The sequence below is a fragment of the Geodermatophilus sp. SYSU D00079 genome (assembly GCF_054050635.1).
On record NZ_JBJGZS010000021.1, the window covers coordinates 1 to 82,525 of the forward strand.

Annotated in this window: 75 protein-coding genes and 1 pseudogene; 41 read left to right on the forward strand and 35 right to left on the reverse strand. The window is 75.0% G+C overall.

What is annotated here, in order from left to right:
• Positions 1–70: 70 nt before the first annotated feature.
• Together ACI79E_RS16145 and ACI79E_RS16150 are read right to left on the reverse strand one after the other, a co-directional pair.
• Entirely contained in the window at positions 71–1,309 is a 1,239-nt protein-coding gene (locus tag ACI79E_RS16145) for an MFS transporter (RefSeq protein WP_456933584.1), read from the reverse strand.
• Positions 1,306–2,115, reverse strand: a complete 810-nt coding sequence (locus tag ACI79E_RS16150; protein ID WP_456933585.1) for an IclR family transcriptional regulator domain-containing protein — start codon at positions 2,113–2,115, stop codon at positions 1,306–1,308. The genes ACI79E_RS16145 and ACI79E_RS16150 overlap by 4 nt, the downstream gene beginning before the upstream one ends.
• 291 nt (positions 2,116–2,406) lie before the next feature.
• On the opposite strand from ACI79E_RS16150, the gene ACI79E_RS16155 reads away from it, so the two are divergent.
• From ACI79E_RS16155 to ACI79E_RS16170, 4 genes are all read left to right on the forward strand, one after another.
• Entirely contained in the window at positions 2,407–3,270 is an 864-nt protein-coding gene (locus ACI79E_RS16155; RefSeq protein ID WP_456933586.1) for an ABC transporter permease, read from the forward strand.
• The gene (locus ACI79E_RS16160; protein ID WP_456933587.1) at positions 3,270–4,043 is read left to right on the forward strand and encodes an ABC transporter permease; all 774 of its coding nucleotides are present in this window, start codon (positions 3,270–3,272) and stop codon (positions 4,041–4,043) included. The genes ACI79E_RS16155 and ACI79E_RS16160 overlap by 1 nt, the downstream gene beginning before the upstream one ends.
• Positions 4,044–4,094: 51 nt before the next feature.
• Positions 4,095–4,910, forward strand: a complete 816-nt coding sequence (locus ACI79E_RS16165) for an ABC transporter ATP-binding protein (RefSeq protein ID WP_456933588.1) — start codon at positions 4,095–4,097, stop codon at positions 4,908–4,910.
• 161 nt (positions 4,911–5,071) lie between these two features.
• Entirely contained in the window at positions 5,072–6,283 is a 1,212-nt protein-coding gene (locus ACI79E_RS16170; RefSeq protein ID WP_456933589.1) for a cytochrome P450, read from the forward strand.
• A gap of 57 nt (positions 6,284–6,340) precedes the next feature.
• On the opposite strand, the gene ACI79E_RS16175 is transcribed toward ACI79E_RS16170, so the two are convergent.
• The 6 genes from ACI79E_RS16175 to ACI79E_RS16200 form a co-directional block, all read right to left on the reverse strand.
• A complete protein-coding gene (locus tag ACI79E_RS16175) occupies positions 6,341–7,330 on the reverse strand; it encodes an ABC transporter substrate-binding protein (RefSeq protein ID WP_456933590.1) in 990 nt (329 codons plus the stop codon).
• Positions 7,331–7,445: 115 nt separating this feature from the next.
• A complete protein-coding gene (locus ACI79E_RS16180) occupies positions 7,446–8,213 on the reverse strand; it encodes an IclR family transcriptional regulator (RefSeq protein WP_456933591.1) in 768 nt (255 codons plus the stop codon).
• Between the two features lie 13 nt (positions 8,214–8,226).
• Complete coding sequence (locus tag ACI79E_RS16185) at positions 8,227–9,084, reverse strand: 5-oxoprolinase subunit C family protein (RefSeq protein ID WP_456933592.1); 858 nt, start codon at positions 9,082–9,084, stop codon at positions 8,227–8,229.
• Positions 9,081–9,692: a 5-oxoprolinase subunit B family protein gene (locus tag ACI79E_RS16190; RefSeq protein WP_456933593.1), complete on the reverse strand. Its 612-nt coding sequence runs from the start codon at positions 9,690–9,692 to the stop codon at positions 9,081–9,083. Before ACI79E_RS16190 ends, ACI79E_RS16185 begins: the two co-directional genes overlap by 4 nt.
• Complete coding sequence (locus ACI79E_RS16195) at positions 9,692–10,453, reverse strand: LamB/YcsF family protein (protein WP_456933594.1); 762 nt, start codon at positions 10,451–10,453, stop codon at positions 9,692–9,694. The genes ACI79E_RS16190 and ACI79E_RS16195 overlap by 1 nt, the downstream gene beginning before the upstream one ends.
• 5 nt (positions 10,454–10,458) lie before the next feature.
• Positions 10,459–11,706 (reverse strand): NRAMP family divalent metal transporter, encoded by a 1,248-nt coding sequence (locus tag ACI79E_RS16200; protein WP_456933595.1) that lies wholly within the window; start codon positions 11,704–11,706, stop codon positions 10,459–10,461.
• Between the two features lie 84 nt (positions 11,707–11,790).
• On the opposite strand from ACI79E_RS16200, the gene ACI79E_RS16205 reads away from it, so the two are divergent.
• Positions 11,791–12,582, forward strand: coding sequence for a putative hydro-lyase (locus ACI79E_RS16205; RefSeq protein WP_456933596.1), 792 nt, complete (start codon positions 11,791–11,793; stop codon positions 12,580–12,582).
• A 55-nt stretch (positions 12,583–12,637) separates the two neighbouring features.
• Here the strand turns inward: ACI79E_RS16205 and ACI79E_RS16210 are convergent, their stop codons facing one another.
• Positions 12,638–14,170 carry an acyl-CoA synthetase gene (locus tag ACI79E_RS16210; protein ID WP_456933597.1) on the reverse strand — a complete coding sequence of 511 codons (1,533 nt, stop codon included), beginning with the start codon at positions 14,168–14,170 and terminating at the stop codon, positions 12,638–12,640.
• A gap of 1 nt (position 14,171) precedes the next feature.
• Complete coding sequence (locus ACI79E_RS16215; protein WP_456933598.1) at positions 14,172–14,294, reverse strand: hypothetical protein; 123 nt, start codon at positions 14,292–14,294, stop codon at positions 14,172–14,174.
• A gap of 66 nt (positions 14,295–14,360) precedes the next feature.
• Between ACI79E_RS16215 and ACI79E_RS16220 the strand changes: the two genes are divergently transcribed.
• The 13 genes and pseudogenes from ACI79E_RS16220 (at position 14,361) to ACI79E_RS16280 (ending at position 27,178) form a co-directional block, all read left to right on the forward strand.
• Complete coding sequence (locus ACI79E_RS16220; RefSeq protein WP_456933599.1) at positions 14,361–14,819, forward strand: MarR family winged helix-turn-helix transcriptional regulator; 459 nt, start codon at positions 14,361–14,363, stop codon at positions 14,817–14,819.
• Positions 14,820–14,914: 95 nt separating this feature from the next.
• Complete coding sequence (locus ACI79E_RS16225; protein ID WP_456933600.1) at positions 14,915–15,889, forward strand: ABC transporter substrate-binding protein; 975 nt, start codon at positions 14,915–14,917, stop codon at positions 15,887–15,889.
• A gap of 9 nt (positions 15,890–15,898) precedes the next feature.
• Positions 15,899–17,143, forward strand: coding sequence for an MFS transporter (locus ACI79E_RS16230; RefSeq protein WP_456933601.1), 1,245 nt, complete (start codon positions 15,899–15,901; stop codon positions 17,141–17,143).
• Between the two features lie 96 nt (positions 17,144–17,239).
• Complete coding sequence (locus ACI79E_RS16235; protein WP_456933602.1) at positions 17,240–18,313, forward strand: Rieske 2Fe-2S domain-containing protein; 1,074 nt, start codon at positions 17,240–17,242, stop codon at positions 18,311–18,313.
• Positions 18,310–18,627, forward strand: coding sequence for a hypothetical protein (locus tag ACI79E_RS16240; RefSeq protein WP_456933603.1), 318 nt, complete (start codon positions 18,310–18,312; stop codon positions 18,625–18,627). The genes ACI79E_RS16235 and ACI79E_RS16240 overlap by 4 nt, the downstream gene beginning before the upstream one ends.
• 48 nt (positions 18,628–18,675) lie before the next feature.
• Positions 18,676–19,662, forward strand: a pseudogene (locus ACI79E_RS16245) (PDR/VanB family oxidoreductase); the annotation flags it as partial.
• A gap of 65 nt (positions 19,663–19,727) precedes the next feature.
• A complete protein-coding gene (locus ACI79E_RS16250) occupies positions 19,728–20,495 on the forward strand; it encodes an IclR family transcriptional regulator (RefSeq protein ID WP_456933657.1) in 768 nt (255 codons plus the stop codon).
• Positions 20,496–20,522: 27 nt separating this feature from the next.
• Positions 20,523–21,626, forward strand: coding sequence for an NAD(P)-dependent alcohol dehydrogenase (locus ACI79E_RS16255; RefSeq protein ID WP_456933604.1), 1,104 nt, complete (start codon positions 20,523–20,525; stop codon positions 21,624–21,626).
• A 188-nt stretch (positions 21,627–21,814) separates the two neighbouring features.
• Positions 21,815–22,933, forward strand: coding sequence for a glycosyltransferase family 4 protein (locus ACI79E_RS16260; RefSeq protein ID WP_456933605.1), 1,119 nt, complete (start codon positions 21,815–21,817; stop codon positions 22,931–22,933).
• Positions 22,930–23,901 (forward strand): Gfo/Idh/MocA family protein, encoded by a 972-nt coding sequence (locus ACI79E_RS16265; RefSeq protein ID WP_456933606.1) that lies wholly within the window; start codon positions 22,930–22,932, stop codon positions 23,899–23,901. The genes ACI79E_RS16260 and ACI79E_RS16265 overlap by 4 nt, the downstream gene beginning before the upstream one ends.
• A gap of 10 nt (positions 23,902–23,911) precedes the next feature.
• Positions 23,912–25,021 carry a zinc-dependent alcohol dehydrogenase gene (locus tag ACI79E_RS16270; protein WP_456933607.1) on the forward strand — a complete coding sequence of 370 codons (1,110 nt, stop codon included), beginning with the start codon at positions 23,912–23,914 and terminating at the stop codon, positions 25,019–25,021.
• Positions 25,022–25,134: 113 nt separating this feature from the next.
• A complete protein-coding gene (locus tag ACI79E_RS16275; RefSeq protein ID WP_456933608.1) occupies positions 25,135–25,707 on the forward strand; it encodes a hypothetical protein in 573 nt (190 codons plus the stop codon).
• Positions 25,708–25,753: 46 nt separating this feature from the next.
• The gene (locus ACI79E_RS16280; protein ID WP_456933609.1) at positions 25,754–27,178 is read left to right on the forward strand and encodes an NADP-dependent succinic semialdehyde dehydrogenase; all 1,425 of its coding nucleotides are present in this window, start codon (positions 25,754–25,756) and stop codon (positions 27,176–27,178) included.
• A 52-nt stretch (positions 27,179–27,230) separates the two neighbouring features.
• Here the strand turns inward: ACI79E_RS16280 and ACI79E_RS16285 are convergent, their stop codons facing one another.
• Together ACI79E_RS16285 and pdxY are read right to left on the reverse strand one after the other, a co-directional pair.
• Positions 27,231–28,157, reverse strand: a complete 927-nt coding sequence (locus ACI79E_RS16285; RefSeq protein ID WP_456933610.1) for an alpha/beta fold hydrolase — start codon at positions 28,155–28,157, stop codon at positions 27,231–27,233.
• A gap of 71 nt (positions 28,158–28,228) precedes the next feature.
• On the reverse strand, positions 28,229–29,080 hold the full coding sequence (gene pdxY / locus ACI79E_RS16290) for a pyridoxal kinase PdxY (protein WP_456933611.1): 852 nt from the start codon (positions 29,078–29,080) through the stop codon (positions 28,229–28,231).
• Positions 29,081–29,178: 98 nt separating this feature from the next.
• On the opposite strand from pdxY, the gene ACI79E_RS16295 reads away from it, so the two are divergent.
• Together ACI79E_RS16295 and ACI79E_RS16300 are read left to right on the forward strand one after the other, a co-directional pair.
• On the forward strand, positions 29,179–30,354 hold the full coding sequence (locus ACI79E_RS16295; protein WP_456933612.1) for a cysteine--tRNA ligase: 1,176 nt from the start codon (positions 29,179–29,181) through the stop codon (positions 30,352–30,354).
• A gap of 169 nt (positions 30,355–30,523) precedes the next feature.
• Entirely contained in the window at positions 30,524–31,210 is a 687-nt protein-coding gene (locus ACI79E_RS16300) for a response regulator (RefSeq protein ID WP_456933613.1), read from the forward strand.
• Between the two features lie 10 nt (positions 31,211–31,220).
• On the opposite strand, the gene ACI79E_RS16305 is transcribed toward ACI79E_RS16300, so the two are convergent.
• The 3 genes from ACI79E_RS16305 to ACI79E_RS16315 all read right to left on the reverse strand — a co-directional run bounded on the left by ACI79E_RS16305 (position 31,221) and on the right by ACI79E_RS16315 (position 34,549).
• Positions 31,221–32,903 (reverse strand): GAF domain-containing protein, encoded by a 1,683-nt coding sequence (locus ACI79E_RS16305; protein ID WP_456933614.1) that lies wholly within the window; start codon positions 32,901–32,903, stop codon positions 31,221–31,223.
• An 85-nt stretch (positions 32,904–32,988) separates the two neighbouring features.
• A complete protein-coding gene (locus ACI79E_RS16310; RefSeq protein ID WP_456933615.1) occupies positions 32,989–33,480 on the reverse strand; it encodes a pyridoxamine 5'-phosphate oxidase family protein in 492 nt (163 codons plus the stop codon).
• A gap of 178 nt (positions 33,481–33,658) precedes the next feature.
• Positions 33,659–34,549, reverse strand: coding sequence for a universal stress protein (locus ACI79E_RS16315; RefSeq protein ID WP_456933616.1), 891 nt, complete (start codon positions 34,547–34,549; stop codon positions 33,659–33,661).
• 203 nt (positions 34,550–34,752) lie between these two features.
• Between ACI79E_RS16315 and ACI79E_RS16320 the strand changes: the two genes are divergently transcribed.
• Complete coding sequence (locus tag ACI79E_RS16320) at positions 34,753–35,679, forward strand: universal stress protein (RefSeq protein ID WP_456933617.1); 927 nt, start codon at positions 34,753–34,755, stop codon at positions 35,677–35,679.
• On the opposite strand, the gene ACI79E_RS16325 is transcribed toward ACI79E_RS16320, so the two are convergent.
• Complete coding sequence (locus ACI79E_RS16325; protein ID WP_456933618.1) at positions 35,636–36,298, reverse strand: phosphatase PAP2 family protein; 663 nt, start codon at positions 36,296–36,298, stop codon at positions 35,636–35,638. The two genes, ACI79E_RS16320 and ACI79E_RS16325, sit on opposite strands and share 44 nt — an antisense overlap.
• A complete protein-coding gene (locus ACI79E_RS16330; RefSeq protein WP_456933619.1) occupies positions 36,295–38,694 on the reverse strand; it encodes a phosphatase PAP2 family protein in 2,400 nt (799 codons plus the stop codon). Before ACI79E_RS16330 ends, ACI79E_RS16325 begins: the two co-directional genes overlap by 4 nt.
• Before the next feature lie 309 nt (positions 38,695–39,003).
• On the opposite strand from ACI79E_RS16330, the gene ACI79E_RS16335 reads away from it, so the two are divergent.
• From ACI79E_RS16335 to pgi, 3 genes are all read left to right on the forward strand, one after another.
• Positions 39,004–40,551: a DUF4389 domain-containing protein gene (locus tag ACI79E_RS16335; protein ID WP_456933620.1), complete on the forward strand. Its 1,548-nt coding sequence runs from the start codon at positions 39,004–39,006 to the stop codon at positions 40,549–40,551.
• Between the two features lie 139 nt (positions 40,552–40,690).
• Entirely contained in the window at positions 40,691–41,434 is a 744-nt protein-coding gene (locus ACI79E_RS16340) for an ANTAR domain-containing protein (protein WP_456933621.1), read from the forward strand.
• Between the two features lie 75 nt (positions 41,435–41,509).
• The gene (gene pgi, locus ACI79E_RS16345; RefSeq protein ID WP_456933622.1) at positions 41,510–43,153 is read left to right on the forward strand and encodes a glucose-6-phosphate isomerase; all 1,644 of its coding nucleotides are present in this window, start codon (positions 41,510–41,512) and stop codon (positions 43,151–43,153) included.
• Positions 43,154–43,195: 42 nt separating this feature from the next.
• Here the strand turns inward: pgi and ACI79E_RS16350 are convergent, their stop codons facing one another.
• From ACI79E_RS16350 to ACI79E_RS16380, 7 genes are all read right to left on the reverse strand, one after another.
• Positions 43,196–44,818: a peptide chain release factor 3 gene (locus ACI79E_RS16350; RefSeq protein ID WP_456933623.1), complete on the reverse strand. Its 1,623-nt coding sequence runs from the start codon at positions 44,816–44,818 to the stop codon at positions 43,196–43,198.
• A 212-nt stretch (positions 44,819–45,030) separates the two neighbouring features.
• Complete coding sequence (locus ACI79E_RS16355; RefSeq protein ID WP_456933624.1) at positions 45,031–46,209, reverse strand: alpha/beta hydrolase family protein; 1,179 nt, start codon at positions 46,207–46,209, stop codon at positions 45,031–45,033.
• A 20-nt stretch (positions 46,210–46,229) separates the two neighbouring features.
• Positions 46,230–46,982: an SDR family NAD(P)-dependent oxidoreductase gene (locus tag ACI79E_RS16360; RefSeq protein WP_456933625.1), complete on the reverse strand. Its 753-nt coding sequence runs from the start codon at positions 46,980–46,982 to the stop codon at positions 46,230–46,232.
• Entirely contained in the window at positions 46,979–47,941 is a 963-nt protein-coding gene (locus ACI79E_RS16365; protein WP_456933626.1) for a fumarylacetoacetate hydrolase family protein, read from the reverse strand. Before ACI79E_RS16365 ends, ACI79E_RS16360 begins: the two co-directional genes overlap by 4 nt.
• On the reverse strand, positions 47,941–48,879 hold the full coding sequence (locus ACI79E_RS16370) for a VOC family protein (RefSeq protein ID WP_456933627.1): 939 nt from the start codon (positions 48,877–48,879) through the stop codon (positions 47,941–47,943). Before ACI79E_RS16370 ends, ACI79E_RS16365 begins: the two co-directional genes overlap by 1 nt.
• Positions 48,880–48,890: 11 nt before the next feature.
• Positions 48,891–50,021, reverse strand: a complete 1,131-nt coding sequence (locus tag ACI79E_RS16375) for an FAD-dependent oxidoreductase (RefSeq protein WP_456933628.1) — start codon at positions 50,019–50,021, stop codon at positions 48,891–48,893.
• Between the two features lie 11 nt (positions 50,022–50,032).
• A complete protein-coding gene (locus ACI79E_RS16380) occupies positions 50,033–51,031 on the reverse strand; it encodes a cyclase family protein (RefSeq protein WP_456933629.1) in 999 nt (332 codons plus the stop codon).
• 87 nt (positions 51,032–51,118) lie between these two features.
• On the opposite strand from ACI79E_RS16380, the gene ACI79E_RS16385 reads away from it, so the two are divergent.
• The 3 genes from ACI79E_RS16385 (at position 51,119) to ACI79E_RS16395 (ending at position 54,347) form a co-directional block, all read left to right on the forward strand.
• Entirely contained in the window at positions 51,119–52,087 is a 969-nt protein-coding gene (locus tag ACI79E_RS16385) for a LysR family transcriptional regulator (RefSeq protein WP_456933630.1), read from the forward strand.
• Positions 52,088–52,160: 73 nt separating this feature from the next.
• Positions 52,161–53,414 carry an MFS transporter gene (locus tag ACI79E_RS16390; RefSeq protein ID WP_456933631.1) on the forward strand — a complete coding sequence of 418 codons (1,254 nt, stop codon included), beginning with the start codon at positions 52,161–52,163 and terminating at the stop codon, positions 53,412–53,414.
• A gap of 180 nt (positions 53,415–53,594) precedes the next feature.
• Positions 53,595–54,347 (forward strand): glycerophosphodiester phosphodiesterase, encoded by a 753-nt coding sequence (locus ACI79E_RS16395; protein WP_456933632.1) that lies wholly within the window; start codon positions 53,595–53,597, stop codon positions 54,345–54,347.
• Positions 54,348–54,357: 10 nt separating this feature from the next.
• Here ACI79E_RS16395 and ACI79E_RS16400 read toward each other — a convergent pair whose 3' ends face one another.
• The 4 genes from ACI79E_RS16400 to ACI79E_RS16415 all read right to left on the reverse strand — a co-directional run bounded on the left by ACI79E_RS16400 (position 54,358) and on the right by ACI79E_RS16415 (position 58,491).
• Positions 54,358–55,857, reverse strand: coding sequence for a flavin-containing monooxygenase (locus ACI79E_RS16400; protein WP_456933633.1), 1,500 nt, complete (start codon positions 55,855–55,857; stop codon positions 54,358–54,360).
• Between the two features lie 150 nt (positions 55,858–56,007).
• On the reverse strand, positions 56,008–56,133 hold the full coding sequence (locus ACI79E_RS16405; RefSeq protein ID WP_456933634.1) for a hypothetical protein: 126 nt from the start codon (positions 56,131–56,133) through the stop codon (positions 56,008–56,010).
• 100 nt (positions 56,134–56,233) lie between these two features.
• Positions 56,234–56,797, reverse strand: coding sequence for a TVP38/TMEM64 family protein (locus tag ACI79E_RS16410; RefSeq protein ID WP_456933635.1), 564 nt, complete (start codon positions 56,795–56,797; stop codon positions 56,234–56,236).
• An 8-nt stretch (positions 56,798–56,805) separates the two neighbouring features.
• Entirely contained in the window at positions 56,806–58,491 is a 1,686-nt protein-coding gene (locus tag ACI79E_RS16415) for a ribonuclease J (RefSeq protein ID WP_456933636.1), read from the reverse strand.
• Between the two features lie 69 nt (positions 58,492–58,560).
• On the opposite strand from ACI79E_RS16415, the gene ACI79E_RS16420 reads away from it, so the two are divergent.
• The 4 genes from ACI79E_RS16420 (at position 58,561) to ACI79E_RS16435 (ending at position 64,401) form a co-directional block, all read left to right on the forward strand.
• Complete coding sequence (locus ACI79E_RS16420; RefSeq protein ID WP_456933637.1) at positions 58,561–59,100, forward strand: N-acetyltransferase family protein; 540 nt, start codon at positions 58,561–58,563, stop codon at positions 59,098–59,100.
• 104 nt (positions 59,101–59,204) lie between these two features.
• On the forward strand, positions 59,205–62,450 hold the full coding sequence (gene icmF, locus ACI79E_RS16425) for a fused isobutyryl-CoA mutase/GTPase IcmF (protein WP_456933638.1): 3,246 nt from the start codon (positions 59,205–59,207) through the stop codon (positions 62,448–62,450).
• Positions 62,451–62,457: 7 nt separating this feature from the next.
• Entirely contained in the window at positions 62,458–63,240 is a 783-nt protein-coding gene (locus ACI79E_RS16430) for a helical backbone metal receptor (protein ID WP_456933639.1), read from the forward strand.
• A 30-nt stretch (positions 63,241–63,270) separates the two neighbouring features.
• The gene (locus tag ACI79E_RS16435; RefSeq protein ID WP_456933640.1) at positions 63,271–64,401 is read left to right on the forward strand and encodes a serine hydrolase domain-containing protein; all 1,131 of its coding nucleotides are present in this window, start codon (positions 63,271–63,273) and stop codon (positions 64,399–64,401) included.
• A 49-nt stretch (positions 64,402–64,450) separates the two neighbouring features.
• Here ACI79E_RS16435 and ACI79E_RS16440 read toward each other — a convergent pair whose 3' ends face one another.
• Entirely contained in the window at positions 64,451–64,915 is a 465-nt protein-coding gene (locus ACI79E_RS16440; protein WP_456933641.1) for a MaoC family dehydratase, read from the reverse strand.
• 73 nt (positions 64,916–64,988) lie between these two features.
• Here ACI79E_RS16440 and ACI79E_RS16445 point away from each other — a divergent pair, with 73 nt between their 5' ends.
• From ACI79E_RS16445 to ACI79E_RS16455, 3 genes are all read left to right on the forward strand, one after another.
• Positions 64,989–66,143 (forward strand): CaiB/BaiF CoA transferase family protein, encoded by a 1,155-nt coding sequence (locus ACI79E_RS16445; protein ID WP_456933642.1) that lies wholly within the window; start codon positions 64,989–64,991, stop codon positions 66,141–66,143.
• A gap of 51 nt (positions 66,144–66,194) precedes the next feature.
• A complete protein-coding gene (locus ACI79E_RS16450; RefSeq protein ID WP_456933643.1) occupies positions 66,195–66,959 on the forward strand; it encodes a crotonase/enoyl-CoA hydratase family protein in 765 nt (254 codons plus the stop codon).
• 114 nt (positions 66,960–67,073) lie between these two features.
• A complete protein-coding gene (locus ACI79E_RS16455; RefSeq protein ID WP_456933644.1) occupies positions 67,074–68,363 on the forward strand; it encodes an MFS transporter in 1,290 nt (429 codons plus the stop codon).
• 3 nt (positions 68,364–68,366) lie between these two features.
• Here the strand turns inward: ACI79E_RS16455 and ACI79E_RS16460 are convergent, their stop codons facing one another.
• From ACI79E_RS16460 to ACI79E_RS16475, 4 genes are all read right to left on the reverse strand, one after another.
• On the reverse strand, positions 68,367–68,741 hold the full coding sequence (locus ACI79E_RS16460; RefSeq protein WP_456933645.1) for an ester cyclase: 375 nt from the start codon (positions 68,739–68,741) through the stop codon (positions 68,367–68,369).
• A gap of 63 nt (positions 68,742–68,804) precedes the next feature.
• Entirely contained in the window at positions 68,805–70,046 is a 1,242-nt protein-coding gene (locus tag ACI79E_RS16465) for an acyl-CoA dehydrogenase family protein (RefSeq protein WP_456933646.1), read from the reverse strand.
• Between the two features lie 85 nt (positions 70,047–70,131).
• Complete coding sequence (locus ACI79E_RS16470) at positions 70,132–70,962, reverse strand: IclR family transcriptional regulator domain-containing protein (protein WP_456933647.1); 831 nt, start codon at positions 70,960–70,962, stop codon at positions 70,132–70,134.
• 100 nt (positions 70,963–71,062) lie between these two features.
• Positions 71,063–72,550 carry an amidohydrolase family protein gene (locus tag ACI79E_RS16475; RefSeq protein WP_456933648.1) on the reverse strand — a complete coding sequence of 496 codons (1,488 nt, stop codon included), beginning with the start codon at positions 72,548–72,550 and terminating at the stop codon, positions 71,063–71,065.
• A gap of 239 nt (positions 72,551–72,789) precedes the next feature.
• Between ACI79E_RS16475 and ACI79E_RS16480 the strand changes: the two genes are divergently transcribed.
• The 6 genes from ACI79E_RS16480 (at position 72,790) to ACI79E_RS16505 (ending at position 78,430) form a co-directional block, all read left to right on the forward strand.
• Positions 72,790–74,004: a CaiB/BaiF CoA transferase family protein gene (locus ACI79E_RS16480; RefSeq protein WP_456933649.1), complete on the forward strand. Its 1,215-nt coding sequence runs from the start codon at positions 72,790–72,792 to the stop codon at positions 74,002–74,004.
• Complete coding sequence (locus tag ACI79E_RS16485) at positions 74,001–74,840, forward strand: citryl-CoA lyase (protein WP_456933650.1); 840 nt, start codon at positions 74,001–74,003, stop codon at positions 74,838–74,840. Before ACI79E_RS16480 ends, ACI79E_RS16485 begins: the two co-directional genes overlap by 4 nt.
• Positions 74,833–75,696 (forward strand): DODA-type extradiol aromatic ring-opening family dioxygenase, encoded by an 864-nt coding sequence (locus tag ACI79E_RS16490; RefSeq protein ID WP_456921192.1) that lies wholly within the window; start codon positions 74,833–74,835, stop codon positions 75,694–75,696. The genes ACI79E_RS16485 and ACI79E_RS16490 overlap by 8 nt, the downstream gene beginning before the upstream one ends.
• A gap of 34 nt (positions 75,697–75,730) precedes the next feature.
• The gene (locus ACI79E_RS16495; RefSeq protein WP_456933651.1) at positions 75,731–76,090 is read left to right on the forward strand and encodes a hypothetical protein; all 360 of its coding nucleotides are present in this window, start codon (positions 75,731–75,733) and stop codon (positions 76,088–76,090) included.
• A 13-nt stretch (positions 76,091–76,103) separates the two neighbouring features.
• Positions 76,104–77,084, forward strand: coding sequence for a quinone oxidoreductase family protein (locus tag ACI79E_RS16500; protein ID WP_456933652.1), 981 nt, complete (start codon positions 76,104–76,106; stop codon positions 77,082–77,084).
• 140 nt (positions 77,085–77,224) lie between these two features.
• On the forward strand, positions 77,225–78,430 hold the full coding sequence (locus ACI79E_RS16505; RefSeq protein WP_456933653.1) for a cytochrome P450: 1,206 nt from the start codon (positions 77,225–77,227) through the stop codon (positions 78,428–78,430).
• 45 nt (positions 78,431–78,475) lie between these two features.
• Here the strand turns inward: ACI79E_RS16505 and ACI79E_RS16510 are convergent, their stop codons facing one another.
• Positions 78,476–79,618, reverse strand: coding sequence for a glycerate kinase (locus ACI79E_RS16510; RefSeq protein WP_456933654.1), 1,143 nt, complete (start codon positions 79,616–79,618; stop codon positions 78,476–78,478).
• A complete protein-coding gene (gene larA / locus ACI79E_RS16515; RefSeq protein WP_456933655.1) occupies positions 79,615–80,913 on the reverse strand; it encodes a nickel-dependent lactate racemase in 1,299 nt (432 codons plus the stop codon). Before larA ends, ACI79E_RS16510 begins: the two co-directional genes overlap by 4 nt.
• Positions 80,914–81,224: 311 nt before the next feature.
• On the opposite strand from larA, the gene ACI79E_RS16520 reads away from it, so the two are divergent.
• Complete coding sequence (locus ACI79E_RS16520; RefSeq protein ID WP_456933656.1) at positions 81,225–82,418, forward strand: acyl-CoA dehydrogenase family protein; 1,194 nt, start codon at positions 81,225–81,227, stop codon at positions 82,416–82,418.
• Positions 82,419–82,525 lie beyond the last annotated feature (107 nt).

The following is an 82,525-nucleotide window of genomic DNA, read 5'->3' on the forward strand; positions in this document are numbered from 1 at the left end:
GTGGAGCCGGCCGGCTCCACCACGGCGCTCCCCGTCGGGGCAGGGGGTCCTCGGCGACCGTGTCCGGGGCTCAGCGGCGTGCGGTGGCGGGCTGCCCGGCCGCGTCCGGCGCCCTCTCGGTGACCAGGCGCGGCCGGCCGGCGTACACCCCGGAGGCCAGCTGGAGGGCCAGCAGCACGAGCAGCAGCGCCAGGCCGGGCCGCCAGCCGCCGAGCGCGTCGTGGAGGAGCCCGACGGCCAGCGGGCCGGTCGCGGCCAGCAGGTACCCGGCGCTCTGCGCGGCGGCCGACAGCCGGCCGGTCTGGGCGACGTCCCGGGTGCGGACCAGCACCAGCGTCATCGCCAGCGGGAAGCACAGGCCGGTGCCGAGGCCGTACAGGACCGCCCAGAGCACGGGCGCCGCGGCCGGTGCCACGAGCAGGCCGACGACCCCGATCGCCGTCGGCAGGGTGCCGCCGACCACCCACGGGACCTGACTGGGCCGGCGGGCCGCCAGCGGGGGGACGACGAGCGCGCACGGGGCGCCGAGCGCGGCGGCGGCGGCGACGATCGCGCCGGCGCCCACGGCCGTGACCCCGGCGTCGTCCTCCAGGAGGTCGGCCAGCCAGGTGAGCATCGCGTAGAACGACAGCGACTGGAGCCCGAAGAAGACGGTGACGGCGATGGCCACCCGGTCGCGGAGGACGGCGACCACCGGGAGCCGGGCGGCCGCGGAGCCCGCGGGCCGGCGCCGGCGGGCGGCGAGCACGCCGACGCAGGCGGTGGCGGCCACCACCGGGAGCAGCCACAGTGCCAGGCCGGTGACCGCGCTGCCGCCGGCGTCGGCCATCGGCTGGGCCAGCCCGGCGCCGAAGCTGGCCGACAGGGCCATCGAGGCGGTGGTCGCCCCCAGGACCGGGGCGCCGCGGGGCCCGTACTCCGCGCGGACGGCCGCGGGCAGCAGCACGTTGACCACCGCGATCCCGCCGCTGAGCAGGACGGTGCCGGCGAACAGGCCCCAAGTGCCGGCCAGCCGCAGGGCCACGCCGACGGTGAGCACCAGGGCCCCGGCGAGGACGGCGCGGTGCACGCCGAGCCGCGCCGCGAGCGCCGGGACGGTGGGGGAGAGCAGGCCGAAGCAGACCAGCGGCAGCGAGGTCAGGACCGCCAGGGCGGAGGTGGAGACCGCCAGCTCGTCGCCGAGCTCGCCGAGGAGCGGGCCCACGGCGGCGAACGGCGCCCGCAGGCACAGCGCCATGAGCACCAGGACCACGGCAGGGGCGAGCCGCACCCACCACGAGCGGGACCGGCGGGGCGAGGGCTCGCTCACGTCCCCGGACGCCGGGTGCGCTTGAGGTCGAGCTCGATGTCCTGCGCCGTCTCCAGCAGCGTGGGGACCAGCTCGTGCTCCAGCTGCGCCATCGACGTCCGGCTGGCGTGGACGGAGACGTTGAGCGCGGCGACCACCTCGCCGTCGGCGTCCCGGACCGGGGCCGCGGCCGACCGCAGGCCGTGCTCCAGCTCCTGGTCGACGAGGGCGTAGCCCTGCCGGCGGACGAGCTCGACGGCGGCCCGCAGCTCGACGGGGTCGGTGACGGTGTGCTCGGTGAACCGGGTGAAGACCGCGCGCTGCAGGTAGGCGGCGAGCTCCGCGTGGGGCAGGCCGGCCAGCAGCACCCGGCCCATCGACGTGGCGTGCGCGGGGAAGCGGGTGCCGACGGCGATGAGCACGGTCATGATCCGCTTGGTGGGGACCCGGGCCACGTAGACGATGTCGTCGCCGTCGAGCACCGACAGCGACGAGGACTCGTGCACCTGGGACACGAGGCTCTCCAGGTGCGGCTCGGCGACCTCCGGCAGCGTGAGGCCGGACAGGTAGGAGTACCCGAGCTCCAGCACCCGGGGCCGCAGTGAGAACTCGCGGCCGTCCACCCGGACGTAGCCGAGCTGGACCAGCGTCAGCAGGAAGCGGCGGGCCGCGGCGCGGGTGAGGCCGGTGGCCCGCGCGACGTCGGACAGGTTCAGGCGCGGGTGCTCGGCGTCGAAGGCGCGGATGACGGCCAGCCCACGGTCGAGCGACTGCACGAAGGTACTGTCGCGCGCCGGCAGGGCGGCCTGCTCCTCGGCGATCTCCAACGCAGTTCCTCCCGGAGGCTGTGACGCCGGTCGCGTCTGTGACATTGTGCGCAGAGTGAACCGCTGTTCGGCAAGCGTCGGTCACAGGCGATCACGGCGTGGTCACGGCCACTGTGCCCCGCTTGACGGTGAGTGGGGTCACCTGTTTCCGTTCTCAGGAAGAACATTGGTTCGCGCTGCGAACACCAGCCACCGCCCGACTCATCGTGGAGCCTCCATGCGCCGACCGGTCCCCGCCTTCGCGGCGGGCCCCCTGTTGCTCCCCGCCCCCGCCCCGGAGGGCCGCCTGCCGTGACCGAGTCCGCTCCCGTGACCGTCTACGAGCCGGCCGCCGACAACCCGGACGCCGGGGTCGCCCCCAAGCCGCCGGCCCGCCGCTCGTTCGGCAGCACGCCGGTCGTGCTCGGCGCCATCGGCCTGGTGGCGCTGGTCCTCCTGTTCGAGGTCCTGCCGCGCATCGGCGTGCTGCCCGCCCAGTTCTTCCCGACGTCGTCGGAGATCGGCGCCGCGCTGCTGGACCAGTTCGCCGAGCCCGGCTTCTGGACCGCCCTGCTCGACACCATCCAGGGCTGGGCCCTCGGCCTGGCCATCGCCGCGGTCGCCGGCGTGCTGCTCGGCATCCTCATCGGCAGCTCGCACCTCCTGCGGGAGGCGACGGCCTCCACGATCGAGTTCCTCCGGCCGATCCCGTCGGTGGCGCTGATCCCGCTGGCGGTGCTGCTGTTCGGCACCTCGATCGAGAGCAAGCTGCTGCTGGTCGTCTACGCGGCGTTCTGGCAGATGCTCATCCAGGTGCTCTACGGCGTCCAGGACGTCGACCCGGTCGCGCAGGACACCGCCCGGTCCTTCCGGTTCGGCCTGGTGGCGCGCATCCGCTACGTCACCTGGCCCACCGCGCTGCCCTACGTCATGACCGGCCTGCGCCTGTCGGCCTCGGTCGCGCTGATCCTCGCGGTCACCGCCGAGCTGGTCATCGGCAACCCGGGGATCGGCAACCGGCTGGCGGTGGCGCAGAGCTCCGGCGCGATCGAGGCCACCTACGCCCTCGTCGTCGTCGCCGGTCTGCTCGGCGTGATCGTCAACCTCGTGTTCCGGTTCATCGAGCGACGGGCCCTGAGCTGGCACCCGTCCCAGCGTGGAGAGGTGGCTCTCTGATGCGCGTCCTGCGCCGGTTGGGCTTCACGTTCGCCCTGCCCGTCGTCCTCTTCGCGCTCTGGTGGGTGACGTCGGCCAGCAGCACCGACTTCTACTTCCCGCCGCTGTCGCGGATCATCGACAGCCTGGTCGAGGAGTGGTTCGGGCCCCGGCTGGCCGACGACGTCCTGCCCAGCCTGCTGCGCCTGGCGGCCGGGTACCTCATCGCCGCGGTCGTGGCAGTCACCCTCGGCGTGCTGATCGGCACCTACAAGCGGCTGCGGGACCTGCTCGAGCCGGTGCTGGAGTTCTTCCGCGCCATCCCGCCGCCGGTGGTCGTCCCGATCCTGATGCTGATCTTCGGCATCGAGAACACGATGAAGATCGTGGTCATCGCCTTCGGCTGCATGTGGCCGATCCTGCTGAACACCGCCGAGGGTGTGCGGGCCGTCGACAGCGTGCTGTCCGACACCGCCCGGACCTACCGCATCTCCGGCGCAGCCCGGCTGCGGCACCTGATCCTGCCGGCGGCCAGCCCGCAGATGGCCGCCGGTCTGCGCCAGGGCCTGTCGGTCGCGATCATCCTGATGGTCATCAGCGAGCTGTTCGCCGCCAGCGACGGCCTGGGCTTCGCCATCGTCCAGGCCCAGCGCAGCTTCGCGATCCCGGAGATGTGGGCGGGCATGCTGATGCTCGGCCTGCTCGGCTTCCTGCTCTCCCTGCTGTTCCGCATCGTCGAGAACCGGTGGCTGGCCTGGTACCACGGCCTGCGCCGCGCCCAGCGCGCCGGCTGACCCGGGCGCTCCCCAGACTCCCCTGACTCCTGAACCGAAAGGCGCAACGCGATGCTCGAGGTCAACGGCATCAAGAAGATCTACGAGGGCAAGTCGCGCACCGTGGAGGCGGTGCGCAACCTGACCTTCACCCTCAAGGAGGGCGAGTTCGCCTGCCTGGTGGGGCCCTCGGGGTCGGGCAAGACGACCCTGCTCAAGATCATGTCCGGGCTGCTGGACCCCACCGAGGGGGAGGTCCTGCTCAACGGCAAGCGGGTCGACGGCCCGCCGCCGGGCATGGCGATCGTCTTCCAGGAGTACGGGCGCAGCCTGTTCCCGTGGATGAGCGTCCGGGACAACGTGGAGCTGCCGCTCAAGCAGAAGAAGGTCCCCGCGGCCCGCCGCAAGGAGCTCGTCGACGAGTCGATCGCCGCCGTCGGCCTGGCCGACGTGCACAGCGCCTACCCGTGGCAGCTCTCCGGCGGCATGCAGCAGCGTGTCTCGATCGCCCGCGCGATCGCCTACGAGCCCCAGGTGCTGCTCATGGACGAGCCGTTCGCCGCGGTCGACGCGCAGACCCGCGCCGACCTCGAGGACCTCGTCCGCGACCTGTGGCACCGGTTCAAGGTGACCACCCTGTTCGTCACCCACGACATCGACGAGTCGGTCTACCTGGCGCAGCGGGTGATCGTGCTGTCCAGCAGCCCCACCGTCATCCGGGACGACGTCACCATCGACCTGCCCGACGAGCGCGACCAGCTGCACACCCGGTCCTCGCCGCGGTTCGCCGAGCTGCGGGCCCGGGTCTTCGAGCAGATCCACCGGCCCAAGGAGGAGACCCCCGGCGCGGTCGACCCGCACGCCCCGGCGGTCATCGGCCAGCACTGACCCCGGCGCACCGGCACCCGGCCCCCGTCCACCCCTGGTGGGCGGGGGCCGGCCCGTTCCCGGCGCACCCTCTCTCAATCAACGAGAGAGCGCTGGGAGGGGCCGGTGACGGCGGTCACGCTGTACCCAGCAGCGACCCCGAGCCGCCACCGGAGTGCCCCGTGACCGTCGACAGCCCGCCCACCACCGACGTCCCCGTGCTGGACGACGACCCGTTCGGCACCGAGGTGCTGACCGACCCCTACGACTTCCACCGCCGCCTGCGCGACGCCGGCCCGGTGGTCTACCTCGAGCGGTACGGCATCTACGCCATGGGCCGCTTCGAGCAGGTGAAGGCGTCCCTCATCGACTGGGAGACGTTCGTGTCCAGCCGCGGTGCGGGGCTGGCCGACTTCGCCAAGGAGGAGCCGTGGCGGCCGCCGAGCCTGCTGCTGGAGGCCGACCCGCCGGACCACACCGTCGTCCGGACGGCGATGAACGGCGTGATCTCCCCGCGCGGCATGCGGGCGCTGCGCGAGCGGTTCGCCGCCCCCGCCGCGGAGATCGCCGACCGGCTGGTGCAGCAGGGCACCGTCGACGTGGTGGCCGACCTGGCCGAGGTCTACCCGCTGCGGGTCTTCCCCGACGCCGTCGGACTGGGCGAGGAGGGCCGGGAGAACCTGCTGCCCTACGGCGGGCTGGCGTTCAACGCCTTCGGCCCGGACAACGAGCTGCGCCGCGCCGCCCTGGCCACCGCCGCCCCCGTCCAGGCCTGGATCTGGGAGCAGTGCCAGCGGGAGAACCTCGCCCCCGGCGGCTTCGGCGCCCTCATCTGGGAGGCCGCCGACCGCGGCGAGATCACCCACGAGCAGGCGCCGATGCTGGTCCGCTCGCTGCTGACCGCCGGGGTGGACACCACCGTCTACGGCATCACCAACACCCTCTACGGCCTCTCCCGGCACCCCGACCAGTGGGCCCAGCTGCACGCGCAGCCGGCCAGGGCCAAGTTCGCCTTCGACGAGGCGCTGCGCTGGGAGTCGCCGGTGCAGACCTTCTTCCGCACCACCTCCCGCGAGGTCGAGGTCGCCGGGACGGTCATCCCCGAGGGCACCAAGGTGCTGCTGTTCCTCGGCTCGGCCAACCGCGACCCGCGCCAGTGGGGCGAGGACGCCGAGACCCTCGACATCGGCCGCCGCGCCGCCGGGCACGTCGCCTTCGGCATGGGCATCCACCAGTGCGTCGGCCAGCCGGTGGCCCGGCTGGAGACCGAGCTGGTGCTCACCGCCCTCGCCGAGCGGGCCCGCGCCATCGAGCCGGCCGGCGACCCGGTGCCGAAGCTCAACAACACCCTCAAGGGCTGGGGCAGCGTGCCGGTCCGCCTCACGCCGGCCTGAGCCGCACGCGACAGCGGCCCCGGAGGGAGTCCTCCGGGGCCGCCGCCGTCGCCGTCGCTACTCGGCGATCATCGTCTCGACGTCGAACTCCTCGCTGATGATCCCGTACTCCAGCATCAGGTCGCTCATCTCCTGCAGCTGCTCGCGGTCGACCTCGGCGTCCCACTCCGGCAGCTGCACCTGCTCGACGACCTCGGCGGGCACCTGGCTGTAGGTGGGCACCAGGCGGACCAGCTCCTCGCGGTTGCCCTGCAGGTCCGCCATGGACGCCGCCATCGCCGCCCGGAACCCCTCGATGACCTCGGGGTTCTCCTCGGCGTACTGGGCGGTGGTCAGCCAGCCGGCGACCGGCATGTCCTCGACCGGGCCGCTGAACAGCGGGAACAGCACGCGGGCACCGCTGGCCAGCGCGGAGGCCTGGAACGGCTCGACCTGCCAGATGGCGTCGACGTCCCCGGCGCTCAGGGAGGCCGCCATGTCCGGGTAGGGCAGCTCCAGGAACTCGATGGTCGAGATGTCGACACCGGCCTCCTCGAGGACCGCGTTGACCGCGACCGTGCCGATGTTCTGCAGGTTGTTCACCGCGATGCGGGCCCCGGCGAGGTCCGCCGCCGACTGGTACGGCGAGTCGGGCGCGACCATGATCGCGTGGTCCTCGGCGCCGACGTCGTTGCCGGCGATGATCTGCACCGGCAGCCCCTGCTGGGCGGCCAGCAGCGCCGAGGTGTAGTTGCCGTAGGTGATGTCGTACTCCCCGGCGATCAGCGAGGGGATGGCCTGGGCGCCGCCGGAGGTCTGCTCCAGCGTGACGTCGAGGTCCTGCTCGTCGAACAGACCGGCCTCGTCGGCGTGGACGGCACTGGCGGTGTGCACCAGCGGGAAGTAGCCGACGGTCAGCTGCGCCGGGCCCTCCCCGCCGCCGGAGGCGGTGCCGCCGTCGTCGTCGGAGCCGCAGGCGGTCAGCGCGAGCGTGGCGGCACAGCCGAGCGCGAGGCCGGCCAGCCGGCGGGAGGGACGGCGTCCGGAGGATGCGGGCGCAGCGGTCAAGGAGGGGCTCCCTTCGGGACTCCGCAGGCGACGGCTGCCCGCGGACGTGACGCGGATCATGCGATCCCCGTCACAGGCGCTCCCAGCGCCCTCTCGAAGAGTGAGAGGCGGTGCCTCAGCGCGCCCCGGCCTGCGGCCCCGCCGACAGCGAGCGGGTCACCCCGCGCGCGGCGGCGAGCAGGGCCGGCACCTGCGCGGCGGCCCGGCCGTCGTTGGGCACGATCACCGACAGCGCGGCCACCACCTCCTGCAGGCCGTTGCGCACCGGCACGGCGACCCCGGTGGCGTCCGGGTGCACGTGCCCGGGGGTGACCACGTAGCCCTGCCGGCGGACCTCGGCGAGCGTCGTCCGCAGCCGCTGCGGCGTGCTGATCGTCTCCGCCGTGTGCGGCTCCAGCGGCCGGGAGAGGTACCGCTCCTGCACCTCGGCCGGCCCGTAGGCGAGCAGCATCAGCCCGGAGGAGGAGATGTGCAGCGGCAGCCGGCCGGCGACGTAGGAGTAGTTGACGACCGCGTCGCGCGCCGACAGCCGCTCGATGAACAGCACGTCGTCGCCGTCCCGGACGCCGAGCTGCGCGTGGTGCCCGACGACGGCGTGCAGGTCCTCCAGGTAGGGCATCGCGGCGTCGCGCAGCGAGAGGGTGGGCGACGCGCGCGACGCCAGCTCCCACATCCGCACCCCGACCCGCACCTCGCGGTCGGGGCCCCGCTCCAGCAACCCGTGGGCCACCAGCTCGGCGATCAGCCGGGAGGCGGTGGCCACGTGCAGGTCGGTGCGCCGGGCGATCTCCGACACCTGCAGCGCCTTCTCCTCCGGGGAGAAGGCGGCGAAGATGCGGACCGCCCGGGACAGCACCGACTCGCCGGTCGTCACCCGCCCCATGACGGGCAGTGTCTCATCTGCCGAGAGACGTACCCCGGAAGCGCAGGGCCTGACCCGGCCGGAGCTGACCGCACCGGTCGACGTCCTCGTCGGCGACGTAGGCGATGACCGGGTAGCCGCCGGTGACCGGGGCGTCGGCGAGGAAGAGCACCGGCAGGCCGGACGGCGGCACCTGCAGCGCGCCGCGGACCATCCCCTCGCTGGCCAGCTCGCCCGGGCGCACCCGCTCCAGCGGGGGCCCGTCCAGTCGCAGCCCGATCCGGTTGCTCTCCCCGGTCACCGTCCAGGTGGTGCCGGTGAGCACCGCGGCGGCGTCCCCGCTGAACCAGTCGGCGCGGGGCCCGGGCAGCACCCGCACCGTCACCTCGCCCCCGGGCGGGTCGGCGACGGGGGCGAGGTCGACGCCGGGCAGGGGGCCGGCCGCCTCGCCGACGGGCAGGACGTCGCCCGCGGTGAGCGCGGGCGGGCCGAGCCCGGAGAGCAGGTCGGTGGCGCGGCTGCCCAGCACCGGCTCGACCGCGATCCCGCCGCGGACGGCGAGGTAGGTGCGCAGCCCCGTCCCGGGCGCGCCCAGCCGCAGCTCGTCACCCGCGCCCAGCCGGTGCGGGCCGTTGTGGGCGGGGGAGCCGGGGCAGCGGGCGCCGGTGGTCGCGACCAGCAGGTCGGCGTCCGCGCGCAGGGCCAGCCCGCCGAGGGTCACCTCGAGCACCGCGGCGTCCGGGTCGTTGCCGACCAGCCGGTTGGCCAGGGCGGCGGCGGCCCGGTCGCAGGCCCCGGAACGACCGATCCCCAGCGCACCCTGCCCCGGTCGGCCGGCGTCCTGCACGGTGGTCAGCGGGCCGGGGGCCAGGACGGTCAGCGTCCGGCTCACGCCGCCTCCACGAACCGCACCCGCACACCGGGACGCAGCAGTGCGGCCGGGTCGCGGGACAGGTCGAACACCGGCACGTCGGTCCGGCCGATCAGCTGCCAGCCGCCGGGGGACTCCCGCGGGTAGACGCCGCTGAACTCCCCGGCCAGCGCCACCGCCCCCGCCGGCACCCGGGTGCGCGGGGACTCCCGGCGCGGCACGTGCCACGGCTCGCCGTCGGGGGTGCAGTAGCCGAAGCCGGGCGCGAAGCCGCAGAAGGCCACCGTCCACTCGGTGCCGGTGTGCCGGCGCACCACCTCCTCGGGCGAGACCCCCAGGTGGGCCGCGACGTCGGCGAGGTCCGCCCCGTCGTAGACCACCGGCAGCTCGATGCGCTGGCCGTGCCCGGCACGGTCGGTCCGCGGGCGGCGGCCGCGCACCGCCTGGTCGACGGCGCCGAGCGTGGTCCGCGCCGGGTCGACGACCAGCAGCACGGTGCGCGCCGCGGGGACGACGTCCACCACGCCGTCCACCGGCTCCTCGGTGAGCGCGGCGTAGAGGCCGAGGACCTCGTCGAGGTCGGCGAGCTCGACCAGCAGCGCGGTGGAGCCGCTGGGCAGGACCCGCATCAGGCCGCGAACGGCGCCAGCTCGACGCCGGCGTCGGTGAGGGTCTCCCGGACGCGCCGGGCGATCGCCACCGCGCCCGGGGTGTCGCCGTGCACGCAGATGGAGTCCGGCTGCACCAGCAGCGGGTGGCCATCGACGTCGGAGATGGGTTCCCCGCGGGCCATGGCGAGGCAGCGGGCGGCGATCTCGTCGGGGTCGTGCAGCACGGCGCCGTCCAGCCGGCGGGAGACCAGCGCCCCCTCGGGGGTGTAGGCCCGGTCGGCGAAGGCCTCGCGGACGACGGTCAGCCCCGCCTCCTCGGCCAGCCGCAGCCACGCCGACCCGGGCAGGCCCATGACCGGGAGCGTGCGGTCGTACTCGACGACGGCGCGCACCACCGCGGCCGCCTGCTCCTCGTGCCGCACGATCGCGTTGTACAGCGCGCCGTGCGGCTTGACGTAGCGCACCCGCGAGCCGGCGACCCGGGCGAAGGCCTCCAGGGCGCCGAGCTGGTACAGCACGTCGGCGGTGAGCTCGTCCGGCGCCACGTCCATGAACCGGCGGCCGAAGCCGGCCAGGTCGCGGTAGGAGACCTGCGCGCCGATCGCCACGCCGGTGGCCACGGCCTGCGCGCAGACCCGCCGCATGATCGACGGGTCGCTGGCGTGGAAGCCGCAGGCGACGTTGGCGCTGGTGACGATGCCGAGCAGCGCGTCGTCGTCGCCGAGCTGCCACTGGCCGAAGCCCTCGCCGAGGTCGGAGTTGAGGTCCACGGGGTCCATCCTGCTCAGCCGAACAGGTCGATGACCGGCCGGATCGAGTTGACCGCCAGGTAGATCGTCAGCAGCCAGGCCAGCCAGCCGACGACCAGCAGCCAGCGCGGGTAGCGGTAGCCGCCGAGCAGGTCCGCCCGCCGGGTGGCCACCCACAGCAGCACGGCGATGCCGATGGGCAGCAGCAGCCCGTTGAAGGCGCCGGCGAAGACCAGCAGGGTCGTCGGCGCGGCGCCGAGCAGCACGAAGGCCAGCGTCGTGACGGCGATGAAGGCCACCACGAGCAGCGTGCGGGTGCGGTCGCTGGTCCGGGTGCGGGAGGTGACGAAGGAGATCGAGGTGTACGAGGCGCCGATGACGCTGGTGATGGAGGCCGCCCACAGCACCACGCCGAAGGCCCGCAGCCCGAACTCGCCCGCGGCGACCTGGAAGGCGTTCGCCGCCTGGTTCTCCGCGCCGAGGTCCGCCCCGCCGGCGACCACACCCAGGATGGCGAGGAACAGGACCACCCGCATGATCCCGGTGATGACGATGCCGGTGATCGAGCCGCGGGTGATGTCCCGGACGTGCTCCGGCCCGGTGACGTGGGAGTCGAGCAGGCGGTGGGCGCCGGCGTAGACGATGTAGCCGCCGATCGTGCCGCCGACCAGCGTGGTGATCGCGAGGAAGGACACCTCCTCGGGGAGGACGACGTTCCTCAGCGCCTGCCCGACCGGCGGGCCGGAGGTGATCGCCATCCAGGCGGTCAGCGCGATCATGAGCAGCCCGAGGAACACCACGATCCGGTCGACGGCCACGCCCGCGCGCCGGCTCAGGAAGACGCCGATGGCGATCACGGCCGACAACGCGCCGCCGATCTTCGGGTCCAGGCCGAACATCGCGTCGGTGCCCAGGCCCGCCCCGCTGACGTTGCCGATGTTGAACACCAGCCCGCCCACCAGCAGCAGGCCGGCCATGACCCAGCCCAGCCCCGGCAGGACCAGGTTGCCCAGCTCCTGGGCGCGCCGCCCGCTGACGCCGACCACCCGCCAGACGTTGAGCTGCAGCGCGATGTCGATGACGATCGAGACGGCGATGGCGAAGGCGAACGCCGCGCCCAGCTGCACCGTGAACGTCGTCGTCTGGGTGATGAACCCCGGCCCGATGGCCGAGGTCGCCATGAGGAACATGGCGCCGAGCAGGGTCGACCGGGTGCTGGCCGACATCCGGTCGGCGACCGGGGTCGGACCGGTGGAGGACGGGGTCTCCGGGCTGTGCGACACGGGCACTCCCACGGGGGCGGCTGTCCCGGACGCTAGAGCCGGCTCCACGGGTCGGCAACGCGAGACGGGTGGACCATGGGTGCCATGACGCAGCAGATGGTCTCCCCGGCCGGCCCGGCCGCCGTCCGCGCCGCCTGCCGCGACGGCTCCGCCGTGCCCACCTCGGGGCTGGCGCCCGGGTTCACCCAGGCGAACCTGGTCGTGCTGCCCCGCGACTGGGCCTACGACTTCCTGCTGTTCGCCCAGCGCAACCCGCAGCCGGTGCCGCTGCTCGACGTCACCGACGCCGGGTCGCCGTCCACCGTGCTGGCGCCCGGCGCCGACCTGCGCACCGACCTGCCGCGCTACCGGGTGTGGCGGGACGGCGAGCTGGTCGACGAGCCGACCGACGTGACCGGCCTGTGGGCCGAGGACCTGGTCGCCTTCCTCATCGGCTGCAGCTTCAGCTTCGAGACCGCGCTGCTGGACGCCGGCGTCCCGGTGCGCAACATCGAGCAGGGCCGCAACGTGTCGATGTTCCGGACCGACCGGGAGTGCCGGCCGGCCGGGCGGCTGTCCGGGCCGCTGGTGGTCACGATGCGGCCGGTCCCCGGGGAGCTGGTGACCACCGCGGTGCAGGTGACCGCGCGCATGCCGCAGGTGCACGGCGCGCCGGTGCACGTCGGCCCACCCGAGGCGCTGGGGATCGCCGACCTCACCCGCCCCGACTTCGGGGACCCGGTCGAGGCCGCCGACGGCGACGTCCCGGTGTTCTGGGCCTGCGGGGTGACCCCGCAGGCGGCCCTCATGGCCTCCCGCCCGCCGTTCGCGATCACCCACGCGCCGGGCCACATGTTCGTCACCGACGTCCCGGACTCCGCCTACCGCCAGCTCTGACGCACCGGCCCTCGTGGCCACGGAGGCCCGGCCTCCATGGCCACGACGGCCGGGATCAGGCGCCGGGGAACCGCTCGCGCAGGTCGGGCTTGCGGATCTTGCCGGTGGCGGTCTTGGGCAGCTCGTCGACGAACTCGACGTGCCGGGGCACCTTGAAGCCGGCCAGCCGCTCGCGCAGCGCTGCCCGGATCGCCTCGGGGTCCTCGGCGGTGCCGGGTGCGGGGACGACGACGGCCAGCCCGACCTCGCCCCACCGCTGGTCGGGGACGCCGATGACCGCGGCCTCCAGCACCGCGGGCAGCTCGAGCAGCGCCGACTCCACCTCGGCCGGGTACACGTTCTCCCCGCCGGAGATGATCATGTCCTTGTAGCGGTCGCGGATGTAGAGGTAGCCCTCGGCGTCCAGGGACCCGGCGTCCCCGGTGTGGTACCAGCCGTCACGCAGCACGGCGGCGGTCTGCTCGGGGTCGTCCCAGTAGCCGGCCATGACGTTGGGCCCGGAGACGACGACCTCCCCGACCTCGTCGACGCCGGCGTCGGTGCCGTCGGGGCGGACCACGCGCAGGTCGGTGAAGAACAGCGGCCGGCCGGCGGAGCCGACCCTGCGCTCGGCGTCGGCCGGGTCGAGGACGGTGCAGCCGGGGGAGGCCTCGGTCATGCCGTAGCACTGCTGCATGGTCACGCCGCGGTCCAGCCAGGTGCGCAGCGTGGGGATCGGCACCGCGGCACCCGCAGCGCCGATGGTGCGCAGCGCGGACAGGTCGCGGGTGGGGAAGCCCGGCTCGCGGCTCATCGCGTCGAGCATCGTGGGGACGGCGAAGAACGAGGTGACCCGCTGCTCCTCGATGACCCGCAGCGTCTCGGCCGGGTCGAACCGGCGCACGACGACCGCGCAGCCGCCGCGCAGCAGCGTGGGGTTGACCGTGCCGTTGAGCCCGCCGATGTGGAACAGCGGGGCCAGGGCGAGGGTGCGCTCGTCGGCGGTGAAGTCCATGCCGAGCAGTTGGTTGGTCGCGTTCCACGTCATGTTGCCGTGGGTGAGCACCGCGCCCTTGGGGCGGCCGGTGGTGCCCGAGGTGTACATGACCAGGCAGGGGTCCTCGAGTGCGACCGGCTCGTCGCGGGGCTCGGGATCGGCCGCGGCCAGCAGCTGCTCGTACGGCAGCGACCCCGCACCCCCGGCGACCGGCGGCTCGGCCGCCACCCACGCGCGGACGCCGGGCAGCCGGTCGCGCAGCGCGTCGGCCAGCTCGCCGGAGTCGCGGCCGTGCACCACCACCGAGGCGCCGGAGTGCTGCAGCACGTACTCCGCCTCGGGCGCGGTCAGCCGGGCGTTGACCGGCACCCAGATCGCCCCGAGCTGGCCGCAGGCGTAGAGCGTCTCCAGCGCCGACGGGTGGTTGCCGCCGGTCCACGCGACCCGCTCCCCGGCGCGCACACCCAGGGCGGCCAGCGCGCCCGCGGTGCGGCGCACCCGGTCGGCGAACCCGCGGTGGGAGGTCGTCGTCCCCTCGAACCAGATCGCGTCGCGGTCGGGGGAGCTGCGCAGTCGGCGTTCCGGCCAGGAGCCGAGCCCGGCGTTGCGCACGTCAGCCCGCCAGCCCGGGCTCGCCGGTCCCCGGCGCGGCGGTGGGGTGGCGCGGCTCGCCCGTGGAGCGGGCCGCGGCCTCCGGCAGCTCGGCGTCGAGGTCGACCAGGGAGGAGGGGTCCACGGTTGGCTCCAGGCGGGCGAGGGTGTGACGCACGACGCTAGGCCGTTATCGTGGAGGACGTCAACGATGGAGGTCCTCATGGACGGCACCGTGCTCACCGACGACGTCGGCTACCTGCTCTCGCGCGCCAGCGGCCTGCTCGTCCGCGCCACGAACGCCGCGCTCGCCGACCACGGGCTGCGGGTGCGTTCCTACTCCGCACTGCTGCTGGCCTGCGACTCGGGGGACGGCATGTCCCAGCGCGACCTCGCCGAGGCGCTGGGTCTCGACCCCAGCCAGGTGGTCCTCCTCGTCGACGAGCTGGCCGCCGCCGGCCTGGTGGAGCGGCGGCCCTCGGCGACCGACCGGCGCACCAAGCTGGTCTGCGCCACCGCGGCCGGGCACGCCGCCCGGGGGTCCGCACAGCGGGCGGCCGCCGCCGCGCACGCCGCGCAGCTGGAGGAGCTCAGCGACGAGGAGCGGGAGCAGCTGCGCGCCCTGCTGGGGCGGCTGGTCGGGGTCGGTCAGCCCCTCCTGCGCGGGTGATCCGGGGCAGGTACTTGTCCCCGGGCCCTGTGACGTGCATCATCCCGAACGTCAACCGTTGAGGTTGTCACCGAATTACGAGTCTGGGAGAACGCATGCTCCGCAAGTGGGTGCCCCTGCTGGCCGCGTCGACGCTGGTCCTCGCCGCCTGTGGGGGAGGCGACGACGAGGCCGCCTCCGGCGGCTCGGGGGGCGGCAGCGGTGAGCTGCGCCAGGTGACCGCGGGCCTCCTCCCGGTGGCGGTGACCGGCGCGCTGCAGGGCGGCATCGAGCAGGGCTTCTTCGAGGACCACGGCATCGAGGTCACCATCGAGACCGGTCAGGGTGGCGCCGCGCTCCTGCCGGCGGTCGCGTCCGGTGAGATGCAGTTCGCCACCAGCAACCCGGTCTCGCTGCTGCAGGCCCGCGACCAGGGCCTCGACGTCCGGGTCATCGGCCACTGGACCTCCACCCGCGCCGAGGGCGACGACGTCAACGGGGTCGTCGCCAACCAGGCCTCCGGGATCACCTCCGCGGCGGGCCTGGCCGGCAAGCGGATCGCGGTGAACACCCTGAACGGCATGGGGCAGCTGACGATCGACGAGGCCGTGCGCCAGGACGGCGGCGACCCGTCGGGCATCCAGTACGTCGAGCTGGGCTTCCCCGACATGCCCGCGGCCCTGGAGGCCGGCAACGTCGACGCCGTCTGGGTGCCGGAGCCCTTCCTGTCCCAGCTGATCAGCGCCGGCCACCCGGTGGCCAGCTACTCCAGCCAGGAGTCGGTGCCGGGGCACCCGACCCAGCTGTTCTTCACCTCGGGCCAGCTGGTCGAGTCCGACCCGCAGCTGGTCGAGGACTTCACCGCCGCCCTCGAGGAGACCCTCGAGTGGGCCGACGCCAACCCCGACGCGGTCCGGACCGAGGCCGAGGAGTTCCTCCAGACCCCGGCCGGGGCGATGGCGAACGTGCGGATCGAGGAGTTCGGCACCGACCTGCGCCGGGAGCAGATCGAGCGCATGGGCGAGCTCATGGTCGACGCCGGCCTGCTCGACAACGACCCCGACATCGACGGCCTCCTCCCGCAGGAGTAGTCCTCAGGGGTGAGCTCCGAACCCCTGTCGCAGGCCCGTCCGGACCCCCGGGCGGGCCTGCGGCCGCTCCGCGCGCCGGGCGGCGGCCTGCTGCTGGCCGCCGTCCTGCTCGCCGGCCTGAACATGCGCGGCGCGATCGCCGCGGTCTCCCCGGTGCTGCCGGAGATGCGCGCCGAACTCGGCCTCTCGCCCACCCTCGCCGGTCTGGTCACCACGCTGCCGGTGCTGTGCTTCGCCGTCCTCGCGCCGCCGGCCGCGTGGCTGGGTCGGCGGATGGGGACGGAGGCAGCGGTGGGTGCCGGCCTGCTGGCGATCGCCGTGGGCACGGTGCTGCGCGTGGTCGACGGCGCCCCGCTGCTGCTGGTCGGGACGTCGGTCGTCGGCGCCGGCATGACGCTGGGCAACGTGCTGCTCCCGGCGGTCACCAAGCGGGAGTTCGCCGAGCGCGCCGGCGCGGTCACCGGGCTCTACACCGCGGCCCTGTGCGCGGGCGCGGCGCTGACGGCCGCGCTCACCGCCCCGCTGGCCGGACTCACCGACTGGCGGACGGCGCTGGCCGCGTGGGCGGTGCTCGCGCTCGCGTCCGCCGTCCTGTGGCTGGCCGCCACCCGCGGGCGGGGGAGCGGTCCGGGTGGCGGGGACGAGCCGGCCGCGGCGCCGGCCGGCTCGACCGCACCGGTCTGGCGCTCGCCGGTCGCCTGGGCGGTGGCCACCGTGCTCGCCCTGCAGTCGGTCCTCTACTACGCGATCACCACGTGGCTGCCGACGCTGCTGCTCGACGAGCTCGGGCAGGGCCTGCGCCCCGGAGCCGTGGCCGCGGCCCTGTTCCAGGTCCTGGGCATCCCCGGCAGCCTGCTGGTGCCCGCGGTCCTCGCCCGGCGCCGCCGGGCCGGCGGTCAGAGCGGCCTGGGCGTCGTGGTCGCGGGGTCGTGGGCCGTGCTGGTGCTGGGCCTGCTGGTCGCACCCGGGCTCTGGGTCGGGTGGGCGGTGCTCGGCGGCCTGGCGCAGGGGGCGGGCATCGCCTTCGCCTTCACCACCCTCGTGCTGCGGGCCGCCGACGAGGCCGCGGCCCGGCGGCTGTCGGGCATGGCCCAGCTGGTCGGGTACGGCGTGGGCGCGACCGGGCCGCTGCTGGTGGGGGCCGTGTACGCGGCCACCGGTGGATGGGTCGCCCCCCTGGTGGTGCTGCTGGCCGTCACCGCCGTCCTCGCCGGCGCGGCCGCCGTGGCCGGCCGCCCGCGCGTCATCGGTTGACATCGACTTCCACAATGTGGAAGTCCGCTATCGGGGGCCGGGTGATGGCGGTCACCGTGGGTATGAGCTGGAGAGAGCCCGAGCCTGGAGGCATGAATGACGTCGATCGTCCAGAACCAGTGGTACGTGGCCGCGTACGGCCGCGAGATCGGTCGCGAGCTGTTCAGCCGCACCATCTGCGGTGAGTCGATCCTGTTCTGGCGCACCGAGGCCGGCCAGGTCACCGCGATGAGCGACCGCTGCGTGCACCGCCGGTTCCCGCTGTCGGAGAAGCCCAGCCACCTCAACGGCGACACCGTCGTCTGCGGGTACCACGGCTTCACCTACGGCGCCGACGGCGTCTGCGTCGCCGTCCCCGGGCAGAAGCGCGTCCCGCGCACCGCACGGCTGAAGTCCTACCCCGTGGTGGAGCAGGACTCCTTCGTCTGGGTCTTCATCGGTGACCCGGACAAGGCCGAGAGCACCCGCATCCCGCGGGCGCCGTGGCTGGACCAGGAGGGCTGGACCGTCGTCAGCGGCATGGAGCCCCTCAAGGCCCGCGCCAGCCTGCTGATCGACAACCTCATGGACCTCTCCCACGAGACCTACCTGCACGGCGGGTACATCGGCACCCCCGAGGTCGCCGAGACGCCGATCACCACCGAGGTCGACGAGGAGGCCGGCATCGTCTACGTCAGCCGGCACATGGCCGACGCGGAGTGCCCGCCGTTCTACTCCAAGAGCACCGGCATCCAGGGCCGCATCACCCGCTGGCAGGACATCGAGTACACCCCGCCGTGCCTCTACAAGCTGCACAGCCGGATCGCCCCGGTCGGCGTGCTGCCCAACGAGGACGGCACCGACCCCGACGCCTTCCACGTCGAGGTCGTCTACGCCATCACCCCGGAGACCGAGAACTCCACCCACGACTTCTGGGCCGTGGCGCGCGACTTCGCCCTCGACGACGAGGAGGTGTCGACCTTCCTGCGCGAGAACAACCGCACCGTCGTGCTGCAGGACGTCACCGCCCTCGACGTGCTGGAGCAGGTCCTCACCGGCGAGCCCGACGGCTACCAGGAGCTGTCGATCAACATCGACACCGGTGGTCTCGCCGCCCGCCGGCTCATCGCCGCCCTGGCCGCCGAGGCCTCCGGCACCCCGGCCGAGCAGCCGGCGGCGACCGCCCGGTGAGCCCGGCCAACGGCAGCAACGACACCGGAGGGAACGGCATGACCCTGCCCCCGCCGCGCGAGGTCCTCGTCGGTGAGAAGGTGTTGCGCATCAACTGGCTGCCCGGCTCCGACCGGCTGCGCGGCCTGTGCCACTGCGGTGCCGAGGCCGAGGGGGAGGACCCGATCGAGATGTGGGAGTGGCTGCTCGCCCATCCCGACCACCCCGCCGGCGGGCCGACGGTGACCCCGCTGCCCGACGTCCTCCCGCCCCCGCCGGCCCACCGGGTGACCGACCCGTCCATCATCCGGACACGGACCCCGGTCCTGGTCTGAGCACCCCCGTCCCCGGTCCGCCACCCCGGCGGGCCGGGGACGTCGCCTGCCTACATCGAACGGAGTGACACCGTGCACAGCACGCACGACGAGGTGGACCTGCGACTGCAGGTCGCGTCCCGCACCGAGGGGGCCGAGGGCGTCGTCGTCCTCGAGCTCCGCGACCCCTCCGGGGCCGACCTGCCCGCCTGGGCTCCGGGGTCCCACCTCGACCTCGAGCTGCCCAACGGGCTCACCCGCCAGTACTCGCTGTGCGGGGACCCCGGCGACCGGTCGGTCTGGCGGATCGGGGTGCTGCGCGAGCCCGAGGGGCGCGGCGGCTCGGCGTACGTGCACGACGAGCTGACCGAGGGCGTCGAGGTCGACGTCCGCGGGCCGCGCAACAACTTCCCGCTGGAGCCCTCGCCGCGCTACGTGTTCATCGCCGGCGGCATCGGGATCACCCCGATCCTGCCGATGATGGCCGCGGCCGACGCCGCCGGCGCCGAGTGGGAGCTGCACTACGGCGGGCGCAGCCGGCGGTCGATGTCCTTCCTCGAGTCGATGGAGGAGCTCACCGGCACCCGGGTCACCCTGCACCCGCAGGACGAGGTCGGCCTGATCGACCTGGAGGCGATCCTCGGCACGCCCCGGCCGGACACCCTCGTCTACTGCTGCGGGCCCGAGCCGCTGCTGCAGGCGGTCGAGAAGCAGTGCGTCACCTGGCCCGCGGGCGCCCTGCACGTGGAGCGGTTCAGCCCCAAGGAGTTCGGCGAGCCCGTGCTCCAGGGCGCCTTCGAGGTCGAGCTGGCCACCAGCGGCATGACCCTCACCGTGCCCCCGGACAAGTCCATCCTCGAGGTCGTCGAGGAGGCCGGGATCCCGGTGCTGTCCTCGTGCCAGGAGGGGACGTGCGGCACGTGCGAGACGCCGGTGCTGGAGGGCGAGGTGGACCACCGCGACTCCCTGCTGACCCCGGCGGAGCAGGAGGCCAACGACACGATGTTCATCTGCGTGTCCCGGGCGGCCTGCCCGAAGCTGGTGCTGGAGCTCTGACCCCGGTCGGCACGCCCGGCGCCGTCGCCGGGGCCCCGGCTCCGGCACGGACGTCGGGCGGCAAGCTGCTCGCCGTCCTCGACGCGTTCACCCGCGAGCGACCGGCGCTCACCCTGTCCGAGATCGCCCGCATCGTGGACGTGCCGCTGTCCACGGCGCACCGGCTGGTGGCCGAGCTGCGCCGTTGGGGCGGCCTCGAGCGGGACGCCGACGGCCGCTTCCGGGTGGGGTTGCGGCTGTTCGAGCTCGGCGCGCTGGCCCCGCGCGGCCTCGGGCTGCGGGAGGCCGCGCTGCCGTTCATGGAGGACCTCTACGAGGTCACCCACCAGAACGTGCAGCTGGCGGTGCGCGAGGACGTGGAGGTGCTCTTCGTGGAGCGCTTCGCCGCCCGCGACGCGGTCACGGTGCTCACCCAGGTCGGCGGCCGCTTCGCGCTGCCGCCCACCGGGGTCGGCCTCGTCCTGCTCGCCCACGCGCCCCTGGAGGTCCAGGAGCGGGTGCTGACCGCCCCGCTGCGGCGCTACACCCCGCACACCATCACCGACCCGCGCCAGCTGCGGCGGGTGCTCGCCGAGGTGCGGCGCACCGGCCTGGCGGTCAGCGACCGGCAGGTCACGGCGGACGCGGTGTCGGTGGCCGCCCCCATCGTGGGCCCGGACGGCGTCGTGGCGGCGCTGTCGGTCGTGGTGCCCGGCGACTCCCCGGCCGCCGTCCGTGCGGTCACCCCCGGCGTCCGGGCTGCCGCGCGCGGCATCTCCCGGGTGCTCACCCAGTCCGCCGGCGGCGGGTGGCCGGTGGCGACACCGGCGCCCGGCGCCGACGAGGTCCGCTGAACCGACCCCCTGCTGAGAGGAACCCGCGTGGAGATCACCGCTGCCGTCGTCGAGGAGCTGCACGGACCGTTCGTCATCCGGGACGTCGAGATCGACGAGCCCGGCCCCGGCGACGTGCTGGTGAAGGTGGCGGCCACCGGCTTCTGCCACACCGACGGCATCGCCCGCGACGGCGACCTGCCCTTCCCCCTGCCCGGGGTGCTCGGCCACGAGGGCGCCGGCACGGTCGTGGCGGTGGGCGAGGGCGTCACCGGCGTCCGCGAGGGGCAGGCGGTCGTGCTCGGCTGGCCGTACTGCGGCGACTGCCGCAACTGCCTGGCCGGGCAGCCGCGCTACTGCCTGCGCACGGGCGAGCTGGTCGGCGGCGGCTCCCGGCTGGGCGGCACCTCCGCGCTGCGCACCCGGGACGGCGGTCCGCTGGCCAGCCACTTCTTCGGCCAGTCCTCGTTCGCCACGTACTCGATGACCACCGCCTCCTCGCTGGTGCCCGTCCCCGACGGGCTGCCGGTGGAGCTCATGGGCCCGCTGGCCTGCGGCCTGGCCACCGGCGCCGGGGCGGTGTTCAACACCCTGCGCCCCGAGCCGGGCAGCTCGATCGTCGTCTACGGCGCGGGCACCGTCGGCCTGGCCGCGGTGATGGCGGCCCGCAACTCCGCGGCGACGACGATCATCGCCGTCGACCGGCACGCCTCCCGGCTGCGGCTGGCCACCGACCTCGGCGCCACCCACGTCGTCGACGCCACCGACACCGACGCGGTGCAGGCGGTGACCGACATCTGCGGCGGCCCGGCCGACGCCGCCCTCGACTGCACCGGCGCCCTCCCCGTCATCCGCCAGGCCATCGACTCGGTCGGCATGCTCGGCACGGCGCTGCTCATCGGCGGCGCGCCGGCCGGGGCGGAGTTCAGCGCCGACCACATGACCACCCTGTGGGGCAAGACGATCCGCGGCACGCTCGGCGGCAGCGGGCACGGCCAGCAGCTGATCGCCGCGCTCATGGACCTGCACGCCCAGGGCCGGTTCCCGTTCGAGCGGCTGGTCGAGTACTTCCCGCTCGAGCGCATCGAGGACGCCGTCGAGGCCTCCTACAGCGGCGCGGTCGTCAAGCCGGTCCTGCGCATGCCGGAGTGACGCCGACGTCCCGGCCGGCGGCCCGACCGCCGGCCGGGACGGCGACCCGCGGCGGGGTGCGCCCTGCCCCCGACACGCCCGGACGCAGATCCCGGTGGGGCACCATCTGTCCCGCGACGCGGTGGGCCGCTACCTTCCTCCACCCCGGGCCGCTGCCAGCGGAGCCCTGACAGCGGTGGAGGGCAACGGTGCCCGGACGTCGATCGATCTGCCTCTACACGCCCTCCACCGACCCCTCGGGCATGGGCGCGCACATGGTGGACCTGCTCGCCGAGTACGCCGGGACCGCCGAGCTCGCACTGATGATGCGGCCGACCGTCGGGGGGCGGCGGCTGCTGGACCGGGCCGCCGCGCTGGGCGCCCGCACCGTCGAACTGCCCTCGCCCCGCCACCCCGCCTTCGCCGAGGTGGTCACCGGGTTCCTCGCCGAGCACCCGGCCGACGTCTTCCACTGCCACGTCGGCACCGGGGCGGAGAACTGGGACGGCGTCCGGCTGGCCCGCCGCGCCGGCTGCCGGGCGGTCCTGCAGACCCAGCACTTGCCCTACCTGGTCGCGCACCCCCGCAAGCGGCGCGCCTACCGGCACGCCATCGAGGAGGTCGACCGGCTGATCGCCGTCTCGGAGGGGCTGCGCCGCACCTACCACCGGATCGGCGTCCCGCCGGAGCGGTTCACCACCGTGCCCAACGGCGTCGCGCCGCTGCACGCCCGGCTCGGCCGGGACGCCGCCCGTGCCGCCCTCGGCCTGGACCCGCGGCAGCCGGTCGTCATGACGCTGGGCCGGCTGACCCACATGAAGGGCCAGTGGCACCTGGTCGACGCGGTGCCCGGGCTGCTGGCCGCGTTCCCGGACCTCGCCGTCGTCCTGGTCGGCGACGGGCCGCTGCGGCAGGCGCTGGAGAAGCGGGCGGCGGCACTGGGCGTGGCCGGCGCCGTCCGGTTCGCCGGCCACCGGACCGACGCGCGGCAGCTGCTGGACGCCGCCGACGTCTTCGTGCTGCCGTCGCGGCACGAGGGGATGCCGCTGGTGGCGCTGGAGGCGATGGAGGCCGGCCTGCCGGTCGTGGCCACCCGGGTGATCGGCAGCGAGGAGGTCGTCGTGGACGGGCGCACCGGGGCACTCGTCCGGCCCGGGGACCCGGCCGCGCTCGGTGCCGCGCTCGCCCGGCTGCTCGCCGATCCCGGCCTGCGCCGCCGGCAGGGCGCCGCCGGCCGGTGCCGCTACCTGGCCGGCTTCACGCGGGAGCGGATGGCCGCGGACACCGCCGCGGTCTACGAGGCGACGCTGCGCGGGGTGCGGCGGTGAGCCGGCTGCGGGTGGGGGTGGTGGGCACCGGCTTCATCGCCGGCCGGCACCTGGCCGCGCTGTCCGGGTTCGACGACGTCGAGGTCGTCGCCGTCGCCGACCCGGTGCGGGAGCGGGCCGAGGTGGCGGCCGCGCGCGTCGGGGCCCGCTGCCACGACGACGGCGCGACGCTGCTGGCGACCGAGGACCTCGACGCCGTGTGGCTGTGCGTGCCCCCGTTCGCCCACGGCCCGCTGGAGACGGCGGCCGCCGACCGGGGCCTGCCCTTCTTCGTGGAGAAGCCGCTGGCCCTCGACCTGGACACCGCCCGTGCCGTCGCCCGGCAGGTGGAGGAGGCCGGCCTCACCACCGCCGTCGGCTACCACTGGCGGCACCTGGACGTCGTCGCCCGCGCGGCGGAGCTGCTGCCGCCGGACACGGCGGCGCTGGTGACCGGCTCGTGGCTGGACCGGACCCCCGCGGCGCCCTGGTGGTCCCGCCGCGACGGCTCGGGCGGGCAGGTGGTCGAGCAGACCACGCACCTGTTCGACCTGGCGCGGTTGCTGGCCGGCGAGGTGGTGTCGGTCGCCGCCGCCGAGCGGCCCGCCGGGGCCGACGGCGAGGTGCCCACCGCCGCGGTCGCGGTGCTGGCCTTCGCCTCGGGAGCGGTGGGCAGCATCGCCTCCACCCGGGTCCTCGCCCGGCGGCACGCGGTGGGCCTGCAGGTGGTCGCCGAGGGGCGCGTGGTGGAGCTGTGCGAGCGCAGCCTGGACGACCACGAGCTGCGGGTGGTCACCTCCGACGGCGAGGAGGTGCACCGCACCGACGTCGACCCGGTCGCCGTCGAGGACCGGCAGTTCCTCGACGTGCTGCTGGGCCGGGCCGAGCGGGTCGCGGTGCCCTACGCCGAGGCGCTGCGGACGCACGCGCTGGCCTGCGCCGCGGACGAGGCCGCGCGCACCGGCGTGCCGGTCCGCCCGGACTGCTGAGGGGGACGGCATGGGGGAGCGGCCGATCCGGTCGATCGGCGTGGTGGCGCCGGGACGGCCGGAGCTGATCGACGACGTCGAGCCGGAGCCCGGACCGGAGCAGGCGTGGGTGCGCACCGAGTGGAGCGGGGTCAGCGCGGGGACCGAGGTGGCCCTGGTCCGCGGCACCGATCCGCAGCACCGGCTGCACTGGGACCCGGAGCTGCGGGTCTTCGACCCCGACCGGGAGCCCGCGCCCTACCCGGTGCGCTCCCTCGGCTACATGGAGGTCGGCCGGGTGACCGAGAGCCGCACGCCGGCCCTGGTCGAGGGGGCCCTCGTCGCCATGGCGTACGGGCACCGCACCGGCCGGTGCGCCGACCCGGCCCGCGTGCCCGTCCTGCCGGTGCCCGACGACCTGGACCCGGTCCTCGGCGTGTACCTCGCCCAGATGGGGCCGATCTGCGTCAACGGCCTGCTGCACGCCGCCGCCGACCTGGCCGGCCCCGCGGCCGGGGTCGACGCCGGCGTGCGCGACCGCTGCGTGCTGGTGACCGGCGCCGGGGTCATCGGCCTGCTGACCGCCCTGCTGGCGGCCCGGCACGGGGCCGCGGAGGTCGTCGTCGCGGAGCCCTCCGCCGCCCGCCGCGCCGTCGCCGCGGCGCTGGGGCTGACCGTGCTGGACGACGCGGACGGGACGGCCTGGCGGGCGGTCAAGCAGCGGTGGCGGCACGGTCCCGGGGACGCCGGCGCCGACGTCGTCCTCCAGTGCCGCGGCCACGACGCCGCGCTGGCCACGGCGCTCAAGGCGCTGCGCCCGCAGGGCACCGTCGTCGACCTGGGCTTCTACCAGGCCGGGGCCGAGGCGGTGCGGCTCGGCGAGGAGTTCCACCACAACGGCCTGGCCGTCGTCTGCGCGCAGATCGGGCGGGTGCCCCGCGGGATGGCCGCCGCCTGGCCCCGGGCGGCGCTGGCGGAGGTCACCCTCGACCTGCTGCGGGCCCGCGGGGACGACGTCCGCACCCACCTGGTCACCGACGTCGTCCCGTTCGAGGAGGGACCGCGGCTGCTCGCCGACCTCGCCGGGCGCCGCCGGGCCGCGCCACCCCTGCAGGCGGTGCTGCAGTTCCCCCTCGGCTGACGGGTGCCGTGACGGACCCACTTGTTCCGGAAACCCCGGAGGGGGATCGTCCGGTGCAACGCCGCGGACGCCGGGAGGCCGGGCTGCGCGGCGGCTCCAGGAGAGGGGCCGTCATGGAGTGGGTCATCGTCAGCGTCGTCGGCTTCGCGCTCGTCACCGGGTTGGTCATCGTGCTGGCCCGGGGCAACACCGCCCGCTGGGAACGGGACCGCCGCGCCGCCCGGGCCGCGGCGCCGCCCCCGGAGCCGACGTGGCAGCAGCTGGCGGCGGCCCGCCTGCACGCGGGCCTCACGCGCGGCGCCGAGCGGGTCCACCTGCCGCACCTGCCGCGCGGGCGGGTCGCGCTGCGCCTGCCGCACCTCCCGCACCTGCCGCACGGGCGGGTCGCGCTGCGCCTGCCGCACGTCCCGCACCTGACGGTCCGGCGGCCGCACCTCCCGCACGGCCTCCGCCTCCCGCTCCGGCGCTCCACGCGTGTGCGCCCGGGCCGATCGGGGAACCGGACCGGCATGTCGAAGAAGCCCAACCAGCAGGAGCAGCAGGCGGCCGCCCGCCAGGCGAAGAAGGAGGGGATGTCACCGAGCGAGGCCGGCGCGACCACGGGCGCCTCCAAGCAGACGCGGCACGTCGCGCACGGGGACGACCGGCACGAGCACTCCAGCGCCCAGGGCAAGAGCAAGACCTGACCTCCGGGAGACGCCCGCACCCGCAGCACCCCGACGGGAGGACCCCATGGCCATCGCCACCATCAACCCGGCCACCGGCGAGACGCTCAAGACCTACGAGCCGCTGTCCGACGAGGCGCTGGAGGACAAGCTCGCCCGCGCCGCCGCCGCCTTCGCCGGGTACCGGCTGACCGCGCCGGGACAGCGCGCCGGCTGGCTGCGCAGCGCGGCCGACGTGCTCGAGGCCGACACCGACGCGGTCGCCGAGCTCATGACCACCGAGATGGGCAAGACGCTGGCCTCGGCCAAGGCCGAGGTCGGCAAGTGCGTCAAGGCCCTGCGCTACTACGCCGAGCACGGTGAGGCCTACCTGCAGCCCCAGCCCGCCGACGCGGCGGCGGTCGGGGCCGAGGAGGCCTACGTCGTCCACCAGCCGCTGGGCGTGGTGCTGGCGATCATGCCGTGGAACTTCCCGCTGTGGCAGGCGATGCGCTTCGCCGCACCGGCGCTCATGGCCGGCAACGTCGGCCTGCTCAAGCACGCCAGCAACGTGCCGCAGACCGCGCTGTACATGGAGGAGCTGTTCCGCAAGGCCGGCTTCCCGGCCGACGTGTTCCAGACCCTGCTGATCGGCTCGCGGACCGTCGAGCGGGTGATCCGGGACGACCGGGTGGTCGCCGCGACCCTCACCGGCAGCGGGCCGGCCGGGCAGTCGGTGGCCGCGATCGCCGGTGACGCGCTGAAGAAGACGGTGCTCGAGCTCGGCGGCAGCGACCCCTTCATCGTCATGCCCTCGGCGGACCTGGACAAGGCGGCCGAGGTCGCGGTCACCGCGCGCTGCCAGAACAACGGGCAGAGCTGCATCGCGGCCAAGCGCTTCTTCGTCCACGCCGACGTCGCCGAGGAGTTCACCCGCCTGTTCGCCGAGAAGATGGCGGCCCTGACGGTGGGCGACCCGATGGACGAGGGCACGAAGGTGGGCCCGCTGGCCACCGAGGACGGGCTGGCCGACGTCGAGCGCTACGTGCAGGACGCCGTCGACAAGGGCGCGACCGTCGTCGTCGGCGGGAAGCGGGTGGACCGCCCCGGATGGTTCTACGAACCCACCCTCGTCACGGGCGTCACCCCCGAGATGGCGATGCACTCGGAGGAGGTCTTCGGCCCCGTCGCGGCCCTCTATCCCGTCGCCGACCTCGACGAGGCGATCCGGATCGCCAACGACCACGTGTACGGGCTGGGCGCCAACCTGTGGAGCGAGGACCAGGACGAGCGGATGCGGTTCATCCGCGACGTCCAGTCCGGCATGGCGTTCGTCAACGGGATGGTGACCAGCTACCCGGAGCTGCCCTTCGGCGGGGTCAAGCAGAGCGGCTACGGCCGTGAGCTGACCGAGGTGGGCATGTACGAGTTCACCAACGCCAAGACGGTGTGGATCGGCCCGCCCAGCCGGCAGCAGGGCGAGGGCGACACCGCCGCGGCCGCCTCCGAGTGAGCCCGTCGGCCGGACGCCGGGCAACGGCGTCCGGCCGCCGCACAAGGTGCCGCTAGGGCCGCGCCACGTCCCCCGCCTGCCGGTCCGCCAGCCACCGGAGGATGCGCTCCGCCGTGCCCGCCGCGTCCTCCAGGTGCGGCAGGTGCCCGACCCCGGGCAGCACCTCCAGGCGCCAGTCCGGCCGGGTGGCCGCGAGGGCGCGGGCGGAGGCGACCGGCGCCAGCGGGTCGTCCTCACCCTGCAGGTAGAGCGTGGGGGCGGCGACGCGGGCGACGGTCTCGCGGAACCGCCGGGGCCGCATGAGCAGGGCCATCGTGTCGGTGATGCCCCGCCACTGGACGGCCTGCGCCGCCGCGGCGTCCGGCCGGCCGGCCCGCTCCCGGGTCTCGGCCACCACGGCGCGGACCAGGTCGGGCGGGAGCCGGTCGCCGTGCGGCGTGGCCTGGCGCACCTGCTGGGCGACCACCTCCTCCGGCGTCATCCGGCGCAGCCGGGCGGCGACGGCGCGCTCGACCGGCGGGAGGCGCAGGAACGCCCGCCGGGCGGCGAGCACCGGGTCCAGCGGCAGCCGGGTCGGGCGGGGCACCGGTGGCCCGATCAGCACCAGCCGGTCCACCGTCTCGGGGGCCTCGGCCGCGTGCAGCACCGCGAGGACGCCGCCCATCGACTGGGCCACCAGGACGACCGGTGCGCCGACCACCTGCTCGACGAACCGCCCGATCAGCCGCCGGTTGCCCGCCGCGGAGCCGGCCGCGGAGCGGCCGTGGCCCAGCAGGTCGACGGCGACCACCCGGCGGTCGCGGGCCAGCAGGGGCCCGAGCAGCGCGAAGCCCAGCGCGGAGGAGCCCAGGCCGTGCACGCACAGCACGGGCAGGGCGCCGTCCGTGCCGCCGGTGTCCAGGAAGTGCACGGGGTCGCCGGCGAGGTCCACGGTCGCGGACCGGGTGTCCGGGGGCCAGGGGGCGGGCTGCGGGTCCACGGTGACTCCTCCTGTCCGGCCCGTCCCGGGGCCCGGGCCGGGCGGGCCGGGCGGGAGGACGGGGGCCTCCTTCAGACCTCGTCGACGTCGAACGTGCGGGAGGGTGCCACGAACTCCTCCTGCGCGGCGACCAGCAGGATCTCCCGCGACCCGGCGTCCTCGGTGCGCTTGAGCAGCCCGTACACCGACGCCGCCGCCCGGCCCAGCGCCTGCCCGGCGTCCCGGGTGTCGAGCCAGTGCGCGAGGAACAGCGCCGCGATCGCGTCGCCGGCGCCGTTCACCGCGACGTCCAGCCGCGGGGTGCGCACCCGGAAGTGCCGGCCGCCCTCGGAGGCCAGCAGGTCGACGGCGTCGTCCGGGGTGTCGTCGGTGACCAGGGACGTCGTCAGGACCACCCGGGGCCCCAGCGCCTGGACGGCGGCCACCGCCTCGGTCACCTCGGCCAGCGTGCGGGTGGTGCGGCCGGACAGCGCGTCGAGCTCGTAGTGGTTCGGCGTCACGATGTCGGCCACGGGGACGGCGACCTCGCGCATGAACTCGGGGATGCCGGGGCGGACGAACACCCCCCGGCCGACGTCGCCGATGACCGGGTCGCAGCAGTAGACCGCCGCGGGGTTGGCCGCGCGGACCCGCTGCACGGTCTGCACGACGGCGTGGCCGATGTCGGCCGAGCCGAGGTAGCCGGAGAGCACCGCGTCGCAGCTGCCGAGCACGCCGCGCTCGCTGATGCCCTGCACGACCTCCTCGATCGCCGGGCCGTCGAAGACGCGGCCGCGCCACTCGCCGTAGCCGGTGTGGTTGGAGAACTGCACCGTGTGCACCGGCCACACCTCGATGCCGAGGCGCTGCAGGGGGAACACGGCCGAGGCGTTGCCCACGTGCCCGTAGGCGACGTGCGACTGGATGGAGAGGACGGCGACCATGCGCAGAACCGTCGCACAGGTGCGGCCGCCGCCGACGGCCAGTTCCCGCGTCCGGGCTGCTGCGCACGCCTCCCGGGGAGGGCGGGCAGGATGGCGGCATGGCCCACCCACCCCTGAGCTCCTCCGGTGTCGTCGGCGTCGCCGGCCGGATCGACGAGCCGGTCGACGTCCGCACCGGTGACCTGCGCCTGGCCGGGCGGCCGCTGCCCGTGACCAGCCCGGCGCGGGTCTACGTCTGCGGCATCACCCCCTACGACGTGACCCACCTCGGGCACGCGGCGACGTTCGTGTGGGCCGACGTGCTCGGGGCGGTGCTGCGGATGGCCGGCGCCGACGTGGTGGCCAGCCGCAACGTCACCGACGTCGACGACGTGCTCACCCGCGCCGCCGACGCCCGCGGCCGGCACTACGACGAGTTCGCGCTCAGCCAGGAGTTCGCCTTCGAGCAGGACATGCGGGCCCTCGGCGTCCGGCCGCCGACCCACGCGCCGCGTGCCCGCCACCACATCCCGCACGTGCAGCAGCTGGCCGCGGCGCTGCTGCGGGCCGACCGGGCCTACGTCCGCGAGGGGCACGTCTTCTTCCGCGCCGGGGACGTCGCCGACCGCGCCGGCCTGGACGCCGCGCGCGCCCGGGAGCTGGCCGCCGAGTTCGGCGACGCCCCCGACGACCCGCTGCGCGAGGACCCGCTGGACGTGCCGGTGTGGCGGCCCTCCGGGGACCGCGACCCGGCGTGGCCCAGCCCGTGGGGCTGGGGGCGGCCCGGCTGGCACGCGGAGTGCGCGGCCATGGCGACGGCGACCCTCGGCCACGGCGTCGACGTCCTCGTGGGTGGGGCGGACCTCGCCTTCCCGCACCACGCCCACCAGACCGCGATGGCCGAGGCCGCCTCCGGGGTCGGGCCGTTCGCGCGGGCGCAGCTGCACGTCGGGGCGGTGTCGCAGGGCGGCGCCAAGATGGCCAAGTCGACCGGGAACCTCACGCTGGTCGCCGACCTGCTGCGGGTCACCACCGGCCCGGCGCTGCGCCTGCTGGTGCTGGACCGGCCGTGGTCGCAGCCGTGGGAGTACGAGCCGTCGCTGCTGGAGGGGGCGCAGGCGCGGCTGGACGCGTTGTTCTCCGCCGCCGGCCGGCCCTCAGCGTCGTCCACGGCCGGCCGGGAGGTCACCGACCGGCTGCTCGACGACCTCGACGTGCCCGGTGCCCTGGACGTCGCCGTCGCCGAGGGCGGGGACGCCGCGCGGCTGCTGATCCGGGTGCTGGCCCTCGGCTGACGCGCGGGGAGGCCGGTGGCCCGGCCCGGCGCTGCCGGCCGGCGGGGTCACCCGATCGGTGCGCACGTCACGAGGGACCTTCGACTCTGCGTGCGGAGGCCGATCTGCGCCCTAGCCTGTGCCGGAGCGGCCCCACGGGGGGCCAGGCGCGGAACGGACGGTGGGTCCGGTGGACGACGGTCGGCAGCGACGCCAGATCCGGGTCTTCCTCCTCGACGACCACGAGGTGGTCCGGCGGGGGGTGGCCGACGTCCTGGAGAGCGACCCGGACATCACCGTCGTCGGGGAGGCGAAGAACGCCACCGAGGCGCTGGCGCGGGTCCCCGCGCTGCGCCCCGACGTCGCCGTCCTCGACGTCCGGCTGCCCGACGGGGACGGCGTCTCGGTCTGCCGGGAGCTGCGGTCGCGGATGCCCGAGCTGCGGGTGGTGATGCTGACCAGCTACAGCGACGACGAGGCGCTGTTCGAGGCGATCATGGCCGGGGCCTCGGGCTACCTGCTCAAGCAGATCCTCGGCCAGGACCTGGTGGCCGGCATCCGCGCCGTGGCCGAGGGCGGGTCGCTGCTCGACCCCACGGCGACCACGGCGGTGCTGGAGCGGCTGCGCCGGGTGGCCGAGCCGGCCGGCCCGCTGGCCAAGCTCAGCGACCAGGAGCGCACGGTCCTGGAGCTGATCGGGGAGGGGCTGACCAACCGGCAGATCGGCGAGCGCATGTTCCTGGCGGAGAAGACGGTCAAGAACTACGTCTCCCACCTGCTGGCCAAGCTGGGCCTGGAGCGCCGCACGCAGGCCGCCGTCCTCGCGACCGAGCTGCGCGGCAGCGGCACCGGCAGCGCGGCGCGGACGGGGGCCTGAGCAGCCGGCGTCAGCGCAGCGGAGCCCACCAGCGCAGCCGGGTCCCGCCCTCGGCCAGCGGCTCGACAGTGGCCGCGCCGCCGCGGCGCCGCGCGCGGTCCTCCAGGTTGCGCAGCCCGCTGCGCGCGGCCCGCGGGGGGATGCCGCGGCCGTCGTCGACGACCTCGAGCACGACCTCCTCGGCCACGTCGAGGGTGACGGTGACGTGGTCGGCGCCGGAGTGCCGCGCCGCGTTGCTCACCGCCTCGCGGGTGACGGCCTCCAGGTCGGCGGCGAGGTCGCCGCTCACCAGGCTGTCGACGGCGCCGGACATCCGGACGGTGGGGTGCAGGTCGCGGCCCGCGGTCTCGGTGACGATGTCGAGCAGCCGCCGGCGCAGGCTGGCCGGCTGGTCGCCGTCGCTGGTGGTGTGCAGGTCGAAGATGGTGGTCCGAATGTCGCGGACGGTCTCGTCCAGCTGGTGCACGACCTGCCGGATCCGCCGCTGGGTCTCCGGGTCGGACACGCGGGGGAGCACCGACTGCAGGCTCAGGCCGGCGGCGAACACCCGCTGGATGACGTGGTCGTGCAGGTCCTGCGCGATGCGGTCGCGGTCGGCGTAGACGTCGAGCTGGCGGGCCAGCCGCTGGCGGGCGGCCATGTCGAGGGCGACCGCGGTCTGCTCGGCGAAGGTGCGCACCAGCGGCTCGAGGGCAGCGGGGAACGGGGGTGCGCCGGCCCGCCGGGCGGCGATGAGGACGGCGTCCTCGGTGGCGCTGCCCCGCAGCCGGACGCCGGTGCACGGGCCCCAGGCGACCTGCGGGTGCGGCCCGGCCCAGTCCAGCCCGCTGCTGTCGACGCTGACCACGGCGTCGGCCCCGGTGACCGCGTCGAGCACCGGGTTGTCGCCCGGGGCGAGCCGGACGCCGGTGGCGGGATGCAGCCCGTCGCCGCACTGCGCGCGGATCACGTAGCAGCCGTCGTCGCGGTCCGGGCCCACCAGCAGCCACGTGGCGTCGGCCCCGGTCAGCTCGGTAACCCGCTCGACGACCAGCGCCAGGGCGTCCTCCGCGGAACCGGTGCCGAGCAGGCAGGCGCGGACGTCGGACACCGCGGCGGTCCACTGCCGGCGCGACTCGCCCTCCTCGTACAGCCGGGCGTTGTCGATGGCGATGCCGGCGGCGCCGGCCAGGGCGGTCAGCACGGCCTCGTCCTCGGCGGTGAACTCGCCGTGGCGCTTCTCGGTCATGTAGAGGTTGCCGAACACCTCGCCGCGCACGAGCACGGGCACGCCGAGGAAGGACCGCATCTCGGGGTGGTGCGGCGGGAACCCCACGGAGGCGGCGTGCCGGCTCAGGTCGGGGATGCGCAGTGGGCGCGGCTCGGTGATGAGCTGCCCGAGGACGCCCTTGCCCTGGGGCAGCGAGCCCATCCGGGCCGCGAGCTCGTCGTCGATGCCGACGTGGACGAACGCGGCCAGCCCGCCGCCGGAGGACAGGACGCCGAGGGCACCGTAGCGGGCGTCGACCAGGTCGACGGCGGCCTCCACGATGCGCTTCAGGGTGGACTCGAGGTCCAGCCCGGTGGACACGCTGAGGAACGCGTCGAGCAGGTGCTGCACCCGGGTCTGGGTGCGGGCCACCGTGGCCAGACGGTCCTGCACCTCGTCGAGCAGCTCGGTCAGCCGCATGCCGGCCAGCGGGGACGCGCGCACGGGCGGTGCGGCGTCCACACCCGGCTCAGGCGGCATGAGCGGCCCCATTCCCTCGGCAGTTCCGAGACTGCCACGACCGCCGGGGTCAGGGGAAGGCGCTGCGCCGCCGCGCGGCCGCCGCGGGCTCGCCGTCGCCCAGCGGTGCGGGCACGGGGACGTCGGGTCGCGGGCCGGCGCGCCAGCCGGCGACCAGGCCGATGGCGACGCTGATGTAGCAGCGGTCGGGCCACACCTCCCGGCGCGGCCACGGCAGCCGGTCCAGCGCCGCGATCTCGGCCGGGTCGGTCACCGAGCGGGACGGGCCGACGACGGTCACCGTCCACCCGGTGCAGGTGTCGGGGTCCAGCGCGTCGACCTGGAAGGCGACCACCGTGCCGCTGACCCCCGGCACCAGGTGGCTGCACGAGCGGGACGGGATGACCACCTGGTCGCGGTGCACGCAGAAGGGGACCGGCGCGATCGCGGGGAGGGCGTCCCGGGTGTAGCCGAGGCGGCCGATGCGGACGGTCGTCAGCAGCGATCTGCACTCGGGGTCGTCGAGGTCCTCGACCACGTGGTCCGGGGCGGGGGACGGCACGGGGACCTCCTGGTCGCGCGGCGCGCGGAGGGGGTGGACGGGCCCCGCCGGTGGTTCGAGGGACCCTGCCCCGACTCTGCGGTGGGCGGGCCGCCCGGGCAGAGGGACCTACGTCCCGACCAGGGCGGCCAGTCGTCCCGTCGGCCCACGCCCGGACGGCCGCGGTGCGCGGCGGCGGTCACCGGGCCGCCACGGGGACGACGGCCACCGGGCAGCCTGCGCGGTGCAGGACCGCGTGCGTCGTCGAGCCCAGCCGGGCCAGCCGCCGGCGGCGGTGGCCGACGACGAGCAGCTGCGCGGTCAGGCCGGCGGCGACCAGCCCGGCCGCCGTCCGCTCCCGGACCACGACCTCCCGCACCTCGACCCCCGGCTGCCGCTCCCGCCACCCCGCGAGGGCCTCGGCGAGCACCCGCTGCTCGTCGGCGGCGACGCCCGCCCAGTCGACCAGCGGTCCCAGCGACTGCAGCGAGGGCTCCAGCGCGGCCTCCCGCCACGCGTGCACGGCCACCAGGTCGGTGCCCCGGGCGGCGGCCGCGGCGAAGGCGAAGGCGAGCACCTCCTCGTCACCGGGCCGACCCTCCACGCCGGCGACGACCGACCGCCGTCCGGTCACCCGCACCGCCGTCTCGTCGGGCAGGACGACGACCGGGCAGGGGGCGTCCAGCGCCAGGCCGGTGGCGGTCGAGCCCAGCAGGAGGCCCGCGACGCCGCCGGCGCCGCGGGCGCCGACGACGACCAGCTGGGCGCCCGCACCGGCGGCCCGCAGCGCCTCGACCGGGTCGCGGTCGTCGACCTGCCAGCGCACCCGCCCGGCGCCGAGCGCGGCCTCGGCCTCGGCGGCCGCCGCGCGCAGGGTCCTCTCCGCGCCGGTCTGCACGAGCCCGGGCAGGTCGACGTCCCCGAGGGGCGGCACGGGCCGGCCCGAGACCGGCCAGGACAGCGCGGTCAGCAGCAGCAGCGGAGCGTCGCGCAGGCGGGCCTCCTCGACCGCGAGAACCGTCGCGCGGGCCGCGCCCGCCGACCCGTCGACGCCCGCGACGACCGGGGCCATGACGTCTGGTGTCTGCACGGGTCCTCCTCGCCGCCGGTACGACCGGCCCGACGCTAGGGCGGGGGACGGCCGCCGGCCCAGGGCCGGCGGGGCGCCGGCGCCGCGACCAACGTCCTGACCGGCCGGGACGCTCGGCCCGCTGACACCGGTGGGTGCGTGGGCCAGGGTGGACGCCGCCCCGTCCGCCGTCCGGCGGGGCCGCTGGGCAGGAGGGCATCGGCATGGACCCGACCGGACCCACTCCCGGAGGCCACCGCGTCGTCGTGGGCGTGGACGGCTCGCCGGGCGCCCGCGGCGCGCTGGTGTGGGCGACGGGGACGGCCACGCGCACCGGCGCCCACCTCGAGGTGTTGTCCGCGTTCCCGGTGGAGCTCTCCTGGGCCGATCCGCAGCTGGTCGACCCCGGCCGGGTCGAGGCCGTCCGCGCCGACACCGCCGAGCGCGCGCGGGCGCTGGTCGCCGAGGTGCGGGCGGAGGTGGTGGGCGGGACCGACGTCCCGGTGGAGGTCGTCGTGGCTGCCGGCGCCCCCGCCGCCCACCTGGTCCAGCGGTCCGAGGGCGCGGACCTGCTCGTCGTCGGCAGCCGGGGTCGCGGCGCGGTCGCCAGCACCCTGCTGGGCTCGGTCGCGCTGCACTGCACCGCCCACGCCCGCTGCCCCGTGGTCGTCGTCCACCCCGTCCCCGCGCCGCCGCAACCCCGTGTGGTCGTGGGGCTCGACGACACGCGCGTCGCCCACCGCGCCCTGCTCCGCGCGGCCGAGGAGGCCGCCGGGCTCGGCGTGCGCCTGGAGGCCGTGGCGGCCTACCGGACACCCGAGTACTGGAGCGACCTGTACGCGGTGACCGCCGCACCGGCGGGCCTGACCCGCGACCAGGCGCTGGCCCGGGCGCACGAGGTCGTGGGCCGCGTGCTGGGCGACCGGCCGGAGGGCACCGCGCCGGAGGTCGCCGTCGACGTCGAGGAGGGCGCCCCCGCCGACGTGCTGGTCGGCCGCGCGGAGGGGGCGGCGCTGCTGGTGGTGGGCTCCCTCAGCCGCAGCCGGCTGCAGGGCATGGTCCTGGGCTCGGTGGCGCTGCACTGCGTGGTGCACGCGCGCGTCCCGGTCATGGTGGTGCACCCGGAGCAGCCCGCGACGGCGTCGCGCTGAGCCGTGTCCCCGGCACCCCGAGCAGCACGTCCAGCCCGGCGCCGACCGCCACCCCGAGGGCGGCGCCGCCGACGACGTCCAGCGGCGCGTGCGCGCCCAGGTACACCCGGGAGACGCAGACCAGCGCGGCGAGGACGACGAGCGCGACCCGCCACCGCCGCCGCACGTAGGGGGCCAGCAGGACGACGACCCCCGCCGCGACCACCGCGTGGCCGGACGGGTAGGCCACGCCGGCCGACGGCACGTCGCGCAGCACCGCGCCGGGGATGACCGACCCCGGCCGCTCCCGCTGCACCAGCCCCTTCACCAGCTCGCCGTGCACCAGCAGCTTGAGCGGCACCAGCAGGACCAGCCCCAGCGCCAGCCGCCACCGCCGCAGCAGCAGCGCCGGGACGGCGACCAGCAGCGGCACCCCGATGACGCCGAGCAGCTGCACCGCCCACAGCGGTCGTTCCCAGGTGCCGGGCCAGGTGTTGACCCAGGCGAAGACCGCCCGCTCGCCGGGGCCGACCTCACCCGAGGCGACCGCCCACGAGCACAGCGCCGCCACCGCGGCGCCCGTCAGCGCCAGCCCGGCGTCCGCCGGCCGACGGCGGTACGGGGCACCGGCCGCGGTCACGCGCCGAAGCGGTGCTCGAGGCGAGCGGTCAGCAGCGCGCCCAGCCCCGCCGGCAGCCAGGAGGTCAGCACCCGGAACGCCAGGGCGGCCGCGCAGGCGCTGGCCAGGGGGGCGCCCAGGGCAGTGAGCGCCAGCAGCAGCGCGACCTCGGCGGCACCGGGCGCGCCGGTCACCGGCAGCACCGTCCAGAGCAGGTGCAGGGCCGCGTAGACGCTGGCGGTGGTCAGCAGCGGCACCGACCCCCCGGCCGCGTGCATGGCCGCGGCCAGCGCCCCGGCCTCCAGCACGACCCCGGCGCTCGACCAGCCGAACTGGGCGCCCCACCGCCAGGGGACGCCGCCCGGCACCCGGGCCAGCGTGGCCAGCAGCGCGGGCAGCCGCCGCGGGCCCGGCGTGGGGTCGTGCCGGCGCGCCAGCCACTGGCCGGCGAGCACCAGCGCCCAGGCGGCCAGGCCGAGCGCGACCGCCGGCACCAGGGCCTCGGGGGCGTCCCAGTCGCCGAGCTGCCCCTCCACCCCGGCCATGACCAGCGTCCCGCAGGCGACGACCACCGCGGCGACGACCGCGCCGAGCAGGTACCGGTCGGTCGAGCGCCGGGCGTCGGCGGGCAGCACCCCGGCCCGTTCGAGGAACCGGGCCGCCGACCGGCGCCAGCCCTCGCCCCCGTGCAGCAGGGACGCCGTCTCCGCCACCAGGGAGGCGGCGTAGGTCCGGCCGAGCGCCAGCCGCCGCTCCACGGTCATCAGGGCGGCCGCAGCCCTGGCCGCACGGGCCAGGACGGCGAGGGCCAGCGCGGCACCCAGCCAGCGCCAGCCGCCGTCCTCCAGGACGTCGAGGAACTCCGTCGCCCCCGCCAACAGCGGCACCCCGACGAGGACCAGCCCGGCGCCGGCCGCCACGGCCAGGCGGGCGGCGGGGCCGGGGGGGCCGAACTCCGGCCGGTCGGGGTCGGGCAGCCCCAGCCGCTCCCGGAGCGCACGGCGCAGCGCCTCCAGCCGGGCGCGGTCCTCCCGCACCGCACCGCGGGTCACCGACGTGAGGCTCATGGGGGTGAGCTGCGGCAGCGCCGCGGCGACGGCGTCGGGCCCCAGCACGGCGACGGCGGCGTCGACCACGACCGCCGGGTCCGCGCGCAGCGCGAGGGAGGCCAGCAGCTCGGCGACGTCCCCGGCCATGGCGTCGTCGGAGGCGCCGGTGAGCGCGTTGCCGAAGTCGACCACCCAGGGCCGGCCGTCGGCGTCGACCAGGACGCTGGCCGTCCCGAGGTCGTGGTGGGCGACCCGGGCGGCCCGCAGCAGCGCCACCTGCCCCCACACGTCGGTCAGCAGGCCCGGCGTCAGCTCCCCGGGCGGCAGCCGGTCGAGCCCGCGGCCGGTCAGGAACTCCTGGACGACGACGGCGCCGCGGTCCTTGCCGCGGGCGAGCAGCACCCGCGGCACGTGGACCCCGCGCTCGCGGGCGATCATCGCCGCCACCGCCTCGTGCTCGGCCTGCTGGCCCAGGGGGGCGACGGCGTCGGCGTCCTTCACGTCGCGGACCGCCAGCAGCCGCCACAGCCGGTACAGCCAGTCCCGCTCCCGGCGGTCGGGCTCCAGCCACTTCACGTACAGCCGGCGGCCCCGCTCGTCGACGGCCTCGAAGGGGATCGAGCTGCGGGCCTGCACGGCAGCCGGCCGCACGTCGGTCACCGGCAGCCCGTAGTGCGCCAGCCAGCGCGCCACCCGCTCGGGCGGCACCTCCAGCCGCGGGACGCCGAGCAGCCAGTGCACCAGCGAGCCGATCGCCCAGCCCACGCCGAGCCCACCGACGACGTCGAGGGGCAGGTGGGCGCCGACGTAGACGCGGGCCAGGGCGACGGACCAGGCCAGCGCCCAGGCCGTGCGGCGGGCCCGCCGGGGCAGGTACGGCACGACGGCGGTGGCCAGCGCCGCGGCGACCGCCGAGTGGCCGGAGACGAACCCCAGGCCACCGACCGGGCCCTCGGGGAAGTACGCGTCGAGCGGGAACCCGCTGGGGCGCTCGCGTTGCACCACGCTCTTCACCAGGTCCGCGGCCAGGTAGGCCAGCACGCCGGAGACCAGCATGTCCCGCGCCATCCGCACCCGGCGGGTCAGCGCGGCGACGGTGGCGACCACCGGGACGGCGACGACGTTGCCCAGCTGCATGACCACCCAGACGACCGGGAAGACCTCCGGGGGCAGGTCGTTGACGACCTGGAACAGGTTGCGCTCGAAGACCGGCAGCCGGCCGCGCTGGGCGACGAGCAGACCCAGGCCCAGCACCGCCAGCCCGAGGACCACCCGCACCAGGTCCACCGGGTGCCGCTGGACCGGCCGCCGGTCGGTGTGCGGCGGCCGGACCGCCGCCTCGCCGGCGGGCAGGACGCGGGAGGTCATGGCGCGGCCCGCACGCCGGCGGCGCGCCGCCGCGGGCCCGGGCCCGCCGACCGGCGTCGTGCCATGCCGACCCCTCCTCGACCGCCGTCCCCCGACCGCCGGCTGCCAGCATGCCCGGCCACCCCGGCCCGTGGGAGGGGTGCCGACGGGCTCCGGGCCAGCGTCGCGGGGGAGCAGGGACCTCCGGCACCGTCGGGACGACGACGGAGGGAGGTGTCGGCGCGGCCGCTCCCGGGCCGAGGCTGGGCCCGGCCCGCCGACGGCCCACGCACCTCGCGTGGCCGGGCGGGCGGAGCGGAGGTCCCCCCGGTGACCGAGCAGCACAGGCCCTACCCGGTGCGCGTGGACGCGTGGATCGACCCGCCGCTGTCGCGCTGGCTGTGGCTGGTGAAGTGGGTCCTGCTGATCCCGCACGCCGTCGTCCTGGCGTTCCTGTGGATCGGCTTCGTCGTGCTGACCACGGTGGCGTGGTTCGCCATCCTGGTCACCGGCCGCTACCCCCGGCCGCTGTTCCACTTCAACGTGGGTGTGCTGCGCTGGTCGTGGCGGGTGCACTACTACGGGTACGCGGCGCTGGGCACCGACCGGTACCCGCCGTTCACCCTCGCCGACGTGCCCGACTACCCCGCCCGGCTGGACGTGCCGTACCCCGAGCGGCTCTCCCGCGGACTGGTGCTGGTGAAGTCGTGGCTGCTCGCGATACCGCACTGGCTGGTGCTGGCGCTGTTCGTCGGGGGTGGGCTCTGGCTCACCGAGCAGGACGGCTGGGAGGACTCCGGCTGGGCCGGCGGTGGCCTGGTCGGGCTGCTGGTGCTGGTCGCCGCGGTCGTGCTGCTGGTCACCGGCCGCTATCCGCAGCCGGTCTACGACTTCGTGCTCGGCATGGACCGCTGGGTGCTGCGCGTCGCCGCCTACACGGCCCTGATGACCGACCGCTACCCGCCGTTCCGGCTGGACATGGGCGGCGGCGACCCCGGCACCCGGCCGGTCGGCCCCGGGGGACCGCCGCCGCAGGGCCCGGCCGCCGCGCCACCGGCGCCGCCCGCGGGCTGGAGCGCCGGGCGCGTGGTCGCCGTCGTGGTCGGCGCGGTCCTGCTGCTCACCTCCACCGGCCTGGTCGCCGGCGGCACCGGCCTGGCCTGGGCCGACGCCACCCAGCGCGAGGACGGCTACCTGACCACGCCGGCCGCCGAGCTGGCCACGTCGCGGTACGCGCTGGTCACCGGCTCGATCACCCTGGACGTGGCGGGCGACGAGTGGCTGGTCGACGACGTCCTCGGCGACGCCCGCCTGGAGGTGACACCGGCCGACACGGCGGCCGCGGTCTTCCTCGGCGTGGCCCGCTCGGGCGACGTCGACCGCTACCTCGCCGGGGTGGGGCACCGCCGGGTCGACGACCTGGGCTCCGACGGCGGCCCGGTCGAGGGCCGCGACGTGCCCGGCGGTGCGCCGCCGTCCGCCCCCGCGGACCAGGACATCTGGGTGGCGCAGGCGCAGGGCACCGGGACGCAGACCGTCGACTGGACCCCCGCCGACGGCGACTGGACCGTGGTGGTCATGCGGGCCGACGGCACGGCCGGGGTGCACGTCGACGCGCGGGCGGGCATCACCGCTCCGGGGCTGCCGTGGCTGTGGGGCGGCCTGCTCGTCGCCGGTGCGGTCCTGCTGGTGGCCGGTGCGCTGCTCGTCGGCCTGGCGGTGCACCGCGCGGCGTCGTCCGGGCCGCCCGGGAGCGTGCCGGCGCAGCCGGCCCCGCCACCGCCCGTGGCGCCGCCCGGGCCGCCCGCTGCACCGCCGGCACCGCGCCCCGCGCCGGCCACCGACCAGCCGGTGCGCGGCCCCGGCGCCCCGGGCTGACCCGCCGCCCGGCCGCCGTCGCCGGCCGATCCTGCCGCGCCGCGCGCGAAGGACTGTCGCAGCGCCGCCGGAGACGGCACGGTGTGCGCCGTGGGCCCCAGGCGTGGGGCGGTCGGCCGGAGCAGATCGAGGTCTTCCCATGGTGGTCCACGACCGGAGCGCCGCCGCACCGGGGGACCCGGGAGCAGCGTTCGCGGAGCTCACCCGGCTGCGCGTCACCACCCGTCCGCTCGCCGAGAGCCTCGGCCGCATCGCCGAGCTCGCGACGGCGGTCCTGCCCGGTCCCGTGGAGGCGGCGGTCACCCTGGAGGGCGCCGGGCGCGACGCCGTCCGGCGGGCGACCGGGCCCCTGGCGGCGGTCGTGGACGGGTGGCTGGCCGCCGCCGGCCGGCGTCCGTCGGGGGCCGGCGCGCCGCTGCTGATCCCCGACACCGCGGCCGAGCCGGCGCTCCGGGAGGTCGCCGCCCACGGGGTCACCAGCGTCCTGTCGGTCGAGCTGGCCGTCGAGGAGCGGACCGTCGGCTCGCTGACCGTCGTCCGCACCGGTGGCGGTCCGTTCGACGTCGCGGCGAGGGAGCTGGTGCGGGCGTTCGCCGCGGTCGCCGCCGGGGCGGTGGCCCGGGCCGGCGAGCACGCGGCGGCGGCGGAGACGGCGCGGACGCTGCGCCTGGCGATGGAGTCCCGGGCCGTCATCGAGCAGGCCAAGGGGGTGCTGATGGCCCGGCACCACTGCTCGGCGGAGGAGGCGTTCCGGCTGCTGTCCACCGAGTCGCAGCGGACCAACCGCAAGCTGCGCGACCTCGCCGCGGACCTGGTGGGCGCCGTGCAGCGGCGGCGGGGGCACTCCCGGGGCGCCGCCGTCCCCGGCCGCGGGCCGGGATAGTGCCCGACGCCGCGTTTGTGCTGGTGGCGCCGCGCGCACCAGGCTGAGGGGACCCCGACCGCGCCCGGAGGCAGCATGGACACCAGCCTGGACATCACGGCGACACCGGAGTGGGCCGCGCTGGCCGAGCACCACCGCGCGCTCGCCGGCCGGCACCTGCGGGAGCTGTTCGCCGAGGACCCCGACCGCGGACGGCGGCTGACCGCCCGCGCCGGTGACCTCTATCTGGACTGGTCCAAGCACCGGGTGACCGACGAGACGCTGCGGCTGCTGGTCGCCCTCGCCGAGCGGACCGGGCTGCGGGAGCGGATCGACGCCATGTTCCGCGGCGAGCACGTCAACCCCACCGAGGACCGCGCCGTCCTCCACGTGGCGCTGCGCGCGCCGGCCGACCGGCCGCTCACCGTCGACGGGCAGGACGTGACCGGCGACGTGCACGCCGTGCTCGGGCGGATGCGGTCCCTCGCGCGGCGGGTGCGGTCGGGGGAGTGGGTCGGGCACACCGGGCGGCCGATCCGGAACGTGGTCAACATCGGCATCGGCGGCTCCGACCTCGGCCCGGCGATGGCCTACACCGCGCTTCGGGCCGCCGGCGACCGCGACCTCACCGCCCGGTTCGTGTCCAACATCGATCCCACGGACTTCGCCGAGGCCACCCGCGACCTCGACCCGGCCGAGACGCTGTTCGTCGTCTCGTCGAAGACGTTCACCACGCTGGAGACCCTGACCAACGCGACGGTCGCCCGGTCGTGGCTGCTCGACGGGCTGGGCGGGGACGAGACGGCGGTGGCGAAGCACTTCGTCGCGGTGTCGACCAACACCGAGGCGGTCCGGGAGTTCGGCATCGACCCGCAGAACATGTTCGAGTTCTGGGACTGGGTGGGCGGCCGGTACTCCTTCACCTCGGCGATCGGCCTGTCGCTCATGGTCGCGATCGGGCCGGACGCCTACGACGAGATGCTGGCCGGCTTCCACACGATCGACGAGCACTTCCGCACCGCCCCGTTCGAGGCGAACCTGCCGGTGCTGCAGGGGCTGCTCAACGTCTGGTACACCGACTTCTTCGGCGCCCAGACCCACGCCGTCCTGCCCTACAGCCAGTACCTGTCCCGGCTGCCGGCCTACCTGCAGCAGCTGACGATGGAGAGCAACGGCAAGTCCGTGCGCTGGGACGGGCAGCCGGTGACGACGGCGACCGGCGAGGTGTACTGGGGCGAGCCGGGCACCAACGGCCAGCACGCGTTCCACCAGCTGCTGCACCAGGGGACGACGCTGGTGCCGGCGGACTTCATCGGCTTCGGCGAGCCCACCCACGACATCGGCGAGATGCACGACCTGCTGATGGCCAACATGTTCGCCCAGTCGGCGGCGCTGGCCTTCGGCAGGACCGCCGAGGAGGTCGCCGCCGACGGGACGCCGGCCGAGCTGGTGCCGCACAAGGTCATGCCCGGCAACCGGCCCTCGACGACGATCCTCGCGCCGAGGCTGACGCCGTCCACCCTCGGCCAGCTGGTCGCCCTCTACGAGCACACGGTCATGACCCAGGGCGTCATCTGGCAGATCGACTCGTTCGACCAGTGGGGCGTGGAGCTGGGCAAGGTCATGGCCCGCGAGCTGGCGCCGGCGCTGACCTCCGCGCAGGCACCGGAGCTGGACCAGGACGCCTCGACCGCCGCCCTCGTCGCGCAGTACCGCCGGCTGCGGGGCCGCCCCGCCTGAACCGGGGAGGGGCAGAGATGGCCACTTCTGCCCCTCCCGGGCTCAGCCGAGGTCGGCGGCCACCATCGGGACGAGGGTGAGGTGCGGCTTGTTCTGCTCGAGCACCCTCAGCGACCACTTGTCGGTGAACAGCGCCAGCAGCTGTCCGTCGGGGCGCGCCAGCACCTCGGCGTTGCGGGAGGAGGCCAGCTCGGCGGCAGACTCCGCGTCGGTGACCCGCGCCAGGGTGTAGGGCAGCGGCTCCAGGGCGATCCGCGCGCCGAACTCGTGCTCCATGCGGTGCGCGGCCACCTCGAACTGCATGGGCCCGACGACGGCGAAGACGGGGGCGCCGTCCCCGCGCCGCTCGGAGACCAGCACCTGCACCACGCCCTCGCCGGCCAGCGTCTCCACGCCCTTGCGGAACTGCTTGTACCGGCTGGTGTCGGCCACCCGGGCGACCGCGAAGTGCTCGGGGGCGAAGGTCGTCACCGGGGGATAGGTGACCGGCCGGCCGGCGTGGAGGGTGTCGCCGACGCCGAGCGCAGCGGCGTTGACCAGGCCGACGACGTCGCCGGGGTAGGCGGTCTCGATGGTCTCCCGGTCCCGGCCGAACACCTGCTGGGCGTACTTGGTGGCGAACGGCCGGCCGGTGCGGGCGTTGGTGACGACCATGCCGCGCTCGAAGACACCCGAGCAGACCCGGATGTAGGCCAGCCGGTCCCGGTGCCCGGTGTCCATCCCGGCCTGCACCTTGAAGACGAACGCGCTGAACGGGGCGTCCAGCGGGTGGGGCTCCCCGTCGACGTCGGGGCGGGCGGTGGGCGCCGGGGCGAGGTCGACGAGGGCGTCGAGCAGCTGACCGACGCCGAAGTTGGAGACGGCGGAGGCGAACAGCACCGGCGTGGTGGCCCCGGCCAGGAACAGCTCCTGGTCGTGCTCGGCGCCGGTCTCGGTGAGCAGGTCGGACTCCTCGACCGCCTGCTGCCAGGCGGCGCCCTCGCGCTCGGCCGCCGCCGCGGCGGAGAGGACCTCCTCGGGGGCGACGGTGGCGCCACCGGCGGTCCGGGTGAAGTGCCGGTAGGTGCCGTCGCGCCGGTCCAGGACGCCGCGGAAGTCGCCGGCGATGCCCACCGGCCAGGTCAGCGGCGTGGGCGTGAGGCCGGTGCGCTCGGTGACCTCGTCCATGAGCGCGAGCGCGTCCATGCCGGGCCGGTCCCACTTGTTGACCACGGTGATCACCGGGATGCCGCGGTGCTTGCAGACGGCGAACAGCTTCATCGTCTGCGTCTCGAGGCCCTTGGCGGCGTCGACGAGCATGACGGCGGCATCCACCGCGGTCAGCACCCGGTAGGTGTCCTCGGAGAAGTCCGCGTGGCCGGGGGTGTCCAGCAGGTTCACCACGCAGTCGCGGTAGGCGAACTGGAGGGCCGCCGAGGTGATGGAGATGCCGCGGTCGCGCTCCATGTCCATCCAGTCCGACACGGTGCCGCGCCGGCCGGCCTTGCCGTGCACCGCGCCGGCCGAGCCGATCACGCGGGCGTGCAGGGCCAGGGCCTCGGTGAGCGTCGACTTCCCGGCGTCCGGGTGGCTGATCACCGCGAACGTCCGTCGCCGGGCGGACTCCCCGGCGATCGGATCGGCCGCCGGACGTGCGGCGACGGTGGCCGTGGGGGACGTGCTCACGGGGGGACTCCTGGGTGCGCGGGCGGGGCGGGGCTGCCGTTCCCGGACCGCTGGGCTGCGGAGACCGCGCGCAGTTCTGGGACTCCCCTCCCCACGACGGTACGGCACGCGCGGGTACCGGGCGCCGTGTCCGTCACCACCCCCGGGGCCGGCCGTTGTGGCCACGAAGGCCGCCGTCAGGCGTGCCTCCGTGGCCACGACGGCCGGATCGGTCAGTCGCGCCCGAGCTCGGCGAAGGTGTCGGCCACCCAGTCGGCGACGAAGGTGCTCACGTACGGCAGGTGGTCCAGGCCGATGTGCTCGGTCGCGCCCTCCTCCGGGGTGAACACCCGCAGCTCGCGCTTGGGGGAGTTGACCGCCTGGTCGTAGGAGCGGTGCGCCATCTCCAGCGGGATCTGCCGGTCGTCGGCGCCGTGGGCGATGAGGAACGGCACGGTGATGTGCTCCACCACCCCGTCCAGGTGGACGTCGTCGGCGAAGTCGAGGAACGCGTCGAGGTGGTGCTCGTCGCCCTCCTTGCCCCACACCCACAGCACGTGCTCCCAGTAGTGGGGGACCGGGCGCTCGCCCTCGCGCTCCTTGCGGCGGCGCTGCACCGCGCCCCAGTCGTGGTTGGCGCCCCAGGCCACGCAGAGCGCGAACCGCTTCTCGAAGGCGGCCGCGCGCGGGGCGTAGTAGCCGCCGAGCGACCAGCCGACGATGCCGATGCGGGCGGCGTCGACGTCGTCCCGCTGCTCGAGCCAGTCGACGGCCGCGCCGGCCCAGGCCTCGGTGTCGATGCGGGCGGTGAGCCCCTGCAGGCGCAGCGCCTCGCCGGTGCCGGGCTGGTCGAGCATCAGGCAGGAGATGCCGCGCGCGGCGAGCTCCTCCCAGTGGCCCGAGGAGTACATGTGCTCCTTGGTGGAGTCCAGGCCGTTGACCAGCACGACCACCGGTGCCGGCCCGTCGTCGGTGGCCGGGGCGGTGCTGAGGTAGGCCGGCAGCGTCGTCCCCTCGTAGGGGATCTCGACGCGGGAGACGCGCGGGCTGTGCAGCTCGAAGGCCTTCTGCGCCAGCTCCAGCAGCCGCCGGTAGGTGGGGATGCGGTTCGGGTCGGAGTGGGCCAGCATCCGCTCGGCCTGGGCCAGGTAGTTGGTCGCGCGGGCGTAGAGCTGGCCGGCGGTGCGGGTGTGCCCGGCCTTCTCGGCCTCCTCGGCCTGGCCGACGAGCTGGTCGGTCAGCGCCGTCCAGGCGCGGAGGAAGTCGGGGGTGCCAGCGTCCTCCCCGGCGTTCGCGGCGTCCTTGATCGGCCGGCAGGCGCGGTCGACCTCGTCGATCAGCCCGCCGGAGTTCAGCGTCGCGACGACGCTGAGGTTCCAGGTGTAGGGGCCGGTGGGGAAGTACTCGAACACGGGTGTTCCTCTCGGGTGGCTCAGGAGGCGGCGCGGACGGCGTCGCTGATGCTCTTGACGCCGCCGTGGGCGGTCAGGCCGCCGTCCACGGGGATCTCGGCGCCGGTGATGAAGGCGGCCTCGTCGCTCAGCAGGAAGGCCACCAGGGGCGCGACCTCATCGACGGTGCCGGTGCGGCCGAGCGGGGTCTCGGCGACGTTGGCGGCGCGGAACGCCGGGGCCGCCGAGGCGGTCATCGGCGTCTCGATGTAGCCGGGGTGCACGGTGTTCACCCGGATCCCGCGCGGGCCCAGCTCCAGGCAGGCGGCCCGCGCCAGCCCGCGCAGCGCCCACTTCGACGCGGTGTAGGCGACGGGGAAGTGGCCGGTCAGGGCGGCGACCGAGCCGACGACGACCACCGAGCCGCCGGCGGTCATCAGCGGGGTGAGCGCCTGGATGCCGAGCAGCGTGCCGGTGACGTTGACGTCGCAGACGCGGGTGAGGTCGGCCGGGTCGAGGTCGGCCAGCCGGGCCCGCCAGGTGACCCCGGCGTTGGCGACCAGCCCGGCGACGGCGCCGTGCCGGGCGCGCAGGTCGGCGGCGAGCGCGGACCAGCCCGCGGCGTCGGTGACGTCGAGCTGCCGGTACTCGACGCCCGGCAGCTCCTCGGCCGGCCCGGGCGTCCGGTCGCAGCCGACCACGGTGGCGCCCTCGGTGGCGAGCAGACGCGCCTCGGCCGCGCCCTGCCCCTGACCGGCGCCGGTGACGACGACGACCTTGCCCGGCAGCGTCATGCGGGTCGCTTCCGGGCGCGGGGTCGTGGCCGGGCCGGGCGGACCGGCGGCAGCTCGACCCCCTCGACCACGCGGTTGCGGATGGTGCCGATGCCCTCGACGGTCATCTCCACCACGTCACCCGGCTGCAGCGGGGGTGGGGTCTGCGCGCCGCGCCGACCCCACAGCTCGCCGAGGCAGCCGCCGTTGCCGCAGGTGCCCGAGCCGAGGACGTCGCCGGCGCGGACCTCGGTGCCGCGGGAGGCGTAGGAGATCAACTCCTCGAACGGCCAGCCCATGTTGGACAGCAGGTCCTGGCCGATCTCCTCGCCGTTGACGCTGACCCGCATGTCGAGGGCGAGGAAGCCCTCGTCGTCCCGGTGGGGTTCCAGCTCGTCGGCGGTGACCAGCCAGGGGCCGAGGGTGGTCGCGGAGTCCTTGCCCTTGGCCGGGCCGAGCTTGACCGCCATCTCGCGGAACTGCAGGTCGCGGGCGGACCAGTCGTTGAGCACCGTGTACCCGAAGACGTGGTCGCGGGCCTGCTCCGGGGTCAGCGACGCGCCGTCCCGGCCGACGACGACGGCCACCTCCAGCTCGAAGTCGAACCGCTGCGAGCCGGGGGGCACGGCGACGTCGTCGAACGCCCCGACCAGCGCGTACGGGTTGGTGAAGTAGAAGGTCGGCGCCTGGTACCACTCGGGCGCGACCGGCTCGCCGCTCGGGGCGACCATGCCCTCGACGTGCTCCTCGAACGCGACGAAGTCCCGCACCGTCGGCGCGGCCAGCGGCGGCAGCAGCCGGACGGCGTCGACGGGCACCGCCGGCCGGTCCAGGGCGACCGCGCCGACGTCGAGCGCGGCCGGCAGCCCCGCGCGGACGAGGTCGAGCACCGTCGTCCGCGCGGGGAGCTCGTGCAGCCCGGCGTCGCTGACGACGCCGGCGCGGACCTGGCCGTCCGCCTCCCAGGTGGCGAACCGCATCAGACCGGGGGGGCCACGAACAGGCCCTTGTCCGGGTCGTTGAACGACCGCGCCGCGACGAACTCGTTCATGGCGTTCGCCGTGCCCCACTGGTCGGAGACCTCGGGCTGGGTGAAGTCGTAGACGTGCGGGTGCCAGGTGTCCTCGTCGAGGACCTCCAGCTCGGTCGTGTACTCGACGGTGTTGCCGTGCGGGTCGAGGAAGTAGGAGAAGGTGTTGTTGCCGGCCAGGTGCCGGCCGGGGCCCCAGATCTTCTCCACCCCCGCGCGCAGCAGCCGGCCGGTGCCGCGCATGTACTCGTCCACGCCGCGCAGCTCGAAGCTCGCGTGGTGCAGCGAGGGGTGCGGGCCCCGGGCGATGGCCATCGAGTGGTGCCAGGGGTTGGTGCGCAGGAACCACATCATCGAGCCCATGCGCGGGTGCATGAGGGTGTCCGACAGCGAGAAGCCCAGGTGCTTGTCGTAGAAGGCGACGGTGGCCTCGGGGTCGGCGGAGTTGACCACCACGTGCGACAGGCGCACCGGGATCGACTCACCCTGCTCGATCTGCCGGTGCTGCCGCACGGCGACGTCCGAGCTGACCTCGATGGTGCGGCCCTCGTTGTCGAAGAACCGGAAGCCGTAGCCGCCGCCGGGGGTCTGCAGGGTGTCCGGCTCGGTCACCAGCTGCACGCCGTCACGGGCCAGCCGGCCGGCGAGGGTGTCGACGTCGGCGGCGTCCCTCGCGCCGAAGGAGATCAGGTCGATCCGCTTGTCGGCGGACTCCCGCAGCCGGACGACGTACTGCTCGGGGGAGCCCTCGGCGGCGAGGAAGGTGAGCCCGGAGTCGGTGTGCTCGGCCTTCAGGCCCCAGGTGGTGGTGAAGAACTCGCGCTGGACGGCGAGGTCGGGCACGGCGAGGTCGACGTGCCGCAGGTGGGTGATCAGGCGCTGGGTCATGTCTCGGTCCTCTAGGCGGGCTGGCTGGTCAGCTGGGCGATGCGGCGCATCACCGCGGGGACGTCGCCCTGGACGTGGTCGAGCTGCCACTGGGCGACCTGGTTGGAGGCCTCGACGACGGTCGTGGCGCGCTCGAAGCGGCGGGCGGTGAACGCGGCCCACAGCTCGTCGTCGACCGCGGTCCGGTCGAGCAGCAGGTCGGTGAGGGCGTAGGCGTCCTCGAGGGCCTGCGCGCCGCCCTGGGCGATGGTGGGCGGGCAGGTGTGCGCGGCGTCGCCGATGAGCACGACCCGGCCGCGGTTCCACGGGGCGGGCAGCACGTGCGTCTCGAACCAGGTGTAGTTGACGCGGGCCGGGTCGGTCAGCGTCTCGCGGATCTCGTCCCACGGGCCGTGGTAGGCCTCGGACAGCTCCCTCATCGTGGCCAGCTGCTCGTCCGGGGTGAGCGTGGAGCGGTCCTGGGCGGGCTCGACGATGTAGGCGTAGAGGCTGTCCTCGCCGGTGGGGCAGTACCCGGCGATGAACGAGGGCCCGCCGTAGACGAGGTCGGTGCGGGTGACGCTCGCCGGCCGGGGGCCGAAGGCGCGCCAGATGCCCATGCCCACGGACCTCGTCTCCAGGTCGATGCCCAGCGCCCGGCGGGTCCAGGAGCGGACCCCGTCGGCGCCGACGACGAGGTCGTAGCGGCCGGTCGACCCGTCGGCGAAGGCGACGTCGACACCGTCCGCGTCCTGGCGCAGCTCGGTGTGCGTCGTCCCGAACCGGACCTTGACGCCGACCTCGACCGCGCGGCCGACGAGGATGCGGGCGAGCTCGGGGCGGGACATGCCCATGGCGGCGGGCAGGTCCGGGCCGCCGGTCTTGGCGTCGGGGATCTCGGCGACCACCGTGCCGGCCGGGTCGGGGGCCCGGATGCCGGTGACGTCGAAGGCGTAGCCGCTGGCCTGCACCTGCTCCCAGACGCCGAGGGTGCGCAGCTCGCGCAGCGCGTTGCCCTGCAGCGTGATGCCGGAGCCGAGGGCGGTGGTCTCGGGCTTGATCTCCACGAGGTCCACGGCGACGCCGGCCTCGGCGAGGCGGATGGCGGTGGCGGTGCCGGCCAGGCCGGCGCCGACCACGAGGACCGAGTTCACGGCGGGCACGGGCGTGCTCCTCACTTGACGGCGATCGGGTTGACCGGGGCGCCGACGGCGCCGGTCACGGGCAGCGGGGCGGCGGTGAGGAAGAAGTCCCACCGGCCGTCGGCGGCGCAGTCGGCCGCGAGCGCGTCGAGGTCCCACATCTCGCCGATGAACAGGCCCATGTTCGGGATGGCGACCTGGTGCAGCGGCTGGAAGGCGACGTCGAACTCGTTGGGGCGCACCTCGAAGCCCCAGGTGTCGGTGGCGACGCCGGCGACCTCGCTGCCGTGCAGCCAGTCGGCGGTGGTGAAGCTCAGGCCGGGGGCGGCGCCGCCGGCGTAGTCGCCCCAGCCGCGGCCCTCGGCGATGTCGCGGCGGGCGCGGGTCAGCCGGCCGGTGCGCACGAGCAGCAGGTCGCCGCGGCCGACCCGGGCGGACTCGCCCTGGGCGGCGATCGTGGCCTCGAGGTGCTCGGCGGTGATCGCGAAGCCGTCGGGCAGCTCCCCGTCGGTGCCGAGCGCGCGGCCGACGTCGAGCAGCACGCCACGGCCGGCGATGAGGGCGGCGACGGTCTCGATCCCGGTGACCGCGTCGCCCTCGCTGGTGACGACGTCGCCGGCCCGGCGGCCGTTGTAGGCCATGCCGTGGTCGAAGATGTGGCCGAGGCCGTCCCACTGGGTGGAGGCCTGCAGCGGCATGAAGACGACGTCGTCGGCGCCGCCGATGCCGTGCGGGAAGCCCTGGGTGCCGCGCTCGGCGTCCACCCCGGTGTCGGTCATGGTGTGCACCGGGTTGACGCGCCGCCGCCAGCCCTTCTGCGGGCCGTCGGCGTCGAAGGACTGCGCCAGGGAGAAGCTCACCCCGCGGCGGACCAGCCGGGCGCCCTCGACCCGCTTGGCCTCGTCGAGGAAGTTCAGCGTGCCGAGGACGTCGTCGGCGCCCCACCGGCCCCAGTTGGAGCAGCGCTTCGCGGCGGCGGCGATCGCGCCCTCGGGGTCGGTGCGGTCCAGGTCGGGGGTGGTGGCGGTCACGTCACCCACGGTCCGGGGCGACCGGGGTATCAGGGAAGACCGAAAGGGTGATGCCGGTCATCAGTCCCGTCTATAGGCTCCGCCCCCGTGAACCTGGCCAACCTGGACCTCAACCTGCTGGTCTCCCTGGACGCGCTGCTCGACCAGCGCAGCGTCACGCGCGCGGCCCAGCAGCTGGGGCTGAGCCAGCCCGCGCTCTCGGCGTCCCTGGCCCGGCTGCGGCGGCACTTCGGCGACGAGCTGCTCTCGCGGGTCGGCAACTCCTACCGGCTGTCGCCGCTGGCCGCGCAGCTCAAGCCCCGGGTGCGACTGGCCCTCGACGGGGTGGAGCGGGTGTTCACCGCCCAGCCGGACTTCGACCCGGCCGAGTCGACCCGCGAGTTCTCCGTGCTCATCAGCGACTACGGCTGCGCCGTCCTCGGGGACACGCTGGCCCAGCTGCTGGAGGAGGAGGCGCCCGGGGCGCGGCTGCGGCTGGCGCACAACACCCCGGACGCGGTCGACCAGGCGCAGCAGACGCTGCTCAACACCGACCTGATGGTGCTGCCGCGCGGCTTCCTCACGGACCTGCCCTACGCCGACCTGCACCGCGACCGCTGGGTGCTCGTCGTCTCCTCCGACAACGCCGCGGTGGGGGAGTCGCTCACCGTCGAGCAGCTGCAGACGATGCCGTGGGTGGCCACGTACCACGGGCCGACGGCTTCCACCCCGGCCGCGCGGCAGATGCGGATGCTCGGCATCGAGCCGCGGGTCCAGGTGGTGACCGAGAGCTTCCTGACCGTGCCGGGGCTGGTGGCCGGCAGCGGCCGGATCGCGCTGCTGCAGGAGCGGCTGGTGCAGCTGCTGCCGCTGGACGCCGGCATCCGGGCGCTGGCACCGCCGTTCGACGTCGGGCCCCTGCTGGAGGCGATGTGGTGGCACCCGCTCTACGACGGGGACCCGGAGCACGTGTTCTTCCGCGGCCTGGTGCTGCGCGCGGCGCGGCAGGCGACCACTCCCGTGGGGGAGGGCATCAGCGACGCTGATACGGCGCATCACGACTTCGCCGTTCCCTGATGAGGGTCGGCGTCCGCACACTCCTCGCCCAGTGATGCCGGTCACGGGACCGGCCACGGATCGAGGAGTGCCCGTGTCGGAACAGGTCACGACCCCTGCCCAGGTCGCCGAGGAGCCGTTGGCCGGCGAGGTCGCCGTCGACCCCCGCACCGGACGTCCGGCCGGCCGGGCCCAGGCCCTCGTCCTGCTGTTCTCCAGCTGCCTGGCGGTGCTCGGGTCGGTGCTGCTCGCGCCGGTCCTGCCCCGCATCCAGGACGCCTTCGCCGGCACCCCCGGCGTGGAGACCCTGACGCCGGTCGTGCTCACCGCGCCGGCCCTGGTCATCGGGCTGACCGCGATGGTGGCCGGCCGGATCGTCGACCGGGTGGGCCGCAAGCGGCTCCTCGTGGGCGCCCTGGTCGTCTACGCGATCGCCGGCACCGCCCCGCTGTGGCTGGACAGCCTGCAGCTGATCGTGGCCAGCCGCGTCCTCGTCGGGCTGACCGAGGCGGCGATCATGACCTGCTGCACCACGCTCCTGGCGGACTACTTCCACGGCTCGCAGCGGGAGCGCTACTTCGGCCTGCAGGTCGTCTTCACGACGGTCGCGGCGACCGTCTTCTTCGGTCTCGGTGGCGCGCTGGGCGCGCAGGACTGGCGGACGCCGTTCTGGCTGTACGCCGTCAGCCTGCCGCTGGCCGTCCTCGCCGCGAGGTACGTGTGGCAGCCGGCTCCGCAGGCGACCGCCCGCGCGGCGAAGCTGCCCGCGCTGCCCTGGCGGCAGCTGGCCGCGCCGGTGGGCGTCAGCCTCCTCGGCGGCCTGGTGTTCTACGTGCTGATCGTCGAGCTGTCGTTCGTCCTGGACGGCATCGGCGTCGAGTCCACCGGGACCATCGGCGCGGTGAGCGCCATCGGCTCCCTGGGCACGGCGGCCGGCGGGTTCCTGTTCGCCCGGATCGCCCGCCTCGGCCCGGTGGTCACCGTGCCGGCGGCCTTCGCCCTCTCGGGGGTGGGCCTGGTCGGCCTGGGCCTCGCGGGCTCGGTGCCGATGGTGGTGGTGTGCGCCGTGGTCACCGGCTTCGGCAACGGCCTGCTCCTGCCCGCGATGCTCAGCTGGGCCCTCGGGTCGCTGACCTTCGAGCAGCGCGGTCGCGGCACCGGCGTCTGGACGTCGGCCATGTTCATCGGCCAGTTCGTCTGCCCCCTGCTGGTGCTCGGCCTCAGCGACGCGATCAGCGGCCTGGACTCGGCGCTCCTCGTCCTGGGTGCGGTCGCCGTCGCCGCCGCGGTCGGCGTCCGGCTGGCCCGGCCGGTCGGCGCCCCCGAGCCGCTGGCCGCCGCGCACTGACCCCTGCGCTCCGGTCCGGCCGGTCGTCCTCGCGGGCGGCCGGCCCGACGCGTCGCGGGCCCGTGCCCTCGTCGGCGGGGCGACCCGCGTCGACGGGTCGGGCCTGGGCTTCACGGGCCGGACACCCGCGGCTCGTGTCGGCGTCACGGGCCCGCCGCCGGGCGCCGACAGCGTGCGGGCATGCGCGTCATCGGCCATCGCGGCACGCCCACCTGCTCCTCGCACCCCGAGAACACCCTCACCGCCGTCCGCACCGCCCTGGCGGCCGGCGCCGACGGGGTGGAGGTCGACGTCCGGAGCACCGCCGACGGCGTCCTCGTCCTCTCCCACGACCGCGACCTCGGGCGGGTCCTCGGCACCGGCGCCGGCACCGGGCCCGTGGTCGCGCAGACGTCGTCGGCCGACCTCCTGGACGTCGAGCTCCCCGGCGGCACCGTCGTCCCGACCCTGGGCGCGGTGCTGGACCTCGCCGCGGTCTCCGGGGCGCACGTCCTGACCGAGGTGAAGCCCGAGGCCGGTGGCCCGGAGGCGTGGCGGACGGCGCGCCTGCTGGCCGCCGTGCTCATCGACCGCCGACGGCGGCTGCCGCGCGCCGACCGCGTCACGACCACGTCCTTCGACCTGACCACCGCCGCGTCGCTGTCCGGGTGCGGCACCGTCTCCAGTGCGCTGATCGTCGCGCCGGAGCTCGACCCCGACCGGGCCGCCCGTCAGGCCCGTGAGCGCGGCCTGACCGACGTCCACCTCTCGCCCGTGCACGTCCGGCGCGACCCGGGGGTGGTGGGCCGGGTGCGTGCGCTCGGCCTGCTGGTCGGCGTCGGCGTCGTCGACGACCCGGACGAGGTGGCCGCCCTGGCCGCCGACGGCGTCGACATGGTCTGCACCGACGACCCGGCCGGGGTCGCGAGCGTCCTCGCGGGGGCCGTGGCCTGACCGCTGGGCCTCAGACCCCGGCGGGGACCAGCTCGTAGTCGCCGAGGTCCAGCTCCGAGGTGCGCTTGCGGTAGTCCTCGACGCTGCCCGACCAGTTGTTCGTGATGCGCCCGTCGGGCGTCTTGTACCAGCTGTTGCAGGGGCCGGCGAAGGACGTGCCGCGCAGCTCGTCCTGCAGTTGCGCGTTGTAGTGCTCGAGCACCTCGGGCCGCAGGTCCAGGGCGGCCCGCTCGGCCCTGCTCACCTCGAGGGCGCGGAGGACGTAGTCGAACTGGCACTCGAGCATCGCGATGATCGAGTTGTGGCCGAGGTTGGTGTTCGGCCCGTAGAGGATGAACAGGTTGGGGAACCCCGACACGGTCATGCCGAGGTAGGCCTCGGGCCCCTCGCGCCAGGCGTCCCGGAGCGAGACCCCGTCGCCCCGGCGCTGCGGCCAGCTCTTCGGCGAGCGGCCGACGATGTCGACGTGTCCGAGGAAGGACAGCGTCTCGAAGCCCGTGGCGTAGACGATCACGTCCATCTCGTGCAGCCGGCCGTCGTCGGTGCGCACCCCCGCGGGCTCGATGCGCTCGATCCGCTCGGTGACGAGGTCGACGTCGTCCCGCATGAGCGCCGGGTAGAAGGTGTCGGCGATCAGCAGCCGCTTGCAGCCGATCGGGTACCGCGGCCACAGTTTCTCGCGCAGCTCCGGGTCGGGGACCTGCGACTCCAGGTGCTCCCGGGCGATCCGGGTGAACTCCTGGGCCACCGGGTTGTCCTCGAGCTTCATCGCCCCGATCCAGCCCTCGTGCTCCCAGTAGTAGCCGTCCCGGCTCTCCTGCAGCCTGGCAGGGTCTTCGAGGAACATCCGCCGCTCGTCCTCGGTGTAGGGGCGGTCCAGGCGCGGCACGCAGTAGTTCGGCGTCCGCTGGAAGACCGTCAGGTGCCCGGCCACCTCGGCGACCTCGGGGATGAACTGGACGGCGCTGGCGCCGTTGCCGATGCTGGCCACCCGCTTGCCCCGCAGGTCGACGTCGTGCCGCCACCGCGCCGAGTGCCAGGACTCACCGGCGAAGTGCTCGCGGCCCTCGATGCCCTTGAAGCTCGGCCGGTTCAGCTGCCCCCACGCCGCCACGAACGCCCGGGCCCGGATCTGCTCACCGGTCAGGGTGGTGATGATCCACTGGGCGGTCTCCTCGCTCCAGACGGCCTCGGTGATCTCGGCGTTCAGGCGGATGTGGGAGTTGAGGCCGCGCCGCGCCACGAGCCGCTCGATGTTGGCCTGGATCTCCGGCTGGAAGGCGAAGACGCGACTCCAGTCCGGCTGCTCGTCGAAGGAGAACCAGTACAGGTGCGACTGGACGTCGCAGCTGGCGCCGGGGTAGCTGTTGTCCCGCCAGGTGCCCCCGACGCGGTCCTCCTTCTCGAGGATGACGAAGGACTCCTCGCCGGCCATCTTCAGCTTCATGCCCATCCCGAGCCCGGCCAGGCCGGCTCCGAGGATGGCGACCTCGTACACCTCGGTGTCCATGCGTCCCCCTCCGTGCGGTGCGGGCCCGGTCACGCGCCTGTCGACGCGTGACGCCCGTCACAGGAGCTGGAGCATGGCACGCAGGAGCGGCACGACGACAGCCCGCCCGGACGGCGTCCGGACGGGCTGGTCGGTCGGTCGGTCTGCGGGTCAGGCGGCGCGCTGCACCTGCTGGCCCACCGGGGCCGGGGTCACCCAGCGCATCTCCATGTGCCGGCGCCCGGAGGCGTCCACCACGGGGACCCATCGACACTCGGGACAGTTCTCGCTTCGCACGGCAGCCACCTCTCGTTCACCTGTTGTTCACCTTCTCGTCAGGTGACGGCCAGATCACACCCCCAACAGCGGATCGTGATGGATCCGTGATCTCGAGGCGCTACAGCCAGCCCAGCACCGAGGCCCCGATGCCGACGTGCAGCACCGCCCCGGGCAGCACGCCGACCGCCGTCGCCAGGGCGTGCGGCACCCAGCGCACGCTGGACAGCCCCGCCGCGTAGCTGACCACCCAGAACGGCACCGGGCTCACCCGCGCGGTGAGCACCGCGAGGAACCCGCGGTCGCGCAGCAGCCGGTCCGCCCGCGCCAGCCACCGCCCGGTCAGCCGGGCCACGGCGTCCCGGCCCAGCCGCCGGCTCAGCGTGAAGCCGGCCAGCCCGCCCAGCAGACCGGCCGCCACCGCGACCGCCAGTCCGGCGGGGAACCCGGCCGCCGCACCCAGCAGCAGTGACGTCGCCGTGCGCGGCACCGGCGTGCACAGCGCCAGGGCCACGCCCCCGACCAGGAGGCACCAGCCGCCCGGCCCGGTCTCGTGCAGCCAGGCGCGCACCGCCGGGACGCCGGGCCGCTCGACGGTCAGGGCCACGACCACGGCGCCCACCAGCAGCACGCCGAGGACGGCGACCCGCAGCCGCCAGGCGGGCGCGGGCGCGTCGCCCGGCACCTCCGGGCTCAGGCGTCGACGACGATCGGGATGACCATCGGGCTGCGGCGGTAGGTCTTGTTCGCCCACGAGCCCACCGCGCGGGCGATCAGCTGCTCCAGCTGCACCGCCCCGCCCACGCCCTCCTCGGCCGCCTTGGCCAGCGCCTTCTCGATCACCGGGATCGCCGTCTCGAACGTCGCCTCGTCGTGCACGAAGCCGCGGGCGAGGAAGTCCGGCTCCTCGGCCAGGGCGCCGGTGTCGGCGTCGACGATCGCCACCACGGTGATGACGCCCTCCTGGGCCAGCGTGCGGCGGTCGCGCAGGTGGGCCTCGGTGGCCTCGCCGACGGTGGTGCCGTCGACGTAGACGTTGCCCGCGGGCACCTTGCCGGTGATCCGCACCTTCCCGTCGAGCAGGTCGACGACGACGCCGTCCTCGGCGATGACCACGCCGCGCGGGTGCACGCCGGTGCGCACCGCGATGTCGGCGTTGGCCTTGAGGTGCCGCCATTCGCCGTGCACCGGCATGACGTTGCGCGGGCGGACGACGTTGTAGCAGTAGGCGAGCTCCCCGGCGCTGGCGTGGCCGGAGACGTGCACCTTCGCGTTGCCCTTGTGGACGACGTTGGCCCCCCAGCGGGTCAGCTCGTTGATCACCCGGTAGACGGCGTTCTCGTTGCCCGGGATGAGCGAGCTGGCCAGCAGCACGGTGTCGCCGTCGGTGATCCGGATGACGTGGTCGCGGTTGGCCATCCGCGACAGCGCGGCCATCGGCTCGCCCTGGGAGCCGGTGCAGATGAGGCAGACCCGGTCGGCGGGGAGCTTCTCCAGCTCCTTCATGTCCACGAGCAGGCCGGGCGGCACGGTGAGGTAGCCCAGGTCGCGGGCGATGCCCATGTTGCGCACCATCGAGCGGCCGACGAACGCGACCTTGCGCCCGTGCGCGGCGGCGACGTCGAGGATCTGCTGGATGCGGTGCACGTGGCTGGCGAAGCTGGACACGATGACCCGCTTCGGGGCGGTGCGGAACACCGTCTCGATGGCCGGCACCAGCTCGCCCTCGGAGGTGGTGAAGCCGGGCACCTCGGCGTTGGTGGAGTCGGTGAGGAAGAGGTCGACGCCCTCCTCGCCGAGCCGGGCGAAGGCGCGCAGGTCGGTGATCCGCCGGTCCAGCGGGAACTGGTCCATCTTGAAGTCGCCGGTGTGCAGCACCATCCCGGCCGGCGTGCGGAGGGCGACGGCGAGGGCGTCGGGGATGGAGTGGTTGACCGCCACGAACTCGCAGTCGAACGGGCCGAACGACAGCTCGTCGCCCTCCCTCACCTGGCGGGTGACCGGGCGGATGCGGTGCTCCTTGAGCTTGGCGTCGACGAAGGCCAGCGTCAGCTTGGAGCCCACCAGCGGGATGTCGGCGCGCTCGCGCAGCAGGTAGGGCACGCCGCCGATGTGGTCCTCGTGCCCGTGGGTGAGCACGATCGCCACGACGTCGTCGAGCCGGTCCCGGATGGAGGTGAAGTCCGGGAGGATCACGTCGACCCCCGGCTGGTGCTCCTCGGGGAAGAGCACCCCGCAGTCGACGATCAGCAGCTTCCCGGCGTACTCGAAGACCGTCATGTTGCGGCCGATCTCCCCGAGGCCGCCGAGCGCGACCACCCGCAGGCCGCCGGCCGGGAGCGGCGGGGGAGTGCGGAGCTCGGGGTGTGCGTGACTCATGCCCTCAACGCTACGGCGGTGTCCCGGTGCACCTGCGCCGACCGGCCGCGACCCGGGTTGGATGGAGCGGTGAACACGGACTGGCCGGTGCGGGACGCGACCGCCGACGACGCCGCGGCCTGCGCGGACGTCTACGCCCCCTACGTCCGCGACACGACGATCTCCTTCGAGACAGAGCCGCCGACGGCCGCGGAGATGGCCACGCGGATCGCCGCGGCCCTCGCCACGCACGCGTGGGTGGTGCTCGAGGACGGCGGCCGGGTCGTCGGCTACGCCTACGGCGCCCCCTTCATGACGCGGGCCGCCTACCGCTGGTCGGTGTCGGTCAGCGTCTACACCGAGGCGGGACGCCGCCGTCCCGGGGCCGGTCGCGCGCTCTACACCGCCCTGTTCGACCGGCTGGCCGCCCGCGGCTACCGGATGGCCCTCGCCGGGATCGCCCTGCCCAACGACGCCAGCACCGGCCTGCACCGGGCGCTGGGGTTCGAGCCGGTGGGCACCTACCGCCGGGTCGGCTGGAAGCACGGCCGCTGGCACGACGTCGCCTGGTGCCAGCGGCCCCTCGGCGACGCGGCCGACGACGACCGCCCGCCCGCGCCGCCGGCCTGACGCGGGCCGGGGGACGGGCGTGGACAGCACCCGCAGGCGGAGAGATACTAGGACGTCCAACTAATTCGGCCCGGGATCCCGCGGGCCGGAGACCAGGGAGTGGCATGCCCGCCTCGGCGTCCGACCTGCACGTCCCCGTCCACCCGGTGCGCTTCGTGACCGCGGCCAGCCTGTTCGACGGGCACGACGCGGCGATCAACGTGATGCGGCGGCTGCTGCAGGCCCAGGGGGCCGAGGTGGTGCACCTGGGGCACGACCGCAGCGTCGACTCGGTCGTCCGGGCCGCGCTGGAGGAGGACGTGCAGGGGGTGGCCATCTCCTCCTACCAGGGCGGGCACGTCGAGTACTTCAGCTACCTGGTGGAGCGGCTGGCGGCCGCGGGTGCCGGGCACGTGCAGGTCTTCGGCGGCGGCGGGGGCGTCATCGTGCCCGAGGAGATCGCCCTGCTGCGCCAGCGCGGGGTGGTCATCTTCTCCCCGGAGGACGGCCAGCGCCTGGGCCTGCCGGGGATGGTCAACGAGCTGATCCGCGCCTGCGACGTCGACCTCACCGGGTCCGGGCCCGACGTCGACGCGCTGCTCACCGGCGACCCGGCCGCGCTGGCGCGGGCGATCACGGTGCTGGAGGCCGGCCGCGACCCGCAGCTGGCCGCGCGGCTGCGGGAGGCGGCCGCGGCGCGCACGGTGCCGGTGCTGGGCATCACCGGCACCGGCGGGTCGGGGAAGTCCTCGCTGACCGACGAGCTGCTGCGCCGGCTGCGCACCGACCAGGAGGACAAGCTGCGGGTCGCCGTCCTGGCGATCGACCCCACCCGGCGCCGCGGCGGCGGCGCGCTGCTCGGTGACCGGATCCGGATGAACGCCCTGGAGACCGGGGAGGGGTCGCACACCTTCTTCCGGTCGCTGGCCACGCGGTCGGCGGGGGCGGAGACGCCGGAGCACCTGGACGACGTGCTGTGCGCGGTGAAGGCGGCCGGCTTCGACCTGGTGGTCGTGGAGACGCCGGGCATCGGGCAGGGCGACGCCGGCATCGTGCCGTTCTCCGACGTCGCGCTGTACGTGATGACGCCGGAGTTCGGCGCCGCCTCGCAGCTGGAGAAGATCGACATGCTCGACTTCGCCGACGTCGTGGCGATCAACAAGTACGAGCGCCGCGGTGCCGAGGACGCCCGCCGCGACGTCGCCCGCCAGCTGGTGCGCAACCGGGAGGCCTTCGGGCAGTCGTGGGAGGAGATGCCGGTCTTCGGCACCAGCGCCGCCCGGTTCAACGACGACGGGGTCACCGCGCTCTACCAGCACCTGCTCGGGCTGCTGGCGGGCGCGGGGCTGCCGGTCGGGGCCGGCGTGCTGCCGCGGGTCGACGTGAAGGCGTCCTCCGGGCTGACCAGCGTCGTGCCGGCGCAGCGGTCGCGGTACCTGGCCGAGATCGCCGAGGCGGTCCGCGCCCACCACGCCACCACCGAGGCGCAGGCCGAGGTGGTCGGCCGGCGGCAGGCGCTGCGCACCACCGCCGCGCTGCTGGGCGACGACCCGGCCACCAGGCGGGTGCGGGAGCTGCTGGAGGCCGCCGACCGCGAGCTGCTGCCCGAGGTGCGCACCGTGCTGGAGGAGTGGCCGGCCCGGGTCGAGGACTACTCCGGCGACGAGTACGTCTACACCGTCCGCGGCAGGGAGATCCGCACCCCGCTGACGCGGGAGACGCTGTCGGGCAACCCCGTGCGCCGGGTCGCCCTGCCGCGCACCACGGACGAGGCGGAGCTGCTGCGCTTCCTGCGGCGGGAGAACCTGCCCGGCTTCTACCCGTTCACCGCCGGGGTGTTCCCCTTCAAGCGGGCCGGCGAGGCCCCGGCCCGGATGTTCGCCGGCGAGGGCGACGCGTTCCGCACCAACCGCCGCTTCACGCTGCTCTCCGCCGGCAGCGAGGCCACCCGGCTGTCCACGGCGTTCGACTCGGTCACCCTCTACGGGCGCGACCCGGACCCGCGGCCGGACGTCTACGGCAAGGTCGGCACCTCCGGGGTCTCCATCGCCACGCTGGACGACATGCGGGTCCTCTACTCCGGCTTCGACCTGTGCAGCCCCACCACGTCGGTGTCGATGACCATCAACGGCCCGGCGCCGGCGATCCTCGCGATGTTCCTCAACACCGCGATCGACCAGCGGCTGGAGGCCTTCCGGGCCGAGGAGGGCCGCGAGCCCGACCCGGGCGAGGCCGAGGAGATCCGCGCCTGGGTGCTGGCCAACGTCCGCGGCACCGTGCAGGCCGACATCCTCAAGGAGGACCAGGGCCAGAACACCTGCATCTTCTCCACCGAGTTCGCCCTGCGCTGCATGGCCGACATCCAGGAGTGGTTCATCGACCACTCCGTGCGCAACTTCTACTCGGTGTCGATCTCCGGCTACCACATCGCCGAGGCCGGGGCGAACCCGATCAGCCAGCTGGCCTTCACCCTGGCCAACGGCTTCACCTACGTGGAGTCCTACCTGGCCCGCGGCATGGCCATCGACGACTTCGCGCCCAACCTGAGCTTCTTCTTCTCCAACGGCATGGACGCCGAGTACTCGGTGATCGGCCGGGTCGCCCGCCGCATCTGGGCGGTGGCGATGAAGGAGCGTTACGGCGCCGGCGAGCGGTCGCAGAAGCTGAAGTACCACGTGCAGACCTCGGGCCGGTCGCTGCACGCGCAGGAGATGGACTTCAACGACATCCGCACCACCCTGCAGGCGCTGTGCGCGATCTACGACAACGCCAACAGCCTGCACACCAACGCCTACGACGAGGCCGTGACCACCCCGAGCGAGCACTCCGTCCGCCGCGCCCTGGCCATCCAGATGATCATCGACCGCGAGTGGGGGCTGGCCGGCAACGAGAACCCGCTGCAGGGCTCGTTCGTCATCGACGAGCTCACCGACCTGGTCGAGGAGGCGGTGCTGGCGGAGTTCGACCGGATCGCCGAGCGCGGCGGCGTGCTGGGCGCCATGGAGACCGGCTACCAGCGCGGCAGGATCCAGGACGAGTCGATGCTCTACGAGCACCGCAAGCACGACGGCAGCCTGCCCATCGTCGGGGTCAACACCTTCCTCGACCCGCACCGCGACCAGACCCCGCCCCAGCCGCTGGAGCTGGCCCGCGCCACCGAGGCGGAGAAGCAGTCGCAGCTGCAGCGGCTCGCGGACTTCCACGCCCGCCACGCCGACGAGGCGCCCGCGGCCCTCGCCCGGCTGCAGCAGGCGGCCACCGAGGGCGGCAACGTCTTCGCCGCCCTGATGGACGCCGTCCGGGTCTGCTCCCTGGGCCAGATCTCCGACGCCTTCTTCGAGGTGGGCGGCCAGTACCGGAGGAACGTGTAGGGCAGAGATGGCCATCTCTGCCCTCGTCGACGACCTCGGTACGGACGTCGACCTGCCGCGGCCGCCGCGGCGGATCGTGTCGCTCGTCCCGTCGCTCACCGAGGCGCTGGCGGTGACCGTCCCCGACCGGCTGGTCGGCGCCACCGACTGGTGCACCCACCCCGCCGGCCTCGACGTGACCCGCGTGCGCGGCACCAAGAACCCCAACCGGACGGCGGTCGAGGCGCTCGCCCCCGACCTGGTCGTGGCCAACCAGGAGGAGAACCGGCGGCTGGACGTCGAGCGGCTGCGTGCCGCCGGCGTGCCGGTGTGGGTGACGGTGATCGAGTCGGTCGACCAGGCGCTCACGTCGATGCGCCGGCTGTTCACCGAGGTCCTCGACGTCGGCGAGCCGGGCTGGCTGACCGAGGCGGCCACCGTGTGGGCCGAGCCGGAGGAGGACGGCGGGCTGCGGGTCGCCGTCCCCGTCTGGCGGGACCCCTGGATGGTCGTCGGCGCCCGCACCTTCACCGGCGACGTCCTCGCCCGCCTCGGCCTCGTCAACGTGTTCGCCGAGTCTGACGACCGCTACCCGAAGGTGACGGTCGAGGAGGTCGCCGCGTCCGGGCCGGACGTCGTCGTCCTGCCCGACGAGCCCTACGTCTTCACCCCCGACGACGGCCCCGAGGCATTCCCCGGCACCCGCTGCGCGCTGGTCTCCGGCCGTGACCTCACCTGGTACGGCCCCTCCCTGGGCCCGGCCCGGACCCGGCTGTCGGCGGCCGTGTCCGGCACCCCGGGAGGCCGATGAGTCCCGGTCCCCGCGGGGGTCGACACCGGCATGAGCCTGCGCCTGGACCCGGTCCGCGCCGTGCTGCAGCGGCAGGTCGACAGCGGCCGGCTGCCCGGCTTCGTCGCCGCGGTGCGCGCCCGCGGGGAGACCGTGGTGCTCACCGGCGGCACCACCGCGGCGGGCGGGACGGCGCCGATGCGCGAGGACACCCTGTTCCGGCTCGCCTCGGTGACCAAGCCGTTCGCCGGGGCGCTCACGCTGGCGCTGGCCGAGGACGGCGTCCTCGGTCTCGACGACCCGGTGGCGCGCTGGCTGCCCGAGCTGGCCGCGCCGCGCGTCCTGCGCGACCGGTCCGGCCCGCTGACCGACACCGTGCCCGCGGAGCGGCCGATCACCGTGCGGCACCTGCTGACCAACACCCCGGGCTTCGGCGGTCTCTGGGACGGCAGCCCGCTGGACCGGGCCGTCGAGGAGCGGCAGATCGGGCCCGGCCCGTGGGCGCCGCCGGTGGAGCCGGACGAGTACCTGCGCCGGCTGGCCGAGCTCCCGCTGGCCGCGCAGCCCGGCGAGGTCTGGCTGTACCACCTGGCCAGCGACGTGCTCGGCGTCCTGCTGTCCCGGGCCACCGGCCGCCCGGTCTCCGCCCTGCTGGCCGACCACGTCACCGGCCCGCTCGGGCTCGTGGACACCGCCTTCTGGACGCCGGCCCCGGACCGGCTGGCCACCTGCCACCTCGCGACCGACGCCGGCCTCGAGGAGATCGACGCCCCCGGCGGTTTCAGCCGGCCGCCGCGGTTCGAGAGCCTGGCCGCCGGCCTGGTGTCGACGGCGCCCGAGGTGCTGGGGTTCTACGCCGCGCTGGCCGACGGCGGTGCCCCGGTGCTGTCCGCCGGTGCGGTCGCCGCGATGACCGCCGACGCCCTGAGCGGCGCGCAGCGGGCCGCCGCGGCCGACTCCCTGGGCCCCGGCGTCTCCTGGGGGCTGCAGGTCGGCGTGTGCGTCGAGGCCGTCCGCCCCTGGGCGACCCCGGGTCGGTGGGGCTGGGACGGGGGCACCGGGACCAGCGCGTGGGCCGACCCCGCCCGCGACCTGGTGGCCGTCCTGCTCACCCAGCGCCTGTGGAGCGGTCCGGACGACGAGCCGGTCGAGTTCTGGCAGACCCTCGCCGGCTGCCTGTGAGCGGCCCGCGTGGCCACGGACGCCGTCCCCGGGACGGCCGTCGTGGCCACTATGGCCGCTGACGAGCGGGGCGGGCGCGGATGAGGTTCATCGCCACCATGCTGAGCGCGACGACGCCGTCCTGGTTGACCAGCTCGATGCGGGTGCGCACCAGCCCGCGGTCGGGCCTGGACCGGGACAGCCGCGCCTCCACCACGGTGGTGCGCAGCGTCAGCTCGTCACCGGGCCGCACCGGGGCGATCCAGCGCAGCTCGTCGACGCCGGGGGAGCCCAGGCTGGACACGGGGGAGAGGTACTCGTCGGCGAACAGCCGCATCATCAGCGCGCAGGTGTGCCAGCCGCTGGCGATCAGCCCGCCGTACGGCCCGGCCGCGGCGGCCTCGGCGTCGACGTGGAACGGCTGCGGGTCGAACCGCCGGCCGAAGTCGACGACGTCGGCCTCCGCCACCGTCAGCCGGCCGACCTCGGCGGTCCACCCGGGCTCGTAGTCCTCGAACCAGCGCTCGTCGCCCACCGGCCCGAACGTAGGCGACTGGAGCCGCCCGCGCGCCCGGTGGGCGTCGTCCCAGGTTGCTAGCGTGACCGGCGTGGTGTCGCCCTCCGGCCCCCTCGCGGGCATCCGCGTCGTCGAGCTGGCCGGGCTGGGGCCCGCTCCCTACGCCTGCATGCTGCTGGCCGAGCTGGGCGCCGACGTCGTCCGGGTCGACCGCCCCGGGGGCGGCACGCAGCTGGTGTCGCCGGCCAAGGAGGCGCTGCACCGCAGCCGCCCGTCGGTCGCCGTCGACCTCAAGACCCCCGGCGGGCGCGACCTGGTCCTCCGGCTGGTGGAGTCCGCCGACGTGCTGGTGGAGGCCCTGCGCCCCGGCGTCACCGAGCGCCTCGGCCTCGGTCCGGACGACTGCCTGGCCCGCAACCCGCGGCTGGTCTACGCGCGGATGACCGGCTGGGGGCAGGAGGGCCCGCTGGCCGCCCGCGCGGGCCACGACATCAACTACCTCGGCCTCACCGGCGCCCTGCACGCCATCGGGACGGCGGACAAGCCCGTCCCGCCGCTCAACATCGGCGCCGACTTCGGCGGCGGGTCGATGTTCCTCGTCGTCGGCGTCCTCGCCGCGCTGCTGGAGCGCGGCAGCAGCGGGCAGGGGCAGGTGGTCGACGCCGCGATGGTCGACGGCGCGAGCTCCCTGGTCACGATGGTCTACGGAATGCTCGGTGCCGGCATGTGGCAGGACCGGCGCGCGGCCAACCTGCTCGACGGCGGCGCCCCGTTCTACGACACCTACGCCTGCGCCGACGGCCGGCACGTCGCCGTCGGGGCGATCGAGCCGCAGTTCTACGCCCAGTTCCTCGCCGGCCTCGGCCTCACCGGCGACCTGCCCGGCGGGCAGTACGACGTCGACCGGTGGCCCGAGCAGCGGCAGATGATCGCCGAGGTCCTCGCCACCCGCACCCGCGACGAGTGGACGGCGGTCTTCGCCGACACCGACGCCTGCGTCACCCCGGTGCTGGGGCTCACCGAGGCGCCGTCCCACCCGCACATGGCCGCGCGCGGCACGTTCACCGACGCCGGCGGCCACCCCCAGCCGGGGCCGGCGCCCCGCTTCTCCAGGACGCCCGGCGCGGTGCGCGGCGCTCCCCGCGGCCCCGGGCAGGACACCCGAACGGCGCTGCAGGCGTGGGGCGTGCCCGCCGACGAGGTGGCGCGGTTGCTGGACTCCGGCGCCGTCGTCCAGGCCGACTGACCCGACCCGGCCCGGGCCGGTGATCCCCCAGACGACTGCGAAGGAGGCCCCGTGGCGGACGAGGTGCTGGTCGAGCGGCGCGACGGCGTCCAGGTCATCACGATCAACCGGCCGGAGGCGAGGAACGCGCTCACCCGGTCGGTGGCCGAGGCCGTGGCGGCGGCGGTCGACGAGCTCGACGCCGACGACGGGCTGCGGGTCGGCGTCCTCACCGGCGCCGGCGGCACCTTCTCCGCCGGGATGGACCTCAAGGCGTTCCTGCGCGGGGAGACCCCGGCCATCGAGGGCCGCGGGCTGTGCGGGATCACCCAGACCCCGCCGCGCAAGCCGTTCGTCGCCGCCGTCGAGGGCTGGGCGCTGGCCGGCGGGTTCGAGCTGGTGCTGGCCTGCGACCTCGTCGTGGCCGCGGAGGACGCGCGGTTCGGCGTCCCGGAGGTCAAGCGCGCGCTGGTCGCCGCCGCCGGCGGGGCGTTGCTGCTGCCGCGGCGGGTCCCGACCAACGTGGCGATGGAGATGCTGCTGACCGGCGACCCGATCAGCGCCCCGCGCGCGGCCGAGGTGGGCCTGGTCAACCGACTGACCCCGACCGGGGGCGCGCTGGACGGCGCCCTGCAGCTGGCCGCCACCGTCGCCGCCAACGGCCCGCTGGCTCTCGCCGTCACCAAGCAGGTCGCCCGCGGCGGCGCGGACTGGACGACGGAGGAGGGCTGGGCGCGGCAGGCGGAGCTGGTCGCCCCGGTGGCCACCAGCGCCGACGCGCGGGAGGGCGCCACCGCCTTCGCCGAGAAGCGGGCCCCGGTCTGGCAGGGCCGCTGAGCCGGTGCCGGTGCGGGGACGTCGTCCCCGTGCCGGAAGGGCTGTCGGAGCCGGTCCCGCCGCGGTGGTAGACCGGCAGGGTGCAGGCGCAGGGTCTGCCGGATCGAGGGGGACATGAGCGCGGAGACCACACCCGAGCCGGGGGTCGCCACCGCGCCGCCGACGACCCCGCCGCCCCTGGGCGCGCTGGCGATCCTGCGCATCGGCGGGTTCCTCGTGCTCTACCTCAACGCCGCCGCGGTCTTCCTCGGCGTCATGGGCCAGGCGATCGCCCGCAGCTGGCTGGCCTTCGAGCTCACCGGCTCCAACGCCGCCCTCGGCGGGGTGCTGCTCTCCTTCGGCATCGCGCTGCTGATCGCCACCCCGTGGGGCGGGGTGGCCGCCGACCGGCTGCCCAAGCGGCTGGTGCTGCAGCTGTCGGTCCTGGTCCTGGCCGCCTCGAGCGCGTGGATCGGCCTGGCCGTCGTCTTCGACGTCATCGAGTACTGGATGCTGCTGGGCGCCGGCGTCCTCCAGGCGGTCGGGTTCGCGCTGTTCAACCCGGCCCGGATGGCGTTCCTGTCCGAGCTCGTGCCGCGCGGGTCGGTGCCGCAGGCGGTGTCGCTGCTGCTGGTCAACGCCGAGGTGAACCGGGTCGTCGGCCCCGCCCTGGCCGGTGTGGTGGTCGGGGCGGTCGCGTGGGGAACCGAGGCGGTCTTCCTCACCAGCGCCGGGCTGGCCACCGTCGGGGTGCTGCTCACCGGCGCGCTCCCGCCCGGGCGCCGGCGCGGGGAGCCGTCGGACCGCTCCCCGCTCGGGGAACTGGCCGACGGCGTCCGCTACGTCCGGCGGCACCGCGAGCTGTCCGCGCTGACCTGGTGCGGCATCGGCGTCACGATGTGCGGGATGCCGTACCTGGCGTTCATGCCGACCATCTCCAGCGACCTGTTCGGGCTCGGCTCGGTCGGTTACGGCGTGCTCTCGGCCATGTCGGCCGTCGGCGGTGTCACGGCCGGCCTGCTGCTCGGACGGCGGTCGTCCCGGGCGCGGGAGGGGCGGGTGTTCGCCGGCTCCGGGGCGCTGTTCGGCCTGGCCATCTGCGCGCTGGCCGTGACCCCGAACGCCGGTGTCGCCGTCGCCGTCCTGCTGGTCATCGGCGGGGCGATGCTGGCCTTCCAGACCACCAACCAGTCGCAGCTGATCGCGCTGTCGGACATGGAGTACCACGGCCGCGTGCAGTCGCTGATCATGCTCAGCTTCGGGGCCTTCGGCATCGCGGCGCTGCCGCTGGGCCTGCTCGCCGACGTCATCGGCCTGCGCTGGACGCTCACCGGGATGGGCGTCGGCGTCCTGCTGTTCGTGCTGCTCTACGTACTCGTCAGCCGGCGCGGGGGCAGCGCCCGGCAGCTGCGCGACCTGGGCTGACCCTCAGCGCCAGTCGACCCCGGGCAGAGTCGCGCTCCAGGACTCCACGATCCGGCCGTCGGCCACCCGGTGCACCACCAGCCAGGTGACCACCGAGGTGTCGCCGGTGTCGAGGTTCACCCCCGTGGTCGTGGCGCGGGTCCAGACCCGGTCGCCCTCGGTGACCTGGTCGTCGACGGTCGTGGCCGGGTCGTGCAGCAGCTGCCAGGAGTTGGCCACCTCGCGCCGGAACTCCGCACGGGTCAGCGACCGGGTGCCGGCCGACGAGTGCCGGACGTAGGGCTCGCCGATCAGCTCGTCGATGACCCCGAGCTCCCGCCGGTTCCACAACCCGTCCCAGTACCGCCGCACGATCGCGGTCACCGCCTGCTGCTCCACGGGCCCGACCTTAGAGGCGGGCCCCGGCGCCGCCGTCCGACGGCACCGGGACCGGCCCGTCGTTCACTCCACGACCACCCGGCCGGGGGGCAGCAGCGGCTCGCGCTTGAGCTCGGCCCGGGCGATCGAGCGCAGGTGCACCTCGTCGGGGCCGTCGAACAGCCGCATCGCCCGGTGCCAGGCGTACATGGCCGCCAGCGGCGTCACGTCGGTCATGCCGGCGCCCCCGTGCACCTGGATGGCGCGGTCGATGACGCGGGTGGCGGCGCGGGGGACGGCCACCTTCGCCATCGCCACGAGGTCCTTGGCGGCCTTGTTGCCCTGCGTGTCGATGACCTGGCAGGCGCGGTGGCACAGCAGGCGGGCCTGCTCGATCTCCAGCCGGGACTCCGCGACCGACTGCTGGACGACGCCCTGGTCGGCCAGCGGCCCGCCGAACGCCACCCGCTCGGTGGCACGCGCGGTGAGCAGCGCCAGCGCGCGCTCGGCCGCGCCGAGGGCGCGCATGCAGTGGTGGATGCGGCCGGGGCCCAGCCGGGCCTGGGCGGCGGCGAACCCGCCGCCCTCCTCGCCGACCACGTTGGTCACCGGCACGCGGACGTCCTCGAAGCGCACCTGGGCGTGGCCGTGCTGGTCGTGGTGGCCCAGCACCGGGTAGTCGCGGACGACGGTCACCCCGGGGGTGTCCCGCGGCACGATCACCATCGTCTGCTGGCGGTGGGTCGGCGCCGACGGGTCGGTCTTGCCCATGAGGATGAACAGGGCGCAGCGGGGGTCCATCGCGCCGCTGGTCCACCACTTGCGGCCGTTGATGACGTAGTCGTCGCCGTCCCGCTCGATGCGGGTGCCGATGTTGGTGGCGTCGCTGCTGGCGACGTCCGGCTCGGTCATGGCGAACGCCGAGCGGATCTCGCCCTGCAGCAGCGGCTCCAGCCACTGCTTCTTCTGCTCCTCGGTGCCCAGCAGGTGCAGCAGCTCCATGTTGCCGGTGTCGGGGGCGGCGCTGTTGATCGCCTCCGGCGCGAGGTCCAGGCTCCACCCGGACAGCTCCGCGATCGGCGCGTACTCCAGCTGGGTCAGCCCGGACTCCGCCGGCAGGAACAGGTTCCACAGCTCCCGCTCGCGCGCCTTCTGCTTGAGCGTCTCGACCACCGCCGGCACCTCGTGCCCGTCGGGCCCGGCCGCCCGCCGCGCGGCCAGGTACTCCGCCTCGGCCGGCAGCACCTCCTCGCGCATGAAGGCGACCATGCGGTCGTAGAGCTCGCGGGCGCGGGGGGACGGCGGGGACAGCTCGTTGTGCGACATGGCATCTCCTGTCGGACCGGCGGGGGGCTCCGCCTCGACCGTAGGGACTCCCGCTGCCGCCCGCGCGCGGGGTGGGGGCGACCCGTCAGGCGCTGGCCGGGCCGCCCTCGGCGGCGCGGGCGACGTCGCGGTGCGGGCGGGACTGCCACACCGCCCACTCCGCGCTGACGTCGCCCGCGGTGCGCAGGAGCCGGGGCAGGTGCTCGCCGACCAGGTGCGCCGTCGAGGTCTCCGCCGCGTGCACGGTGACGTTCATGGCCGCCCGTACCGCGCCGGAGGCGTCGCGCACCGGGACGGCGACCGAGCGGACCCCCGGGGCGAGCTCCTCGTCGGCCAGCGCCCAGCCCCGCGCCCGGACGTCGACCAGCTCCTCGCGCAGCTGGTCGGGGGTGCGGCCGATGTAGGCGGGCAGGCCCGCGCGGCTGGGCTGGGCCAGCGTCGCCTCGAGCTCGGCCGGGCTCAGGGCGGCCAGCAGCACCTTGCCCTGCGAGGTCTGCACCGCCGGGAACCGGGTGCCGATCTCGACCCGCAGCGTGATCAGCTTGGGCACCGACACCCGCGCCACGTACACGACGTCGGAGCCGTCCAGCTGCGTCATGGACGACGACTCGCCGGTGCTGGCCACCAGCGCCTCCATGTGCGGCCGGGCGATGTCCCACAGCCCCAGGGCGCCGACGTAGGCCATGCCGAGGGTGAGCACCTTCGGGGTGAGCTGGAAGGCGTTGCCGACCGCGCGGACGAAGCCGAGCTCCTCCAGCGTGAGCAGCAGCCGGCGGGCGGTCGGGCGGGCCAGGCCCGCGGCCGTGGCCACCTCCGACAGCGTCATGCTCCGGTGGTCGGCGTCGAAGCAGGCCAGCACGTCCAGCCCCCGTGCCAGCGCCTCGACGAAGTCCGGTCCGGTACCGCGACCCGCCATCGTGTCTCCCCCTGTCTCCGGCGAGATCACGCGATCTCGCCCGCCTGCGCCGGCGGCTCCGTGCGAGATCACGCGATCTCGCACGGATCCGCCGCAGAGGTCAGCGTCCGAGGACGCGGTCCTCGCCGCCGGCCCGCTTCGACTCGTCCTTGAAGTCGCTGTACTGGTACGGGTTGTCGAGGATCTCGGCCTCCGCGGCGGGCTTGTCGGGGAACATCCCGGCCTGCCACGCCTCCTCGCCGATCTCCGCGCGCAGGTACTCGATCGTGTTCTCGATCTCGCGGCGCACCGGCGCGAGGTCGATCCCGACCAGCCGCCCGTCGTACTTCACGACCCGGCCGTCGACGATGACCGTGTGGACGTCGCCCCGCTGTGCCTGGAACGCGACGTGCCCCAGCGGGTTGAGCAGCGGGAAGGACACCGGGGAGGCGTCGTTCTTGACGAGCACGACGTCGGCCTTCTTGCCGACCTCCAGGCTGCCCAGGTCGTCGTCGCGGCCGATCGTGTGCGCACCGCCCCGGGTGGTCCACTCCACGACCTGCTGAGCGCGCAGCCGCAGGTGGGTGATCGTGTCGCCCTTGAGGTGCGCGGTCAGGTGCTCGGACATGCGGTCGGCGTTGAGCGTCGCCCGCATCGCGGAGAACATGTCGCCGCTCCACCACACGCTGGTGTCCATCGACAGCGACACCGGGATGCCGTACTGCAGCACCTGCTCGGTGGGGGCGTGCCCCTGCCCCGCGCTGCACTCCGACTCCGTGGCCACCGAGATCGAGCCACCGGTGGCGGCGATGCGCTGGTAGGAGTCCCGGGTCAGGGTGGACGCGTGGACGTAGGTGGTCTCCGGCGTCATGAAGCCGTTGTCGTACATCTGCTGGATGCCGGTGTCGCTGGTGGCACCCCACACGCCGGCGTGGGTGGTCACCGGCAGCCCGAGGTCGCGGGCCACCTCGAAGGCGGCCTTCTCGGGGAACGCCGGGTCGCCGGTCACGTCGAAGGCGATCTGCACGCCCATCATGTCGTCGCGGGCGTCGCGCAGCCGCTCCAGGAACGACCGGACGGCGGGGTCGGCGGTCCACTCCCAGGGACCGGCCTGGATGTTGCCGTAGGCGAGGACGAAGCGACCGGGCACCGAGCGCAGGGCGTCCAGGGCGGCCTCGGCGTGGTCGACCGACTGCAGGTTGTGCGACCAGTCGACGGTGGTGGTGACACCGGCGTCGAGGGACTCGATGGCGGCCAGCCGGTTGCCGGCGGCGATGTCCTCGGGGCGGAACTTCTTGCCGTGCTCGAGGTAGTACCAGACGAAGTACTGGGTGAGGGTCCAGTCCGCGCCGTAGCCGCGCATCGCCGTCTGCCACATGTGCCGGTGGGTGTCGATCATGCCCGGCATGACGATCCCGCCGGAGGCGTCGATCTCCTGGGTGCCCTCGGGGACCTCCAGGCGCGGGCCGACGGCGGCGATCCGGTCGTCGACGACGAGCACGTCGGCGTCGGGGAGCACGGTGCAGGCGCCGTCCATGGTCAGCACGGTGCCGCCGCGCAGGACCACGGGGCGTCCGGCCTGCGGGACCGGGCCGTCGGAACTGGTCATCGTCTCCTCCTCGAGACAGGCGACCGAGCGGACCTGCGTCCGTATACCGGTCACGACGTCGGATCGAGCCACCCTCGCGCCGCGTGCGCGACGCTGTCAACACCTCCGCCCGCCGCGTCGGCGGGCGGCGCGGTCACCGGCGGCGGCTTGACAGTGACGGAGGTCGCCCCAAGACTCAGGACGCGGTGTGCGGACCTTCGTCCGCATGCCGGTCGCCAGCTATGAGAGGGGCTTGCCCGATGACCGCACACGCGCTCCCACCGGGCGTGACACCGGGTGGGGGCCCGCTCTCGGGCCTGCTGGTCGCCGACTTCTCCCGGGTCCTCGCCGGCCCCTACGCCACCATGCTCCTGGCCGACCTCGGCGCCGAGGTGGTCAAGGTCGAGAGCCCCGCCGGGGACGACACCCGCAGCTGGGCGCCGCCGGTCCGCGACGGGGTCTCCACCTACTACCTCGGCGTCAACCGCAACAAGCGCTCCATCGCCCTGGACCTCAAGGACGACGGCGACGCGGCCGCCGCGCGGGAGCTGGCCCGCCGCGCCGACGTGCTCATCGAGAACTTCAAGCCCGGCGGCCTGGCCCGGTTCGGCCTGGACTACGAGACGGTCGCCGAGGACAACCCGGGCATCGTCTACGCCTCGATCAGCGGCTTCGGCAGCGGTCCGGAGGGCCGCAAGCTGCCCGGCTACGACCTCATCGTGCAGGCCATCTCCGGCCTGATGAGCCTCACCGGCGACCCCGACGGCGAGCCGTACCGCGCCGGCATCTCGGTGTTCGACGTCATGGCCGGACTGCACGCCACCATCGGCGTCCTCAGCGCGCTCAACGCCCGGCACGAGACCGGCCGGGGCCAGCACGTCGAGGTCAACCTGCTCGCCTCGGCGCTGTCCGGGCTGGTCAACCACTCCAGCGCCTACGTCGCCGGGGGCGTCGTGCCCTTCCGCATGGGCAACAGCCACCCGAGCCTGTTCCCGTACGAGCCGCTGCCGTGCTCGGACGGCGACCTGATCATCACCGCCGGCAACAGCGGCCAGTTCCGCAAGCTGGTCGAGGTGCTCGGCGTGCCCGAGCTCGCCGACGACCCGCGCTTCCTGCGCAACGAGGACCGCACCGCCAACCGCGACCAGCTGCGGCCGCTGCTGGTCGAGCGGCTGCGCACGCGGACCAAGCAGGAGTGGTTCCGCGACATCATCGCCGCCGGGGTGCCGTGCGGGCCGATCAACACCGTCGACCAGGGGGTGGCCTTCGCCGAGGAGGTCGGCCTGGACCCCGTGGTCACCGTGGGGGAGGGGGACGCCGCGGTGCCGTCGGTGCGCAACCCGATCCGGTTCTCCGCCACCCCGGCCGACTACCGGCTGCCCCCGCCGCGCCTGGACCAGCACGGTGCCGAGATCCGCGAGTGGCTGGCCGCGCCGGCCGCCCGCACCGCCGACGGGCGGGAGGGGACGGCGTGAGCGACGAGGGCCGCCCGGTCTACGAGACCGCGCTGGGCGCCTCCAGCCTGGAGAGCATCACCCTCCTGGGCTCGGACCTCGCCGGCGACGTGATGGGCGAGGTGGGCTTCGGGGAGCTGGCCTTCTGGCTGGCCACGCAGCGACGGCCGTCGAAGGGGGAGACCCGCGTCTTCGAGGCGGTGCTGGCGGCGCTGGCCGACCACGGGTTCACCCCGACCGCGATCGTCACCCGGCTGACCTACCTGTCCGCCCCCGACTCGGTGCAGGGGGCGCTCGCCGCGGGCCTGCTGGGTGGCGGTTCCCGGTTCCTGGGGGTCACCGAGGACTGCGGCCGCTTCCTGCACGACGTCCTCACCTCGTTCGACGGCGACCTGCCCACCGACGACGCCGGGTGGGACGCCCTCGCGCGGGAGACCGTGCAGGCCCAGCGCGCGGCCCGGCGGTTCGTGCCGGGCCTGGGCCACCACGTGCACAAGCAGGGCGACCCCCGCACCCCGCGGCTGTTCGCGATCGCGGCGGAGGAGGGGCTCTACGGCCCGCACCTGTCGCTGTTCGCCGCGATCGGCCGCGTGCACCCCCAGGTGCTGGGGAAGACGCTGCCGCTCAACGGCGCCGGCGTCTGCGGGGCCGCCCTGGCCGACCTGGGGCTGCCGCTGGAGCTGCTGCGCGGGTTCGCGCTGCTGGCCCGCACCGCGGGGCTGATCGGCCAGCTGGCCGAGGAACTGCGGCACCCTGTGGGCAACCAGATCTTCCTGTCGGTGGACCTCAACAACCGGTCCGTCGCGCCCGACCCGTACACCCCTGACATCGACGCCAACGGAGGTCGGCATGGCTGAAGTCGCCGCGGTCATCGCGTCCACGCACCACCCGTTCTACTACCGGGCCAAGACGTCGACCGGCGCGGACCGCCCGCCGTTCGCCGACGAGTGGGTCGCCAAGCAGGAGGCGTTCGCCGAGACGCTCAACCGTGCCGAGCCCGACGTGCTGGTGATGGTCGGCAGCGACCACTTCCACCAGCTGTGGCTGGACAACATGCCGCAGTTCCTCGTCGGCAAGGCGCCCTGGTTCGACGCCAACTGGTACAACGAGGAGCGCGAGTTCGGCCTGCCCCGGCTGAAGCTGCGCGGCGAGGAGGACCTCGCGGCGCACATCCTGCGCGACGGCCTGGACCGGGACTTCGACCTGGCCTTCTCCAACGAGCTGCGGATCGACCACAGCATCACCTGCCCGATCATCGCGCTGCGGCCGGAGGCCGACCTGCCGATCGTGCCGGTGTACACCAACATCTTCGCCCCGCCGCTGCCGCAGCCGAGGCGGTTCGTGCAGCTGGGCAAGGCGCTGCGCGAGATGGTCGAGTCCTGGGAGAGCGACAAGCGGGTGGCGATCATCGGCACCGGTCACCTGTCGCTGGAGCTGGGCGGCCCCCGCCAGTTCGGCGAGCACGGCCCCGACCCCGAGTTCGACCGCAAGGCCATCGAGTGGATCGCCAGCGGCGACATCGAGGGCTGCCTGGCCGAGGTCAGCCTGGACAGCCTGCACGCCCCGGGCAACGCCACCCACGGCTTCATGGACTTCATGCTCATGATGGGCGTCGCCGGCGAGGGCCAGAAGGCCGCCCACGTCGACAGCCTCGACCTGTTCCACACGATGGAGGCCTACTTCACCTGGTACCCCAACGGGGCCCCGGCCTGAGCCCGCGGACGACGACCGGAACGGAGATCCCGGCATGAGCAAGTACCTGCTCGACAAGTTCCTCTACACCGTCGACCGCGACCCCGACCTGGTCGAGCGCTACCGCGAGGACCCGGCCGGCACGGTCGAGTGGTGGGAGGCCGAGATGGCCAACAAGATCCTCAACGTCGTCGACGCCGAGAGGTCCACCTGGCTGGAGTTCACCGACGAGGAGCGCACGGCCCTGCGCGAGCACGACCACGTGACGCTGTTCCAGATGGGCGCCCACCCATTCCTCACGCTCACGCTGTTCATCGCCATGTTCGAGCGCGACCACGGCCCGCTGGAGTACCAGAAGGCGTACGGGAAGGCGATGGAGCACATCTCCATGCCCTACCCGGACATCTCCACCTGAGCGGGCGGACGCCGTGCGCGCGGCCGTCCTGACCACCCCCGGCGCGCCGCCGCGGCTCGGAACGCACCCGGCGCCCGAGCCCACCGTGGGCCGCACCCTGGTGCGGGTCACCGCGGCGCCGGTGGTGCCGCTGGACCTGCTCTGCGCCTCGGGCACCTCGTACTTCGGCCGCCCGGCGACGCCGTACGTGCCCGGGGTGCAGGGCGTGGGCGTCGTCGAGCGGTCGGGGGTGCACCGGCCGGGCACCCGGGTCTGGTTCGCGACGTCGGCCGGGATGGCGCCGGGCGACGGCAGCCTCGGCGAGCTGTGCGCGGTGCCGGACGCCGACGTCGTCCCGGTGACCGCGGACGTGCCCGACGAGCTCGCCGCCGCCCTGGGGCTCTCCGCGGTCGCCGCCTGGATGGCGCTGACCTGGCGCGGGCGGTTCGTGCCGGGGGAGCGGGTGGTCGTCCTCGGTGCGGGGGGCGCCGTGGGTCAGGTCGCCGTCGGCGCCGCGCGCCTGCTGGGTGCCGCGCGGGTGGTCGCGGTCTGCCGGCCGGGCGGCTCCGCGGAGCGGGCCCGCCGGGCCGGCGCCGACGAGGTGGTGCCGCTGTCGGCCGACGTCGACGACCTCACCGCCCGGCTCGCGGAGGCGACCGGTGCGGCCGACGTCGTCGTCGACCCGGTGTTCGGGACGGCGGCGACCGCGGCCTCCCGGGTGCTGGCCCCCTTCGGCCGGCTGGTGACCCTCGGTGGCGCCTCAGGCGACGAGGCGCGGTTCTCCTCCTCGGTGCTGCGCAGCCGCAGCGCCGAGGTGCTCGGCTACACCAACAACGCCCTCACCCCCGAGCAGCGGGCGCAGGCGCTGACCGACGTCCTCGCGCACGCCGAGCGCGGCGCCCTGGCCGTCGACCACCTCGTGCTGCCGCTGGCGGAGGTCGAGCGGGGCTGGGCGCTGACCGCCGAGGGCGCCGGACGGCGGGTCGTGCTCGTCCCGGGACCGCCGACCGGCTGACCGCCGTCCCGCCCTCCGCCGGGCGGTTGTGGCCCTTGACACACCGCGGAGCGCCGGGCATCGTCCCGGTGTCCGCGACGCGGACAACTGTCCACTACCGCAGCCGTGCGGCCCCGCGCGTTGGAAGGACCCCTCCGGACATGACCACGACCGCACCGACCTCGGCCCCCACCTACGACGGGGACATCTTCACCGACGAGGCGCTGCTCGAGCCCTACGAGGACTACCGCGCCCTCCGCGAGCTGGGGCCCGCGGTCTGGCTGTCGCAGCACGGCGCCTACGCCGTCGCCCGGTACGACGAGGCCAAGGCCGTCCTCATGGACAGCGACACCTTCCGCTCGGCCAACGGCATCGCGCTCAACGAGCCGGCCAACCAGGCGATCCTCGGCTGCACGCTGGCCAGCGACGGCGAGCTGCACGCGCACCTGCGCCAGGTCGTGGCCCACCGGCTGACCCCGCGCGCGCTGCGGCCGATGAAGGACACCGTCACCGAGAAGGCCGAGGAGCTCGTCGCCGCCCTGGTCGAGAAGGGCTCGTTCGACGCCGTCGCCGATCTGGCCCGGGCGCTGCCGCTGTCGATCGTCCCGGACTTCATCGGCTGGCCGCAGGAGGGCCGGGAGCACCTGCTGCGCTGGGCCGGCGCCAACTTCGACTCCTTCGGGCCGATGAACGCCCGCACCGAGCGGGCGCTGCCGCAGTGCGGCGAGATGGCCGCCTACGGCGCCGAGATCGTCCGCACCCGCAATGTCTCGCCCGGCAGCCTCGGCGCCGGCGTCCTCGAGGCCGTCGACAGCGGCGACATCTCCACCGAGCAGGCGATGATGCTCATGCTCGACTACCTCGCCCCGTCGCTGGACACGACGATCAGCGCGGTCGGCAGCGCCGTGTGGCTGTTCGCCGAGAACCCCGACCAGTGGGACCTCGTTCGCAACGACCCCGGCCTGATCCCGAACGCGGTCAACGAGGTGGTGCGCATCGAGTCGCCGATCCGCTCCTTCGGCCGGCTCACCAGCCGCGACACGACGATCGGGGACGTGCAGATCCCCGAGGGCTCCCGGGTGCTGGTCATCTACGCCTCGGCCAACCGGGACGAGCGCCGTTTCGAGCGGCCCGACGAGTTCGACGTCACCCGCGCCAACGCCGTCCACCAGCTCGGCTTCGGCATGGGCGAGCACGGGTGCGCCGGCGCCGGCCTGGCCCGCATGGAGACCGAGTCCCTGCTGCGGGCGCTGGCGCCGCGGGTGGACCGCTTCCACCTGCAGGGCACCGAGCGGGCGCTGAACAACCTCATCCGCGCCTTCGGCCGGGTCGACGTCACCATCGACCGGACGCCCACCGCGGGCTGAGCACCGACCGACGCCGCACCGGGCCCCCTGCCGCCGGCAGGGGGCTCAGTGCCGTCCGCGCAGCTGCTCGCCGATCCGCTCGCCCACCGTCTCCAGCAGCGCGGCGGCGTCGGTCATGCAGCGGGTGACGTCGGGCTCCAGCTCGGCCAGCGTGTGCACCGCGCCCAGCCCGGCGTCCCGGGCCTGGGCCGCGCTGATCGCGCTGCGCCCGGCGACGGCGACCACCGGCGTCCCGGCCTCCCGCGCGACCGCGGCCAGCCCGACCGGGCCCTTGCCGCGCAGGCTCTGGCCGTCCAGCGAGCCCTCCCCGACCACCACCAGCGCGGCGCCGCGCACGGTGTTGGCGAAGCCGGTGAGGTCCAGCAGCAGCCGGACGCCGGGGGTGAGCCGCGCGCCGAGCACGCTGGCCAGCCCGAAGGCGATGCCGCCGGCCGCCCCGGCGCCCGGCTCGTCACGCCGGTCGGCCCCCGTCGCGTCGGCCACGACGTCGGCCCAGCGGGTCAGGGCGGCGTCCAGCCGGTCGACGGTGGCCGGCGCAGCGCCCTTCTGCGGGCCGTAGACGGCCGCGGCGCCCTCCGGACCGGTCAGCGGGTTGTCCACGTCGCAGGCCACGACCAGCTCCGCCTCGGCCAGGCGCGGGTCCAGGCCGGTGAGGTCCAGGCGGGCCGCTGCGGCCAGCCCGGCGCCGCCGGGGACGACGTCGCCGCCGTCGGCGGTGCGGATGCGGGCACCCAGGCCGACGAGGGCGCCGGCGCCGCCGTCGGTGGTGGCGCTGCCGCCCACGCCGAGCACGATGCGACGCGCCCCGGCGTCGAGCGCGTCGGCGACCAGCCGGCCGACGCCGAGGGTCGTGGCGTGCAGGGCGGTCGACTCGGTCGGGCCCGCGGGCGGCAGGAGCGCCAGGCCGGCCGTCGCCGACATCTCGAGGACGGCGGTGTCGCCGCGCACCGCGTAGCGGGCCGCCACCGGCTCCCCGAGCGGGCCGGGCACCTCGCGGGTCCGGGCGGTGAAGCCGTGGGCGAGCACGAGGTCGACGGTGCCCTCGCCGCCGTCGGCGATCGGCGTCTCCACCAGCTCGGCGTCCGGGAGGCTGCGGCGCAGGCCGCGGGCCAGGGCGGCGGCCACCTCGGCGGCGGGCAGCGACCCCTTGAACTTGTCGGGGGCGAGCACGATCCGCGGTGTGGTCATCCCGGTCGGCCGGCGAGGTAGGGGATCGTCTGGGGCCCCTCGGGGAGGTAGCAGACCCGGGCGCCGGGCCCGTGCCGCCGGACGGCGTCGTCGATCGCCCCGGCCAGGTCGGGCGCGGGGACCAGGTGCGCGGCCCGGACCTCCTCGGCGGGCAGCCCGGAGCAGTGCAGCTGCACCTCGGCCTTGGCGAGGACGCGCGCCAGCACCTGCACCTGCCACTGGTCGGGGACCGAGAAGCCGGGGGAGTTGATGAGCTCCAGCAGGCCGGCCGGGTCCGGCGCCGAACCCAGCACCTCCGCGAAGGAGCCGTGCGCCGGCAGGCCGTCGGCGCACTCGGCGGCCACGACCACCGTCCCGCCCGGGCGCACCACCCGCTCGGCGGCGGCCATGCCCTTCACCGCCTGGTAGAGGTTCTGGTCCAGGGGGAAGCCGGAGTTCGTCGTCACGACCACGTCCATCGGGTGCGGGACGGCGCGCATCGCGGCGGCGCGGGCGAGCTCGCAGGCGCGGGCGTGCATCGCGAACAGCTCGCCGCAGACCACGTGCGTGATCCGCTTCTGCCGGTCCAGCAGCACGTCCAGGGCCAGGTCGGGCGCCGCGGCCGCGGCACAGGCCCGGATGTCGCGGTGGACCGGGTTGTCCTCCACCACCCCCCAGGTGGCCAGCGGGCTGCCGATGCGGGCGGCGTCGTGCAGCACCATCACGGTGTCCAGACCGGCCAGCCCGGGGGCGACCATCTTCGGCCCGCCGCTGAAGCCGGCGAAGAAGTGCGGCTCCACGAAGCCGGTGGTGATCCGCAGGTCGGCGGCCAGCCACCGGGAGTTCAGCTCCAGCGGCACGCCGTCCCCGACCGTGCCCAGGGAGGTCAGCGACGAGCGGTCGCGGGCGTCGTGGTTGACCACCTCGCAGCGGCTCATGACGTCCTCGCCCAGCATGGCGCGCAGCTCGTCCCGGGTGTTGCCGCGGTGCGTGCCGGTGGCGACCAGGACGACGACCTCGCAGCCGCGGGCGGCGCCGTCGATCTCCTCCAGCAGGGCGGTCAGCACCGGCTCGCGCGGCTGGGCGCGGGTGCCGTCGCACACCGAGACCGCGATCGTCATGCCGTCCCGGACCGTCGTCGCCAGCGGCGGTGCCCCCAGCGGGTCGCGCAGGGCCGCCCGCAGGGCGCCGGCGGGGTCGGGCAGCGCCGGGTCGTCGTGCGGCGTGACCACCAGGGCGCCGTCGTGGCGGGGGACGTCCACGGTGCCCCGGCCGTAGGCGAGGGACACGACCGGAGCCGCTGATCCGACCGTCATCGCTGCACCGTCTCCCACCCGCGTCCGTCTGCCGACCGGTCGTACGGTGCTGGCGGCCGGAGGGCGTGTCAAGCGCGCGGCGGTGGACGCCGGTCCGCGTCCCGCGACATGTGTCTCTTGACACACCCGCGCGACGCGCCGGAGACTTGGTGCGGATGGTTGTCCGTCAGACGGACACGGCGGGTGGGCCCCTGGGTCACTGCCGGCCCGGTACGGACGGCCCCTCGCCAGTGGCCCGCCTCGTCGCGGTCACGCCGACGTCCCGCCCCACCCGACCCGCACGAGCCACGCTCAGCAGAACAGGAGCCACCATGACGACGACCGCCCCCGACCCGGCCCTCGCCACCTCCGGCGGGGTGGAGCCGGCCGACCTGGTCGCTGCCGCCCGCGCGCTGCAGCCCCTGGTCCGGGAGAACGCGGCCGCCAACGAGGCCGCCGGCCGGCTCGTCGACGCGGTCGACGACGCCCTGCACGAGGCCCGCCTGTACGGCATGTGGACCCCGCGCGAGCTGGGTGGCGCCGAGTGCGACCCGATCGAGTCGCTGCAGATCGTCCAGGCGCTGGCCGAGGCCGACCCGTCGACCGCGTGGGTGCACATGGCCGCCTCCCTGGCCATCGGCACCGGTGGGGCCTACCTGCAGGACGCCGCGGTCAAGGAGATGTTCTCCGGCGAGCGGCTGCCCGTCGTGGCCGGCCAGGGCACCCGCCCCGGCACCGCGAAGACCGACGGCGACGGCTTCCGGCTCAGCGGCGACTGGAGCTTCGCCTCGGGCATCAAGCACTCGCAGTGGATCCACACCCTCGGCATCATCGAGGAGACCGGCGAGCCGCGGATCTTCGTCCTGCCGGTGGAGAAGGCCGAGCTGATCGAGACCTGGGACGTCATGGGTCTCAAGGCCACCGGCAGCATCGACTACAAGATCCGCGACGTCTTCGTGCCCGAGACCTTCACCCACCTCGGCCCGGTCGAGGAGGGCCGCCGCGGCGGCTGGATCTTCAAGCTCGGCATCATGCACTTCGCCCTCATCGGCCACTCCGCGTGGGCGCTGGGCGTCGCGCGGCGGATGCTCGACGACCTCGCCGACCAGGTGCGCGGCAAGGCCGGCCGGGCCGGCTCCATGGCCGAGAACCCGCGCTTCCACGCCACCTACGGCGAGCTGGAGGGCAAGTACCACGCGGCCCGGGCGTTCGTGTACGAGGTGTGGCGGGAGGCGACCGAGACGCTGCAGAACGGCGGCCAGCTCGACTCCGACCAGCGCACCCGCCTGCGGCTGGCGCTCTACAACGCCACCTGGACCGCGGAGGCCATCAGCACCGAGGTCTACAAGGCCGCGGGCACCTCGGCGCTGCGCACCGGTGCGATCCAGCAGTACTTCCGCGACATGCACGCCGGCACCCAGCACGTCACGTCGGCTCCGCACGTGGTGGAGGGCTGCGGCAAGTTCCTCGCCGGCCTGGCCCCCGACCACACCTGGCTCTACATGAACCTCGTGCCCAAGGGCTGAGCCGCACCGACGACGAGAGGGGCGGGGCCGGGGGGGCGGGGCCGGGCGGCCCTCGTGTGGGGGGGGGGGGTGGTGTATATCGGGGCGCACGGGCGCCCCCCCCCCCG

Bases quoted from the DNA above. Each gene is read 5' to 3' on its own strand.
- ACI79E_RS16270 (WP_456933607.1), top strand. From the start codon at position 23,912: ATGGGGGAGCGGCCGATCCGGTCGATCGGCGTGGTGGCGCCGGGACGG.
- ACI79E_RS16340 (WP_456933621.1), top strand. From the start codon at position 40,691: ATGGTGGTCCACGACCGGAGCGCCGCCGCACCGGGGGACCCGGGAGCA.
- ACI79E_RS16520 (WP_456933656.1), top strand. From the start codon at position 81,225: ATGACGACGACCGCCCCCGACCCGGCCCTCGCCACCTCCGGCGGGGTG.
- larA (WP_456933655.1), bottom strand. From the start codon at position 80,913: ATGACGGTCGGATCAGCGGCTCCGGTCGTGTCCCTCGCCTACGGCCGG.
- ACI79E_RS16280 (WP_456933609.1), top strand. From the start codon at position 25,754: ATGGCCATCGCCACCATCAACCCGGCCACCGGCGAGACGCTCAAGACC.
- pdxY (WP_456933611.1), bottom strand. From the start codon at position 29,080: ATGGTCGCCGTCCTCTCCATCCAGTCGCACGTCGCCTACGGGCACGTG.
- ACI79E_RS16190 (WP_456933593.1), bottom strand. From the start codon at position 9,692: ATGCGGGTCCTGCCCAGCGGCTCCACCGCGCTGCTGGTCGAGCTCGCC.
- ACI79E_RS16480 (WP_456933649.1), top strand. From the start codon at position 72,790: ATGACCGCACACGCGCTCCCACCGGGCGTGACACCGGGTGGGGGCCCG.
- ACI79E_RS16505 (WP_456933653.1), top strand. From the start codon at position 77,225: ATGACCACGACCGCACCGACCTCGGCCCCCACCTACGACGGGGACATC.
- ACI79E_RS16205 (WP_456933596.1), top strand. From the start codon at position 11,791: ATGACGCAGCAGATGGTCTCCCCGGCCGGCCCGGCCGCCGTCCGCGCC.
- ACI79E_RS16395 (WP_456933632.1), top strand. From the start codon at position 53,595: ATGCGCGTCATCGGCCATCGCGGCACGCCCACCTGCTCCTCGCACCCC.
- ACI79E_RS16435 (WP_456933640.1), top strand. From the start codon at position 63,271: ATGAGCCTGCGCCTGGACCCGGTCCGCGCCGTGCTGCAGCGGCAGGTC.
- ACI79E_RS16415 (WP_456933636.1), bottom strand. From the start codon at position 58,491: ATGAGTCACGCACACCCCGAGCTCCGCACTCCCCCGCCGCTCCCGGCC.
- pgi (WP_456933622.1), top strand. From the start codon at position 41,510: ATGGACACCAGCCTGGACATCACGGCGACACCGGAGTGGGCCGCGCTG.
- ACI79E_RS16455 (WP_456933644.1), top strand. From the start codon at position 67,074: ATGAGCGCGGAGACCACACCCGAGCCGGGGGTCGCCACCGCGCCGCCG.
- ACI79E_RS16495 (WP_456933651.1), top strand. From the start codon at position 75,731: ATGAGCAAGTACCTGCTCGACAAGTTCCTCTACACCGTCGACCGCGAC.
- ACI79E_RS16220 (WP_456933599.1), top strand. From the start codon at position 14,361: ATGGAGGTCCTCATGGACGGCACCGTGCTCACCGACGACGTCGGCTAC.
- ACI79E_RS16365 (WP_456933626.1), bottom strand. From the start codon at position 47,941: ATGCGGTTCGCCACCTGGGAGGCGGACGGCCAGGTCCGCGCCGGCGTC.
- ACI79E_RS16320 (WP_456933617.1), top strand. From the start codon at position 34,753: ATGGACCCGACCGGACCCACTCCCGGAGGCCACCGCGTCGTCGTGGGC.
- ACI79E_RS16165 (WP_456933588.1), top strand. From the start codon at position 4,095: ATGCTCGAGGTCAACGGCATCAAGAAGATCTACGAGGGCAAGTCGCGC.
- ACI79E_RS16430 (WP_456933639.1), top strand. From the start codon at position 62,458: ATGGCCATCTCTGCCCTCGTCGACGACCTCGGTACGGACGTCGACCTG.
- ACI79E_RS16370 (WP_456933627.1), bottom strand. From the start codon at position 48,879: ATGACCCAGCGCCTGATCACCCACCTGCGGCACGTCGACCTCGCCGTG.
- ACI79E_RS16400 (WP_456933633.1), bottom strand. From the start codon at position 55,857: ATGGACACCGAGGTGTACGAGGTCGCCATCCTCGGAGCCGGCCTGGCC.
- ACI79E_RS16160 (WP_456933587.1), top strand. From the start codon at position 3,270: ATGCGCGTCCTGCGCCGGTTGGGCTTCACGTTCGCCCTGCCCGTCGTC.
- ACI79E_RS16510 (WP_456933654.1), bottom strand. From the start codon at position 79,618: ATGACCACACCGCGGATCGTGCTCGCCCCCGACAAGTTCAAGGGGTCG.
- ACI79E_RS16330 (WP_456933619.1), bottom strand. From the start codon at position 38,694: ATGACCTCCCGCGTCCTGCCCGCCGGCGAGGCGGCGGTCCGGCCGCCG.
- ACI79E_RS16235 (WP_456933602.1), top strand. From the start codon at position 17,240: ATGACGTCGATCGTCCAGAACCAGTGGTACGTGGCCGCGTACGGCCGC.
- ACI79E_RS16195 (WP_456933594.1), bottom strand. From the start codon at position 10,453: ATGGACCCCGTGGACCTCAACTCCGACCTCGGCGAGGGCTTCGGCCAG.
- ACI79E_RS16475 (WP_456933648.1), bottom strand. From the start codon at position 72,550: ATGACCAGTTCCGACGGCCCGGTCCCGCAGGCCGGACGCCCCGTGGTC.
- ACI79E_RS16360 (WP_456933625.1), bottom strand. From the start codon at position 46,982: ATGACGCTGCCGGGCAAGGTCGTCGTCGTCACCGGCGCCGGTCAGGGG.
- ACI79E_RS16470 (WP_456933647.1), bottom strand. From the start codon at position 70,962: ATGGCGGGTCGCGGTACCGGACCGGACTTCGTCGAGGCGCTGGCACGG.
- ACI79E_RS16490 (WP_456921192.1), top strand. From the start codon at position 74,833: ATGGCTGAAGTCGCCGCGGTCATCGCGTCCACGCACCACCCGTTCTAC.
- ACI79E_RS16225 (WP_456933600.1), top strand. From the start codon at position 14,915: ATGCTCCGCAAGTGGGTGCCCCTGCTGGCCGCGTCGACGCTGGTCCTC.
- ACI79E_RS16180 (WP_456933591.1), bottom strand. From the start codon at position 8,213: ATGGGGCGGGTGACGACCGGCGAGTCGGTGCTGTCCCGGGCGGTCCGC.
- ACI79E_RS16465 (WP_456933646.1), bottom strand. From the start codon at position 70,046: ATGTCGCACAACGAGCTGTCCCCGCCGTCCCCCCGCGCCCGCGAGCTC.
- icmF (WP_456933638.1), top strand. From the start codon at position 59,205: ATGCCCGCCTCGGCGTCCGACCTGCACGTCCCCGTCCACCCGGTGCGC.
- ACI79E_RS16275 (WP_456933608.1), top strand. From the start codon at position 25,135: ATGGAGTGGGTCATCGTCAGCGTCGTCGGCTTCGCGCTCGTCACCGGG.
- ACI79E_RS16295 (WP_456933612.1), top strand. From the start codon at position 29,179: ATGGCCCACCCACCCCTGAGCTCCTCCGGTGTCGTCGGCGTCGCCGGC.